Below are 115,343 nucleotides of genomic sequence, written 5' to 3'. Positions count from 1 at the left end.
GATTATAATGCCTTTAGCTCCATGTGGAAGATGCAACTTTTTTCCTATTTGAGATTGCGCGGGAAATTCACAGTTCATGAAGAGTCTTATAATTAACAAATCAATCATGCGGTACACAATCCATAATGCTTGTTTTAAGATTGGAACGTTCACTTTATAGTAAATGATATTGCCTATCCGGTAAACGAACATGACGATTAATCCGTGGATTCCGCCCAGTCTCCCCCAGTTACTGATAAATGCCAATTTATTTATCCATTTAAATAATCCCATAGCAAACCTCCTAGGAGCATGAATTTAATTCATCAAACAAAGATAGTAGTTTTTCCTCTTCATTCTCCCAATTATATTCTTGTCTATATGCAGCTTTTCCTCGTTCCCCCATGTTCGCTGCCATGGCTGGGGATTCCAGTAAATAAGCCGCTTTTTGAACCATATCATCCATGTTCGCTGCATCGGCCGACACTCCACAGCTCCATTTATCCAGTACATCTTGAATAAGAAAATCAGAAACCATAAATGGAATGCCCGCGGCCATATATTCAAAACACTTTGTTGTTTTACCACCCATGAAATTAGGATCAGGAACTAAAAATGCCATGCCTGCATGTGCTTTCTGGATGGATTCGAATGCTTTATCAAAAGCCATTACACCCTCTAGGCTGATATAATCTTCCAAGCCGTTGTCCAGAATGAATGTATTCAATTTTTCGATATAGCCTTCCCTGCCCGTTCCAATGATCTTCATATGAAACACTTTCTTTAATTCTACTAATCTTTTTGCAAGAATCAGCATGGTTTCCCCGCCACGTATATCAGAGATGCTTCCTAGGTAGATAAAAGTGAAAACATCTTCTTTTCCTTTGTTTTCTTCCATTTCAGGAATTTTCGGGTAATTGTACACATCTGTTGTTGGACAAGTTAAGAACTGATAATCCTCTTTATACGTCATTTCTGCAAACACGACCCCGCTGCATGCCCTTAGCAATCGTTTCTCCAAAAGACGATACATTCTCAATGCAATTCCGGGGATTTTTTTTCTCATAAGGACCTTTGGTACATTTTCATGCATGTCATAAACAATGACTGGATGATAACTGGGAATCCTTCTTATGATGTTCATTAAAATCAGCAGCTCCGGATCATGAAACTGAATCACATCAGGTTTATCTTTATTGATCTTGCGGTAAAGAGCAATCCAATTCAACATTCGCCCTTTCCTGGATTTCTTAGTCAACAGTTCAACTTCGATATTGGCAGGGATGTTTTCAGGGATCAAGTTATTTTCAATCGCTATATGCTTCACCTTGTAAATTCCCGTTTCTCCAAAAGAAAAGGCTTGCCGGAAATAAATCCTCGTATCATTCCATGGGTGCACCGAACTAATATTATAAAATAACTTCATCTGTTATCTCCCTTTTGTAAATCTGACCCTAACAATAAATACATGATAACGAAAGTAAAAAACATCCCGCCTGTCACAAACGTTGTGGTAAGCGCAGTATCCGCTAAACACCATGCAGGTACAACAAACAGGATTATGCCGACACCTTGCCACTTTTCATTTTGCGTAAGGCTATCATAAAACCATAATATCGCTGCTAAGATCACTGTATAAACCAAGAATCCAATATAACCGAAATTAGCAAAAGCATCGGCGAACATATTGGCGTTGGCTGCCATTTCTGGTCGGCCAAAGTACTCTGTACCGATAATGTATGGCGGACTCTTGTCATAAACAGGATCTATGAATTTTTCTAAAATATTATACGATAGCAAGGCTTTTGGATGAGTTGAAAAGAAGTCTATATAATAGCTTGTCAGCAAGCCCGGTGTGATGATCATCCTTCTGGCAAATAAATTAGAAAAATATGCCTGATCAAGGATAAAATCCAGAAAAATGCTGATGCCTAACAGAGAGCAAAGACTTATACAAAAAAGGATGGAAAAATCCCTTCCCTTCTTCCGAAAAGCAATGAATACAATGATTAATAATCCAGTCGATAATAGAGTGGATTTCAAGCCATTGACCGTGTACAAAAGATATTGCAGCCCTAGTCCGATAACCACATAGGTATATTTTTTTTTGCATAAGCCAATGGTCACGACCAATGGATTACATACTTTTGCAAGCCACTGTATAATATAGCCTGCAAGAGGGGTTAGTTTTGTTCGAAAGGTCATTCGCTTATCATAGATATCCTCAGAATTGATAGGGGGCTTTAGACTAATTCCCCCCGAAACTTTGAAAATGTAAAGAAAAAAAATCAATAATGTTATAACAAAAATGATTTTTAATAGACCGGGATTAACATTAGGAGGTGTAAACTTCATGGCTGGCAATCTATTTACATTCCCAATGATAAGTAAACAAAAAAACAAAAGTACATTCGTATATATAAAATCGGGCTGCAGCGTAAATAAATAGTTCGGAACCCATACTACCGGTATATAGACAATAAAATATAAAATCCAGAAAACGAGTTCCGACGGCTTATCCAGTTCCTTTTTTACGAATATGGCTGGCAATATAATGAAAACCATGGAAATCACTATCATGATTGCACTTGGATGTTGCCGATATATATACCCCATATAAGCATATTCTGGGGAAATAAAGTAAACGTAGGATATATCCAGTAACCAGACGTATATTCCTACCAGACCCAGTTGAATCAGCTTCATTTTTTTAGGTATCCTCTCGATCTATGGAATGTATCGCCCTATAGCCAAGGAGAACAAAAAAGTAGTAGCTGGCCCCCATACAAATGCTAAAGTATAAAATGGCTGCTTCAGCTGAGCCCCCTGAAATGAAAATGACCAGTACTCCAATCGATGACAGTAACAGCCTTGAAACATCCCATAAGAGCTGAGTCCGTTGTTTTTTGGCTAAATATAATATTTGGGAAACTGGCATGACAATCACTTGACTTATAAACATAAATGACATCAATGTCACATATTCACCGGAAACACGCCACTCTTCACCAAAAACAAAGCTGAAGACACCGGGTGCTATCCATGCCAAAATTGCCATTGACGGCACACCTAACATGGCCGTTTTAGTCATAATGCTCTTATACAAATGTAAAACTCTTCCTGGTTCATTTGAAATGCTTTTTGCCACTTCGGCATAGAATACTGTCGAAATGCTCGCTCCCACCATCGTAATGGGCAGACCTATCGTTTTTGAAGCCATGGAAAAATGCCCTGTCACGTCAGGTCCGTATAGACGCATCAATAACAAAAAAATGATTTGCAGGGATAAGGAACTTAAGAGGGTTGACCATGTGGAGTATTTCGCAAATTTCTCATATTTTTTAAGCAAATAACCGATTCTCCTATAGTTCACTTTTGGCCAATGCATTCGCTTTAAGAAATATCGCCAAATGTACACAAGGGTTATTCCCCGTCCTATCATATCTCCCGCTATTAAACCAATTCCTGGAGTCACATGATTAATGGAAATGAGTGAGAACTGACTTGTTACATTGCTAATCGATTGAAGCAGTTTAGAATGAGTTAGCCCTTTAAACTTATCTTCTTTTAACATCCAGTAGCTCATCACTTGATAGATTCCAGCAAAAAACAGGCCAATTGAAAGTAAAAAGTCATTCATAATCGAAGCTTCTATACCGTATAATCGAAATAATGATAGATTAAGGAACCCCAAACCTATATTCAGGATACAAACGACAGCAATCGTAAACATGCTAATGTACATCAAGTGAACCATATTACTATGGTTTTTTTCTAGGGGGATCGCCTTTTCTAAACAAAGGGATGAAAATGATATGAGAATGGCCAAAAGTGACGTATAGGTTGAAAACACCCCAAAATCTTCTGGTGTATATATTCTTGTCAGTATGGGAGAACTTGCGAATAGAATAAGCTGTGCAAGTGAATTCCCTGTTAATAATAAAAGGATCTTATTTATAAATTCATTTTTCATTTTCATATTTTCAACCACGCCACATCTCTATTTGATATACTCATTTACATTGTTTTGATTTGCCTAATATATCTTTCGTTAACGTTTCTTTTATTTGATCCGCCGAAACGTGCATGATCCAGTCTAGAATCGATAAACTTTCTACACATTCCTTTTCATTTTTCACATAATACACGGGATGGATGAACTTTTGATAAACGACTTCAATTCCTTCTTTATGAAACAATTCTTCTTCCAAGTAATCCTTTCCGCTTTTCCCGCTTAAGTAGCATGTACCTCCGGTTTGCTTAACTAAGCTGACTAATCTCTCCGTTTTTCCAAAGGAAGTGTTAATATCATTGGAAAGATGTGTTTCTCCTTCATAGTTTAAATACTTTAAAATCAATTCAAATAAATGAATATTTAAATCGACTAACAAAGCGTGTTCTTTTTGATATGCTTCTTCCAACAGCGGGAAAAAATCTTGGAAGTGCCGAGTTTTTTTATAAACTTCCGATATTTGCTTCAAATGATTCCTTTTCCATTTTTGATTTGGGGAATGATAGCTGATTAATTTTTCATCCAGCATTTCAGGCTTTTTTTGGAGCGGTACAGTTAGCCTTGACTCTTTTCCATCAGCCCCTTGAATATATGTTTTATTTTGAAAATTGCTTGAAGAGTATTTCACATCGGCCAAATATATAAAAATGTCCGATTGAAAAACCTTATGAATCAAACCAATCCAGGGCAGGAAATTGGGCTGGTGAATTGTGACTATCTTCTTTTTTTCCACCTACAAAACCTCTTTTGAAAAAATTAATAGGAATGTCTCCGCGTATTTGCAATTCACTTGGGAACCCCTCCAACTGCCAATATGCTCCGCATTCACTAAATAATGCCCCATATAACCCGTTAGCTGTGATTGGAACATGGTAATCATACGTTTTTTATCTTCCATGAACTCTGTAATATCACTATAAATATTCGGATGAAATTGATTGGCGGCGATGTTATTATTTTGGTTAATTTGTTCGAATTCATATATGGTGAATTGTTTTTTCCTGAAACAGCTTCTTACCACCTTTGATAACTTTTGATGATCTTGATGACTGTCATTCATCCAATGTGTGTAGACTTCGTCCGGATCCATCTTTTCGATGATGTCGTCTAGCTCTTTTATTAATTTATGAAGAGGGATATCTTCAACGTTATTACCCTCACAATACTTGGAAAACTGCACCTCATAACCAAAATTCTCTGATGACTCTATTGCTTCTTTTTTCCTGACCTCGATATTTGAAGGGATGGAAAATATGATGTTGATAATGTAATGCCCTTGGTTCAATAGCTTACGAATGGTACCGCCCATACTAATTTCCGCATCATCTGGGTGTGCTGTTACTAGCAATATTTTTTTCATCATGTTCCTCCATTTAAAGCTTGTTCAATGATAGATATCGCTTTAAGCGTAATGTTCTTTTGTTTCCTGTACGCTGTCACATCTTTCATCATTATCCATTCTGAAAATTCAGTGATTTCATAAAGCAAACTATTATCGCTAATAGGCTCACTTATCGTTTCTTCCATGTCATTACTGATACTGCGGTAACTTATTGTGCGAATATCGTATAACGAGTGAAAACGCAAGGTTCCGTTCTCTCCGTAAATTTCCGATATTGAATCAGTCGTTAGGTTAATTTTTGAAATCAACATCGTTATTTTAAAATCTTCATATTCAAAAATGCACGTACCGCCTAAATCAATGTTTTTTACGATCAGTTGTTTAAAATAATAACTTCTAACGGGAACACCAAATAATTGAATGGCCGCATAAATAGGATAAATCCCAATCGTTCTTAATGTCCCGCCACCATGATTTTCATCGAAAAGTGGAGCTTTATCCCCTTTTAATAAGGCCGAATACTGCTTGGAATAGTTTTGATACTTTAGGGTTGCCCCATGGATTTTCCCTAACTTTTCAATAGCATTCTTTAAAATTTGAAAGTTGGGTTCATAAATGGATCTTACTGCCTCAAACACAAAAACATTTTGTTTTTCTGCAGCATCGAAAACCCGATTTGCCTGATCGGCTGTCATGAATGCCGTTTTCTCCACAATAACGTTCTTTCCATGCTCAATGGCTGCCATCGCTTGATCATAATGGGAAGCATTTGGAGTGGCTATATAAACAGTATCCAGCTCATCATCTTCAAACACTTCATTCAGGGATCCATAAACTCTAGAAACTCCTTTTTCTTTTGCAAGCTCCTTGGCAAAATGAAATCTTCTCCCCCATATTCCCATCACCTCTCCATTTGAACTTTCATTAATGGCATCAATCATGGCACAGCTTATTGGACCTGACCCCACCACTCCAATCTTATTTTTAATCGCCATGTTCCACTGCCTGTTTACATTTCGCTACAATGTATTTCAGATCATCATCTGACAAATCCAAGTGACATGGCAAAGTGAAATGAGATTCACGAAATCTATCGGCATTCGGGAGAGATGCAAGGGGATATTCCTCCAGCAATGTGGGCTGTAAATGCAATGGGACCCCATAACAATGCCCGGTGTTTATATGAGACTCTTTTAAATGCTTTTTAAATATTTCGCACTGCTCTTTGCTTTTAGACATGACGATAATTTTATAAAATGAAGATATATTGTGGTCAGATGAAGCTTGGAAGTAAAGACCGTGTTCAAGGAAAATATCCTTCAAATTTTCTTTATAGAAACTGAAGATCTCCTGCCTGACCTGGATCATCTCATAAGCTTCCTGAACTTGCAGATAACCAAGCAATGCATTAAATTCACTAAGAAGCATGTCACCTGATAATACTTGATTGACTGCACCATTTTCATTCCCATGGTGCCTTAACAACTCACAGTATTTGATTAAATCTATATCATCCGATGTAATGACACCTCCTGTGGCACTTGTAACAATTTTAGTGGGGTACATTGAAAAAACCCCAGCAAATCCTATTGTGCCTGCTTTATACCCATTTATAGTGGCACCAAAAGCATGTGAAGCATCTTCGATTAGATAAAGATCGTTTTCATCACAGAACTCTTTAATCTCAAAGATGTTATCAGGGATCCTTCCAGCAATATACGTAATTAGGACAACTTTCGTTTTAGGTGTCACGGCGTTCCTCAGGCTAGTTAAATCCAAATTGAAATCCTCTAAATTAATGTCACAAAGAACGACCCTTCCTTTCGCATTTTTCACCGCATATACTGGAGAAATAAACGTATTGCTTGGCATGATCACTTCTTTGCCTTCAACATCCAGGTACTTTAAAATAATTTCAATGGCTGCCGTTGCACTGGAAAGTGCGACAGCATACTTAGAATCACTGTATTGTCTGACGCTTTCTTCAAATTTCCGAGTATATTCACCTAAAATTAACCTGCCGGAATCCAAAATGCGTTCAATGTTCTTAAGGTATTCCCGCTTTACCCAACCTGTTATCACTGGCTTTGTATTTACGATAGTCTCCATGGAACTCCACCCTTTTTCCAAAATTAGATCTTTCAATATACGTTAAGTCAGATGCAGACGAATATATCAAATTCTGAATGACCCATTGTTCATGAATGTTCAATGATTATTATCAACCAATTCCGACAGTGTTCTCTCCAGTTTTGAAATCAATTTGGTTTTCTCATAATTCAGGGTTAAACGCTCTATATTTTCTTGTATTTTCAGATACATTCGTTTGTCACTTTTCATTGATTTTACATACTCTATCATTTTTGATCGTTCACTATATTCAAAACCGTGACCTGCATCATATTTTGTCATGACCTCATGCTGCCAGCCTTTATAGTTTATTAATGTTGGTTTTCCGGCTGCCCAAAAATCAAAAAGTTTATTTTGGCTATTCCTATCCAATATTTCATTATCACGTACAAAACACAGACCTATATGAGATACGGCCATTAATAAGTACGCTTCTTTTTTAGATACCTGATCCAAGAAAATGACGTTGTTTAAGTTTTTGCTCTCTTTCACTTGAATTAAGCGCTCTTTTTCCTTTCCATCCCCTACAATTAGATAGACAATATCGGGGTCATCCGTCTTTTCGGCAAGCTGTAAAATATAATCGATATTATTGATAAATCCTAATGTGCCTGCATATAAACAGATAAACTTCGCTTTCAAACCTAATTTATCCAATGCCTCTTCTTTATCTTCGGAACGAATTAAAGAAAAATAGTTTATATCCGCAAAGTTAGTAACCGTAGCAATTTTTTCCCGTTTAACTCCTTTTCTCAATAAATCTTCTTTCATTCCAGGCGAAAGCACGATGATTTTGTCAGCTGAAGAATAAATCATGCTTTCTAGCTTCAATAAAATTCTCTTTAACCATTCATGTCTGATGATTCCCAGCTCAATAGGTATATCTGGCCATAAATCCCTTACTTCAAAAACAAATTCGCTGCGCTTCACCTTGGCAAGAAGCATACCTATCAATCCAATTGTCAAAGGGGTCGAGGAAGCATAAACAACGTCTACCTCCTTCTCCTTCACCCCAATAAAAAAACTTTTATACATATAATGAACAAACGATAGTAATCTTTTCAGGTAACTATATTCTTGTTTATATTTAGTTTTGGTTGAGATTATCTTTATTCCCTCTCGCGAATCTATGGAATTCCCGGTGATGATGGTGACTTTATTATTTTTGGAGACTAAAAATTTAGCTATTTCATAAGATCGGGTACTGCCTTTATCGGTATTGAAATATTGATGCAAATAAAGAATCTTCACTTTTCCACTTCCTCTTTTACCCACTGTGATTCAATTTGACTTACAGAGTAATGCTTTGCCTATTGCTTCACTCCAGAAAACAAATGTAACACTTAATATAGGTGGCCAATGTCCCTTTTTTAAAATGGGGCGTTTTAACTTTGAAACCCACTAGCATCTTGTACAGCCCTCCCTTACTCTAGAAGATGGGCTTCACCATCTTCCATGCTGTTTTTCGCATTAGGTTTGTTCCAGTCAAGGAATGCTGAAATGGCAATCCAGTCATCCAGGCGGTTATAAACCGTTTTGTCTTGTACATGGATTTCATGCCCAACTTCGGTAAATCTGTTATCCCCTTCAATGACGTTGCTTTTCATGTTCAAAGAGGTGATGGCATAGTCATTTGTAGGGCTGCCGTTATTATGCGACCCTCTGATACCAATGCCCGCTGAAATAAACTTTTCATCGGATTTATAAATTTGGTTTATGATGTTTCCTTTGATTTTGGTGAACTTATTGGAGCTAAGCATCGCGATCCCATTGTTGAGGCCATTTTCAATGATATTGCTTTCAATAAGGGCATTTTTGGTCACATGAATACTGATGCCTCCCCATTCCTCGACATTAGCCCGGACATCATTCACATAATTGCCTTTAATCACGACATTTTGCAGGAAGCCCATCTTTGTTTCAGTAAGATCATGGTATTGCGTTCCGTTGACTGTAATGCCCCGTTCACTGACTGTTGCATTTTTACCTATATCGTAATACGCATAATCATTAAAAGAATTGATTCTATTCCCCTCAATCGTAATATTGCCGGGTGGGTAAGCTGAGATAGCTCCTCCCTTATAATCCATTCCGCCGACAATGATTGGAAAACGCGTGTTTAAGATGACATTATTCGTGAAGGAAACATTTTGGCCTGAATGGGTGTCAATCCCTTCCCATCCAGGGTTGTTCGCCACCACATTCCCATCGACTGCGATTGTGTCACTTCGCTGGAACTTTGATTGAGTCATTGCATCTCCGGCACTGTCTTTCCGGTGACTAAAGGCGATGCCATAGCTTTGTTTGGTATTGCCCACCGTCTCCCCGGGCCCAAGATTTCTCACTGTCGCATGCCTTACAGTCACGTTACTCGCGGAATAACCGCCGATGCCTGCATATCCAATATCCTTTATGACCATTTTGTTTCTTTTTCTTGAATCAGACCCTTTAATCATGACTCCATTCACATGTTCTAAGTAAATGCCATATCCCTCATACCCAGTAATTTGAACATCTTCGATCAGGATATTTTGAAGCCTGTGCAAATCATTCACAGCCGAATAGACAGACACCAAATCCGCCGTGGATTTGGATTGATCGATTGCAGTGACCTCAATGCCCCTGTTCCTTGCTTCATAATAATTTCTCGGTTTCCCAGTTTCGGGGTCTTCCGTCCTTCTTTTTCCTTCTAGTATCAGGTTTTTGACACCAGTATGGCTCACCATGATTTTAATGGTGACAGAATTGCTGGAGGGCTGGGTACACATTGTCGTGACGGGGCGATCGTTCTCAACCGTCCCTTCTAAAATGACCCCTTCTTTCATTGCAATAAAGGCACTCGCCGTAAACTGGCCTTTTGACAAACGGACCGTTCCCCTTTTCCCATTCGATACATCTTGCGGATAGGCTGAAACCTTTGTAATGGCATTATTAAGGATCGTCCGGATCGATGTCGCGGAATGGTTTGCGTCTAGTGACATCGTTTGTTTTAACTCCCCTTTATTGTCCAATAACTGAATCGCGGTGCCCGTTGTGGGACTGCAGATCTCGTTTGCCCCGATGGCAGTTGATTGAAGGGAGAAGAGCGCCACGATCAACACAGTAACTATTCCTGTTATTTCATATAATCGTTTCATCTGAATACTCCCATGTCTTTTATTCATTTTTTCTACAGTTGTTTTGCATTTTCCAGGGCAGAAACCAGACACGACACCCTAGTCGACCTAGAAAAGAGTGGTGCCTATAATGTTACAAGGGATTTGAGATGTGAGTTTCTCAAAATCAACATAAGATGTTTTAATCTTGGAACAGTCGCTTAAACGTATAGTTCATTCGACAATTTTCACAAAAAAACTTCAATCGATCATAAATGGGATAAACTGGATTTTGTTTGAAGAAAGCTTCACTATTGAAAAGTGACGGCCGTTTGATGTGTGTTTTATTCTAAGGAGGAATGTGTCCGGTGTTACTTGGGGGACTCTTCATTCGACAGAAAAAGCCTTTCCCCGATGTTTGCCGGGAAAAGGCTGCAGCTTGATATATTCTTTTTTATGTTTCATTCCTCATAACCCCCGCAAAGAAAAAGGAGGATATCCAACTTGTCGCCGGATATCCTCCTATATGTTCACTCACTGGTTCATTTGATCAAGAAAATCACCCAGGAGATCATCAAGATTTTCCTCTTCAGGTTCTGGTTCCTCCACTTGTTGTGTGGTTTTTTCCAAACTCCAATCAAAGTCATCCAAATCTTTCTTAGATATTTCTGCCTGCACCACTTCATTATCCTGTTCTTCGGGCTCATCCTGCAAATAAATCTCCTCATTAATTACATTGCTGTCTAATGAGGCTAGCAATGCTGTTGCGCGTAAAGGATCGGATAAAAGATGGTACATAATCGTTCCAAGCATAGCTTCTGAGTGGGAATGCTTGAGCCAGTCACGCTGAGATTTGCTAAGCTTGTTCGGCATGGGCAGGGCAATCATTTCCCGTTCCTGATGGGTCGATTGTCCGATTCCATCGAGAACATACTCGGCAATTTTACTGGAAAAATTCCTTCTTTCCGTTTCTTTCAATTTCTGCAGCTGCCTTAACGTATAATCTGATACATTTGAAGGGATACGAAAAGTGATGGCTTGTCCTCTTTTGATTTCAGAAGAAGCTGTTTTTTTCATTCTCTCACCTATTTAACAGCACCTGATCTTTGTTCTTTCTTCTTTTGGTGGGATTGCTGCTGTTCCTTTGAATTCCGGCGATTAAAATCCGAAATCAATTTATAATAGGCGTTGGCCATCATCCAAACGCTTTCCCGTTCATCTTCAAAAAAGTCGATATTGTAGCCATCAAAATTCTGATTGAGCGTTTTCAGGTAATCTTTCAAGACAATCGAACCTCCGCCAACAAAATAGCAGATTTCCGTTTGCGAATTTTTCTGCCATACGTTGCGCAGATGGCGATATTGCTTTTTCGCAAGTTCCCCTAAAATCCGGTCAACGATATCATGGACGCTTGTCCGGCTTCCGCGAACCATAATATGGTTACGATCGTTTTTCTTCGTGATGATTTCAACGACATCTCGTCTGCTATCCAGCTCGACACCGTGTTTTTTTCTGATTTCTTCACGAATAGATTCTAGGGCCTCAGCTACTCCTAGATTGAATCCTTGCGCCTTATCATCGTCAACTTTACGGTTTTTAATGACCGCGATATCTGTCGATAGTCCGCCAATATCTTGAATGAGAATTCTTCTATCTATTAATTCACGGTTAATGATATTCAAATCATTGTCCATGACTAAATTAATGTATGCGGCGAAGCCCTCTGGATAGACTTTCACTTCATCAAATTTGATATTAACCTTAATACCTTGGTATTTAGGTGTAATTAAAAATTCTACTTGGTGAACGGATCCCAGTAGCTTCGAACGGTACCCAACATCTTTCCCTTCCTTAACTTCCCGAAGAGGTAGACCTGTTCCAAGCGTATAATTCGCTTCGACAACGTTATTTACTTTTTTGAACTTATCATTATTCCCTTGCTTGGCAGCATCCAATGCAATAGCCGCAAAAAGCATGACTAATGTTTGGTCTTCCTCTGATTTACTGCTCCCCAAATCTAGTTCTGTTGGGTTATCACTTTTTGTCGCTAAATTTCCGACACGATAAATGGCATTATTGTCTTGCAAGGCTGGTGAATGGACTCTAATATGTAACCCTTCCAATGGGTTTTTTTCATCGAGTTCTTCGATTCCTATGACCGGACGATCTTCAATGTCTTTTGCAATGACATTTGGTATATATAGTTCAGACTCTAGCTTTCCAAAAATAGCTTTAATTGCATCATTTCCTACGTCTATTGCTGCGATTCTAGAACTCATCTAAAAACATCCCCTTTTTCATAAAAAAATTTAGGTGGAGCACTCTATTAAGCATAGAAAAGGTTTCTATATTAGTCAATGCTTCATAAGTTGTAGCTTTATTTGTCGAATTGTATTCATTTGTGTACACATTAGGAACAAATATGTACACACGTTATATATAGCCATGTGTACTCATTTGTAAACGTGTTTACTTTTTTGTGTACAAACCAACTATTTTTGTTTACATGTATACAATATTGCAAACAAACAAAAAAACCAATTTTTAATAATCTTCATCATATAAAAGAAAGCGTAAAAAAGGAGAATTTGGTCATGGCAATAAATTGGACAAGCACTAATGAAACGTATGAAGATATTAAAATTACCAAAAAAATACAGAACTTCCTCAATATCCGTAGCCTTATTGGCGCAGCACTTTATCCTTCCTTCGTTTTCTAAGCTAGAAACAGATATAACAACTGATGTCTTAATTGTTGGTGGCGGAATTACGGGTATCACTTCAGCTTATCTAATAGCCAAGCAATGTGCGAAAGACGCATTCATTGAGGCAGATGAGACCCTTAATGGAACAACAGGCCACACAACCGCAAAAATCACGGTCCAGCACGGCTTGATTTACAACCAATTTATTACTGATCACAGTGAGGAATAGGCCAGACTATACTATATGAGGCCAACACTGAAGGAACGGAGCTATCAAAGGATTGATAGAAAAAACATTCTATTGAATGGACAAGATGCTTATGTATACGCAAATACTAATGTTTGGTCCTCCTCTGATTTACTGCTCCCCAAATCTAGTTCTGTTGGGTTATCACTTTTTGTCGCTAAATTTCCGACACGATAAATGGCATTATTGTCTTGCAAGGCTGGTGAATGGACTCTAATATGTATCCCTTCCAAGGTTTTTTTACATCGAGTTCTTCGATTCCCATGACTGGCCGAACTTCATGTCTTTTGCAATGACATTTGGTATATATGTTATAGGCTCTAGCTTTTCAAAAATAGTTTTAATTGCATCATTTCCTCCGTCTACTGCTGCGATTCTAGAACTCATCTAAAAACATTCCCCTTTTTCATAGAAAAAAATTAGGTGGAGCACTCTCGATAGAAGAGATTTCTATATTAGTCGACGCTTCATTAGCTGTAGCTTTATTTTCATTTGTCGAATTGTATTCATTTTTGTACACATTAGGAACAAGCATGTATACACCATATATATAGCCATGCGTACGTGTTTGTAAACATGTATACTTATTTGTGTACAAACTATCTATTTTTGTTTACATGTATACGTAATTGTAAACATACCGAATAATGTATTTTTTTAGTCTTTCTTCTTACAAAAATAAGCGTATAAATAGCGGATTTGGGTATGGTAATAAATGGACGATTCACTAATGAACTGTATGGAGGTATTCAAATGACTGAAAAAAATACAGACCTTCCCCGATTTCCGGAACCTTATTGGCGCAGTGCGTTGACATTCCCTACTTTTTCTAAATTAGATACAGATTTAACCACTGATGTCTTAATAGTAGGCGGCGGAATTACCGGAATCACATCTGCTTACCTACTAGCTAAACAAGGTGTTAAAGTCACACTGATTGAAGCAGGCCAAATCCTTACTGGAACGACGGGACACACTACAGCAAAAATCACGGCCCAGCATGGCCTGATTTACGACCAGTTGATCACTGACCATGGCGAAGAGAATGCCAAGCTTTATTATGAAGCCAATACAGATGGAATGAAGCTGATTAAAGACTTGGTAGAAGAACATTCCATTGAATGTAATTTGACTGCACAGGATGCCTATGTGTACGCAAATACGGACGAATATATAAGCAAAATCCAAAAAGAACTGAGAGCCTATCAAAAACTTGGCATTCGGGGGGATTATGCGGAGAATATCCCTTTCTCCATTCCATGTAAAGCTGCTGTGATAATGAAAGATCAAGCACAGTTTCACCCATTAAAATATTTAACGTCCCTCATTTCGACAATTATCGATGCAGGAGGCACAATCTATGAACGGACAACGGCAATGAAGATTGAAGACGGCGATCCACCAACCGTTCTGACGGATACGGGACATTCCATCAAAAGCAATCAGGTTATCGTGGCCTCCCACTTCCCTTTCAATGATGAAAAGGGCTTATACTTTGCCCGTGTTCATGTAAGTAGGTCCTATGTGCTTGGCATCAGGACTGAACAGGAGTATCCAGGCGGGATGTTTTACAGTGCAGACAGCCCTAGCCGCTCCCTTCGCTATACGGAATTGGACAATGGGGAAAAACTTATACTTGTTGGCGGAGATGGCCATAAAACAGGCCAGGGAATCTCGACGATCGAGCATTATGAAGCACTGAAGGACTTCAGTGCCCAGTATTTTGATGTAAAAGACATTCCCTACCGCTGGTCGGCACAGGATATCGTGACACCGGATAATATCCCCTTCGTCGGTCCAGTGACATCGAACCAACAAAACGTCCTGATAGCTACCGGCTATGCGAAATGGGGAATGACGAATGGATCGATTGCCGCCAGGATCTTAACTGACCGGATTTTGCAAAAAGATAACCGGTATGCGGAATTGTATGATCCTGCCCGTTTAAAAGGCGTGAAGAATATTCTCCAAGATAATGCTGATGTGGCGAAGCATCTCATCAAAGGCAAATTGGCTGTCAATCATAAAACGCCGGAAGACATAGGAATTGATGAAGGAGCAATCGTGAAGGTGGATGGAGACAAAGCTGGGTGTTACCGTGACCATGATGGCCAGCTTCATATTGTTGATTCCACATGTACACACATGGGGTGTGAAGTTGCCTGGAATAGCGGCGACCGTACTTGGGATTGCCCATGCCACGGCTCCCGCTACTCCATCGCTGGTGAAGTGTTGAATGGCCCTGCTGTCGAACCATTGAAGAAAATTCGCTGACTGCCAATTTGTGATTTTATCTAATAGTCGACTGGAACCGCCGTTTTCCTTATACTGAAGTTACTGCATAGTTGAATGGCTGCAAATAACTCTGAAAAGGAATGAATCGAACATGAACGGTAAAAACCGGAAAGATATTACCCCAGGTGCCTCTGTGGACATTGTACTTAAAGCAGATCAACGCACCGGAAAACTGACAAGCGGCACTGTAAAGGATATTTTAACCAACTCCAGCACCCACCCTCATGGAATTAAAGTAAGATTGACTGATGGCCAGGTGGGCAGGGTACAAGTCATTCATAAGTAATGTGCACTCGGTCCAGGCCGAGTGTTTTTTTGTGATTGTTCGATGAATTAATGACAAAGGGGGATATTTCAATCATGTTTCCCATTCATAATTCGTACAATAGGGTTGAGAATATCTCTATAAAAAGGCTGGTGTCAAAATGAATCAAGAATACAATGCCCCCGTTAGGGATCATTACCGCAACGATGAACATATATTGAAAGTTTCCGGCTCAGAGACGCTATCTGCTGCTCCGGATCAAGCCACGATCACCCTTGGAGTCATAACAGAGGATGAGGACCCGCAAAAGGCCCAGCAAGCCAATTCCCAAGCAATCGCAAATGTCATCGCATCACTTAAATCCGCAGGCATTCCCGAAGAGCAATTGAAAACGAGTGATTACAGAATCGATCCACAATATGATTATATTGACGGAAAGGAATTGTTCAAGAACTACAAAGTCCAGCACATCATACAAGCCCAGACGACCGACATCGAGAAAATAGGCAGCATAATCGATACGGCCGTCAGAAGCGGCGCCAATTCAATCACCAGCATCCGCTTCTCTTTATCCAATCCAGATGCATACTATAACCAGGCACTTTCTCTAGCTTTAAAAAATGCATACGAAAAAGCACTCTCCATGGCCCGAACGCTAGGAATCTCATTGAACCCAGTCCCTAATAGGGTTGAAGAACTATCTGAAACGGCAACTCCAATGCTTTTTCAAACAAGTACCCTTTCAAAAATGGCGACTACCCCGATTCAGCCTGGTGAATTGAACATCACTGCCTCGGTAAGGGTGGAATACACGTACTAGCACTCACTAAATTCCATCCTAAAAACCCCCCTTGGCAACCTAAAGGGGGATTCAGAATGTGGACAAATTAGAGAAGAACTAGTTTCTTTCAATTCGTTTAAAAAGGTTCCAGGTGATTTCAGAAATCCGCTCCCTTTCCGCCGACTGTCTGCCAAGCCTCCTCGCCGGCAAGCGTCTCCAGGGTCTCGGCTAGCCAGTTCGCAAATTTCTTCAATCTAGTAAGGGTATCATTCTATAATCAAGTTAAAAAACATTCAGGATCATTCAGTATTCCACTAAAATCATGGTTCTAGGATGGCAGCAATCCGAACCTCCCTTTGTCGCAAACGGAACCCCCTTGGCAATCCAAAGGGGGTTTTTCATTTTAAAAGACTACCGTTTTATTTTCATGAACAATGACGCGGTCCTCCAAATGCCATTTAACGGCACGTGCCAGCACCCTGCGTTCAGCTGAACGACCGATTTTCTTCATATCCCCGGCAGAATCACGATGGTCCACCCGTTCGATATCCTGCTCGATGATTGGACCTTCATCCAAATCATTCGTCACATAATGGGAAGTCGCCCCAATCAGCTTAACACCTCTGTCATAAGCTCGTTCATAAGGCCGTGCTCCAATGAAGGCAGGTAAAAAGGAATGATGGATATTGATGATCCTGTTCGGATGGGCCGCTACGAAATCCGGCGTCAATATCTGCATATACCTAGCTAAAACAATAAGGTCCACTTTGAATTCTTCCAGAAGTCCAAGCTGTTTAGTCTCCACTTCCTTACGTATATCCTTATTGGCAGGAATGTAATAAAACGGGATGCCCATCGATTCGACAATTTCCCTCGTATCTTCATGATTGCTGATGACCAGCGCAATATCAGCCAATAAATCCCCGCTTTGCCACTCCCATAGCAATTCCAGAAGGCAATGAGGTTCCTTCGAAACGAAGATTGCCGTCCTCTTCAGATCACTCACATGATTAAATGTCCATTGCATCGAGAATGCTGTCGAAACTTCCTGGAATGCCAGTTGCATATCCGCTGCCTTGTCATTCAATCCTGGACAATCGAACTCGATCCTGGTGAAAAAGGTACCGCCCTCAGGATTCATCGAATACTGACTCAATTCAACAATATTTGCATCATATTCTTTAAGAAAAGCCGTAACTGTCGAAACAATTCCCGGCTGGTCCGGACATTTTATAATTAAACGGCCTCTATCTTGATTTCTTTCGCGAAATTCCTGTAACTGCTCTTGCACAAAGTTGCTCACCATTTTCCCAACTGCCCTTCTTCTATTTTGCTATATTATACTTCAATTCATGGGCAAAATTAAAGTCAGTCAATCAATTCGGGATTTTGTTGGTAGCCACGACGATCCGAAACATTCCACTATTATTCCAATATACACAGATTACACAGTAGAAATAAGTACAACACATTTTAAAATTTTTGCTTACTAGGATTTGTACCTTAATATCCTATCTATAACATCGTTCTCCTGTAAAAAAATTGGTGTTTATATAATAGAAATTAATAAAGTTCCAATAATGAAATAATTTATTTATATATTGAAACTCTAAAAATCATTTCTTATGTTACGTTTAGGATGATTTTAGACAATAATAAAAAACTATCCAACCACTTGCTCGCAGCATTATTACAACATCTCTTATTCTGAGCTATACCTATTCCGGAAGCACAGTCGATATTATTCTTTCCAATTTAAAATGATTTGTATTTGACGTTAAAACAAAACAAGGATGGAGGGGGGAAAATAAGATATGGCTACTTTAAAATTAAAAACTAAATGGCTGTATTCCTAAGAGATTCGAAATCACGTAATCTTTTGGTTGTTTCAGTGTTAAAACATTTGATTTCAATTTTGAGAAATGCACGTCTCTCTTTTCATTTAACATAGAATACACAAACTAAATGGAGGGAGAAATAACAATGATACAAAAAATGAAATCTTTACTATTTTTATCCTTGATTCTAGTTTTAGGAGCCGCTCTACTTCCATCTCATGTATTTGCAGCTGAAGGTCACTCACCTGTAACGGAGGAAAAGCCAGTTGAAAGACAACCAACATCATTAGACCCGATTGAAATTAAGGAAATTAAATTTAAAATTAATAAAAATTTATCAGACGAAAAAATCATTGATAGATTTGAAGAAATTAATTCAAAATATAATATAAATGAACCCTTTTCATTGGAAGATACAGAGTTTATAAGAGCTTATGCTTCAAGTACAAACGAAACAGAGGACATTCCCGTCCAACCAACTAACTTAATTCAACCAGTTTCACTGAAATTTGGTAATACAAATAGCCAATCTTTTAGTAAATCAAAATCAAAATATGGTGTCACTGTTAAATTCACTGGAAAAGTTTATACAAATATAAATGTATTAAATCATAGTTATCGAGGAAACCTTAAAGCTACGATTCCTGCCGGAAGTTCAAAAGTTAAAGGAATAAAAACTGCTGTAACAAATGTTGCTTATGGCGTACTAGGAAAAAGCGGAACTTACGTAGGCATAGTTTATAGTGGTTCCGCACAAAGTAGCACAACCACAAAAAAAACTTCATGGGCAATGGATAAGACTGTAAAATATAGTGCAATTGCTGTAGTATACACATACACTGATGCTTATGTAGAAGTTAAAACAACTAGTGGGTCCTTCAACTTATATGCATTTTAAGGAGAAATAATATGAAAACCTTTAGTCCAATAGGAGCTTTAATAGCAATAGTTATAATAACTTTAATAGGCTTTCTTCTTATTAAAATTGCAAGAAAATTCAAAAGATAAGACAAAGTTTTAAATGTGACAAATTGGGATAAGCCGCTAAAATTAGTATCGCTATGCCTAGTAAAATAGTAATTACAATTATAGTAGCATTTATACTCTCTATTATATTCAAAGATTTAAAAGTATAGGAACTAACAAAACCATAAGTCCGAGTAATTTAAGCAAGAAATACTTTTTCATTTTCTACTTTCCCCTTTGTTTTTGTCATAGTTCCAAGCCATAAGTTCAAACCATAAATAGCATTTGCTATTGTATTAGTCGCTGAACTTGAGACTCCGCCCCCTAGTTAATGGATTTACTTTATTGCAAATTGATCTTTAATCTTCCTTCTTTTGAACTTGATACATGGGATTTAAATGAAGCATCAGCTTTTAATTCAGCCCGAATTGTAATAATTTAATCGTATATAAAAGGAACTTGTTATACATTCCTACTTTGGAACAATGGGTTTCATTTTTGGGTAAGGAGAAAAGTGATGATATGAATGAGGGTCTTTTATTTCATGAGTCACTAGTTCTACTTTAGTAATACTTGCAAAATCAAATGCCTTTTTTTAAAGCTATCCTCTATTCATATTTCGTAGGTTTTAATCACGGAAAAGTCGGCCTGATCACGGTCGACTTTTTTATATTGAAATAGAAGTTATCTATATGGAATTGAAAAGATACCATTCGTTCTCATCCTCTATTAATATGCAGATTATCATTCTTCCAATAAATAACTGGTGGATTTAAAGGAAATGAAGGCAAACGCCGAGAACCTTTATGAAATGCATAGTGAAGGGGGATTCTTGGATGAAATGTCGGCATGATCTGGACAACCATTTTTATTTCAGGTTTATTTTCCCTAGTTAATAAGGTTATTCACTGCCTTATAAGGGTATAGACCATTCTATTAGTTTTTTTCAAAGGGGGAAATGAAATTATCATGAAATCATCCGTTACATTCATTGTATCCATTCTGGCTGTTCTTGGTCTTCTGTCCGGCTGTGCTGAAAAGGACCAGCTGGAGGACGGGAGTAAGCTGATCAATGAGGACCAGTTTGTTTTCGCTGCCTCAGGTGAATTCAAGCCATTCAGTTATGTCAATGATGACATGACCGTAACCGGGTTCGATATTGAAGTTGGCGATGCAATTGCAAAGGAACTCGACCTAGAGCCAGTGCCTAAACGGATAAAGTTCAAAGGTATCGTGGAAGGTGTTAAAACCGGTCGGGCAGATGCTGCGGTTGCCAGTCATACAATCAATGAAGAACGAAGTAAACATGTTGCCTTCTCGACCCCTTATTACTATTCAGGTCCACAAATTTTCGTCCGCCCGGATAGTGATATTAAAACGGTTGAAGATTTAAAGGGTAAGGAAGTTGCGGCTTCTAAAGGCTCTACGTACGCAACGACAGCAGAAAAATATACAACCAATGTAAAAACCTATGACAGTGATATCACCGCCCTGAAGGCATTGAGCGGAGGACGTCATGATGCCGTCATCACCGACTTCGTAACCGGTAAGGAAGCAACCAAGGAAGGTTTCGACATCGAAGGAAGGCAATTGATCGAACGAAGCGAGCAGGCCATTGTACTGCCTGACGACAACCCTCAGCTGCTTGCACGCATCAACGAAGCTCTTGAAAACCTCCGTGAAGATGGAACGCTTGCTGAAATCAGCAAAAAGTACTTTGGTGAAGACATCACAACTAAGCCTGAATAAAGATTGATAGAAAGGGAGTCATTACATTGCCAAGTTTTTCACATTTTTTTGATACATTATTTAGCTCCTCGGACGTATTCATCCGGGCCATGCTCCTCACATTGGAACTGACGGTAGTCTCCATATTGGTGGGTATCGTCATCGGTTTGCTATTTGCACTTTTAAAAATATCCAATATAAAAATTCTTGCATGGATTTCAGATACATATGTATTCCTGGTACGGGGAACGCCTTTAATCGTACAGATATTCATACTCTATTTCGGTATCAGCAATCTCTTCTTACTGCCGGACTTCTGGGCGGCGTCACTTGCCCTGGCTTTCCATAATGGAGCTTATATCTCAGAGATTTTACGTGGTACGATTCAATCCATCGACAAAGGCCAAATGGAGGCCGGACGCTCCCTTGGCATGAGCAATTCGCTCACCTTAAGGAGAATCATCTTGCCTCAAGCCTTCCGCCGCGCATTGCCGCCGCTTGGCAACCAATTCATCATCGGACTGAAGGATTCATCACTGGCGGCCTTCATATCCATGAATGAGCTGTTTAATGTAGCCACTACGTTGGGCTCGAATAATTTCGATGAAATGACTTATTTATTGATTGTAGCCGTCTACTACTTGATTCTAGTGGCTTTCCTGACCATTATCGTCAATTTATTCGAAAAGAAACTGTCCATTAGTGATCGATAGGGGGAATTGAAATGGAACAAAAAGAAATGATTCGCATTAGGAATTTAAATAAATCGTATGGAAACCTGCATGTACTTAAAGATATCGATATGAAGGTACTCGATAGCGATGTTGTCTGTCTGATCGGACCAAGCGGTTCCGGAAAAAGCACCCTCCTCCGCTGTTTGAATTATTTAGAGAAGAAAGACAGCGGCCAAATCCTCATTGAAGGAACGGAAATCAATCCTGGTACCCATGATATTAATAAAATCCGCGAGAAAGTCGGAATGGTATTTCAGCATTTCTACCTCTTTCCTCATATGACCGTACTGGAAAATGTGATCGAAGCACCGACACACGTCAAAAAAGTCCCTAAGGCCCAAGCGATTGAAGAAGCAAAGGCATTGCTTGCCAAAGTCGGTTTATCAGATAAAGCGGATGTCTATCCAAGCAAGCTCTCAGGCGGACAGAAACAGCGTGTTGCCATCGCCCGCGCCCTTGCCATGAAACCTGATATCCTGCTCTTTGATGAGCCCACCTCGGCTCTGGATCCCGAACTTGTCGGTGAAGTTCTTGCCACGATGAAGGAGCTTGCCTTGGAAGGGATGACAATGGTAGTCGTTACACATGAAATGAGCTTTGCACGTGAGGTCGGGGATTGGATTGTCTTCATGCATAATGGGAGGGTCGTCGAAAGCGGACCGCCAAAAGAATTCTTCACCAATCCAAAAGAAGAACGTACAAAAGAATTTTTGCAAACGACAGTCTTTTAATTTTAATTCTAAGTCCTGTCTGCTAGCGCGATTATAAGCAATACAGGCGTGAATTCCTGTATTGCTTTTTTTGAATGAAAAAGGATTTATTGGTTTCCTTAATATCCAGTTAGGTCGTTCCCTAAATTACATGATTAAAGTTTCAGGGATATTTCCGCTCGGATTGTACAAACTAAATACTTGATGAATTGTTTCAGATAAACCGTGATTCCGGCTCGAACATGGAAAAATATCTGTATTTATGGTATATATACAGGTAAAATTAAAAGAAGTATATAAATGAAAGAGGTCGAATTCAGTTGGAAAATAACTCTTCGAATTTTATTAAAAATATTATAAAAGATGACCTAGAGTCCGGAAAACATGATCATGTCATCACCCGCTTCCCTCCTGAGCCGAACGGATATTTACATATCGGGCATGCCAAATCAATCATTTTGAATTTTGGGGTGGCTGATGATTTCAATGGGAAAACCAACCTTCGTTTCGATGATACGAATCCATTGAAAGAGGATATTGAGTTTGTAAACTCCATTAAGGAAGATGTAAAATGGCTCGGCTACGACTGGGATAACCTTTTCTTCGCTTCCGACTATTTTGATGAAATGTATAAAAGAGCTGTGCTGCTCATCAACAAAGGACTGGCATATGTGGACGACCTTAATGCCGACCAAATCCGTGAATATCGCGGAACGCTGACAGAACCAGGGAAAGACAGCCCCTACCGCAATAGAACCGTTGAGGAAAATCTTGAACTATTTGAAAAGATGCGCAGCGGCGAATTCGAAAACGGCGCAAAAGTATTGCGTGCAAAAATCGATATGAGCTCACCCAACATTAATTTGCGTGATCCCGTCATATACCGTATCTCCCATACTGAACACCATAATACCGGCAACAAATGGTGCATCTACCCAATGTATGCCTTTGCCCACCCGATTGAAGATGCCATCGAGGGAGTCACACACTCCATTTGTACGCTTGAGTTCGAAGATCAACGCCCTCTTTATGACTGGGTCGTTGAGAATTGTGAAATGGAAAGCAAACCAAAGCAATATGAATTTGGCCGTCTTAACCTGACCAATACAGTAATGAGCAAGCGAAAACTCAAGCAGCTTGTCGATGAGGGCTTCGTGGACGGCTGGGACGACCCTCGGATGCCTACCGTTTCAGGCTTGCGGAGACGCGGGTATACACCCGAAGCGATTCGTGCATTCTGCCAAGAGATAGGTGTCGCCAAAACAAGCGGTATCGTAGACTCTCAAATGCTTGATCATTTCGTGCGGGAAGACTTAAAGCTGAAGGCTCCACGGACTATGGCCATCCTGAACCCGCTTAAAGTGGTCATCACCAACTATCCGGAAGGCGAGATAGAGTGGCTGGATGCTGAGGTCAATCCGGAAGTACCGGAAATGGGTACACGCCAAATCCCGTTTTCACGTGAAATATATATCGAACAGGACGATTTCATGGAAAACCCGCCGAAAAAGTATTTCCGACTTTTCCCGGGCAATGAAGTCCGTTTGAAACATGCTTATTTCATTAAATGTGAAGAAGTGATAAAGGACGACGCCGGTAATGTCATTGAACTTCGCTGCACATACGATATTGAAACGAAAAGCGGATCGGGCTTCACTGGCCGTAAAGTAAAAGGTACATTGCACTGGGTCGAAGCTTCACAAGCGGTTTCAGCAGAATTCCGCAACTTTCAGCCGTTAATCTTGGATAAGGAAAATGATGAAGAGGAAGAAAAATCATTCCTGGACCGGGTAAACCCTGATTCTATCGAAATTCTACAAGGATTTGTCGAGCCTAACATGAAAGATGCTAAACCTCAGGATAAATTCCAATTCTTCAGGCATGGCTATTATAATGTTGATTCAAAACTTACTGCGGCCGATCACTTGGTCTTCAACCAAATCGTCGGTTTGAAAAGTTCATTCAAGTTATAGAATCACGAAAAAGAACCAGATTCCTAGCGGATCTGGTTTTTTTCATTTACTGCACCCTTATATCATTTTTTCTCGTATAGCTTGATCCCTTGCTTGGAAAGGGCTTGTTTAAGAGTACTATGTGTCGAAACCTGACTAAAATCAAGGCCTAACTGAATCGATGTCTGGGCCACTTCAGGGCGAATCCCGGAAATGGTCGATTGAATGCCTAACAGGTTCAGGGTACTTATCAATTGATAGATTTGTTGGGCAACCATCGTATCCAAAAGGGAGACTCCCGATAAATCGATGAATAAGTGGGTGATATTTTTGCTAATGCATTTGCTAGGAGTCCCATTCAAAATTTCCTTTGCCCGATAGGTATCGATTTCACCGATTAACGGCAATACAGCAATGGCATCAACAATGGGAATGACAGGTGCGCCCAGTTCATTAATCAGCTCCTGTTGAGCTGACAAACGTTCTTTTGTCAAAAGGTAATACTGCTCGGTGAACTCACGGTTCAATTGATCGAAGGCACGATTAATAAGCCGGCTCCACCGGATGATTATTTCTTTCGTTATCTTCGTATCCATGAGCATATAATCAGTGATGAATGCCCAATATGTTTCACGTACCTTATTAAGCGCTTCCAACACTTCGTAAATGGGGGTGTCCGATTCAACCCTGCTCTTCGCGACAAGTGTGGCCCACTGCTCCATCGTTTCAATAAAAGCAGTTTCATCTTCAAGTAAAGCACTTGTCACTGTCTTGATGGTCCATGTGTTTTGTTCCCTAAGCAGCTTTTCGATTTCCTCATTAGAATCTATTGAATAGATCGACCCAGTTTGCTTTTCCCTTAAAGCCAGCCAGTTTTCCGTAATCTTCGACGAGTTATCAAGGATATATCGATATAAATTTTCATCTATTTTATCCATTTGTGTTCCCCTATCTCCCTAGTTATTTCATTTTGAATAGTATTAATAAATCTCCATATCCCGCTTTCTCCATTTCGTTTCTGGGGATGAATCGAAGGGCCGCAGAGTTTATACAATATCTCGTGCCTTTAGGACTTGGACCATCGGGAAAAACATGTCCAAGGTGTGAATCGGCATCCCTGCTGCGCACCTCGGTCCGGGTCATTCGGTGGCTGAGATCCATTTTTTCATTGACACTTGCCGACATGATGGGCTTCGTGAAGCTTGGCCACCCACAACCGCTATCATATTTATCCCGCGAACTGAATAGGGGCTCACCAGAAACGACATCCACATAAATGCCTTCTTCAAAGTGATCCCAATAAGCATTATCGAAAGGCGGCTCCGTGCCATTTTCCTGGGTGACATGAAACTGACTCTCCGTTAAGGTCTTTCTAAGGTGTGCATGATCCTTAGGCCAATTTTCTTTAATGAAAGCATCCCGTCCTGAGCCTTTACGGTACAATGCGTAGCGAAATTGGTTTTTCCGATAGAATTCTTGATGATATTCCTCAGCGGCGTAAAATTCCCCCGAGGGTAGAATACCCGTAACAATAGGTTTCTTAAACCGCCCGCTCATCATTAAATCTTCCCTCGATTGTTCTGCCTCCCGTTTCTGACGTTCATTAAGATAGAAAATGGCTGCCTTGTATTGCTTTCCCCTATCCGAGAACTGTCCATTATCATCTGTTGGATCGATTTGCTGCCAGAATATCTCTAATAACGTTTTATAGGAAATGATTGATGGATCGAACATCACTTGAACCGCTTCAACATGATCAGTCGCACCGGTAATCACTTGTTTATAACTTGGAGCGGCAAATTTACCGCCTGTATAACCTGATGTCACTGAAATGATACCATCCATTTCATCAAAGGGAGCAACCATGCACCAAAAGCAGCCTCCTGCAAAGATAGCTGTTTCTTTTCCATCCATCGTCATCCTAAAACTCCCCTTTCACGCCTGTCATTTTATGTATTATATACCAGCAAGCCAAGCACCTTCAAATTCAAAGATTCTACCTTTGCGTAACCAATATAAAAGAGGCACTTAGGAGTGAACCCAAGTGCCCTTTTGTGTTAGATCCGTTATTTAAAGTATCACACTTACAATGATCGCTGATAGGATGCTGACAAGAGTCGCACCGTATAGCAGCTTCAAGCCGAAACGGGCTACAACATTTCCCTGTTTTTCATGAAGTCCTTTGACTGCACCGGCAATGATACCAATTGATGAGAAATTGGCGAATGAAACCAAGAAAACCGAAACGATCCCTATCGTCCTTTCGCTCAAGGCAGCTGATGCTTCCCCTAAGCTCAGCATGGCAACGAATTCATTGGTTACCAGTTTCGTCGCCATGATTCCGCCAGCAGTCACGGTTTCTGAAATCGGTATACCCATGATAAACGCAAACGGTGCAAAGATATACCCCATGATGTCTTGGAAGCTGATGCCGAAAATCATGTCGAATATGCTGTTGATCCCGGCGATTAAAGCAACGAAACCAATTAACATCGCCGCTACAGTGATAGCAACCTTGAACCCATCCATGATATATTCCCCAAGCATTTCGAAGAAAGACTGCTTCTCTGCCCCTTCTTCAACAGGGAGAATATCCTCTGCATCCGTTACTGTATAAGGGTTGATAATGGATGCGATGATAAATCCACCAAACATGTTAATAACAATGGCCGTCACAACGTACTTTGGTTCAATCATCGTCATATAAGCACCGACAATCGACATCGATACAGTTGACATGGCTGATGCACAAAGCGTATACATCCGAGATGGCGGAATGGCACCGAGTTGTTTTTTCAAGGTTATGAAAACCTCGGATTGGCCTACTATTGCTGATGCAACCGCATTGTAAGATTCCAATTTACCCATCCCATTCACCTTACTTAGAACGAATCCAATCCACTTCATGATGAACGGAAGGATCTTGAAGTGCTGTAAAATCCCGATTAATGCGGAGATGAATACGATAGGAAGAAGGACATTTAAAAAGAAGGGCGATGCTCCTTCGTTTACAATCCCGCCAAATACAAAGGTGATCCCTTCATTTGCCCATTCCAAAAGTTTTCCGAAACCATCGGCAATTGAATTGATGATCACTAAGCCAAACTTCGTGTTTAATAATAAATAAGTTAAAACAAGCTGAATGACCACCATGAGGATGATCGGTTTAATTTTAACTTTCTTCCGGTCACTGCTGACTAAGATAGCTAGTCCAAAAACGATAAGCAGTCCTAAAATTGCAATCAGAAATTTCATATATTCTGCCTCCACTAAGGGTGAATTTAATGTTCGTGCATTAATAGTAGGATACCCTCAAATAATTTATGCAAACGTTTTCTCTTTCATCCAAAATACATGTACGTACCTCTCCAGAAGTCTATATTAAACTAATATTTTTTTTAGTGCAATTATTATTTCCCTTTTTAAAATAACAATTAGTGACAATAATGGGTTTCGTGAATAAAAAAAGAAGGCTCCCCTTCGAAAGGAACCTTCTCTTGCCACAAATAATATCGACTATTCAGGCAGCTGTTTTTCTTGTAATCACCGTTGTCGCTAATCCTGCCCCTCCAATTACAAAGATGATGATGGATGCGGCCAAGCCACCTGCCCCTTGATAAAAGTCGATGAATTTCCCAGCAAAAGAGTCTCTGCCTTGGAAACCGCCGCCGCTTGGCATTTCTCCTGGAGTCCCGGAACCATAATTAGGCCCCCCTTGTGGAGTGCCCTGCGTATCATTAGTTGCCGTTTCCGTCGATGAATCATCTGTCGCCGTACTGCTATTAGCCGATTTTTCCGTATCATCCGAATCTGTTGTATTGCTGCGGTCGGCAGGCTGACCCATCACCGCCTGTCGATTCATTGGCTCATTGCCGCTGCCATCCACATACATCATGATCCCGATGACTGCTTGGACCATTAAGAGGACCGAAACCAATATTCCAACCAAAAAGTGTAACCTACCAAGTCTTTTCATCAATGATTCTCCTCCGAAAATAAATGTATTTATAAGATGATTATCTAAAAAGACCCTTAATTTTTCCTTAAGCAGCAAGGAAGAAAGTAAGGGTCTTTTTCATATTGGCTGGCAGCTAGTTTTTCCTTTGATTTCTCGGAAAAGTGATTTCAAAACGGGTCCGTTCATTCTGCTCACTTGTAACCTTGATGTTCCCTTGATGTGTGTTTACAATCCATTTGGCTATGGATAGTCCTAAGCCAGAGCCTTCATTTGCCGAACGGGATTGCTCCACTTGGTAAAAACGGTTAAAAATCAAGGGGAGTTCTTCCTGTGGAATGCCTATTCCATTATCTTCTACAGTAAGAATGATGGATGAAGCATTCTTGATGCAGGACAGGGAAATTTCCCCGCCTTCCTCGGTGAATTTCATGGCATTATCCACCAAGATCACCAATAGCTGATGAATTCTCTCTTTATCCCCATGAAACACTACCTGTTCGGGAGCATGGCTAATGATTGATTTCTCTTGAAAAGATGCTATATCCGTATACTGTTCCACGATATCCATAAGTAGGTCATCAAGGAAAAAGTTCGATTTCTTAACCTCCATTTGATTCGAATCGGTTCTGGTCAAGGTTAAAAGTCCGTTAACAAGCTTATTCAATCGGCGGACTTCTTTCGAAATGATGGATATATCAACGGCTTTTTCCTCGATTGTCGCGTTAGGTGATTGAAATAGCAAATCAGCCCGCGATTGAATGACAGCAAGCGGCGTTCGAATTTCATGCGAAGCATCCGAGACAAACTGCTGCTGCTGATCCCAGGATTTCTTGACCGGGATCAAGGCCCGTCCTGCCAGAAGATAGCCAGCGCCCACCGCCACGAGACTTCCAATTCCTCCACCAACAAACAATATGAGCAGCAAGCGATCGAGCATTTCCTTTTCTGTATCCACATTCCTGATGAATTGTACGGCCATCTGTCCATACCCCGTATCGACCTGGGTGGAAAGGGCCCGATACGTGTATCCATTCACTGATATTTCTTCAATGTCATCAAAAGTTTTAGGGAAAAATTTTTGTTCATTGACCTTAAAAAAATTATCTACACTCAGTCTTGGCTCAATGATCGTATCATCCGGTCCCCAAACGATGACGCTTGGCCCCGGTCCTAAGAGAAACTCACCTTGCGGACGTCCGCCTGGCATGCCGCCATTATTGAAATCCCGGTAATCCTTTATAAGTGAATCATTGACATCCTTATAGATCTGGTCTTCCGTATAGAAATAAATCGTTCTGCTTAATATGGCTATTAAGACAATAAAGACGATAGAATTCAATATTGTTAGTTGAAGCCTTGTTTTTTGGAACATAATGATCCCCTTATGGTTGTTTTAGCATATAACCAATACCCCGAACGGTTTGAATATCTTTATGATAATTGAAAGGTTCCAATTTTTTTCTAAGGTGATGGATGAACACTTCCACAATGGCAATCGTCGTATCTGAATCAAACCCCCAAATGCGGTCGAAAATCTGCTCACGGGTCAATATTTTCCCATTATTTTGAATCAGGTATTCCAGTAATTCAAACTGTTTCAAGGTCATTTTAATGACCTTTCCATCAACCAAAATATCCTTTTCTTTTTCCAACAGTTCAATATTACGGTATTTCACATGCTGTTCTAGCGAAATAATGCCACTCCTTCGAAGCAGGGCACGAATCCTGGCCTTAAGTTCCGGTGCCTGAAACGGCTTGACCAAATAATCATCGCCACCCATTTCCAACCCTCTGACACGATCCTCAAGTGCATCTTTTGCCGTCAAAAACAAGACACTTGTATCTATTTTTGCTTCCCTGATTTTCCGTACGATTTCAAATCCATCGATTCCCGGAAGCATTACATCCAAAATGATGATATCGTAAATACTTTGTTGAGCCATGAATAGCCCATCTTCCCCATTATCCGCTGTATCGACTTCATATTCATCCGTCAAAATCTGTCGGATCGACTCTAATAATGAAACATTATCTTCTACCACCAAAACCTTCATGCAGGGTACCTCCCAACCGCCTCAATTGTGATATATGTTGATTTTATCCTTTTTCATATGCAAAAGAAAGCGGGCTTTTAATGCCTGCTTTCTTTCAAAATGGTATGTTCATTCGTGACGCAGTGCCTGGATTGGATTTAATTTGGATGCCTTATTGGCAGGAAATACACCAAACATTATCCCGATTAAAATGGAGAATAAAAAGGCAAACAATGTCACCGTCCATGAATAACTAATCGTTAAACTTGAAAAAGCTGAAATCAATTTTGTGATTCCCAAGCCAATTCCAACTCCCAACAGTCCCCCGAAGCAGCTCAGGACCATCGCTTCAATTAAAAACTGAAGAAGAATCGATTTCCGATTTGCCCCAATTGCTTTTCTAATCCCGATTTCCTTTGTCCTCTCCGAGACGGAAACCAACATGATATTCATGATCCCGATTCCGCCTACCAGTAACGAAATACTGGCAATACCGCCAAGCATGAGTGTGAACGTGTCCGATACAGAGCTCATTGTATCCATCAGATCTTCTTGATTGGACACCGAGTAGTTACCACTCTGTTCTGGGAATGATGTGGTCATCGCACCTTGTACCTGGTACATTGCCCTATCCATGATATTCTCGTTCTCCGCTTTTAAATAGACGGTTCCGATTGTCGTGCTGCCTGTAGCCCTTTCGGCAGTGGTGATAGGTGCAATGATGACATCATCCCCGCTTGATCCCATTGAGGTGCCTACCGATTTCAGGACACCGATCACGCGATAGGAAACACCGCCGATAAGCACGTTCTGGTCCACGGCTTTTTGATTTTCAAAAAGCGTGGTGGCTGTATCCGACCCCAGGACAACGACCTTGGAGCGTAATTCCGTTTCCATATCCGTCAAAAACCGGCCTTGACTGAGCTCTAGATCCCTAACTGATAAGTAGGATGAAGTTGCACCGGTCATTGAAACCTGCGCCGTAGCTTCTCCGTTCTTGGCATAAACTCGTCCAGTGACCACAGGCGCCACTTCCGATATCCCGCTCAGCTCTTTAAACTGTTCAATTGTATCATCCGTCAGCTCCACGGAGTCGGTATCCGTGACACTTACCGTTATCAGGTTCGTTCCCAGGCTATTGATCTCATCCTGAACGGACTGTGAGGAACCCTGCCCAATCGAAACCAGGACGATTACGGAGGCAACTCCAATTATGATCCCAAGCATGGTTAAAAATGCTCTGACTTTATTGGTTTTGATACTGCGTATAGCCATCTTCATTGATTCGCTCAGGTTCAATCCAATCACCTCCGTTTTCAAATAGCTGACCATCCTGTATCCGGACGACACGAGTCGCTTCTTTAGCCACTTCCAAGTCATGGGTTATAAGAATGATTGTTTGTCCCTTTCCGTTCAATTCTTTCAGCATCTGCAGCACTTCTTTACTCGTTTTACTATCAAGCGCCCCCGTCGGCTCATCCGCCAATAAAACGGGAGGATTACCGGCAAGTGCCCTTGCAATCGCAACTCTTTGCTGCTGTCCACCCGACAGTTGGGTAGGCAGATGATTCTTCCGGTCACCAAGGCCCACCATATCAAGGCACGCATTGGCCACTTCTCTTCTTTCCCTCACGCTTGCCCCTCTATAAACCAGGGGAAGTTCGACGTTCTCCAATGCTGTCAGTTTTGCCAACAGGTTGAAATTTTGAAAGATGAATCCTATTTTAATATTACGGATGGCAGCTAACTCATTATCCTTCATCTTCTCCACTTCTTTACCATCAAGAAGGTATTCACCTATGTCAGGCTTGTCAAGGCAGCCAATCATATTCATGAACGTCGATTTCCCTGACCCAGAAGGACCGATGATCGAAATGAAATCGCCTTTATCGATTGTAAGACAGACATCCTGAAGTGCCTTGACCGTTTCACCGCCTAATTCATAAGACTTGGACATGTTCTTAATTTTTATGATGGGTTTCGCCATTTTACTGACCTCCCTTTCCACTCGGCATTCCGCCACCGTTTGGCATCCCGCCGCTTGGCATTCCGCTGCCGCTCTGCATTCTTATCTCGCCTCCTTGGCCTCCCCTCATTCCTTCGCCGCCGCTGCCAGTGGAGCTTTCATTGATGGTGATAGGCAAGGAAACAAACTGTCCCTCTTCAAGCCCCGAAGTTATTTCAATATATCTATCGTTACTGATTCCAGTCTCAACCACTTTCTTTGTACTGACAGCTCCTTCAGTTGTACCGGATTGTTGTATATTCACATATTTCTCTTCCCCGTCGATTTGGACTGCTTCAATCGGAACATATAAGGCATCTTTTACACTATTCGTCAAAATGCTCACCTCAGTCGACATCCCAATTTTTATATCGCCGGGTTTGTCAATTTTGATAGTGACATCGAATGAAGAAACTCCATTCTCATATGTACCTTCCCTTGCTACACTGGTCACTTCCCCCGTAAACGTTTCATCTTCAAAAGCACTGGCTTTAATTTCAACCGTTTGTCCTTTTTTAACACTTGGAACATCCAATTCATCAACACTGATCGTGGTTTTCAATTTTTTATAATCCGTAACATGTGCCAACACTTCACTGCTTGATACACGATCCCCTTCTTCAACATCCATTGTTGTAACGGTACCATCGAATGGGGCCGTTATCGGGTCACTTCCATCCGTGAAGGTAATAAGTTCATCACCTTTCTCAACCAATTCATTCTTCTCTACCAGAACTTCGTCCACTTCACCCGATATGGAAGATGTAATATCCTCACTATTTATTGCGGCGACCGATCCGGAACCGCTTATTTGAACTTCAAGATTTCCCTTTTCTACTGTAGCCGTCACCGATTTCGCAATAACAGGCTCAGCATTGTCCTTCATGAAAAACCAAACGCTTCCCCCAATCGCCAGCACTAAAACCGTACCTATCGTTATCAACTTTTTCATCACTTTTCTCCTTTCAGGTTTCCTTCGTTGAAACCAGTATCGTGAAAGAAGCTTAACTTTTCCTTAATGGTTTTGCTTGTGCGTAAAAAGAAAAAACTATGTCGAACGAAAAAAACTTTAATTCCAGCATTTGAATTTACAATATATTCTGAAAAATATATACTGATACTGTTATCGGAAAATGGTAATGAAAACCAAATCAATAATGATGAAGGGGGAACCAACTTGGCATCAAACGATTCAATCGCTAAGGAAACCGAGGTAAGCGCTTCCACGGACTACACCAAGATCGTCCAATCACAATCTTTTCAAGAACTCTTAAGGAAAAAACGCAACTTCATCGTCCCGCTATCCATCTTTTTCATGGTCTTTTATTTCACCCTACCCATACTAACTTCCTATTCTAAAGTTCTTAACTCCTATGCTTTCGGGGCAATCAGCTGGGCCTGGATTTTTGCCTTCGCCCAATTTATCATGACCTGGACATTATGCATCCTCTATTCCAGAAAAGCGGCGACATTTGACAAATTAGTAGAAAAAATCGTTAAAGAAGCGAAAGGATAAAAGGTGAATTCACAATGAATATTCTTGCTTTTATATTATTTCTTATCATTGTCGGACTAACATTGGTCATTACCTATTTTGCTTCACGGCGCACCAAAACGACCGCGGACTTTTATACGGCTGACAGCAGCCTCACTGGCTGGCAGAATGGCTGGGCCATTGCGGGAGATTATATGTCCGCCGCCTCATTTTTGGGAATAGCCGGCATGGTCGCACTCTCTGGATTTGACGGTTTTTTCTATAGCATAGGTTTTCTGGTTGCGTATCTGGTCGTTCTTTATATTGTGGCCGAACCGCTCCGTAACCTTGGCAAGTATACATTGGCGGATATGATCGCTGCCCGTTTCAATGAAAAGAAAGTACGCGGGGTTGCTGCCCTTAACACCATTTCGATTTCAACCTTTTATATGATCGCCCAATTAGTCGGTGCAGGTGCCCTTATAAAGCTCTTACTAGGAATTGATTATCTTTACTCCGTCATCATTGTAGGTATTTTAATGACCGTATACGTCGTTTTCGGCGGTATGACGGCCACCAGTTGGGTCCAAATCGTTAAAGCCGTTTTATTGATGGCAGGAACATTCATCATCTCCATCGTCGTGTTGGCGAAATTCGACTTTAGCGTGATCGAGATGTTCAGGCAGATGAAAACAGCCACTCCTTTGGGCGGGGATTTCCTTAACCCCGGTAACAAATTCAAGGATCCTTTGGATACTTTATCCCTTAATTTAGCGCTTGTACTCGGTACGGCTGGACTACCTCACATTCTTATCCGTTTCTTTACGGTGAAAGACGCCATCACAGCCCGAAAGTCAGTAGTATATGCCACTTGGATCATTGGCATCTTTTATATAATGACCATTTTCCTCGGTTTTGGAGCGGCAGCCTTTGTCGGTTACGACAAAATAATAGCCGCGAATGCGGCCGGCAATATGGCTGCTCCGCTGCTTGCCGAAGCCATTGGGGGTGACTTCCTGTTCGCCTTTGTCTCTGCAGTTGCTTTCGCTACCATTTTAGCGGTTGTCGCAGGTCTCGTTCTATCGGCAGCATCTGCTTTTGCCCATGACTTCTATGGCCACATCATCCGGAAAGGTCAAGCCACCGACAAAGAACAAGTCGTTGCTGCCCGTTGGGCATCCATCGGAGTATCCATCCTTTCCATCATCCTGGCCTTATTTGCCCAAAACATGAATGTCGCCTTCCTTGTTTCACTCGCCTTTGCCGTCGCTGCCAGTGCCAATCTGCCCATCATTGTCTTCACGGTATTCTGGAAGCGTTTTAACACGACTGGTGCTGTCACGGGCATGTTAGTTGGTCTGGTCAGTTCTTTATTGCTTGTATTCCTAAGTCCCAATGTCTGGTCACCGGTGGAGGGAGCGGCAATATTCGTTGGGGAACCATTATTCCCACTTGCCAACCCAGGCATCATCTCCATCCCGATTGGTTTTATCGCAGCCATCGCCGGAACACTTCTGTCAAGCAAGAAAGCAGATGCCAAAAAATTCGACGAAATTTTGGTTACTGCCAACACTGGGATGAAAGATCCTATATAAACTAGATTCATTATTATTTTAAAATATTAAAAAGAGAAAGGAGAGCAGGCATCGGCCTGCTCTTCTTTCTCTTTTTTCAGAACATATCCATCAGGAAGATTCCCGCTAACTTCTCAATCTTACCTTCCTTCTATTGTACTTAGTTACTAACTGGTTCATGACTTCGGCAAAGATCAGCCCCATCGCAATGGCACCAGCCAGCATGAAAACCTTGGCTGCCAGCTGAACGGCGACATAAAAATCATTTCCGACAAAATGCTTCATCGCATCATACGACAAACCTCCAGGCACGAGAGGGATGATTCCCGATACATTGAAAATCGTGATCGGCGTTTTATACCTTTTAGCAAAATACTGGCTGATGACCGCAACGATAAATGCAGACGCTAATGTTGCAATGATGCTATTTATCTCATTTTCAACCAGAGCAAAGTATAAAATCCACCCCAACATCCCTACGAAACCACATTGAAACAATGAATTTTTTGGTACATTGAAGATGACTCCAAAGGCGGCTGAGGCAATGAAACTTGTAATAAGCTGTGCAATCATCATTCTTCCTCCCCTAAAATCATAAGAAAACAAACGCGGCCGATATTCCTGCCCCTATGGCTAAAGCAGTCAAACCTGCATCCGCACCCTTGGATAGACCCGAAACCAAATGCCCTGCAATTAAATCCCTGGCTGCATTCGTAATTAACAGCCCTGGCACAAGCGGCATCACCGCTCCGATGATTATCGTGTCCAAATGACTTCCAACTCCAATCTGGACAAAGAACAAAGCTACTAATCCTACGACTAAAGAGGCGATGAATTCAGCAAAAAAACGGACTTCCAATAACCAGTGCAAATAAAGCAGGCATGAGAATCCCATTGCTCCAGCTATACAGGACCAGATGAAATCACTCCACTGTCCTTGGAACATGATTAAAAAGCAGCCGCTCGCTATAAATGCAGCAAAGACCTGCACCCACATGGGATACCCCATCCCGGCCTTTTCGATTTGTTTTAACCGTAAATATGCTTCCTCCGGTGTCATTTCCTTGCTGGAAATGCTTCGGGATATACTATTAACCAGAGTCACCTTATGTAAATCTGTAGATCGTTGGGAAACCCGGATCAATTTTGAAGCTGGGTGCATGCCATCCAGCGAAAAAATAATTCCAGTAGGGGTCGAAAAACTGTGTGATTCACCGCACCCAAACGCTGCAGCGATCCTAACCATCGTATCTTCCACCCTTGATGTTTCCGCTCCGTTCTGAAGCATGATTTTTCCCGCGAGTAAACATACATCTATAATTTCATTGTATGGTAAACGATCATCCATTTTATCCTCACCATCACTTCCTGCATGAGTTTCTCTCAATAACAGATAAACGATCACACCAATTTAAATCCACCTCATAATAGCCCAATTCCTGTGAAAAGGATATAAAAATATTACCTATTTAATTTATCAATTCCATTAACCTTCACTACTATCTTTCTTAGTACCAGTATTCCCTTTATTTCCTGCCAAAACCGTTTAGTTAAAAGAAAATTCAATTATATTCATAATTAAAAGGAATGCAGGCACTGCATCCCTTTTCCCGATCCTGTACGACTATACACCCTTTTGAATGAAGCCATTCACGGTTTCATTAAACAACTCGCTTTCTTCCAAGAACGGACAATGGCAACTATCTTCAAAGATTACTAGTTTGGAATTCGGAATGTTTTCATGCAAATGTTCCCCAGCTGCTACAGGAATGACTTTTTCATGTCTTCCAAAACAGAGAAGTGTGGGTACATTGATTGCCGGCAAGAAGGAACGATAGTCCACAATCGATTGGTCAAATAGAATGCTGCCAGCAATGGATTCCGGCATTTTGGTCACTTCCCCAAGCATCCAGCCTGCATCCTCTGCAGATAATTCATTGTTGAACATGGAAGTAAGGAATTTTTGCAAAAATGGGGTACGATTCGTTTGAATTTCTGTCATGAAGGCGATCAACGTTTCCATATCAAATGCACCGATATGAAAATCGGGCCACTTAAAATCAGAGGCCAATTCATCCACGATCACAGTTGAATGAATATTTCCCTCACCGAATTGCTTAAGATAATCCCAAACGACAAATGCCCCCATCGACCAGCCTACAAGTATAACATCCTTTAATCCCAGTTCACCTATGAACGCATGAAGATCTTTTGCATAAACGGAGACCGTATTTCCATAATGTACATGATTTGACTGGCCATGACTTCTTAAATCAAGCAATATCGTTCTATATTTTTCTGAAAAGTACGGCAGCTGCCTTTTAAAGAACCGGCTGCTCATCCACACACCATGGATAAAGATAATCGGTCTCCCCTGGCCCTTTTCCTCATAAAACAACCGAACGCCTTCTTCCACCTCAACAAATGCCATTCTATCCCTCCTTCTCGATATTTTCACCATCCATTCCCCATTATTATTTATTGCATTTATTCCTTTAACATTCCTTCCTATAAAAAAATATTGTCAAACCCGATTTTAGAGTTGATAATGAAGTATATTTTTATTGATATCTTCATCCTGAAAGGACTGAATTTAAATGAAGAGCTTTATCAAAAACTATCGATCCTCTTTAATACTGCTCACTGCCATCATTATCGGTGGGATAGCGGGCGTGGTTTTCGGGGAGAAAACCTCGATCATACAGCCGCTAGGGGACTTATTCTTAAATCTGATGTTCACGATCATCGTGCCATTGGTATTTTTCAGCATTGCTTCAGCGATTGCCAATATGAGCGGAATGAAGCGTCTCGGAAAAATTATGGGAAGTATCGTTCTCGTTTTCCTGACAACGGCTGCTTTAGCTGCCGTCATTGGATTTATTGGGACAACCATCGTCAATCCGTTGGAGGGTACAGATACGACAGCCATTAAAGAACTTATGGAAAACAGTTCCCCTGAAGAGACCATCGAAGAAGTTTCCTTCTTCAGTCAACTGGTCAGCACTGTAACCGTTTCCGACTTTCCAGAACTGTTCTCCAGAAGCAATATGCTTCAGCTTATCGTTTTCTCCGTATTAATCGGACTTTCCACTGCACTGGTCGGTGAGAAAGCAAGACCGATTACTGAGTTTTTGACAGCAGGTACAGCTGTCATGATGAAGGTCGTCAAAATCGTCATGTACTATGCGCCAATTGGACTTGGTGCTTATTTTGCGGCGATTATCGGGCAGCTTGGGCCGCAGATTTTAGAAGGATATGCTCGTACTTTCATTCTCTATCTAGTCTTGGCCTTGATTTATTATTTCGGCTTCTTCACTTTGTATGCCTTTATCGCAGGCGGGAAAGATGGCGTTAAACTATTTTGGAAAAATGCCCTTACACCTTCCATTACAGCCATCGCGACTTGTTCAAGTGCCGCGTCCATTCCAGTCAACCTGGAATCAGTCAAGAAAATGGGCGTGCCTAAGGATATAGCGGAGACTGTCATCCCACTCGGAGCCAACACTCATAAAGATGGTTCGGTTTTCGGCGGTGTATTGAAAATCGTTTTCCTATTCAGCTTATTTGGAAAGGATATGACAAGCATTTCAAGCATTTTAAGTATACTTGCTGTTGCCTTTTTGGTTGGAGCTGTTATGGGTGCCATTCCTGGGGGCGGCATGATTGGGGAAATGTTGATTCTTAGCGTATTCGGCTTCCCTGTGGAAGTCCTGCCTATCATTGCCGTTATATCCACGATCATCGATGCTCCCGCTACATTGCTTAACTCAACAGGAAACACGGTTTGTGCCATGCTTGTCACAAGGCTTGTTGAGGGGAAAAACTGGTTAAAACAAGCTTTCGTTAAAGAAAACTCAGCCGTATGATTCTTATGACTGACTGGCTCCTGGTTAAACAGGGGTCAGTTTTTTCATTTTCACGACTTTCTTTCAAACAGTTCTTTCATTGACAAGGGGTTCCATCCCCTTGCATAGAATTAAAGATTGAAGGAGGGAATGGAATGTTAATGAAATGCTTACCTGGGGCAATCCTTATCACGGGACTATCCTATATTTTTCTTATACCGGAAGAGCCTTTGATCATCAAAATACTGTTCAAGGTACTCCCCATGTTATTGATACTGCTCTACGCCCGCACTACTGTGGGAAGACGGGGTCGTTACCAATCCTTAATCCTTCTTGGTTTATTCTTTTGCATGCTTGGAGATGGTTTGTTGATTTGGTTCGTCATCGGGCTTTCCGCCTTCTTGACCGGCCACCTTTTCTATATTTCGGCATTCTTTGGACGATGGAACTTTTCATGGCTCCGATTTGCGACGATTCTTCCGATTAGCATTTACTCCACTTGGATTAGCCGTGAAATTGTACATTCATTAATCGAAAAAGGGGAACATAACCTCATCATCCCTGTGATCTGCTATGTAACGGTCATCTCCCTTATGGGCTGGGCGGCATTTATGACCGGAAATGCCGCCGCAATCATCGGCGGGGTCCTCTTCATGATCTCAGACTCCATTTTATCTTGGAACAAGTTTATCGATGATGTTGCCTTTTCAGGTCCACTGATCATGCTTACCTACTATGCAGCCCAGTTTTGCATGGCTAACAGCATTCTCAGGAAACCTTCCTTTCATGTATCGAAAGGTTTGAAAAGTGAACGGCCTATCCAGTGAATCTAATGTCCAATCGTTCCACATGAAACATTTTCATTATAAAAAAGGCATTCACAGTTCTGCTTGAACTGTGGACGCCTTTTCTTATCCTTTAATTTTCTTAATGAAGACTACTTTTAAATAATTCCCTTCCTTATAATCAGGAATTGTTTTAAAATCAGCCGGCAATGAGAATTGTTCCATGATTTCATACTTTCCATTCATTTCCTTGAAAGCAACATCAATGAAGTTCTTGAATTTTTTCATGTCGAACGTACTGCAATTAGTTGAGGCGATAATGACCCCATTGTCTTCCGTAATGGAAATAGTATCCTTCAGTAGATTCGTATAGTCTTTTCCGGCACTGAAAGTAAACTTCTTCGATTTGGCAAAGCTAGGCGGATCAAGGATGACCATTTCAAATTTCAAGGCTTTCTTCACCGCATATTTAAAATACTTGAAAACATCCATCACCACGATATTGTGACCTTCAGGATCAATGCCATTCACACTGAACTGCTCGGTCGTCTTTGGTAAACTTCTATTCGCCAGGTCGACACTCGTTGTTTTAACAGCACCGCCTAAAGCGGCAAACACGGAGAATGCCCCCGTATAGGAGAACATATTCAACACCGTTTTCCCTTTTGCGTATTCATCGCGGATTTTCCTTCTGACATCGCGTTGATCAAGGAAGACACCGACCATTGCCCCATCATTCAGATAAACAGCAAAATGGACTCCATTTTCCTTTACAAGAAGCGGAAATTCCGGCTGTTCGCCCATGACAAAATCGTCTTCTTCCACGTACTGCCCCTTTGTATCAAAGCGTTTCTTCTGATAAATCGATTTGACCTCGACCGTTTCCTGCAAAGCCTTAAGGATGTAGTCCTTAAAGAAATATATTCCTTTGCTATACCAGCTAATGACATAGTGACCATCATAATGATCAATGATTAAACCGCCAATTCCATCACCTTCCCCATTAAACAAGCGGAAAGCTGTAGTCTCCCCATCTTCAAAAAAAGACTTTCGGAATTCATATGCAGCCTGGATTTTTCCGTTAAAGAAGGATTGATCAATCTTTTCATTCTCTCTCCGGGTCAATATCCAGCCATAGCCCTTATTCTGTATGCCATAATATCCTTTTGCCAGAAAGCGGTTGTTCTCATCCACCAAGCGCACCAAGGATCCCTCTTCCTGAAGGTCATTAAGATTGGCTATCGACTCTCTAACAATCAAGGGAAAACCCTTGCTGATTTTACTCACGAACTTAGCTTTCACTTTTATATCGATTTCTTTTCCCATCTATATCATCCTATCTTTGCAAATGCTTTCCTCCCCATTTTACCCTAATCCCCTTATAAATAAAAACCAGCCCGGTTCCTTAACCTGGCTGGTTTCCAAGAAAACTTTGATTATGAAACTTCCAAATGAAGATCGCCTGGCTTAACTTTACCCATCATCTTCAATACGCGATGTAAGGCAAGCGTGATCACAGCTGGCAATACCATCCCCACTGCCACATAAACCAAGAACGTGTATAGCCCCTGACCGGTTATGATCGCAATCGGGGCAATCATTGAACTTAACCCCATGCCTCCAAGCTCATACGGCACTTGAAAATCGAATGCCAAGGTAGCGATAGGCGCACAGATGATTGCCGCCACAAAAGGCGGAACTACATATAATGGTTTTTTGATCAGGTTAGGAAATTGAACTTTTGGCGTAACGACCATCTGTGCCAGGAACCCGCCCATATCATTATCTTTATAAGACATGACAGTGAACCCGACAAACTGAACCGTACATCCGATTAGGGCCGCAGCACTGGAAACGGGATCTAATTGCAGGGCGATCGCCAATGCGGCGGAAGACGCCGGTGTCATCAATAAAATGCTCCATACCAAGGCTATGACCATGGAACCGATTAATGGGGAACCCTCGACCGCAGCGGTAGTTTGACTGCTTATCCATGTTAGGAGCGGAGTGGTGACAAGAGCCAGGCCATATCCCGAAACTCCACCGACAAGAACGGCACCCATTGGGATGGCCATGATGTCCAACTTCGTTTTGCCGATTATGCGCTTACCTATATATGTTGCAATCACCGCTGCCAAGATAGCACTTAGCGGCTGGCCCGTAACAATCGTGAAGGCACCCTCAGCCGTTTTGTGAATGGCAGCACCTCCAACAGCACTTGAAGCCATGGCGCTAAAGATAATTAATGAATTTCCTCCTAGCTGATAGGCGATTCCTGCTCCTAAAGCTGGTGCCAGTAAGACCTTCGCGGCCCCGCCTATTGCCAGAAAGACCTCCCAACCTAAATATCCCCCTATGGATTCAAACAATAACCCGATCCCTAATGTAACCAAAACAGCGTTGGCTATCCCTGTTGATGCCTTGTACATTCGATCGCTGATGTATTCTTTCCTGCTCACTTTATCTCCACTCCTTGTTAATTATCAGAATATTCAATTTAGTAAAATCGAAAAAAAAATAAAGGTCTTCATTTAAAAAGCCTATTAAGTATATCGTACCACTACCTGAATGTCTGTTAATGTCTGTTCGTATAATAACATGAATTTTCTGATAATGTAAGTGATATTTTTATTCTAAAAAAATAAAAGCGCTTTCAAAAATAAAGGTTTAACACATTACTGTTCAATAAAAATCAATAACTCATTATTTCAAAATAAGTTATCCCCTTTTAAGGATGCCTACATGGAATACTTAGGTACATTTGCGACAAAAAAAAGAACCCGATTAAGGATTCTCTCATTGTATTTATGCCTTTTCTAATAGCTATCATCCTATTTTTGAAATCCTTCCAATTTGGCAAAAGTGTCCTTCAAGTATTGGTAAAACAATTTCTCCGTTGGCATCAGTTCCCTATCAGTCGGAACGATGACCCCTACAGCCCTGGTTACAGATGGATTCTCCAGCGGCAGTTTAACCGTAAAACGCGGCAAGCTATCAATCAAGGAAATCTCAGGTATCAAAGTTATACCCAGACCTGCCGCCACCAGGCCTTTTATGGCATCAGTATCTTTCCCTTCAAATGCCACCTCCGGTTCAAAACCATGCAATTTGCAAGCTTTCATAACGAGATCCCTTAAAACATAACCCTTTGGAGATAAGATGAACGGATTTCCTTGAAGCTCATTCAAGGATAGTGATTTCTTCAGGGCCAAAGGATGGCTTTCTGGCAGAAGGGCAACTAAGTTCTCAATAAACAGCGTTTCCCCTTTGATTTTCTTTTCATTCACCGGCAGGGGGCCAATCAAGGCCATGTTAATGTTTCCTTTAATCACAGAATCTATCAGGTAGCGATAGGAACCTTGTTTCAATGTGAATTTCGCCTGGGGGTAACTTTCCCTGAAGTCGGAAATGACCCTTGGCAATACATAAGAAGCCAAACTGCTGGGAAAGCCAATGCGGATTGTCCCTTTTTCCGGATCCAGACTTTCGGCCATCTCACGCTTGGCACGATTGATTATATCCATAGCTTGTTCCATATGAGATAAAAATGTATGGCCTATAGGCGTCAATCTAATCTTTCGGCCTTCCCTGATAAATAAGGGCACACCCAGCTCTTCTTCTAAATTGTATATTTGGCGACTGACAGCAGACTGGGCAACATGCAAATCCACTGCTGCTTCCGTCATATGTTCACGCTTTGCCACTTCAATGAAATATTCAATTTGCCTTAATTCCAATCTAAGCTCCCTCTTTCATATCAAAACAGCATGTTATTTATCTAATATTCAGATTGTTCGTTTCATTTTTAAATTATATCATGAAAGTATCATATAAAAACCGATAGACTTACCCTATTTAATATTTTATGACTTTAACTAAAGGAGAGAAAACAATGACCACTTCACAGGAAGTCGAACATGAGGAATTGCAGGTTGCCAGAGAGTTCGTAAGTCAAGTATACGCACAGGTAAAGGAACGTAATCCTCACGAAAGTGAATTCCATCAAGCAGTAAAGGAGATATTCCTTTCATTGGTCCCGGTTTTTGCAAAACATCCAGAATATATGAAAAGCGGGATATTGGAGAGGCTGGTAGAACCCGAAAGAATGATCACCTTCCGTGTCTCTTGGGTTGATGACCTGGGTAATGTTCAAGTCAACCGTGGTTTTCGTGTGCAATTCAACAGTGCAATCGGACCATTCAAAGGCGGACTCCGTTTCCACCCCACTGTCAATTCCAGCATCATAAAATTTCTTGGTTTCGAGCAAATCTTTAAAAACTCGCTTACTGGCCAGCCGATCGGTGGGGGTAAAGGCGGGTCGGACTTCGATCCAAAAGGAAAATCGGATGCGGAAATCATGCGTTTTTGCCAAAGCTTCATGTCGGAACTATCTCGTTATATCGGCCCTGATACAGACGTACCGGCTGGTGATATCGGAGTCGGTGCAAGGGAGATCGGTTACTTGTTCGGTCAGTATAAAAAGATGCAAGGCAGCTACCATGCCGGTGTTTTAACCGGTAAAGGCATAAGTTACGGCGGAAGCTTGGCCCGTACAGAGGCGACTGGATATGGAACGGTTTACTTTGTCGAAGAAATGCTAAAAGACAAAGGGTTACAATTCCATGGCAGCACTGTCGTTATCTCAGGGTCGGGCAATGTATCCATTTATGCCATTGAAAAAGCTACACAGCTAGGCGCTAAAGTTGTTGCATGCAGCGACTCCAATGGCTACATATATGATGAAAATGGACTGAATCTTGATACAGTTAGACGTCTAAAAGAAGTGGAACGAAAACGTTTAAGCGAGTATGTCGATGCGCACCCGGAGGCTGTATACCATGAAGGAAGCTACGGCATCTGGTCTGTACCATGCGACATCGCACTGCCTTGTGCCACACAAAATGAAATCGATGAAGAAGCAGCAAAATTACTGGTCAAAAATAATGTGAAGGCAGTCGGTGAGGGCGCTAATATGCCTTCAACCCTTGAGGCCATTGATGTATTCCTTAATAACGGCATCCTTTTTGGACCAGCAAAGGCAGCCAATGCAGGCGGCGTAGCCGTGTCTGCACTCGAAATGGCCCAAAACAGTGCCAGGATGCCTTGGACTTTCGAAGAAGTCGATGCCAAGCTGCATGAGATCATGAAAAATATCTATAAAAATAGCATAGAGGCCGCCGAAGCATATGGTGCGCCTGGCAATTTAGTTGTCGGGGCCAATATTGCCGGATTTCTTAAAGTGGCGGATGCGATGCTGACTCAAGGTGTACTCTAGCAATCAATAGATGTAATGGGCGGTTCCGACACGGGGCCGCCTAAAAAAATGAACTCACTTTTCTATCTCCCTCTTATTGATATCATTTCAAGCTGAATATCCACACTAAAATCACATCAATGAGATCAAAACACTACAAAAAGAGTGCCGGAAGATTTCCGGCACTCTTTTTGTTTGGGAGACAATCACTCTTTGGTGACCAATTTCAATGGAACGGATATTGTGTCATCCACTTTGTCGCCTTTTAAGATCTTTTCAGCCGCATTAACCGCTTCTTCACCGATAAGTGCCGGTTGTTGGGCGATTGTAGCTTTTAGTTCACCGTTTTCAACTGCTTTCAATGCATCATCATTTCCGTCAAAGCCAACGACGATGATGTCTTTGCCTGCCGCCTTGATTGCTTCAATGGCTCCTAGTGCCATTTCATCATTATGGGCGAATACCGCTTGGATGTCTTTATTGCCTTGCAGGATATTTTCCATTACGTTAAGCCCTTTTGTCCGGTCGAATTCCGCCGTTTGACTTGTCAGGACCTCTAACTGCTTGTCCGCAATATTATGGAAACCTTTCCCGCGTTCACGAGTTGCAGATGCTCCGGATACCCCTTCAAGTTCCACTACTTTCGCTTTTTCGCCAAGCTCTTTAACTAGATATTCTGCAGCCATTTCCCCGCCAGCCACATTATCGGAAGCGATGAACGTTTCAATGTCGCCTTCGTCTGAAGAGCGGTCAATCGTGATGACGGGAATGCCCGCATCATTTGCATCTTTAACGGCTGAAGATATTGCCGCAGAGTCAGTTGGATTCACAAGAAGGACATCAACCTTTTGAAGGGTTAAATCTTCAATTCCGCTGATTTGCTTTGCCGTATCATCCTGGGCGTCAACAACTGTGACTTTCATGCCCTTTTCTTTTGCCTCTTTTTCAATACCATCTTTTAAGGAAACGAAGAATGGGTTGTTTAAAGTAGAGATGCTGACCCCGACTTTCACGTCTTTCATCGAGTCTTTCTTTTCCTTTTTATCATCTGTTAGACCAGAATCCATTGAACAGGCAGCCAAGACCATTAAAGAAAGAACCATGATGATCGTTACTATTTTTTTCATTGATTACACCTCTTCTTATGATTTTTTACGGTCAAGTAAGACCGCGATTAATATAACTGCACCTTTTACCACTTGCTGGTAGAAGGAGGATACACCAAGTAAGTTCATGCCGTTATTCAAGGTACCGATGATCAGGACACCCACCAGCGTACCGAACAACCGCCCTTTACCGCCTGAAAGGCTCGTTCCGCCCAGCACCACGGCTGCGATGGCATCCATTTCATAGGATTGTCCTGCCGTCGGCTGTGCCGAATTCAGACGCGATGTTAAAATGGCACCGGCGATTGCCGCCATCGTACCAGCCAGACCATATATGGCCACCTTGACCCGGTCAACTTTAATCCCCGAAATCCGGGAAGCCCTTTCATTTCCGCCGATGGCATATGTTTTACGGCCAAAGGATGTTTTATGAAGCAGGAACCATAGGATCATGAAAGCGATGATCATCACAACGGCCGGTACCGGCACTCCCAGGAAGTAACCTCTCCCAAGCATCTGAAACATAACGGAATCGCCAATTCCAGTAATCGGCTTTCCATCCGTGTACACAAGCGTTAATCCCCGGAAAATCGTCATGGTGGCCAGTGTCACGATGAAAGGGGCCATCTTACCCTTTGAAACGAGAATCCCATTGATTACACCCATTATTGCACCTAGTAGAATGCCCACCAATATGGCCAAGATCGGATCTAATCCCGAGACCATCATACCAGCCATGAGTGCGCTGGATAGAGCTAAAATGGAACCGACGGATAAGTCAATGCCGCCTGTCAATATGATAAAGGTCATTCCAAATGCAATAAGTGCATTGATGGAGGTTTGACGCAATAAATTCAAAATATTATTCGGTTCCATGAATGATGGATTTAAAACGGTTATTACGATAAATAAAAGTACCAGGGCGAGTAACGGACCAAATTTTTGCCAAATCCCGCTTTTCCCTGTAGCCTCAAGTTTCATCCTAGTTCCCTCCTGTCGCCAATGCCATAATTTTTTCTTGCGTCGCTTCCTGCTTTAACAATTCCCCAGCAATCCCACCTTCGTGAACCACAAGGATTCTATCGCTCATTCCAATGATTTCCGGAAGTTCCGAGGAAACCATGATGATGGCGATGCCTCGTTCCGTCAATTCATTCATCAATTCGTAAATTTCACGTTTTGCACCAACATCTATGCCCCGGGTCGGTTCATCCATAATTAAAACTTTAGGGGAAGTGCCGATCCATTTGGCGATTACCACCTTCTGTTGATTTCCTCCGGATAGGTTGCCGATGATCGTTTCAACAGAAGATGTCTTCACGTGAAGGCGCTTAATCATCATTTCGGCAAAGTTCATCTCATCTTCCGTTTTCACGATACCGCTAGGAGCAAAACTCTTGAGATTCGGCAAGCCGATATTTTCCCTTACAGAAAAGTCGAGGATCAATCCCTCTTCTTTACGATTTTCCGTAATGAAAGCCAGGCCTTGTCGAACTGCATCCGTTGGTTTTCGTATGGAAACTTTCTTGCCTTCAATGGTGATTTCACCGCTGTCTATTTGGTCGACACCAAAAAGGGCGCGCATTATTTCCGTTCTGCCTGCTCCCATTAATCCGGCTACACCGACAATCTCACCTTGCCGAACCGCGAAATGGATATCTTCAAAAATCCCCTTTCTGGTTAAACCTTTCACATCAAGGACTATGTCGCCAGGATTCGCTTCACGATGAGGAAAACGGTCCTCCAGCTCCCGCCCGACCATTTTTTGAACGACTTCATCGAAATTTGTTTCTGCAATTCTTTTCGTATCGACTGTCTTTCCGTCACGCATTACGGTGATCCTGTCACAAATGGCGAATATTTCTTCCATTCGGTGAGAAATATAAACAAGCGATACACCCTTTTTGGTAAGCCCCCTCATCACTTCAAAGAGCTTCTCTATTTCCCTATCAGTCAAAGCGGCCGTTGGCTCGTCCATGATGATGACTTCGGCATCCGTCATGAGCGCCTTGGCAATTTCAATCATTTGCTGTTCACCGACAGAACAGGATCCGGCTTCCTTATCAAAAGGAAGGGAAATATTAAGTGTTTTAAAAATCTCCTTTGCACGCGCTTTCATTTGTTTCGTCTTCAGGACACCGAAGCCATTCACCATTTCCCTGCCGATAAATAGATTCTCCAGCACGGTCATTTCGGGCCAAATATTCAATTCCTGACGGATAAAGGCCATTCCCGCCTCTTCGGCTTCCTTTGAATCCTTGAAGGAGGTTTCTTTACCGTTAATCTCGATCGTTCCTTGATCTTGTTTATGCAGCCCGGTCAAAATGTTCATCAAGGTTGATTTCCCCGCTCCATTTTCCCCCATTAGTGCATGCACTTCCCCAGCCTCTAAAGAAAAATGAACACCTTCCAATACCTTGTTTTGACCAAATGCTTTATAAATATTGTGCATTTCGATTTGCATGCTCATCATCTCATTTCTTTAAAAGAATACTCCAGACTGCAATATGCAATTTGAATATGGCGTCGTCTCCCCGGTCCGGATAATGGCTTTCGCGTTACTTGTCAGCCTTTTAAAATCCTCATGGGAAACATATTCAATCGCTGCTCCGAATTGGTGCTCCATGTATTGATGCTGTTCCGGGTTTTTAACCTTCACTTCTGTGGCAGCGATAACTTTTTCAACAACCATATCTTCGTGAACCGCCCGGACGACATCTTGAAATGATGGCGTCCCAGGCCTCAATGCCAAATCTATCTTGCAAACTCCGGGCGGCACCGGCAGCCCGGCATCACCTACGACAATATAATCGGTATGACCAAGGTCAACCAGGACCTTGGCTATTGAACTATTGATGATTCCTTGACGTTTCATGCTTCAAAGCCCCTCTCGACCTCTACCCTTTGCGGCATGCCGCCTTGAGCGCCTAATTTCGTTACGGAAATGGAAGCTGCCCGGTTCGCGAACAACAAACTTTCGCCAAAACTTTTTCCTTCTGCAACAGCCACCGCAAAGGCAGCATTGAATGTATCCCCTGCACCTGTTGTATCCACCGCTTCCACTTCAAAGCTTGGAACAATCTTTTCTTCATGTCCATCAAAGTAACGGACGCCATTTTTTCCTTCGGTAATGAATAATTTATTTGGATACTCAGTCAAGACTTCCGTTCTATCTCTCCCATCGAATAGTATCTCGAATTCATGTTCATTCGGAGTAAGGAATGATGCCTGTTGAATGACAGCCTCGCTTAGCTTGCGGGCGGGAGCTGGATTCAATAGTAATCTCTTTTGAAGCATGTTGCACAAGTCAGCCAGATACTCCACAGTTTCCTCAGGTATTTCCTGCTGAACCATCACGATATCCGATTCCTCTATCACCTTTTTCGCCTTTTCTACATATTCAGGAGTAATGAAATCATTTGCACCTTTTACGACTATAATGCTGTTATCACCTTCCGAAAGGGTAATGTGTGCTGTCCCGGAAGCAGAACCTGTAACCGGTTCCACATACTGCGTGTTTACATGATTCTTTTTCAGATTTTCTAAGATGATCTCTCCATAGACATCATCTCCCACACATCCAACCATTGACACTTCTGCACCAAGACGTGCCGCTGCAACAGCCTGATTGGCTCCCTTTCCTCCAGGAACCGTGATAAAGGACTCTCCTAAAACCGTTTCCCCCGCCATTGGCCGTTTAGCTGATGTCACCACTAAGTCCATTGACGAGCTTCCCACTACTGCAATTCTAATCATGTCTTCTCCGCCTTCCTTCTCGTTGTTTGTCTCTCCACAAAAGAAACAGGGAGCTTTTTATGTGTTACTTCCATTTTTTCTTGATTGATCCTTTTAATTAGCATTTCCGCCGCATGTGCCCCCATCTCATAGGCTGGCTGCCGAATGGTCGATAACGGTGGGTGCAATAACGCTGTGAAGGAGATATCATCATAGCCGATCAATTGTATGTCTTCCGGTATCCGTATTCCCCGTTTTAAAATCTCTTGAAGTGCTGCGGCTGCAACAATATCATTACAAGCAATGATTCCATCCGTTTCCGGATATTGCTCGAAAAGCTGCTTGACGCATGTTTGGCCGCCCTGAAGAGTCAGGGATGAATCCATGACTTGCACGTTCACTTTTGCTTGTTTCAATTCTTCCAATGCTGCCATATACCGTTCATATACAGGCTTTATTTCCACTGGCCCCCTAATGAGGACGATATTCGTACTGCCTCTATCCAGCAATACGCGTGCTGCCAGCTTACCGCCTGTCCTTTGATCGGAATAAACAGCTGGTAATTTCTCTGCTGTACGGTCGAGAAGGACAACTGGAATATCCAGATTATCGAAATTCTCATTGGCTTCTTCACTAGTTGAAGCAATCATGCCCACTACATTGTTTTGCAGGAAAGTGTCAATATATTCTATTTCTTTATCTCGCTTTTCATCACTATTTCCAAAAATCAACCGATAACCAAACTGCTGCAGATAATCCTCGACACCTCTTGCCATTTCTGGGAAGAAGGGATTCGTAATGTCCGGCAAAATCAAACCAACCAATTTGGATTTACGATTGTAGAGGGATCTTGCCACTTCATTCGGTTTATAATTCAATTTTTCAACAGCTGCCATGACCACCTTTTTTGTGTCCTCATGTGCATAACCACTGCCATTCATAACTCTGGAAACCGTTGCCACAGAAACTCCAGCTTCCTTTGCCACATCCCGAATAGTTGCCAAAATATCACCCTCTACGCTTTTGTGTAACCGTTTACACATAGCTTATCACCAATTTAAATGAACGGCAAGCCCTATCTCAAAGATAATTTTTAGTGAATTTGACCCAAAGAGGATAACACAATCCGTTTTTTATGCGTACATTTCGTCTCTTTGATTTTCCCTTTTATAGGTTTAACACCCACATTACCTCAGATTTAATCTATTTAAATCATAAAAGACTGTAGACAACATCAGTTCTACCTTACCGTTAAAACTAAGTTGATTGGAGCGGAAATCAACGGTCAAATTGTAAAAACCATAAAAATACTGTGGAAAGGTGGTCGGATCACATATTAACATCTTTAACTCCTTAGATATGGTTTCTATCTAAATTTAATAACAAAGTTGATTGGAGTGGAAGGTACGAGACTCCTGCGGGAAAAGCGTGTCTAGGGGAGACCCCATAAGGAGCAAGCCGAGGGCTGACCGCCCGCGGAAAGCGAGTGCCTGAAGCGGAAATCAACGGTCAAATTGTAAAACCATAAGAAAACTGGCTCAAAAGTCTGAGCCAGTTTAACTTTATAGCGTTTTTGCAGGTAACTTTTCATAAAGGGCATTATTCACATGCCCAAACTCAGATGCATGCGGACGGTCTTCACCATCGCTATACCCATATTGAAGCATCCGATTTCTATTCAGGCAGAGCTTTGTTAATTTTGGCGCAAAGAAATTGAACGTATCGAAACGATCCCGTAACATAGGGAATTTTTTCTGATGTGTAAGGATTGTTCGAGCGACGCCTTCCCAAAAAGCATTCTCATCCAAAAGGGACCTCTTCATCAGAAGTGTTGACAAGTATCGGAAATGACAGATGAATAGTCCCGTGAAAATGAATTGGACCAGCCCCTCCGGAGTCTCACTTCTTAGTACTTTCCTTAAATCATCAGGAAGGCTGCTTAATTCAGGAAGCGGCTGATCACTTACGTTTACATCATCTACAAAATCCTTGATGGCCAAACGGTGAGGTTTGTAATCCTTCAAAACTAAAATGGTATTTTGACCATGCGGCGAGAAGACCAATCCATATTGATAGATGAAATGCAGTAATGGTGATAGGATGACGTCAAATAATTGAGCTGTCCAGTCTTCTGCAGTCAATCCCGATTTTTCAATAAGACTTTCCACATATGGTTTACCTTTGCTGTCGGCATGTAAAAGGGACGCAAGCGTAATGGGCTTTTCTCCTTCTTCCATATAACTGTAAATGCTTTCTCTCCAAATCCCCCCCAGCATCTCCAAATATTGATACGGTACATTCTCTAGCTTGGAATAATACGGGTGATCAACATTTAAACTGGCCACTTCACCAGGAAGCACTACTTTGCATCGTTCTTTCAAGAATGAATCATTTTCATAAATATTCTTTATATACGTTGTGATTTTTGGGGCAATGACCGTGCGTTCAGCTGGCAATCCACGGTATACTAGCGTATTTAAAATGCTCATCGGCAGCTTGACGTGGTGTTTATCCTTATTCGATACATTAACAAATGTCCGGATTGATTGTTGCGGCAAATATTTATCAGGACCATTTCCCAAAGCTACGATCAGCCCTTTAGCCAAGTCATCGGTAAAGTTCTGGATGATTACATTCTTCCACTGCCATTCATGAACTGGGAGGTAGTAATAGTTTTCTGCGTTCAGCCCTTTTTCTATCAATGTCTTTGCAAATGATTTTTGGGTTTCCCCATCCAGTTCATTCTCCATCAATTGCTTATAGGATAACGTTTCGACTGAATTGAACTCACCCCTGGTTTTATGGACGGCAATCCAGGATAACTGAACTTCCTTCTGGTTTTCTGGGGCGAACTTCAAATAATCATCATAACCGAAACCGATTCTTCCCTTGTTATAAGCAATCCAAGGGTGACCGCTCATTTCGCCTTCAAGTAATGCATAATCCAGTTCGACTAAATCATCCGCATCTTGTTCAGGTTTGGATAGCAATTGGAGATCCGCAAGCAGTGTATGATGGAATTCTTTGATTAAATGTCCTGTTGTTTCTGCAGTCATCCCAATTAATGGCTGGATGTCCAAAATGAATTGAATAGCATCTTTAGCCTGTGTAAAACCTTCCGTTTCACATACCTGGATCGACTCGGCCTGTACTTCATAGCTGTCAAAAAGACGGGGCGACGCTAAAAATCGATAAGATTTCCCCTCATTTATCTTTAACTCATATAGATTTCCTGCTGCGTTTTCGTTCAGGACAGCTGGATGGATCATATCTTCATACATATACTCAGAAATCATCTTGGCCAGCAGGTTTTGGTTTACTATCGACCAATTTTTTTCTGAAACTGCCTGTTCCACTTCATTTATGAACTGCATATAATTCTCCCTTCCCTTTTCTTAGTAAGCCATGACAGGTGTTTTTACACGGAATGACTGAAATGCACCCTTTGGCTTCGATGGATAAACTTCTTTACCTGCCAATTGATTGATGATAATCGAGTTTCGGAATGCCCCCAGGCCTAGATCCGGAGCACCCACACCATGTGTATGTATCTCGCCATTTTGAATAAATAGGTGATTCGGTGTAGAGATGGCCGTCCCTACCTTATAGTCTTTCGTTATTGCAAGACGCCCCAAGTCATCTCGGACTAAATGGTCTTCCATCGTTTCAAGGAATGCCGGAAGGGTTGATTTATATCCCGTCCCAAAAACAATCGCCTCTGTGTCCACATCAAATTCGCTATCTTCAACCCACTGTCGGCATTTCAATTGCCAGCCATTTTCGGCGGGTGTAACTGCCGCAACTTCCGTCATGGCCCGAAGTTCAATGGCAAGTTCGGCATTTCCAATCGATTTCTCATACATCTTGTCAAAAATTGCTGCAATGGTCGTAGCGCTAATCCCTTTATACAATAAATCCTGTTTCGGCAGGATTTCGTCCTTCTTTTCCTGCGGCAGCCGATAAAAGAAATCAAGGTAATCTGGAGTGAAGTATTCCAACCCGAGTTTTGAATATTCCATAGGGAAAAATCCCTTGGATCTTGTATACCAGTTTAGCTGGTAGCCATATTCCTCCTGCTCATTAAGCAAATCCAGAAAGACCTCGGCTGCACTCTGTCCAGATCCGACAACCGTTACGGATTTTTTCTTTAAGACGTTTTCTTTATTCCGTAAATAATCGGCCGAATGCAGGATGCTCTCTCCCATATAGGGCTGAAAGGCCGATGGAACAGTCGGGGAACTGCCAATTCCCATGACTACATGGCGGCTAAAATAGACTTCGATCTTTTGTGTTTGTACATCCCTTACACTGATTTGATAGCAGGGTTCACCTTGATCTCCTATATATTCAACCGCCTCCACCGCTTTGCCAAAACGGCAGCTATCAAGTTGATGGGCAGCCCAGCGGCAATAGTCGTTATATTCTTTTCGTGGAATCAAGAATTTTTCAAGGAAGTAGAAATGATAAAGCCGATCATGCTGCTGTAAATAATTCAGGTAGCTATATGGGCTTGTCACATCTGCCATGCTAACCAGATCGGCAAAGAACGGCACTTGCAGCGTTGTCCCTTCCAGCTGCATCCCTTCATGCCAATTAAATTCCCCCTTTTTCTCAAAAAAGACGGCATTCAACTCCGGGGTTTTCTCCAAAAGGGCCGCAAGTCCAAGGTTAAATGGACCAATCCCTATCCCTACCAGGTCATAGATAGATTGTTGCTTCTCCATAGTTCCACTTCCTCTCGAAATTCCCCCGTGTGCATGACATAAGCAATGCTGTTTTGTCAGGGAGTTCTATCTCTTTAATTGGGGTAAACCCGCATTTTTCAAATAAATGAATCATCTTTGCATTCCTGATATCCGGTTCAGCCATCACTTTGTTTGTGGTTGAAGTCAGTAGTTGGAATTTCACCATTGCCCGTAAAAACGGCAAAGCCAGTCCTTTTCCTAGGTAATCCGGATCACCAATGAGTAAGTGAATGCCTTGATCTCCCTCTTCGGATTCATAATAATCTTCGATGATATCGCCTTTTACCCAATACGATTCCCAATAGCTCATGGGAATGGAGTCCAGACAGCCTAAATAGAGTGTTTGGTGTGTATCAGCCAATGCCTTTTTTAAATGAACAGCGAATTTTTCTTTTGTGAAATTCAAATTCCAGTAGGGTATCACATGATCTTCATGCATCCATTCATGCAGTGTATCCAAATCCCTCTCAAATTCAACTTTGATAAATGAAAGCTGCTTATTACAGTCCTTAAGCATTTCTTCATAACTATTTTTCATGGACGGCCATAACCCCCTGCGCGAACGGATTATCAATCGTTGTATAAACGGATTGTGTCTCAAGTGAACCGACAAGCTCATCCATATCATGGAATCGTGTCAGTAAATTAGCCTTACAAGATAATTCCCGGGCATGAAGCAATTTTGAAACAACTCGATTCACCCCTTCATCTCCGCTTTCCGTGCTGCATGTTTCCAGTTGTTCCTGAACGAGCTGTAACAGTTTGTTCTCTGATACTAATCCTTCTGTTCCAAAATTATTGATTAAGCCTAGTAAGTGATTAAAAAAGAAATAGTATTGCAGTCTTTCTTCAGCGACTTCATCAGAACAAATCGTGAAGCTTTTTTTACTTAGTTCCGGCATGATCTTCTGCAGCCTGTCCACTTTGGACTCACAATAGTAATACCCTTGATTATCACGATAATAAAAAGCGGCTGGATACCCATCTTGAAGTTGAATGATGGAATTTTGTTGATGGGCTTCCAAAACGATTCCATACTCTTCAAATAGCCAAAGCATCGGTTTCAATGTCATGGACAGATAGGTTTTGAACCAATCCTCACTTACTTCTTCGGTACTGCGGTCTTCTTCAGCTGATAATTTGCGGATGATCGCTCCAAGCCTTGATGGTGCACCATAAGCATTATCCTGACATAAGCCGGCAATCAGGCTTGCTTGTTTATCGTTTTCATAAAAAGGATTTTCCCGGATATCAACATCGAATCCCGATTCTTGCTCGGTCGTTTTGATCGTTAAGTAAGAAGGATCCTTGATGATACGAAAGGAGGGGTGCCGTTCTTTTAGATCGTCTCCCACTTTAGAATCCATTAATTTTGCAATTTCGACACCGCGATCTAATTCTTTTTGCAGATTAGCACGTAAGGAATTCGTGATTTTAACCGGAACGGAAAATTTGTACATATATCTTGATGTGGGACTATATACCGTTCTAAATGAAGAAGTGGCCGTGAATTTTTTCCCGAGCGGCCCTGCATAAACTAGTGTCCCTTGCTCGATTAGCTTCTTGACCTCTTCTTTTTCGATAAGGGCTTTTGCCTGGAGCGGGTGTGCCGGGATGATGGTATATCGGCTTTCCTCTTGGCAATACGTTCGACGGAATTCACTGGATATCTCCAAGTCACCGGCTAATTCCTGTTTGATGATCTCACTTGCCGATCGGTCTTCACTGGAATCCTGGATGACAATCGAAGGATCTGCCAGGAAGTAGTGCAGCTGAAACTGGCCTTTTAATTCGGGTGAATAGATCCATTCATCTTTTTCCGAAATGCCTTGCTTGCTTTTCGGTGTCGGATGGAACAGGTGCCCGAATAAAAGCGACTGTTCTGCTTCGATATAGGTGAAATCGGGACTTTGAAGGGCATCAGCGTCTTCGGTCCTGGCTTCGACATACCGTTGAATATTTTGGCTGCTTAGGATGACACGCAGCATCAATTCATCTTCACTATCCGTCCGGCCCTGCTCATTCAATAATTCTTTAGAAACAATCGAGACCATTGTCACGTAATCTAATTCATGTACTTGTTTGGATCCCGTTTGATAGTAAACCGGGAAGTGGAAAATATGACGCCCCGTTTCCGACCAATATTTAAGCGGAACAAGCAATGCAATGTCTTGGGATGTGAGCTTACTGACCATTAATGAATCCGGAATGGGCCCCTCCAAATTCGGCCAGTTTTTCGTTTCTTCTAACCTGCAATTTCCGGTTTCCCGGAAATAGCAATTCAGAAAGCTTTGCATCGTCGCCCTTTCAGCTATTTGCTTACCATTCATCTTCATTCCTCCATCATCTTGAACATTTCACCTAATACTCGAATTTCGTCTAAAATGTCCTCTATGTGTTCAAGCCTTGTCATTGGGTTCAATAGTGTCATTTTTAAATATACCTGTCCTTCAAAACGTGTTTTTGCTAAAAATGCCCGTCCGCTTTTCAGTAATTCCTGCTGAATCTGTTTATTTAATAGATTGACTAACTGATCGCTTTCTCCTTCGGGATTATAACGGAATACAACCGCATTCAATTCAGGGGCTTTATTCAATACTGTGAATCCTTCCTCTTTATCGATTTTCACAGCCACCTCACGTGCAAGGTGACAAGTATAATCGATCATTTCGGCAAAGGTATCCAGTCCAACGACCTTCAATGACATCCAGAGCTTCAGTGCGTCGAACCTTCTCGTCGTTTGAACCGATTTATTGACTAAGTGAACCATGCCCTCCGCTTCATCTTCCTGTGGATTCAAGTAATCTGCGTGATGCTGGATATATTGGAATGAGTTGCTGTCAGAGACAAGAAAAGCACCACAGCTGATGGGTTGATAGAATAATTTGTGAAAATCAACCGTAATCGAGTCGGCCCGTTCAATACCGCTGATTAAGTCTTTGTAATCCTTACTTAAAATCATCGCGCCTCCATATGCGGCGTCCACATGCAGCCATATCCCATTCTTCCTTGCAGCTTCGGACAATTCATGTAATGGATCGATTGAACCAAAATCCGTTGTTCCACAAGTTGCAACGATGGCAAATGGCAGTAATCCCTGTTTCTCCAAAAGCAGCAATTGATGATTTAATTCGTCTATGGACAAACGGTGATTTGCATCCGTTTTGATCGTGATTACAGCCTGTTCTCCAAGCCCCAGCTGTGCCGCTGACTTCCGAACCGTAAAGTGGGCAGCCTCTGAGCATAAGATCCGCAATTTACTCGCCTCGACCGGCAAGCCATGCTGTTGAACGTCAACACCCCAGAATTTCTTACAATATGCGTCCCTAGCCAATAGCAGGCCCATATAATTAGATTGGGTTCCACCGCTTGTAAAAATCCCATCCGCTTGTTCCGGTAACCCTACCTGGCTGCAAAGCCAATTTATTAAACGCTCTTCAACGAAGGTTGCCGACGAGCTTTGGTCCCATGAATCCATGGATTGATTCAACGTACCGATAACCATTTCGGCAGCAACGGCTGGTATTAATGTCGGGCAATGCAAATGTCCGATACAAGCAGGGCTGTGTACATTGATGCTGTCATTAATAACAAACTCTGCCAGCTCATCCGCCACTGCTTCCAGTGTCTCCCCTTTTAGGGAAGCGGGGGGCAGCCCGCTTAATCTTGCTTCGATTTCATACGGTTTTTTCCCAGAGTATGGTGAATGATTCCCTTTTAAAAAGTTGGTCAGCTTTTTTTCAATGATTTTCAATGACTGGCTGTAGTTATTGAAGCCTTCTTCGTTATTCAGGAACATCCGGGAATAAGCAAAGTCCGTTTTATTTATCGTTTCGATCATTGATCATTCACCCTCTTGCAACAGCTGCACGAACAGCTTGTTCAAAAATTGCAGTGGCCTCGCGAAGCTGGGATTCCGTTACGATCAATGGAGGCAAGAACCTCACTACACTTCCATGTCTGCCGCCAACTTCCAGAATCAACCCTCTTTGAAAACATTCCTGTTGAATGGCACTGGCAAGTTGCGAATCAGCAGGATGGCTTCCATTCGCATTTTGCGGTTCTTCATGATTGATCATTTCTACTCCGACCATTAATCCCCGGCCCCTGACATCGCCGATCTGCTTAATATCTTTTTGCAAATCTTTAAGAATATCCTTTAAGAGTTCTCCCATTTTAGCGGCATGCTCCACAAGATTCGTCTCTTTCATGAATTTTAAAGTAGCAGTTCCTGCTGCCATCGCCATTTGATTTCCGCGGAACGTACCGATATGTGCACCTGGTGACCATAGGTCCAGCTCTTTGTTATAAATCACCACCGATAATGGAAGACTTCCGCCTATTGCTTTGGATAGGACAAGTACGTCCGGGACGATTCCTGCATGTTCAAACGCAAACATCTTCCCTGTACGGCCGATACCTGATTGAACTTCGTCGATAATAAGCGGGATGCCCTTCTCCTTCGTTATTCTTCTGATTTCCTTAAGCCATGGAATTGGAGCTGGTATGGAACCTCCCTCGCCTTGTACTGCCTCCAAAATCATCCCTGCAGGTGCCAATAATCCTGATTCGGGATCATTCAATAGATTTTCGATATACTGGCTGCTGATTTTATGGCTTTCTTCTCCCCCTACTCCGAAGGGACAGCGATATTGATAGGGATACGGCAGGAATTGCACATCTGGCATTAACCCTTGGATTTTTTCCTTTGGTTTTGTATTGCCGCTGATTGACATCGTTGCATGCGTTGCCCCATGGTAAGCTCCCTGGAAAGATAAAATGCTTCTGTTGCCTGTCGCTGTCTTAACCAGTTTAAGTGCTGCCTCGATGGCATCTCCGCCAGTAGGGCCGCAGAATTGAATTTTTGCATTTTTTCTGAATTCCTCTGGCAGGCATTCAAAAATTTCATCGACGAATTGTTCTTTGATCGGCGTCGTAAAGTCCAATGTATGTAAAGGACGTTTATCCTTAATAACTTTTTCCATCGCTTCAAGCACTGCCGGATGATTGTGTCCGAGTGCTAATGTTCCAGCCCCGGCAAGAAAATCAATATATCGTTTTCCATCCATGTCTGTCAGGTAAATTCCCTCCGCCTGATCGATCGCCATGGGTAATCTTCTAGGATAAGATCGGGCATTTGATTCCCTTGTATTTTGTTGTTCCAGTAGTTGGTCATTTTTCGTAAGCGTGTTCGTTATCATAGTGAACCTCCATGTACTGAATTAATTGAGAATAATTATCATTATTGTGTAACCTATTCTAATGATAATGATAATTATTCTCAATGAGTAAATTCACTCATTTTTCTTCTAGTAAATTCCAATAAAATTAAGAAAAGGTTAAAACTGGGGCCTACTCTCTATTAATCTATTGAACATAAAAATGTTGTTAAGGTTTTATTAAGATTCTGTTTATAAGCTGAATGCAGTCAAAAATCAAGGAAAAGGAGGAACAACAATGAATGGTTTAAAGGGAAGGCGGGAACTCAAACATGCAATCACCAAAGCAGATTGTCATTTATTAAGAAAAAACCTGCAAAACTTCATGAGGCTTGATCCGCATGGGCTGGATGGGAAATATTTAATTCGAAGTGTCTATTTCGATAACTTTGACAATAAAATCCTGCGGCAAAAAACAGAGGGATTTTATCACAGGGATTAGTTCAGGGGACATACATTGGATGTCCGGGGATTCAAGGGATATCCTTAGGGACTTATATGTTCAAATGACCCTTTTCCAAATCAAGCCGACAACCGTCGTTGACTATGAAAGGGAGGTATTCATCTATGAATATGGAAATGTGCTTGTCACCTTTGACAGTAATGTGAAAACGAGCTATCGGGATACGGACTTCCTGAATCCCGAATTAATCATGGTTGATGCTTTAGACCCAGATTGTGTCATCCTGGAAATAAAGTTCGACGAATTTCTTCCGGATATCATCAAACAATTGTTATCCATCATCGATACTAGAAAAACAGCCTTTTCAAAATACCAATTAAGCAGAAGATACGGATTGCCACAGATTTTTTCGCTGAAGAAAATATGACAGCAATGACCACTGAAATTTCTACATTGATCACACCATATGTGAAAAAGGATCCAACCAAGTTTTATACAATGGACGAGTATACAGAAGCAACGGCAAGCGAGGAAACCCTGGTTGACTTCGCTGTCCAACGTGCTGAATCGATCTTGGCGCAGCTTTCTGGAGACCTGGTTGTGGAGGCCGAGACAGAAAGCAGTATGGGCGGCGGAGAGAATGATGCACCTCCTGGTATAGACGGGAACATGAGCCAAAAGGGGGCAGGCAACAACAGCAGCTCCTCCAAAGATACGATCATTCTATCTTCCGTGCTCCTACTCTTATTAATCGGTGCAATGGCTTTCGCCCACTTCTTTAAACGAAGAGGTAAAAAAGGATAGTAGACTTACGAAAAATTGAGGTATCCCAAAATTCGGGATGCCTTTTTTGAATTGGCGTATAGCCTTTTTCGGGTTATTCCTCCACATTTGATTAATTTTTAACTGCTAATCAATATAAAATACCCTTATTTGGTATAAAATAGTAAAATAGAGAGGTAAATGAACCTCAATCAAGAGGGTTATTCACTTGTTTATCATTTGATTTTAGTGGGTAAAGAATTCCATTATTACTTTATCCGATTGCATTAGTTTCACTTTTTTTAAAATCGGGTCGGTGTCAGGGGGGAAACGGATGAAAAGAAATCATACGATGATGCAATTTTTTGAGTGGCATCTTGAGGCAGATGGTTCTCATTGGGACAGATTGAAATACGCAGCCTCCAAGTTAAAGGATATAGGAATTGACTGCGTTTGGCTTCCGCCAGTTACCAAAGGGCAATCCGTTGGGGATAATGGATATGGAATATATGACGGTTACGATTTGGGGGAATTTGACCAAAAAGGAACAGTTCGTACCAAATACGGGACCAAAGATGAATTGCTGCAAGCAATAGCCACTTGCCATAACTACGGACTTTGCGTTTATATTGATTTAGTCATGAACCATAAAGCAGGAGCTGATGGAACCGAAAAATTTGAAGTGATTGAAGTCAATCCAGACAACCGGATGGAAGATATCTCAGAACCATTTGAAATGGAAGGCTGGACAAAATTCGATTTTCCGGGCCGTAAAAATAAATACTCTGACTTTAAGTGGAACCATACTCATTTTAATGGTACAGACTATGATGCCGAAAACGACAAAATGGGTGTATTTCGAATCACAGGCGAAAATAAGCACTGGAATCCGCATGTCATCGATGAATTCGGAAACTATGATTATTTAATGTTTGCCAACATCGATTACAGCCTGCCGGAAGTTCGTCAGGAAATGATTAGCTGGGGAAAATGGATGGTTGATACGTTAAAGTGTGATGGTTTTCGTTTGGACGCCGTTAAGCATATCGATTATGAATTCATCAATGAATTTCTCCAAGAACTCATTCCATATACAAAGGAACATTTCTTCATGGTCGGCGAATTTTGGAAGGCGGATGTTAAAGCTTGTCAAACTTACTTAGAGCAAACCAATCATGACCTCAACTTGTTCGATGTTTCCCTGCATTATAAATTTCATGAGGCCTCAAAAGCAGGAGCAGACTTCGACCTCTCAACCATCTTTGATGATACCCTCGTCCAAACCAATCCGGCACAGGCCGTCACTTTTGTTGACAACCATGACTCCCAGCCTCATGAATCACTGGAATCTTGGGTAAAGGACTGGTTCAAACCATCGGCATATGCACTTACCCTGCTTAGACTTTGCGGTTATCCGTGTGTCTTTTACGGGGACTATTATGGAATCGGCGGACCCTCTCCCGTGCCTGGGAAAAAGGATATCCTGGATCGCCTACTATATGCCAGGTATGAAAAAGCTTACGGAGAACAGACCGACTACTTTGATGATCCAAATACGATAGGATGGGTCCGGCACGGAGTTGAAGAACTAGAAGGCTCGGGGTGTGCCGTCATTATCTCCAATGGAGATCACAACAGTGAAAAAAGGATGTTCGTCGGTGAACATCGTGCTGGTGAAATCTGGATTGATTTAACATGTCATAAAGATGACCACATTACCATTGAAGATGATGGTTTTGCGACCTTCCCCGTTCATGGGAAAAGCGTTTCCGTATGGGCCTTGAATAATCCACTCTAAAAAGGGATGGCAAAGAACGGCATGTCGCTTTCAGATATGCCGTTCTTTGCTGATGACACCGCCCTTGAAGATTTGAAATAAAGATAATTTTTCCATTTTAATTAATCATGGTAAGATAAGGGAGAAAGGAGTTGAAGGAAAAGTGAAAAATGAAATCATTGAAAGATTCACTTCTTATGTGAAAGTGGATACCCAATCAAATGAGGAAAATCCCTCATGCCCCTCTACACCCGGACAGCTGACATTGGCAAATGCATTGGTCAAGGAACTTCAATCCATTGGGATGAAGGAAGTGACAATGGATCAGAACGGCTATGTCATGGCAACCTTGCCAGCCAATTCAAATAAGGATGTCCCGACAATCGGTTTCTTGGCCCATGTCGATACAGCAACGGATTTCACCGGAAAAGATGTAAAACCGCAAATCGTTGACAACTATGATGGTAAAGATCTTACTTTACATGAAAAATTGGATGTCATTCTTTCACCTGATGATTTTCCTTCGCTTAAGAACTATATAGGGCATACCTTGATTACAACAGATGGGACAACCCTGTTGGGAGCAGATAATAAGGCTGGAATTGCCGAAATCATGACTGCCATGGATTATTTGATCCAGCATCCGGAAATCAAGCATGGAAAAATCCGTGTTGCCTTTACTCCCGATGAGGAAATCGGCAGGGGACCCCATAAGTTTGATGTAGATGCCTTTGATGCCCAATTTGCCTACACCGTGGACGGTGGCCCGCTTGGAGAACTTGAGTATGAGAGCTTCAATGCAGCATCGGCCAAAATCCTGATCAAAGGGACGAATATTCATCCTGGAACGGCTAAAGGAAAAATGGTGAATTCGGCAAAAATCGCCATGGAATTCCATAATAAGCTCCCAGCGGCAGAAGCACCGGAATATACGGAGGGTTACGAAGGATTTTATCATCTGCTTTCCTTTCATGGTGATGTGGAAGAGACCAAACTTTCTTACATCATCAGGGATTTCGACCGCCAAAAATTCAATGAACGCAAGGAATATATAACAAAAGTAATCGAGGATTTAAAAGAAAAATATGGGCAAAACCGAATCCAGCTCGAATTACACGACCAATACTTCAACATGAAGGAAAAAATTGAGCCCGTGAAGGAAATCGTGGATATCGCCTATGAAGCAATGGAAAAACTCGATATAAAACCGCAAATCTCGCCAATACGCGGTGGTACGGACGGATCTCAATTATCGTATATGGGCCTGCCAACACCCAACATCTTTACGGGCGGGGAGAACTTTCATGGAAAATATGAATTTATTTCCGTTGATAATATGATATTGGCCACTAAGGTGATCGTTGGCATTGCATCACTTTTTGAAGAAAAAGCAAAGTAGCTTGATACGAAATATCTATTGAATAAACCCCCAGACTTCAAGTCTGGGGGTTTTCAATAGATATTAAGCGCGTTTCCAGTGACGGTGCTTGGCAATTGCCTCGATAAAGGCAGAACCGCTATTTTTATCCGTAACAGCTACAATGCCTGAAGCTGGATCATTGGAAATGATGCCTGCCTTCGATAAGATCTCGGCCCCTTCTTTTCCCGCACCAATCGCTTTGAAATGATTGTAGGCTTCATCAACAAAGTAAATGGGTTCCTTGGATGCCATTAAAGCATCGACACTCCCCTGCCCCCCTGCCACATATACAGCATCGAAAAGTACCGAATCGGCTGTCAGGAATGTCTGGTTCACCTCGACCTGCTGCCCTTCAGAACTTGTAACCACTCCACGATTATGACTGATGAATTCAGCCGTTATACCTGCCGATTTAAATGATTCCAAGACTTGATTAACCTCTGAACCGTTGAAACCATCTGCAGCCAAGATAGCCACTTTTCTTGTTGCGGCCGTGTTCACTTTCATTTGCTCCTGGCTTAAAGCTGGAGAAGCCAAGTCCATTTGAACCTCACTTTTGTTGGCTGGAGGATTCACGCCCACTCCCATGGCGATCGTTTTGGCCAGTTCAACATCCACATTGCTGAACATCTCGACAATTTGCTGCTGAACATCCTTACTTTTCACTTTTCCCACTTCAAAGTGGAAAGCCTGAATAATATGCTCCTTCTCCACTTCCGTCATGCTATTCCAAAATAGTTTAGCTTGGCTGTAATGATCCTTGAAGCTTTCACTGCGCTGCCGGACCTTCCTGCCATCGACCTTCTCCTGGTAATGTGCATAGCCGCCTTCTCCTTCCGCAGCAGGTTCAGGAGAGTTGCCTGCAAGGGAATTTTTGTGGTAGCTGACCGGCCCTGGATTTATTGACATCCGGTGCATGCCATCGCGCTGATTATTATGAACGGGGGCAACCGTCCTATTAATCGGTAGCTCATGGAAGTTCGGTCCTCCCAATCTGGATAGCTGGGTATCGGTGTATGAGAATAAACGTCCCTGAAGCAGCGGATCATTTGAAAAATCAATACCCGGTACAACATGCCCCGGATGGAAAGCTATCTGTTCCGTCTCTGCAAAAAAGTTATCCGTATTTTGGTTCAAAACCATTTTTCCGATTATTTTAACCGGGATTTGTTCTTCCGGCCATAGTTTAGTAGGATCAAGGATATCAAAGTCGAATTTGAATTCATCTTCTTCCTTAATCATTTGGACGCCAAATTCAAATTCAGGATAATTCCCGGTATCTATCGCTTCCCACAGATCTTGGCGGTGAAAATCGGGATTCTTCCCTGCAATTTTCTGTGCCTCATCCCAGACAAGTGATTTTACTCCCAGTACAGGCTTCCAATGGAATTTAACAAAATGGGCCACGCCTTGTTCATTTACAAAACGGAATGTATGGACACCAAACCCTTCCATCATACGGAAGCTTCTAGGTATGGCCCTATCAGATAGGTGCCACATGACCATATGTGCCGTTTCTTCATTGTTGGCGACGAAATCCCAAAACGTATCATGGGCAGATGCCGCCTGAGGTATTTCGTTATGAGGCTCCGGTTTAACCGCATGAATTAAATCCGGGAACTTAATGGCATCCTGGATAAAAAATACCGGAATATTATTTCCGACCAAATCATAGTTTCCTTCCTCCGTATAAAACTTTGTGGAAAATCCCCTTACATCACGGACCGAGTCTGCCGATCCGCGGGAACCTGCCACAGTGGAGTAACGAACGAATACTGGTGTCTTCACTGAAGGGTCTTGAAGAAACTTGGCTTTTGTATATTCGGTCATCGGTTCATATACCTGAAAATATCCATGTGCACCAGATCCACGCGCATGGACAATCCGCTCAGGAATACGCTCATGGTCAAAATGAGTCATTTTTTCACGAAAATGAAAATCCTCCATCAAAGTTGGACCACGGGTTCCCGCTTTCAAAGAATGCTCATCCTCAGAAACTCGCAAACCTTGGTTAGTCGTCATCTTTTTCCCATTATCGTCCACTCGATATTGATCCAGCTGCCGCTGCTTACTTTGCTCATCGATTCTTCCGCTTTCATTTGCTTTCGTCATCCCACTCAATCCCTCCATGTCTAAGAATTCAGATTAAATCGTGTTGTTTGTCTACAGGATCGTTGACTTCCACTTCAGGCACTCGCTTTTCCCGCAGGAGTCTCGCACCTTACGTTCCAATCAACTTTGTTTTAAAATTGGATAAACCCCTTTTTTCTACAAACAGATGTATTTATTGTTTCGAAATAATTGCATGATCCTTCCTCATATACCACTCTGTTTTGACGGTTAAACAGAATTTGGAGAAAGAATCTTAACCTCCTCATAAACAAAAAAACTACTATTTCAGTGAGGACGGATCATGTAGGGGGAGGGCGAATTATCTGTGTGTAGGTCGAATTTCCCCCCGGTGGGTCGAAAAGTTCCTGTCCCAAGTCATATAAAAAAGAAGCGGGAAGACCGATTTTCGGTCTTCCCGCTTCTTTCATTCGACACCTTTAGTTCTTAAAGGCCTCTGAAACCTTCAAAAGCTTGCCTTTCACTTTAGTATTTTTCATCACTTTCAAGACAAGCGGTCCCTTTTCATTCAATATTTCCACATAAGAAACATTATCCTGGATCGTAATGATCCCGATGTCCTCTGCATTCACTCCATCAATCTTTGCGATGGTTCCGACAAAATCCACAGCCCTGAGTTTCTTTTTCTTGCCGCCATTAAAATACAGCTTCATGATTTGTTTATTCAATTGTTCACTTTTATCTTTCTTGATTTTTGGACGGGCTTCCAATTTGGCTTCGAATTCCATTTTTTTATTGGAGACTTCCTCTTTAGATGGAGCAGTCATCTTAGGGATTTCAAAACCGATATATTCTTGGATCTCGGTAAGGAATTTGTCTTCGTACGGCGTCACAAAAGTAATGGCTTTTCCTTTTTTACCGGCACGGCCCGTTCTTCCCGTTCGATGTACGTAACTTTCCTTTTCCAATGGCAGGTCATAGTTAATTACATGGGTTATATTGTCGATGTCAATTCCACGGGCAGCAACATCTGTTGCAACCAAATAGCGGAATTCACCTCTTCTGAATTCATTCATCACTGCAAGGCGATCTTCCTGAAGCATGCCGCCGTGAATCATATCACACGGATATTCCAGTTCCAGCAGCTGTTCACATACTTGATCCACCCTATCTTTCGTCCGGCAAAAAATGATGCAGCTATCGGGGTTTTCCGTGATGGTTACGTCTCTAAGCAGGGAAAACTTATCATCTTCTTTCACTTCTATAAGGGCATGTTCAATTTTCTCCGTCGTTAAACCCTTTGCTTTGATTTCAATATCCAAAGGATCTTTCATATATTGCTTGCATAGTTTTTTTATACTCTCAGGTAATGTAGCAGAGAACAGCATGGTTACTCTATCTTTCGGAAGCTCCTTAATAATGGCTTCCACTTGTTCGATGAAGCCCATATTCAGCATTTCATCCGCTTCGTCAATAACTAAATGAGTTAAGCGTTCCAAGGCGAATGTCCCTTTCTCAATATGATCCAGAACACGCCCCGGGGTTCCGACGACTACATGGCTTTTTTGTTTCAATTCCGCTTTTTGCAGTGCGAATGGATGTTTTCCATAAACGGCAGTAGCCTTTATCCTCTTAAATCTGCCAATATTCGTAATATCCTCTTTTACCTGCACGGCGAGCTCACGTGTCGGTGTTAAAATAAGCGCCTGAGGCTTATTCTCTTCCCAATCGACCATTTCGCAGATCGGTATGCCGAATGAAGCGGTCTTGCCGCTTCCTGTTTGCGATTTAACGACAAGATCCCGCTTTTTCAGCGCCACTGGAATCACTTCACGCTGTACTTCGGTTGGACGTTGATATCCCAAGCTTTCTAATGCCCTAACAATTTCATCGCTTAATGTATAATCAGTAAAACTCAATTCATTCATATAACAGCCTCTTTTGTTGTTTAGTATGTTGCTTTATTGTTCCCATAATCGTAATTTCCTTATACAGAGTTCTATTATACGCGATATGAATCGATAAACCTTGTAATATCCAAATTCAATTGTTCTATTTCAATATAATGAAACATCCGTCTTCATTAAAACAATGTCTTCAGGGCCCCATGATTGGAGTTAATCAAAATGGACCCTGCTTCTTTCAATATGCTAAAATATGTATGAAATTGCGGAAATAAAGGGCGTATATTCCAAACCGATGGCCAAAAGGAGGACTCATTTATGATAATCGTAACGAATAGAATCAGAGTCAAAAAAGGGATGGGTGCAGTCATGGCCCCAGGATTTACTGCACCAGGACCACTTGATACGATGGAAGGCTTCGTAAAAGTTGAAGTATTATTAACGCAGAATTTGACGGATCACGATGAACTGAGCGTTAATATGTACTGGGAAAACCTTGATAACTTTACGGCTTGGAGAAATAGCGATGCATTCAAATCTGCACATAAACGGCCTGAATCAGGTTCCGGCGAAGCAAAAAAAGAATCTCCAATTCTAGGCAGCGAGCTTACAACGTATGAAGTCGCCTCGGTAAAGGAAATAGCTAAATAATGAAATTACACAAAAAAGAGGCCGCAAAATATGCGTCCTCTTTTTGTTTTTTCTTAATGAGTTTACTTAGCTTCGGCTTTTTTGATTTGTTTACTTCTAAGCTGACCGCAAGCCGCATCAATATCCGTTCCATGTTCTTGGCGGATTTTACAATTGATGCCTCTCTTTTTCAGCGTATCATAAAACGAAAGAACGGACTCTTTATCACTTCTTTGGTATTGGCTATGCTCATCTACTGGATTATATGGGATCAGGTTGACATAGAGACGATGTTTTTTGTCATCAAGAAGATCGGCAAGTTGCTCGGCTTCTTCTTGATGGTCATTGACATCTTTCAATAGGATATATTCGATCGTAATTCTCCTATTCGTTTTCTCTAAATAATAATCAAGAGATTTCATCAATTTTTCTATCGGGATGCCTCGGTTTATCTTCATGATTTGCGTCCTGAGCTCATTATTCGGCGCATGCAATGAGATGGCCAGATTCACCTGTAATTGGGTATCGGTGAATTCATAGATCTTATGGGCAAGGCCGCTTGTCGAAACAGTAATGCGCCTGCCCGCGATAGCAAGACCCTTATGGTCCATGAGCACTTTCAAAAAGTCTAACATATTTTCAAAGTTATCGAACGGTTCGCCAATGCCCATTACAACAACATGGCTTACAACCTCACCTTGTTCCAATTTATCCAGATGCAGTTGAACGTTCATGATTTGTTCCACTATCTCCCCGCTGGATAAATCACGGCTTTTGGCCAATAATCCACTGGCACAGAAACTGCAGCCAATATTACAGCCCACTTGGGTGGTGACACAAACCGAAATTCCGTATTTATGTCTCATCATAACCGTTTCGATAAGGTTGCCATCCTGTAATTTAAACAGAAACTTGATCGTACCATCCGCTGCTTCTTGCTTGACGTGCTCAGTCAAAGTCTGGATGACAAAGTGCTCATCAAGTAATTTTATGCACTCTTTATTAACATCCGTCATTTCAGAGAAACTCGTCACACGTGTTCTATAAAGCCACTCCCAGACTTGGGAAGCTCTGAATTTTTTATGGCCATGGTCTGAAAGCCACGCTGTCAATTGTTCGAATGTTAAACCATAAATGGACTCTTTATTCATTCGTTACCCTCTTTTCATTACAGTAAGATTTAATACTTTAACCCATTACATTAAGGGGAGCTCCCCCGGAATCAGTCTCTATCATTTATGATATGGTTCATTTCTATTTATCCGAAAAGCCCGATATATTTGCTCCACAAGAACCAATTTCATTAATTGATGCGGAAAGGTCATTTTCGAGAAGGAAAGGGCATAATCGCTTCTTGATAACACCTCTGTGCCAAGTCCAAGCGACCCGCCAATAATAAAGGCAATTTTGCTCTTTCCATAGGTGGCGAGCTGATCCATATGAGTGGCCAGCTGTTCTGAAGTAAGCTGTTTTCCATTGATCTCAAGCGTTATTACGTAGGTGTCCGGGCTGACTTTGGCCAGGATTCGTTCACCCTCCTTTTGCTTTACAATGTCCATGTCCGCTGTACTCAGGTTCTCCGGAGCCTTTTCATCCGGTACTTCCACAAGTTCTATATTAGCATAGGCGCTTAACCTTTTTGTATATTCAGCAATTCCTTGCTTTAAGTATTTTTCCTTTAGCTTGCCAACAGTAATAATCGTTATTTTCATATATATCCTCTAGCTTTCATTATGTTTTTACTATCAATTGTTGGATTTGCCTACCTATTATCATACCTTACAGTGACCTATAAGCAAAACAAGCATATCCTTTCCAATTTTTAATGCTTTTATAATAAAAACCGCTGCCCCTGAAAGCGGCAACGGTAACTTTCATTATTGAAAAATTCGGCTGGACTTAGTTCCAATCCGAACAATTATCTTGATTATTCGTACTACCAAATGCTTGGATCTAAACCATTCCACCCGCCGCTTTACTCTTCGGAAAATGTTAAGAACAGGTTAAGAACAGGTTACAAACATGTTATCCACAAAAGTTATCCACATATCCACAAAATCTATCCACATCTTGTATGGGAATATTAGTTCCCTACTAGATATATTGCCACGTTTCGACAATATTCACAGGTTGTTGATAACTGATTTTCTTCGGGAACAAGCGTTAAAACAGGATAGGTTTCACATTCGTATACCACTTCATCCAGCGCCATGTCCACATGTTCCTGACAGCAATATAATTTCATCTTTCATATCTCCTTTCCCATTCATTATTCCCAGTACTTCCATTCCCAATTATCCACAAGTCACTTGAGATCTTTAATTTCAGTTTATATCCACAGGTAATCGTAACAAAAAATAAGAAAAGCGCAAGGAAATAGAAAGGACAGGAGGCATTTTCTACCCCCTGTCCTTTTGTGCTTTAAATTTCGCTGCTTGAAAGCGTGACTTCCGTTGTTTCTTTCTTTCCGTCACGGTAATAAATGATTTTAACTTTATCACCGACTTGTTTTTCATTGTAAAGGTATTTTCTTAATTCCACGACATCATGGATTTTTTCATTATCCATTCCAACTACGACGTCAAATTCCTTCAATCCTGCTTTGGATGCTGGAGAGTTGCTTTGAACGCCTGTTATCGCAACGCCAGAAGTAACTTTCCTTGGCAGCTTTAATGTATTTTGTTGATGATATTGGGAAATTTCTTCTACAGATGCCAGGTTAACACCCAAGAAAGCACGTTTCACTTCACCAAATTCCTCTATATCATTAATAATCGGGATCACTGAATCGATCGGAATGGAAAGACCGATTCCTTCCACTGCATTTTCTGCAATCTTCATCGAATTTATTCCGATGACCTGCCCTGACATATTAACGAGTGCCCCTCCGCTGTTACCTGGATTAATCGCCGCATCGGTCTGGATGACCTCTGCATTCCAATCCACTTGTCCGTCCTCATTGATATCCACCTCTATCGTGCGCTCCAAACCGGAGATGATCCCTTGTGTGATCGACCCGGAGAATTGAAGGCCTAATGGATTACCAATGGCAATGACGGGCTCGCCAGGTTTCAATTTGCCGGAGTTTCCGAATTCAGCTATGGTTTTGATTTTTTCACCATTAACGACAATGACGGCTAAATCTGTCCATGGGTCACTGCCTTGTAGTTCAGCTGGCAATTTAGTGCCATCACTTAATGTCACTTCAAGTTCATTAGCTCCTTCAATGACGTGATTATTCGTGACGATATAGGCCTTGCCCCCATCTTTCTTGTAGACGACTCCAGATCCTGTGCCGGCTTCTGCCGAACTGTCCTCGGCGTTGCTCCCTTGACCCCAGAAGTTCGTTTCCTGAATGTTAGTGATGCCGACCACTGCGTCGCTGGCTTTATCAACGGCATTGGTGACGGCACTTGTTACATCAAGAGTAAGGTTTTGCTGGGACTGCTCCGTGGTCTTTCTCTCCGTTGATTTTTCCGTTGTTATTTCGTTTTCATCGTTATTTAACAGTCCGCTTCCCGGAAAGGCTAATAAAATAAGTAAGGCCCCGATGATGGCGCCCCCCAAGCCTGCTAGAAAATAGCTCGTATGGCTTTTTTTCCGTTTATTTTGGTTCTCATCATTCTGATCATAATAACCCAAGACCGCCCCATCCTCTCATTTTAGGAATGTATTATAGCAATTCTATTGTTTGGTATCCTCCCTCAATTATACTCAATTACCGAAATTTTTCTAAAAAAATGCATGCTTAATTTAAGGGGCAACATAAAATTGACTAGTATCAGCCCTTTTCCTTTTACCTATACAGTTCTAACCAAACGATACCCCTTTTAATCCGATTCGTAACTTACGAATCGAAATTTTTTAAAAATAAAAAAGGAATGAACAAGGTATCCCTCATCCATTCCTTTCATTTATAATGTAACAAGTTCCGTTGGTCTTTTCGGGTCAGTATCATATAAGGAAAATTGTTCACCCACGATGATCCCCTTTGTCTTTAACGTCTGTTCCACCGACATTCTTGCTAGATCCTTCATATTGTTATCAAGGCTTAAGTGGGCCAAGTAAATCCGCTTGGTCTTATCACCGGCCACTTCGCTCATTGCAAGGGCAGCGTCTTCATTACAAACATGTCCGACATCACTTAAAATCCGGCGCTTGATGCTCCATGGATATTTTCCCATCCTCAGCATGGACACATCATGGTTACTTTCAAATACATAGGCATCGGCATTTGAGATGATTCCTTTCATCCGATCGCTTACGTACCCTGTATCGGTAATGACCACAAGTTTCTTATCTTCATGATGAAAGACGTAAAACATTGGCTCTGCCGCATCATGTGAAACGCCGAAAGATTCTATATCAAGGCTGCCGAACGTTTTGACCTGTTCCATTTCAAATGTGAATTTTTGTTCGGTTGCAATTTCACCGATCGATCGCTCCATGGCATTCCATGTTTTTGCATTCGCATATATCGGGAGTTTATGTTTTCTGGCAACCACGCCAAGACCTTTAATATGGTCGCTGTGTTCATGGGTAACAAGGATACCGGATAGCTTGGACATATCACGGCCTATATCCTGAAATAATGCTTCCAGGGCTTTACCGCTTAAGCCGGCATCGACGAGGAATGATTGATCCTCCGTTTCCACGAAAAAGGCATTTCCTGTACTCCCGCTTGCGAGAACACTAAAATGCATTGTCATCTATACTCACTCCAGTATTTTTTCTTCTGTATTCAATTCAATGACCTCTTTATCAAAAGCATTCACGAAGAGATCCGTTTCGTCATCAATGACCACCCACCATGTTGGCACAAGTAAATGTGACACAGATGTCGTCTGCAGCGAATTGTAATATCCCAATTTTACATTCGTGACTTTACTTTTGGGATCAATATCACCATTGTCATACAATGCTCCAATAGCAGTTATAGCAGATTCCAATTCTTTAGGTTTATTGAATTTTTCGATCCCCTCTAAATACATCTGTTCATAGGAAACGATTTCACCCTTCTTGTTCAGATATAGAGTGACCTTCCCTTTACTATTATTAAAAAACATCTTTTTATCTGCCACTTGATAGCAGATGATGGTCTGGCTGATTTCATCATAGCTCCAAAAATGATATTCATTTCCATTTAATATATACTCCTTCAGGAATATATCAAGGTCTGCAGCATGAATTTCCGATTTCATGCCAACCGGTGTTTTAAATGTACCAACAAGCTTCTTATCATCGATGATTTTTGCATTTTGATTTTTCAGGTGCTGAATATCTTTCTTCTCGAAAGTCTTGCTTTGGGCAATCAGGAATTGATCCTTCAACTTTTGTTTCGGAAGTTGGGTTTCTATTGAAATCTCATCTTCTTTCAACAGTTCTTCCGTAGTGGACTCCGTGAAACTTTCATATTGGGAGTCATTAATCTTTTCCAGGAATTGATAAAGAAGAAAAATATTCAAAACGAAGAAAACCATGATGAAAATTGACTTTGTATTATTCCAATCCACTTCGATCGCCTCCCGTGTCATCAAAAGGCACAATAAACCATTTATCGCCGATACGATAATACCAAGTGGGCTCGAGTGTAACTAGAGTTACAAGTTTGGAATCCAGGGATTTATCCAATCTATAGCCTATCGAGATGTCCTCCACGCTATTGAAATCGACATTATCTTTCGATTTCAGCTGATTCACTACTTCTTTACCGCTTGGTAAAGTCTTTGCCGATCCTACTGACGGGAGGACTGAATCAAGTTTAAAATATGGACGGTCATAGCTATAAATTTCTTCTTTCCCCCAAATTTGCTCGATTTCCGTCATTCCAGATTCATTGAAGGCCGGATAACCATTCACGAATAAGCGGAATACCACTCGTTGTTCATTCTCCGACATATAGGCAAAGCGGTAATTGTTATTTTCCCAACCTGCATGTTCATTGATGAAATCAATGCTTTTTTGCAAAAGGTCACTGGAACTGCCAAATGACTTGCTCTTTTGTGCCGGATTGATATAAGAAATTAGGTAATTGTCTTTATTGACCGTCATCAGTCTTGTTCCATCCGTGTATTCCTCACCGACCGAAACGGGTTCCTGTCGTACATACTTCGGATTAATAAATAGAGCGCTTTTAAGGTCTCCAATATCCAAATAGTCGATATAATATTCAAGTCTATTGATCTCCACTGGGTTTTCCGGGACGAACAGCGTCCTTTTGCTGTTTATCGTTTCGGCCGTGTATTCAGGGTGCTTATCGTAAGAACCCCGATAAAATGAATCCATGAAATTCCTTAGTTTTTTAGAGTCGACCATACCTTGATAAATCTTCCTCTGATCGTAAGAAACAAAATAAACGGCAGATTCATTACCACTGATGTTCTTTTGTTTAATGATGATTCGATCAAACCAAAATTCAGGCACTTCCTTATCCGTTATATTCAATACCGTTTTATAAAGAGAGATGGGAATATCATCGGAAAATTCGATTTCAATCGATCCATCTTCATGGACAAAATCGTCAAATTTCCTTTGCAGCCTGTTTACGGATATCTCTTTTATGCCTCTAAAACGCCATTGCGAAAATTCTTTTTCCATTTCATTGATTTCTGCCGGATTGGAAGTCTGGAAATGCTGCCCATTGCCATGGAAAAGGATACTGACTGGTTTAATGACATCACTGACAATCTGGACATCGCTTTTAATCTTTATGAATTCCGACGATTGTTCAAATGGATCATACTCAGGCTCGTACGTCCAAATGCTCCATGTCAAAAATATGCTTGTCCCAACCAAAATAATCAGTATTATACTTTTTGCACGTTCAAAATTCATGACCAATCATCCTCTTCTTCCTGTTCGTAAGGAAGTGTAAAGAACACGGTAGTTCCTTTTCCATCCACACTTTCCGCCCATATTTTCCCTCCATGCGCCACGACCATCTCTTTTGCAATCGCTAAACCAAGCCCTGTCCCGCCTAAGTTACGGGCCCTTGCTTTATCCACACGGTAGAAGCGGTCGAATATTTTATCAATGACGTTTTTCGGGATACCCACTCCTTGATCTGTAATGCTCACAATGATAAAGCCATCAGATGCCCTGACGCGGAAAGTCACTTGACCCCCTTCAGGTGAGTACTTTAATGAGTTGGAGATTATATTATAGAGAACCTGGGTGATTTTATCTTCATCAATATCCACAAAATAAGCTTCCTTCGGCAAATCACGCTTAAACGTGATGTCATCATTTTTCGACATTTCAAAACGATCGATGATGTGGTCATAGAATTTATTGAAATTCACCCAGCCTGTTTTAAGCCTATAATCTTTACTGTCCATTTTCGAAAGCTGTAACAGATCATTAACAAGCCTGATCATTCGCTCCGTTTCATTTTGGGTCACACTTAAAAACGATGGAGCGATTTCCTCGTCCTTCCATGCACCTTCAGCCAACGCCTCCAGGTAACTTCTCATCGTCGTTAGCGGAGTTCGCAGTTCATGTGATACATTGGCAACGAATTCCCTGCGTTCGCTCTCGATTTTTTCCTGCTCTGTTATATCATGCAAAACAGTGATCAAACCATTAACGAATCCCGTTTCCTTTTGAATGACCGAAAAGTTCCCCCTCAAAACGAAAGGATGATTTTTTTTGCTGTAATCAAGGATAATGGACTCTCGCTCTTCCAGTAAATCCTCAAATTTATATTCTTCTTCAAGACCCAAAACCTCAATGATCGGTTGGTTCATGACGGTTTCACTCGAGACATTCAATAATTGTGCCGCCGGTTCATTAATCAAGTTCACCCGACCGCGCCTGTCCGTTGAAATTACGCCATCCGTCATATTGGCAAGGACAGATGATAGCTTTCGCCGCTCTCCTTCTGTGCTTGATTGTGACTCTTGGAGTTTTTTGGTCAAATTATTGAAAGTGACGGCAAGCTGGCCAATTTCATCATCGCCATATACCCTGACTTTTCTGGAGAAATTCCCTTTTGCCATCACAAGGGCCTGTTTTCTCATATCAGACATGGGTCTAGTGATCGTTCGTGCGAGCAGGATCCCCAAGATGGCCGTAATGACCAGAGCGATGGCCGTACCCGTCATGAAGATGCTATTGATTTCATCCATCTGCTCAAAGACATTCTCCATCTCGGCTATTACATAGACGGCGCCAATGACCTCCCCATTTGCTTCAATGGGTGTCGAAAGGACCCAGAGCCGCCTGCCTGTTTTCTTATCGCGAAATATATCACTATCTTCTTTTCCAAAAGTGAGCGTATTCTTAATGAGGACCTCTGTCGTCTTCTTCCCTACAATATCCTGGTTACCTCGGGCTGAAGTTCCGATCACGCGTCTGCTGCGGGTGTCGATGACACGTACTTCCGAAATATCATTCGATGAATTATCCCGGTCTTTCAATATCGCATCAATCGCTTCTTCGAGGGTCGGATCTTCCTCTCCCCTCTCTTTTTCCATTTCTTCACCAATACTGTAGGTAAGCAGGTTAACGTGACCTTTTATTGATTTCGTAAAGTTCCCGACAAGATTTTCTTCCAATTCCCCAACAAAATATACCCCGATTATTTGCATCGCCACGAAAATGAGCAGTACATAAATCAGAACAAATTTAAAATGAATTGAGCGAAAAAAACCAACCTTTTTCATAGAAACTACTCCTGTTCAGGGTTACGCAGGTAATAACCGACCCCTCTTCTAGTTACAATCCAGCCAGGATGGCTTGGATTGTCTTCAATCTTCTCACGAAGACGTCTGACCGTTACATCGACCGTCCGCACATCACCAAAATAATCATAGCCCCACACGGTTTGTAATAAGTGCTCCCTTGTCATGACCTGACCGATGTGCTTCGCTAAGTAATGAAGCAACTCAAATTCACGATGCGTCAATTCTATCGTATCGCCACGCTTGGATACCACATAGGCATCCGGATGGATAGTGAGCGTGCCTATCGTAATTTCCTTCGGTTCATTTTCTTGATCGGGAACCGGAACAGCTTGCTGACGTCTAAGGTTCGCCTTAACGCGGGCAATTATTTCCCGGGTACTAAATGGCTTTGTCACATAGTCGTCTGCACCAAGCTCCAATCCTAACACCTTATCTATCTCCGAGTCTTTTGCCGTTAGCATGATGATCGGCGTCTCATACTTCTTCCTTACTTCCCTGCATACTTCCATCCCATCGCGCTGCGGCAGCATGATATCAAGTAAAATCAAATCAGGTTGCCGTTCTTCCACCATTTTGAGGGCTTCATTGCCATCATAAGCACAAAAAACTTCGTAGCCTTCTTTTTTTAGATTGAATTGTAATATATCAGCAATTGGCTTTTCGTCATCCACTACCAGAATCTTTTTATCCATGTACTTATCTCCTTTTTAATAACTGAACTGAATCTATTAAAAACCGTGTCCTTATCCGGGACCTTATTCACTTTTCCTTCTGCTTGCACAAAGCTTCGCAACCTAGTTTCAGCAAAGTTACATATATATACCCAATAAAAGGGGCTGAACACTGGAATGAAAGCAAATTGTCTCTATTCTACTTTATCATTTTATAGGCATTAAATCACCTTTTTCCTATTATTCTCATCTATTAATGAAGCAGAAGAAGTCTTCGAATAATTTTCGAAGACTTCCATCGATTACTGACTTATATAGTTTAGCGGATTAACGAGGGACCCGTTTTTATATATTTCAAAATGGAGGTGGACACCGGTCGAGTGACCTGTTGAACCCATCATGCCAATTTTCATGCCTTTTTCAATCTTCTGTCCCGCTTTTACATCTATTGAATCCAAATGGGCATACACTGTCTTATACCCATTATTATGATTGATCGTTATCTTATTTCCATATCCTCCGGAATTCCCGGCAGTTTCGATTATCCCATGATCTGCTGCAGTTATGGTCATGGTGGCTGGCCGTGCAATATCGATACCTTTATGAAGTTTCCCCCAGCGCTGGCCCTGCTTACTGGAAATATAGCCCCCATCTGCAGGCCATGAATATGTACCGCTGCCCTGTGAAGGTATGACCTTGGTGCCTTTTCTGGTGATTTCCGTTTTAGCTTCTTCCGTGACTTCTTTTTTTACGATCGACTCACTGATTTTCTTTCCATTTGTTTCAGATACATTATAGGTGAACGCAAGAATCCCCTCATTCCCCATTTGTTCAGTAATGAGTTCGCCCTTTGGAAGTTCGTCATCCTCCTTCACTTTCTTTTCAAAAGGAATCCTCTCTTCCTTTAATACTTCTCTTTCTACCATTACGTTCACATAGGGGGTACGCTGGGTCACATAGAGACGCTCGCCCTCTTTAACACCTTTGTCCTCATCCTGTCCCGGATTCAGCTCCAGCAGTTGATCCAGGTCCATATCATGGCTAGTGGCAATGGCTTCAAGATCTTCATCTTCCTTAGCCTCATAGATCGTCGTTTCTTCCTTCCCTTCTTCTATCATGGAAAGGGTTTTATCGACACTCTTGATTTCGTCTGGATATACCATTGTCTCTTTAAACGTAACGGGAAGTGAAAATTCGATGTCGAGAATTCTGCTTCCTGGCTCTTTTAACGAATCGGCTTCTTTTTCACTTTCTTTTTTACCTGATTCGTATTCAGCGTATTCCTCTTCATTTACATATAATAAAGTGATTTTCTCCAGAACATCCTCTGCATCTTCCTTTGACGCAACATAAGCGACCGCCTGGTTATCTATGTCGATTTCATACGCCTCGGCCTTCACATTCAACTGATCTTGAATTCCCTTAACAGCCTGATCCTCTTTAACATCTTCATCGAATACCTCTTCAGGTACGAACTTCAGCTGTGTCTCCTTATCGAATGTAAAATCAGGATAATCTTCCTGTGCTTCCTCTACCTTTTCGGCTACGATGTTTTCGATTTCCGTTTCATCCGTTACACTGCCGACGAACTCATCGTTAAGATAAACATGCTGTATGGTTGTAGTTTCCGATATCCCAGCAGCAGTTACCCGATTGCCCGCAAGCACCAAAATGACGGAAACCATCAACAGGATGATCCCCTTGCCTTTTGAGCTAAACATATATTGTCCTCCTTAACGGCTCAGTCACCAATTAAGAAACTAATCAAATTTATTTGAGATTTATTAGTCCAATTTAAATATCCAGATACTTATGACTGATTTCTATAATGATTTTTATCACTCATAACTCTACCATATTAAGAAAAAAAACAAGAAACAGACTTCATAATGTAATAGAACTGTATAAATGGTGACAACTTGTACCAATAGATATGGTAATGGGGACAGTTCAATAAACTGCAGAAAAAGGAGTGGGCCTAAGCCCAGCAAGGGTAAAAGAGGGTTATATCCCGAATTGGCCGAAAATGGTATGTTACAAAACGTTAACAATCTATTACAAGATTTCATTCAGAATCCTCTAGACGCATAACAAAAAAACGCCCTAAAGGAAAGGCGTTTATACAAGGATGGCTCAGGACGGAATCGAACCGCCGACACAAGGATTTTCAGTCCTTTGCTCTACCGACTGAGCTACTGAGCCAAATATTCTATTTTAGAATAAAAATAAAATGGCGGTCCCGACGGGAATCGAACCCGCGATCTCCTGCGTGACAGGCAGGCATGTTAACCGCTACACCACGGGACCAGTAAAGCATATATATAAAGAAGTGACCCATACGGGATTCGAACCCGTGTTACCGCCGTGAAAGGGCGGTGTCTTAACCGCTTGACCAATGGGCCGAAAAAAATGGTGAGCCATGAAGGATTCGAACCTTCGACCCTCTGATTAAAAGTCAGATGCTCTACCAACTGAGCTAATGGCTCGTTCTAATGAAATGTTTCTTTGCTGGATGTTAACTTACCATCTGCAGCTTGTTAATGGCTTGTTCTATTGTGACGACGCTTTTGATAATATCATGGTTCTTATAGTTTAGGCAATAGTTTTTTGAAATAAAATTATTTTTTTCTTATTTTTTTTATTTTCCCTATAGTTTTTATCCACATTCACTCGGTATCCCGGACCTCCCGAACGTGACATATAATGCATCGATCTTAAAAATGAAAGAAGAGCCGGCAAAAAAAGCCAGCTCCTTTTTCATGAATTACGCTAGACGCCAAGGGCTTCTCACGACATTTGTTTGGTTACGGTCAGGACCGACAGAGAAAGTGGTCAAAGGAATGCCTACCAATTGAGATACGCGCTCTACATAGTGGCGAGCGTTCTCTGGAAGCTCATCCAATGATTTGCAGCCTGTGATGTCTTCTGACCAGCCTGGCAGCTCTTCATAGACTGGTTTACATTCGCCAATCGCTTTCAAAGTCGCTGGTACCTCATGAATGATTTCGCCTTTGTATTCATAGGCCACACAAATTTTGACCGTATCAAGACCTGATAATACGTCAATCGAGTTCAATGATAAATCGGTAATCCCGCTGACACGGCGAGCATGGCGAACGACAACAGCGTCAAACCAGCCTACACGGCGCGGTCTGCCTGTAGTTGTACCATATTCACGGCCAATTTCCCGGATTAGGTTACCGACTTCATCATGCAATTCTGTAGGGAAAGGACCATCGCCCACACGGCTTGTGTATGCTTTACATACTCCAACCACATGGTTGATCTTCGTAGGACCTACACCCGAACCGATTGTAACTCCACCTGCAACCGGGTTGGAAGAAGTGACGAATGGGTATGTTCCTTGATCGATATCAAGCATGACACCTTGTGCTCCTTCGAATAATACCCGTTTTCCTTCATCAAGTGCGTCATTCAATACAACGGATGTATCACATACATATTTCTGCACTTGTTGTCCGTACTCATAGTATTCTTCCAAGATATCTTCGATTTTGAAACCTTCCGTTTCATAGAAACGTTCGAACATACGGTTTTTTTCGACAAGATTTTGAGACAATTTTTCCTCGAAAATTTCACGGTCCAAAAGGTCTGCCATGCGGATTCCGTTACGAGCAGCTTTGTCCATATATGCAGGGCCGATTCCCTTTTTAGTCGTTCCAATTTTGTTGGCGCCTTTACGGTCTTCTTCGACTTCATCCAATTTGATATGGTAAGGAAGAATGACATGTGCACGATTCGAGATACGAAGATTATCCGTACTCACCCCATGGCTATGTAAATAAGCAAGCTCCTCTACAAGAGCTTTTGGATCAACTACCATACCGTTTCCAATGACACAAATCTTATCACTATAAAAAATCCCTGACGGAATTAAATGCAGTTTATAGGTAACGCCGTTAAATTTAATTGTATGCCCTGCATTATTCCCACCTTGATAACGAGCGATGGCTTCCGCATTCTGGGATAGAAAATCTGTTATTTTACCTTTACCTTCGTCTCCCCATTGTGTACCGACTACTACAACTGATGACATCTGAATAAAGCACCTCCAAAGGTTCACGTAATACCGATCATTAACCGGTTCTTATCAAACAAACCTATTTTATCAATAATCCAAACTGGAAGTCAATACAAAATCCGAACAATACACTTTTTAAAAAATTCTTTGTTCGTAAATATGAGAAATTTCTTTCCGGTTTTTTTAGGATTGTCAAACATTATTGTACCCTCTGATTTCTTTTTCTATTATCATTAGGGCCTTTCTTTTTCCTGAAACAGAGAAAGCCCGCCATTGCATGAATGGCAGGCAGTCCCCTATGCGCCGGGAGACATCGAATCATCATCGAAGCGGCGTTCGAGATTAACGAATTTATTATATTCTTTTACGAATGCAAGCGAAACCGTGCCCACCGGACCATTACGCTGTTTCGCTATAATGATTTCAATGATATTTTTATTCTCGGATTCTTTATCATAATAATCATCACGGTATAAGAATGCGACGATATCAGCATCTTGCTCGATACTCCCGGATTCCCGGATATCAGACATCATCGGGCGCTTATCCTGACGCTGCTCCACTCCCCGCGATAGCTGGGAAAGGGCGATGACGGGCACTTTAAGTTCACGAGCCAGCGCTTTGAGTGAACGTGAAATCTCGGATACCTCTTGCTGACGGTTGTCGCCTGAACGGCCATCGCCTTGAATTAACTGCAGGTAATCGATCAATATCATGCCAAGGCCATGTTCCTGCTTCAAACGACGGCATTTTGAACGGATTTCACCAATCCTGACACCTGGCGTATCATCGATATAAATGCCGGCATTCGACAAGCTTCCCATCGCCATCGTCAGTTTACGCCAATCCTCATCAGTTAAGGAACCTGTCCGTAAATTCTGGGCGTTGATATTCCCTTCAGCACAGAGCATACGCATAACGAGCTGCTCTGCACCCATTTCAAGACTGAAAATCGCTACATTCTCCTCCGTTTTGGTCGCAACGTTTTGAGCGATGTTCAATGCAAAAGCGGTTTTACCAACCGAAGGACGGGCACCAACTATGATGAGGTCATTACGTTGGAACCCCGCTGTCATTCGATCTAGTTCAGCAAACCCTGTCGGTATTCCCGTGACATCCCCTTTACGGGTAGTCAAAATTTCTATGTTATCGTAAGTCGCAACCAATACATCCTTAATATTTTGAAAAGACCCGGAATTCTTACGCTGGGCCACTTCCATGATCGTTTTTTCTGCTTCACCGAGCAGCTCCTCGACCTCATCCTCGCGACTGTAGCCTTCCTGAGCGATGTTCGTCGCAGTCCGGATCAAACGGCGCAGCAATGACTTCTCCTCGACGATGCGGGCATAATATTCAATATTGGCCGCGGTAGGCACCGATCCGGCCAATTCACTTAAATAAGAAACCCCGCCAACTTCTTCAAGGTTTTTTGTCGCAGCCAATTCCTCTGTCACCGTAATCAAATCGACAGCTTTTCCTTCGTCATTCAATTTAAGCATCACATTAAAGATTTTTTGATGAGAGCTTCTATAAAAATCCTCTGGAATCAAAACTTCCGATGTAACGGTCAATGAAGAGGGCTCAAGAAAAATGGCTCCAAGCACAGCCTGTTCGGCTTCTATATTTTGAGGTGGAATCCTATCCTGAAATTGTTCTATCATATCTTAAAACCTCCCATTCTAAGAGGATACCTTTTATATGTTTCTAGTAAAAAAGAAAAAAGTGAAAGGACAACGTGCCCAATCACATTTTTCGTCTATCTCTATTTTATCAATTTTTCACAGATATGAAACAGCTAAAATTAGTTAATTTCTTTCACATGCACTGTCAGTGTCGCAGTGACTTCAGGATGAAGCTTGACTGGAAGCTTTGTATGCCCTAAAGTGCGGATGCCTTCAGCAAGCTCCATTTTACGTTTATCAACCTTGATACCGTGTTTTTTCTGAAGCTCAGATGCAATTTGTTTAGTCGTGATGGAACCGAATAAACGCCCGCCCTCACCGGCTTTGGCAGATAGTTCAACCGTTAATTTCTCCAGCTGCACTTTCAATTCTTCAGCCTGCTGCAGCTCTTCTGCTGCAAGTGATTCTTCTTTATTTTTCTGTGCTTCCAGAGTTTTCACATTTGAATTATTTGCTTCAACGGCCAATCCTTGTTTAAGCAGGAAATTATGTGCATAACCATCCGCAACATTTTTAACTTCCCCTTTTTTCCCTTTACCTTTAACGTCTTTAAGAAATATCACTTTCATTCTTTATATCCCCCTTCTAAATATTCATCAATAGCTGCTTTCAATCGACTTTCGGCTTCATCAATGGAGCATACCTGTTGAGTGGCGGCATTCGTTAGATGTCCGCCTCCATTCAACATTTCCATGATCACCTGTACATTGATATCACCAAGAGAACGCGCACTTATGCCCACCGTATCATCAGAACGCTTAGCCATTACAAAGGAAGCGACAACGCCATCCATCGTCAATAGGGTGTCCGCAGCCTGAGCAATGAGCACCTGATTATGAACCTGATCGGTTTTTGCCGCGGCAATGGCAATTCCCTTTTTATAAAAGATGACTTCTTCAATGAGCTTCGAACGTTTGATATAGGTGTCCACGTCTTCTTTTAAGAATTTCTGGACAAGTACCGTATCAGCTCCATGCGCCCTTAGATAAGAGGCAGCATCGAAAGTACGTGATCCTGTTCTTAAGGTGAAGCTTTTCGTATCGACGATGATACCTGCAAGAAGCGCCGTCGACTCCAGCATATCAATTTTTGAGCGTTTCGGCTGATATTCAAGCAGTTCCGTCACAAGTTCTGCCGTTGAAGATGCATATGGCTCCATATAGACGAGCAATGAGTTCTTGATGAACTCCTCACCCCGCCGATGATGGTCGATGACCACAACCTTATCGATTCTATTCAATAACCGCTCTTCAATCACCATGGAAGGTTTATGGGTATCGACCACAACCAGCAAGGTCTCATCCATAATCATTTCTAATGCATCATCAGGTGTTATGAACCGGGCATACAGCTCTTCTTTATTTTTGATCTCTTCCATTAAACGAAGGACACTGCTGTCGAGCTGCTGGGTGTTTATGACAATATAGCCTTCACGTTCATTCATTTGGGCAACTTTCAAGATGCCGATCGCTGAACCGATTGCGTCCATATCCGGGTTTTTATGGCCCATGACAATGACTTTATCGCTATCAAGGACTATATCCTTCAATGCATGGGAAATCACACGGGCACGGACTCTCGTGCGTTTTTCCATCGGATTGGTTTTGCCGCCATAGAATTTCACTTTTCCATTCGCTTGCTTTATGGCCACCTGGTCACCGCCCCGCCCTAAAGCGAGATCCAAGCTGGACTGGGCAAGCGTACCTAGTTCCGGCAAGGATGATACGGCCGAGCCGACCCCGATGCTCAAGGTAAGTGGTACATTTTGCTTGGCCGTCGTTTCCCTGATTTCATCCAAAATCGAGAATTTCCCCTTTTCAAGCTGCTGAAGGATATGCTCATTAAAGACAGCGATGAATCGTTCCGAGGAAACCCGTTTGAAGAAAACGCCATTATCCCTTGCCCACTTATCGAGAAGTGAGGTAACCAAGCTATTAATGCTGCTTTTACGCTGATCATCCATACCCTGTGTCAAATCATCATAATTATCAAGAAGAATGATCGCAATTGCCGTTCGCTCATCTTCATATAATTTCTCAATTTCCACTTGCTCCGTCACATCAAAAAAGTAAAGAAGCCTTTCATCACGCTTATGGACCACCTTGAATTTCCGATCGTGGAGCGTAAGTGTCTCTGTCTCGATCTCTTGCTTGATTAACGGTACTATCGAGTCCGCAACATCGTATAGCGATCTTCCTGCCAAGGAGTCTTCACTAAAACAAGAAGCCAGGAATGGATTGGTCCATTCAATGTAATAATCCTCATTAAAGAGCATGATCCCAATCGGCATTTCCAATAACGCTTCCTCGCCCACCTTCTTTAAACGGTAGGATAAAGTCGTTATATACTCTTCTGTCTTCCGTTGCTTTTTTTCTACCATTCTTAATGTTAAATAAAATAAACCAGCAAGAATCAAAAGTCCAACAAGTGCAATAACCCAATTATAATAAGCCAGTACGCCCAAAAGTAAAACGACTGCGGCCAGCACCCCATACAATGGGGACTTAATCGAGTATTCTTTCAAATAAGATGGCATAGTTTCAGCTCCTAAAAGCATCTGTTTTACAAAAAAGTCTTCTATTCCTTTTTCTTGATTGTCTCCCTAAAAGGAAAGCCTAAATCTATTATACCTAAAAATCGGACGGCCGTCGTTATAATCGGAATCGGCAGAAGCAAAGAAAAAACCACAATTAAAACAGGTATCGCCTTAACCCATGACTTAACATGAGCGATATAGAATATCAGGGAATATCCTTGTAATAAAATGAAGAACTGCAGTATGAAAAATAGGTTCGTTATGGCCATATATACAAAACTGTTCTTGTCCGTATTCACAAAAAGAGCAAGAAGCATCGTAATTAAATAATACCATAAAAGGCTTTTCGGGAGTCGCAGATCCCGAAAATGAGGCCACTTTAACGCCTTATCACTGAACCTCTTCACAATGGGATGCGCTGCAAAGAAAATCAATAAAACCATGATGACGGACATCAAGACGAACAAACTTGGCATCAGCGTGTTCATCATATCGATCGATTCATACATCCGCTTTTGGACTTGTTCCGTCGGTGCCTGTCCAAAAGAATCCATGATGCCGATTGTATTTTCAAGGGACTCCTCGGCCATGTTCATCGATTCCTCTATGTAATTAACATCCGTTATCAACACTGAAGCTGCATATATTAATAAAATGCCTCCCAGGAAGACAAGGACTGCGCTTATGAACATAGGTGCCATCGGTTTGTCCTTTTTCAAAAAATAGCCGATCGCAATTCCCGTTGCCCCCATGAGCAAGGTCAGCGGTACAGACAATATCGTCCCGATGAGGATCGACAATAACGAGGCTACAAATAAGTAACCAAGGCTCCACGATAACTTTTGTTTGATTGTGACCAGTATGAATGGAATGGGTAAAAAGAAAGTAGTGAAAATACCCAATAGTGGGATTTGAATGGTGATGAACAATAAAATGCAATATAGTGCCAGAAGTGCTCCGCCCTCGGCAATTCGTCTCCCGCTATTCATCTTTATTTCACCCCCTGTTATGATTGATGTCTTATCTCCATCTTTATATTGTATCCGTTACGGCCAGGATATTTCAAACATCACAGTCTTTTTTGGGATATGATTATTTTTTCTGAGGAAAACACCCGGATAAATTTCTTCTGAAATAAAAAAAACGCCATTCAGCGGTTTACAGGCATAAGTGACAACTTATTAAAAAAGGCACATTAAGGATTGCTCCTCAATGTGCCAATTTATTATTCACCAGATACATATGGTAGTAATGCCATAGTACGTGAGCGTTTAATAGCAATCGTTAATTTACGTTGATATTTAGCGCTTGTGCCAGTTACACGACGTGGTAAAATTTTACCGCGTTCTGAGACGAATTTTTTAAGAAGATCTACATCTTTGTAATCAATTTTAGTGATTCCGTTAGATGTGAAATAACAAACCTTTTTACGCTTACCGCGTCCTTTACGTCCACCCATTGCCATAATAAATTTCCCTCCCTGCATTTTGAATTTTCATTTCAAACGGCTGTTTAAAATGGAAGATCGTCATCTGAAATGTCGATTGTCTTACCGTCATTTGCAAATGGATCATCATCTACACGAGTGTAGTTGTTATTGCTCCGTTGATTCTGATTAGGATTTTGTCCATACGAATTGTTGTCATTTCCGTTATTATTGCCATAACTTCTTTGACCCCCACCGTAAGAACCGCCTTCATTTCTTTCACCCGCTGAACTGCTTCGTGGTTCAAGGAATTGAACGCTCTCAGCCAGAATCTCCGTCACATATACGCGTTTGCCGTCTTGTCCTTCATAATTACGTGTTTGGACACGTCCATCCACGCCAGCTAAACTGCCCTTTTTCAAGAAGTTAGCTACATTTTCTGCCGGTTTACGCCAAACTACACAGTTAATGAAATCCGCTTCACGTTCACCTTGCTGATTCGTAAAACTACGGTTCACAGCTAAAGTAAAGGTAGCTACGGGAACTCCATTAGGTGTATATCGTAATTCAGGATCTTTAGTTAAGCGTCCTACCAAAACTACGCGATTCATCATCAGAATCAACCCCTAGGTTTCAAGCTTGTTTCATGTGAAACAAGATTAGAATTTATATTAAATATCGAATTATACTTCTTCTCTAGTAGCCATGTGGCGAATAATGTCTTCACTGATTTTAGCTAGACGATCGAATTCTTGAATCGCAGCACTTTCAGCGTTAACTTTAAGAAGCATGTAGTAACCATCACGGAAATCATTGATTTCATATGCAAGACGGCGTTTACCCCATTCTTTTGCTTCTACTTCCGCACCATTATCAGAAAGGATTGTGTTGAAACGTTCAACTAAAGCTTTTTTAGCTTCTTCCTCAATGTTTGGACGGATGATATACATAATTTCGTATTTTCTCATCACTGTCACCTCCTTTTGGTCTAAGCGGCCCAATTGGGCAAGGAGCAATTATTTATAATTACTCACAAGATAAAATTATAGCATAGTTAAAGAGGCTTTGCAACGAACGGTTCGACTTATTACAATTAAATGTAATCTAATGATTTAAGTCTAAAAAAAAGACCCTACATATGGAATGGTAGGGTCTTTGATTCTTATACGTTGAAACGGAAATGGATAACATCGCCATCGTTAACGATGTATTCTTTTCCTTCCAAACGAACTTTACCCGCTTCTTTTGCGGCACCATGACTGCCCGCTTCAAGTAAATCGGTATAAGATACCGTTTCGGCACGGATGAAACCGCGTTCGAAGTCCGTGTGAATGACGCCGGCACATTGAGGGGCTTTCATTCCTTTGCGGAATGTCCAAGCTCGCACTTCCTGTACACCAGCTGTAAAGTATGTTGCCAATCCAAGCAGATTATAAGAAGCACGGATCAACTGATCTAGACCTGACTCCTCGATGCCAAGTTCAGATAGGAACATTTCCTTTTCTTCACCTTCAAGCTCTGCAATTTCTTCTTCGATTTTGGCACAAATCACGATTACTTCGGCATTTTCCTTAGCGGCATATTCACGAACTTGCTGTACATATTCATTATCGTCAGCATTCGCCACTTCATCTTCGCTCACGTTCGCCACGTAAAGCGTCGGCTTAGCTGTAAGTAAATGCATGCCCTTCACGATTTTTTGCTGTTCTTCGGTAAACTCGACGGAACGTGCAGGCTTTTCATCTTCCAATGCTTCTTTTAAAGCCACAAGGATTTCATGTTCTGCTACAGCGGCTTTATCTTTTTGCTTGGCCATTTTTCCGACACGGTCGATGCGTTTGACAACAGATTCCAAATCGGCAAGGATCAATTCAAGATTGATGACCTCGATATCATCGATTGGATTTACTTTTCCGGAAACATGGGTAATGTTATCGTCTGCAAAGCAACGGACGACTTGACAAATTGCATCCACTTGACGGATATGGGAAAGGAATTTATTACCTAATCCTTCTCCTTTACTTGCTCCTTTTACGATCCCGGCGATATCCGTGAATTCAAATGCTGTCGGAACCGTTTTTTTCGGTTTTACCAATTCAGTCAATTTTTGCAGACGGTGATCTGGCACTTCCACAATCCCTACATTCGGGTCGATCGTACAGAAAGGATAGTTGGCAGATTCCGCACCTGCCTGAGTTATTGCATTAAATAAAGTGGATTTACCTACGTTAGGCAAACCGACTATACCAGCTGTTAAAGCCATTTATATTTCACTCCTTCAAGATGATTCGTACATATGGGAAAAGGACTGATCTTCTATAAAGACCATCCAATTACCTAAACCTTTCCCAATTATAGATTTCGCTTCCTAAAAAGACAAGTAAATCATGAGAAACGCCGGACTACTTTCACTCCCAAAAAAAAAGCATGATCACTCCTCATGCTTTTGCAGAACTTTTTTCATTTTCTTCGCGAATTCACGTCGAGGCAGCATCACGCTATGGCCGCATCCTTCACATTTTATCCGGATATCCATTCCGAGCCGTATAATTCTCCACTTATTCACTCCACAGGGATGTGGTTTCTTCATTTCCACAATATCCTTAAGTGCAAATTCCTTTTCTTCCATAATCATGAGCCCCCCAATTCCTATGACTCGCTGCCATTGTACGTAGATTTAATCCCACTTGCATCAAGTGCAGCACTTATTTCTTTTCTTAATATCCTACTGATTTCAATGTGATGCATCGGCTTTGTTTCCGCTTTAATCCGAAAGACGATTTCTTCAGGACTGATTTTTTCAATTCCCAAAAATTCAGGAGCCTTGATCAAGGCTTCGTATTTGCCTTCCATACTGTTTAAAAGATCAATCAGCACCTTCTCAGCACGCTCAGTCGATCCATCGTTAGGTATGGTCACATCAACTATTGCCACACTATTTAAAATGGAATAATTCGTAACCTGGATGATGCTGCCGTTGGGTATGAAGTGCAATTCACCTGCACCGCTTTTAATTTTCGTCGTACGAAGCCCGATTTCAATGACTTCCCCTTCAAAAGTATTGATTTTAATATAATCCCCAACCGAGAACTGATCTTCAAAGATAACGAAAAACCCGGTAATTATATCCTTGACCAAACTTTGTGCGCCAAATCCAATGGCCAAACCGAGAACACCTGCACCAGCGAGTAATGGCATTACATGAAGACCAAGAATCTCCAGAATCATCAACAAGGCAATGAAATTGATGACATAGGTAATGATATTTTCCAGCAATTTAATGAGTGTCGCTTCCCTGCGTTCCGTTACCCGAATAGGACTTCTTAAACGTGCTTTGAAAAATTTATTCAGAATAGTCTTTCCTATTGTAATAATAATACGCGATAACAGCAGAACAAGGAAGATTTTAATAATGCCCTCCCCCATCAGCAGCCATATCTTTTCATCCAATATCTCTTTTGCAACGTTATCATAAATGCGATCCATATTTTCCTCCTGCCTAATGCAAATAACAGCAAAACTATTATATCTTCGACGTATTCCTCTACCCTCCATGCATGGAGGTAACCATGAAATAGAGAGATTTTCTCTATTTTATCAATAAATAATGGTTTCTGTACAAAAAAATTATGGGTATATAGTTAATAGAATTTAGAAATTTTTTCCCGAACATTCAAATGATTATTTACTAGAAAGTATAGATGAAAGCAATTGGTAGAGGATAACGTCGATTCATATCCCCTTCACCTGTTTGCATGTTTTGCAAAAAATTCCCTCACCCATCATGTTAAATACCGTATATTTTCCTCTTTTTATCCGTATACTGTAATACCAAATAAAGTAAAGGAGTTGAGCCGATGAATCTGAATTCTAGTCTATTTAATAATAATAAAAATAGATTAAGTCGCATCCTGCATGAAGATACGGATGCATCCAAACAAATTTCCCAGGAATTAATCAACCTCCTCCCAACAGGAAAGCTTCAACCAATCGTCATCGTCTGCATAGGCACAGACCGTTCCACAGGCGATTCACTCGGACCACTTGTCGGCACTCTGCTTAGTGAAAAGGCTGAAAACAGTTCTTCTTCATTCCATGTTTATGGTACTCTGGATGACCCTATACATGCGATGAATTTACAGGAAAAATTAAATGAAATTAAAAAGCTGCATGCCAATGCCTTTATAGTCGGAATCGATGCTTGCTTGGGGAAAATGAAAAGCGTCGGCATCGTTCAGATCGGCCAGGGACCAGTTAAGCCGGGTGCCGGGGTCAATAAAGATCTTCCTTCAGTCGGAAATGCCCATATTACAGGAATCGTGAATGTAAGTGGATTCATGGAGTTCATGGTCTTGCAGAACACGCGTCTTAATCTTGTGCTAAAAATGGCCAAAACCATTGCCGAGGGGATTTATGAAGCGCAAAATCATTATCCAATAAAACCTTCCATCACTCCTTTCACATGGTCATTCAAGCAAGAAAAAACCCTTTGATCGGTTTTTTCATAAAAAAGAAGGAAGGGGCCAGCCCCTTCCTTTTTTTTATACATAATACATGAAAGTAACCAGAATGGCAGTGATCATTATGCCCGGAAGCAGATTCGCCACCCTGATTTTGGTGACACCGATAATATTCAAACCAATCGCCAAAATCATGACTCCACCAGCTGCCGTCATTTCCAATATGAAGGAATCCATTAATGCAGATGGGATCATCGTATTGATCTGCCTTGAAAAAACCGCCAGGAATCCCTCATAAAGAATGATCGGAAATGCTGAAAAAAGTACCCCTATGCCTAGCGTGCTGGCGAGGACAAGTGCTGTGAATCCATCGATTATCGCTTTTGTTATCAAAACGTCATGATCATTCCGGATACCGCTATCCAGGGCACCGATAATGGCCATCGCCCCAATCCCAAATATGAGCGTAGCCGTTACAAACCCCTGAGATATCGAGGTTCCTTCCTTCGCTTTCATCCTGCGTTCAATCCAATTGCCTAAAGAATTAAGCCTGCCCTCAAGATTCATCCATTCACCGAGGACCGCCCCGCCGACAATACTTAAAATGACAACAAGGAAATTATCACTTTTAAACCCCATCTGCAAACCTAAAACCATCACGGCTAACCCGATACCGCTCATGACCGTTTCTTTAATCTTTTCAGGTATACGTTGTAAAAACCTTCCTAAAATCGAGCCGATTAAAATGCAGGCACCATTCACCAAAGCCCCTAATAATACCATCTCATCCACCTAATTTTCTGCATAAGTCTTCATGATCTTTTCATAAGGGGATCTAAGAGGAAAGGTTCTCTTGATCGATCAAGTTCAAAATTCTCTCTAAATCTTCTTTTGAAAAGAATTCTATTTCTATTTTTCCTTTTTTCTTGCTTTGTTTTATCGTTACGCTCGTTCCTAGTCTTTCACGCAGACTTGTCTCCCTTTGCTTTATGAAGATATCTTTTTTCTCTTGTTTCTTAGGTTTGGTTTCACGTGAAACGGTATCATTCAATTGATGTATATACTGCTCTAGCTGTCTGACATTCATACCTTCCTTGAGGATTTTATCCGCTACCGGCTTGAGCATCTCTTTTTTCTTTAAACCCAGCAATGCCCGGCCATGTCCCATGGAAATTTCCCCATCGGAGATATATCTCCTAATTCCTTCAGGCAAAGATAGTAATCTAACATGGTTGGCAATATGGGGTCTGCTTTTTCCCAGCCGGTTGGCCAACTGCTCCTGGGTGAATTCCAATTTTTCAAGAAGCGTTTGATAAGCGGCAGCCTCCTCGATCGGATTCAAATCTTCCCGTTGCAGGTTTTCCAAAATGGCCAGTTCCATCATCTGCTGTTCACTCAATTCCCTCACAACGACTGGAACTGTCTCTAAGCCAGCTTCCTTGGCAGCACGATAACGCCTTTCCCCAGCCACGATTTCATATCCCTTAATACTTTTCCGGGCAATAATCGGCTGTAATATCCCATGCTCCATGATGGATTGCTTTAATTCCTCTATAGCTTCTAGCCGAAAGCTCTTTCGGGGCTGATAAGGATTTGGCCTTAATTCCCTTAATTTGATTTCGCGCACGATTTCATCTTTACTGATCTCCCCACCGTTGAAAAGTAGTGCGTTAAGTCCTTTGCCAAGCCCTTTAGCCATTTGATACCACTTCCTTTGCCAATTCTAGATAGACCTCCGCCCCTCGTGACTTTGGATCATATATAATTATCGGTTCTCCATGGCTCGGTGCTTCACTCAAACGGACATTGCGGGGAATGATGGTTTGGTAGACTTTATCCTGAAAGTATTTTTTGACTTCTTCTATGACCTGGAGACCTAAATTTGTTCTTGCGTCCAACATCGTCAATAGCACACCCTCGATTTTCAAATCATGGTTCAAATGCTTTTGGACGAGGCGGACCGTATTCAATAGTTGACTCAAACCCTCCAATGCATAATATTCACATTGTACCGGGATCAAAACAGCATCGGCGGCCGTTAAGGCATTAAGCGTCAGCAAACCCAATGATGGAGGGCAGTCAATCACAATGTAATCATACTGGCTTTGCACCTCTTCTAACGCCCTTTTTAATCGGACTTCCCTTGAGATGGTTGGAACAAGTTCAATTTCTGCACCCGCAAGTTGGATTGTCGCAGGTATAGCATATAGGTTTTCTACCTTTGTTTCCATGATAACGGTACTGGCCTCAACATCATCAACCAATACATCATAAATACATTGTTCCACATCTGCTTTGTCAATACCTGCACCGCTTGTCGCATTTCCCTGCGGGTCAATATCGACCATTAAGACTTTCTGTCCAATGTATGCAAGACAAGCACTTAAACTGACAGAAGTTGTCGTTTTTCCAACACCGCCCTTTTGATTGGCAATGGCGAGAATCTTACCCACGAATTCACCCGCTTTCAACTATCTTCATGACGCTATATCTATTGATTTTTACCGTGAATCCAATTATTTCTTTCTATTTTATCATGAATGTTACTGGAAGAAATCGTTTTCTGAAATTCCTCTTAAAATTTGAAATACATCTAAAAGCATTAAAAATCCAGGAAAAGTTGAATGTTTTAAAAGTGGAAAATGCCAGTTTTGGAGAGAAAATAAAAAAAGCTTGGTAATCGGAGACTACCAAGCGGGCTAAGGATGGGGAATCAAGTTTTTTTCTTGGGTATTTTAATCGTGAACTGATAATACTCCTCGAATTCTTCTTCCTCTGCATCCAGATTTATTCCATTGTCTGTAACCATACTGAGTGATTGGCGGATGGTATTCACGGCAATCCTCATGTCTTTACTAAACGCTTTTCGCTTAGGTTTCGGCTTCTGCACAGTACCCGTTAAGAGCTTGACGACCTGCTCTTCGGTCTGCTTGACGTTTAACCCTTTTTCGATGATTTCCAAAAGCAGTTTTAACTGCTTTTCAGGACTCTTTAACGGTATCAACGAGCGGGCATGGCGTTCCGTAATTTGCTTTTGAAGAAGTGCATCCTGAACCTCCTGCGGCAGCTTAAGCAGCCGCAGCTTATTCGCCACGGTAGATTGACCGATTCCCAGTCTTTGTGCCAGGGCTTCTTGGGTTAAACTATGCAGCTCCAATAGTTTTCCGTAAGCCAAAGCTTCTTCAATCGGTGTCAGTTCTTCACGCTGTAAGTTTTCTATCAGCGCAACGGAAGCCGTTTCTGTATCGGTGAAATCTTTGATTATAGCAGGTGCCAATTCCCAGCCAAGCTTTTGCATGGCCCGGAAACGACGCTCACCTGCAATGATTTCATATTTTCCCTGACCATAAGCCCTTACTACAATTGGTTGAATGATCCCATGTGTATGGATCGTTTGAGCCAATTCGGCAATTTTATCGTCATTAAAAACGGTCCTTGGTTGAAATCGATTAGGCACAATGTCAGAAATGGAAATTTTTCTTATTTCTTCATTATTATTGCTAGGTGTCTCCATCTCTAGTTGCTCTTCTTCTTTTTCGCCAAACCCAAAGAACCGCGAAAAAGGATGCTTCATCTTCCTACACCACCTTTTAAAACTCCCAAATAACATATTCTCTATTTAAAGGACAAGTCCTGCATACATTTCCCGACATGGTTATACATATGGCCCTTCACTGTAAAAAACATGTCGACTGGCGCCATCAAGGCAATAATGAGGGTCGACGGCCAGTTTTTATAAATATCGGCCGGCTTTCCCAAAATTATTTCCCTGAATCAGCCAGCTAAGGGCACACGTCTTAACCTGTACCGAAAATGCCTTCTTGTTGGCAAATGCAGTATTAAGTGAAAATAATAAGGTCATACATTTATAGTAAAAGAAAATAAGGGCAAGTACCAGCCATATATATCTGAATCCTCTGCTCTTACTATGAAATCATACTCATCGTACAGAGGTTATTCAATAGGCTGCTTATTCGGTGTCCCTGGTTTTCTTGGGTATTTTTTTGGAGTCTTCTTCACTTTTTTTACAGTAATGATGTTTCTTTCACTATTTTCCTCTGGCAATGTGAAAGGATGAATTTCTTCGATTTCTCCGCCTAATGTAAAAATGGCCTTCTTCCCTGTGTCCATTTCATCTTGTGCACTAGCCGCTTTCATGGCAATGAACGTCCCATCCAGTTTAACAAGCGGCAAACATAGTTCACTTAAAACCGACATCCTGGCTACCGCCCTCGCCATGACAATATCATAGGATTCGCGATGCTCCGGTTTTTGGGCGAAGGTTTCCGCCCGGTCATGATAAAAAGATACTCCCTTTAATTGCAATGAATCCGCAAGGTGATTCAAAAAAGAAATTCGCTTATTCAAGGAATCCACAATCGAGACGTGGATATCAGGGAAACATATCTTCAATGGAATACTCGGAAATCCAGCTCCAGCCCCAACATCGCAAATTCGATAGGATTCGTTAAAGTCAAAATAGAAGGCTGCACTGATTGAATCATAAAAATGCTTAAGATAAACTTCTTCTTTATCTGTGATGGCTGTTAAGTTCATCTTTTCGTTCCATTCCACCAATAATCGATAATATGTGTCAAACTGATCAAGCTGTTGAGGAGAAAGCTCGATCCCTTTCTCCAGCAGTGCTTGTTGGAACTGTTCAATATTCATATTTTTTCAATCCTTTTCGGGTATTTCCGTTACTGAGACACTCTGGCAATCTTACCTTGTTCCAAATAAACAAGCAGAATGGAAACATCAGCGGGATTCACACCGGAAATTCTTGAAGCCTGAGCTACTGATAGCGGGTGGACCTGCTTTAATTTTTGACGTGCTTCCGTTGCAAGACCAGAAATTGCATCATAATCGATATTCTCTGGAATCTTTTTGTTCTCCATTTTTTTCAGGCGATCGACTTGCTGCAAGGATTTTTCGATATATCCTTCATACTTGATCTGGATTTCGACCTGTTCCGTCACTTCTTCACTCAGTTCGACATCACTTGGCGCCAACTTCTGAATATGGGAATAATCCATTTCAGGCCTTTTCAATAAATCGGAGGCACGGATTCCATCCTTTAACTCACTGCCGCCACTTGCAGTAATGACTTCTTGCACCTCTTTGGTCGGTTTGATGAAGTTTGATTTCAATCGTTCCTTTTCCATTTCAACCGCTTCTTTTTTCATAAGGAAACGTTTGTAGCGTTCTTCTTTGATCATTCCGATATTGAATCCAATTTCCGTTAAGCGTAGATCGGCATTATCATGACGCAATAATAAACGATATTCTGCACGTGAAGTCAGCAATCGGTATGGTTCATTCGTGCCTTTCGTTACAAGGTCATCAATGAGAACACCAATATAGGCATCCGAACGGCTTAAAATCAGTTCTTCCTTACCCATTGCATTCAATCCTGCATTAATACCGGCCATCAATCCTTGTCCTGCTGCTTCTTCATAGCCGGATGTCCCGTTAATTTGGCCAGCAGTATATAGATTTTTGATTTTCTTCGTTTCAAGTGTAGGCCATAGCTGCGTAGGAACGATGGCATCATATTCAATTGCATATCCAGCACGCATCATTTCCGCTTTTTCAAGTCCCGGAATTGTTTGCAGGATTTTCACTTGCACATCTTCAGGCAGACTGGTGGATAAACCTTGCACATAAACTTCCTTTGTATTGCGACCTTCAGGTTCCAAGAAGATTTGATGCCGTGGTTTATCATTAAAACGAACGACTTTATCTTCTATCGATGGACAATAACGCGGTCCGGTTCCTTTAATCATTCCGGAATACATTGGTGAACGGTGTAGATTCTCATCAATGAGCTGATGTGTACCCTCATTCGTATACGTTAACCAGCATGGCAATTGATCCGTTATGAACTTTGTTGTTTCATAAGAAAAGGCACGAGGCACTTCATCGCCAGGCTGAATTTCCGTTTTGCTGTAGTCTATAGAAGAACTATTCACACGTGGAGGCGTTCCTGTTTTAAAACGGACCAAATCAAATCCTAACTGCTCCAAGTGTTCGGAAAGCCTGATGGAGGGCTGCTGATTATTAGGGCCGCTTGAATATTTCAGTTCCCCTAAAATGATTTCACCGCGTAAATATGTTCCCGTCGTGATTACGACAGTTTTCGCACGGTACACCGCACCTGTTTTAGTGATGACACCCGTACATACGTCGTTTTCAACAATTAATTCCTCTACCATTCCTTGAATCAATGTCAAATTTTCTTGGTCTTCTATCGTCTTTTTCATTTCTTGCTGATAAAGAAATTTATCTGCCTGCGCCCGTAGAGCACGAACGGCCGGACCTTTTGCCGTATTGAGCATCCTCATTTGAATATGGGTCTTGTCGATATTTCTTCCCATTTCCCCGCCTAAAGCGTCAATTTCCCTAACGACTATCCCTTTTGCCGGCCCGCCGACGGAGGGATTGCATGGCATAAAGGCGACCATATCCAAGTTAATGGTGATCATCAACGTTTTAGCTCCGACTCTTGCAGCTGCAAGGCCTGCTTCACTGCCAGCATGACCGGCACCAATAACAATGACATCATAGCTACCTGCTTCGTATTGCATATCCTTTTCCTCCTTTTACGTTTATTTTCCTAAACAAAATTGAGAGAACAATTGGTTGATCAAATTATCCTGAACGCTTTCGCCAATGATTTCTCCAAGTAACTCCCATGCTTTCGTGAAATCGATTTGAACCAAATCAACCGGTGTACCCATTTCAATAGCATCAATTGCATCTTCGATTGCCTGTAATGCCTGTCCCAGCAAAGCTATATGCCTTGCATTGGAAACATAGGTCAGGTCTCCCGTTTCTAAAGAACCTTCGAAAAATAAAGAAGCGATCGCTTCTTCCAATTCATCGACCCCTCGATCTTCCAGTAATGAAGTCGTAACAACTTTATGGGATGCCGCCTTTTCCTTAACCTTTGCCATATCGATTTTTTGTGGAAGGTCTGTTTTATTGATGATAACGATAACATCCATTCCCTCAACCGCTTGGAATAGTTTCTCATCTTCAGTAGTGAAATCATCGGAATAGTTCAATACAAGCAATATTAAATCCGCTTCTTTTAATACTGCACGAGACCGTTCAACTCCAATTCGTTCAACGATATCTTCCGTTTCGCGAATTCCTGCTGTATCGACAAGTTTAAGCGGTACACCGCGAACATTGACATACTCTTCAATAACATCACGTGTTGTACCTGGAATATCAGTGACGATCGCTTTGTTTTCATGAACTAAGCTGTTAAGCAATGAAGATTTTCCGACATTAGGACGACCTATGATAACGGTCGCAAGCCCATCCCGAAGGATTTTCCCCTGTTGGGCCGTGTGAAGCAGTTTCTCTATTTCATTCTTCACATAACTGCCTTTTTCCAAAAATAAACGATGCGTCATTTCTTCGACATCATCATATTCCGGATAATCTATATTTACCTCGACTTGAGCGAGGGTCTGTAAAATTTCCTGACGCAGATTTTGGATTAATTTCGAAAGCCGGCCTTCCATTTGACCTAATGCAACATTCATGGCTTTATCCGTTTTGGCACGGATTAAATCCATAACGGCCTCAGCTTGGGAAAGATCGATCCTGCCATTCAAAAAGGCCCGTTTCGTAAATTCACCAGGTTCCGCTAAACGAGCACCTTGTGAGAGAATAAGCTGCAGTACCCGATTGACCGAAACGATTCCACCGTGACAATTTATTTCAACTACATCTTCCCTTGTAAATGTCTTTGGACCCATCATGACCGAAACCATGACTTCCTCTATGATTTCACCTGTTTTAGGCTGGATAAGGTGGCCATAATGAATCGTATGTGATTTCACTTCAAGCAATCCTTTTCCACCTGGTCCTTTAAAGATCCTATCGGCTATTTCTATGGCCTCATCACCGCTGATTCTAACGATGGCGATTGCCCCTTCCCCTAAGGGAGTAGAGATAGCGGTGATTGTATCGAATTCCATGCTTTCACCTCTTATATATTGATGGTTCTATTTTTTTCTGATAATAAAATCGTCGAATCCCTAAATTACTACAATACCACAGTATATTCATGAAAAAAAGTAGATACTCCTTCCTTCCAAGAGTTATCCACACGCCATTAATCCATATTCTGTAACAACCATTTTAACTTATCCACATGTGAATAACAAATATCGCCCGCTTCATTTTCTTCCATCCCCTTTACGGATCAAGAAAATATAAAAAGTTTGTCACTTATTGTTGAATGGAAAATTCGCAAAAAAAATATTCGACATACAATGCCTAAAAAAAAGAACCCCTGCTTAAAAGCAGAAGGTTCATTTTAGTGGAGTAATGACCAAGTGACGATATGGCTCCGTCCCACTTGAGGTTGTTTTTATTTTTGGATAATCCAGGAGAGCATTATGGATGACCTTACGTTCATAGGATGGCATCGGCTCCAATGAAACAGCTTTACCTGTTTTCGTGGCTTTATTTGCCATTCTTTCAGCCAATTGGATTAAGGTGTCATTGCGGCGGCTTCGATAATCTTCTGCATCTACGGTAATATTCAAAAACTGCTTCGAATATCGATTAGCTACCAGCTGTGCTAAATACTGAAGTGAATTTAGTGTTTGACCCCTTTTTCCAATCAATAATGCAATTTTATCACCTGATAAATGGAATGTTACGTTCTTACCTTTACGGGTGACGTCTATTTGTGCATTGACTTCCATTTCGACGCAGACATTCTTCAAAAATCCAAGTGTCTCTTCAATGGGATCCGGAGGCAATGTAACATGGACGATTGCCTTCCTTGCACCAAATAAACCAAAAAACCCTTTTTTGCCTTCATCTTCTACTTCAATTTCCACGCGATCCTTCGTGCTGTTCAATTGAGCTAAAGCTAAATTTACTGCTTCTTCGACAGATTGTCCTGTAGCAGTCACTTTTTTCACTTTTTCTTTGCCCCTCCCGCGTTTTCCGCAGCTGCTTTTCTAAGATCCGGACCTTTGATGAAATATGTTTGCACGATACCAAAGATGTTACCAACTACCCAGTAAAGAGAAAGAGCAGCGGGGAAATTAATAGCAAATACAACAATCATGATTGGCATGATGTAAAGCATCATCGTCATTTGTGCAGCCATTTGTGGGTTGGAGTTCATTCCAACCATGGACATCTTTTGCTGGATGAAAGTCGTGATACCTGCAACGACCGGTAAAATATAATAAGGATCCGGGGAACCTAAATCAAACCAAAGAAAACTATGTAAAGCAATTTCTTCCGTACGGCTGATTGCATGGTAAAATCCGATCAAAATCGGCATTTGCACCAATATCGGCAAACATCCCGCCAATGGATTCACATTATATTTCGAAAATAGAGCCATTGTTTCTTGCTGTAGTTTTTGTTGTGTGGCAGCATCTTTTGAGCTGTATTTAGCTTGAAGTTCTTTCATTTCAGGCTGAATGGCCTGCATGGCTTTCGAGCTTTTCACCTGTTTGATCATTAATGGAAGTAATGCCAGGCGAATGATTAGTGTAACGCCGATGATTCCCAAACCATAGTTCTCGCCGAATGCTTCAGAAAGCCAGATGATCAGGGCTGATAATGGATAGACAATGTATGAATTCCAAAAACCTTCACTATCCGCAGTAATAGGTTCTTTAATTTCCGTACACCCTGCCAACAGCATCATTATCGAGGCTAGTCCAATAATGAGTAATATTCGTTTTTTCAACCGTAATTTCCTCCTAACTGCAATCAATCTTTTTTGAAACAATTGTGAACTGTTTATAAGAAGATTTCAAGGAAAAGTAATCCACTTTTACCACAGTTACAATCGGAATTTTCTATGTCATCTTACTCAAGTAACAATATGATACGAGGAGTGCTTATTCGATATTAAGGGGACTTTATTGTTTTTTCATTTTAAAGTTTAGTGATTTAGAACGCTTCAGGACATGAATCAAGCTGCTTTTCACCTGGAAAAAGTCCATCTCCGCCGCTGGTTTTCGAGCAATCACAATATAATCCTTACCCTCTTCTATATCTTCTTTCAATTCCAAAAACGCTTGCCGTATGTATCTTTTGATTTGGTTCCTTACAACGGCGTTCCCGATTTTTTTACTGACAGAAAGGCCGATCCTAAAATGATCCTGACCCGGCTTTTCAAGGACATAGACAACGAATTGCCGATTAGCAGAAGATTCACCTTTTTTAAACACAAGCTGAAATTCATCCTCTTTCTTAATCCTTAACTTTTTTTTCATTTTTACACCTTCATTACATGAATTGAGTCTCAGTAAATCCCTTATTTTGCGAAAAAAGACCACTGAGACTTTTCAGTGGTCTATGCAGATAATACTTTTCTGCCCTTACGGCGACGTGCAGCGATTACTCTACGTCCGTTTTTCGTGCTCATACGTGCACGGAAACCGTGAACTTTACTATGTTTGCGGTTATTCGGTTGATAAGTTCTTTTCATTATATGACACCTCCCTGAGGAATAACAGTTAAAGACAGTCTTTACAATTATATAGATGGAGGTTTCTACTTGTCAACCTCATCCATAAAAAATTTCTTTTTTAATGCTCAATGTCCAGTAGGCCTTTTTTTACTACCTAGCCTATTGTAAATGATTTTGCCCCGAACTGATATAGAAATTTTTGGGGAAAGGGAAATTTCCATCATTTTATCCATGAGCACGAATATGAGATTCGCAAGTAATCCTCCTTTCCGACACAACATTCGACAAATTATAAGAATGACCCTGAATCACTTTCGATCTTTCCCCATGGAGGTCTTCCGGCTTGAACACCTGGTTCATATCAGATTAATTCGAGCCTATAATCACCGTCTGTGGATAAAATTCGACATGTTTTTTTCTATCCACATCTCATTTTAGAGACTTTTGCACATAACAATGGCCTGTGGAAAAGTTTTTCCCACAAGCTCGGTAAGTTGTGGATAAAGTTTTCTAACCCATTGCAAGACGCCTGAATTTCTGATATTATATTTGTGTTTTCACTCTGAATAACTTTATCAACAGGTAACGTTTATCCACAGACTGTGAATAACTTGTGGATAGTTTATCCGACCTGTGTATATTAATCTGTCCACAGATGGTGGATATTGTCGAAAACCCTTTTTTCTTCTTTATTATATATTTCTTAAAATACCTGTTGATGAATAAACATTCAAATCTACACTGGCTCACCAGATGTAGTCTGTACAAAGGTTGTACAGCGCAAGATATAGTTTTGGGCACTTCACATTACACAACACAAAAATTCCTTAATACAGCTCACCGAACCTTTGCTGTCAAAATTAATATGAAGACGGCAATCGATGAGTTTATTTGTGCCTATACATTTAAATAAAATGATTAAAATTTTTTTTGCAAAGGAGGGATAAGTTTGGATAACATCGATAGCCTCTGGAACCAGGCGCTCGGAAAAATCGAAAAGAAAATCAGTAAACCAAGCTTTGAAACTTGGCTTAAATCAACCAAGGCTTATTTACTGCAAGGTGATACATTAACAGTCACCGCTCCCAATGAATTTGCCAGGGATTGGCTTGAAGAACGCTATTCCCATCTTATTTCCGATGTATTGTTTGAACTTACCGGTGAGGAATTGGAAGCAAAATTCATCATTCCCCCCAATCAAGAAGATGATGATTTTGCCGTTCCTGTTCAGCCTAAAAAGATAAAAAAACAGGATAAAGAGCATGCTGCATTTCCACAGCATATGCTTAATGCGAAAAATACATTCGATACATTTGTCATCGGCTCCGGCAATCGTTTTGCCCATGCCGCGTCTCTCGCTGTCGCAGAAGCTCCTGCCAAAGCCTATAATCCCTTATTCATATATGGGGGCGTCGGCCTTGGAAAAACTCATTTAATGCATGCAATCGGGCATTATGTTCTAGAGCATAATCCGAATGCGAAGGTCGTTTATTTATCGTCTGAAAAGTTCACGAATGAATTCATCAACTCGATCCGGGACAATAAAGCTGGGGAATTCCGTGATAGATACCGAAGCGTGGATGTTTTATTAATTGATGATATTCAATTTCTTGCGGGAAAAGAACAAACTCAAGAAGAGTTTTTCCATACATTCAATGCGCTGCATGAAGAAAGCAAACAGATCGTCATCTCGAGTGACCGCCCGCCAAAAGAGATACCTACACTAGAGGATCGCCTCCGTTCAAGGTTTGAGTGGGGCTTGATCACGGATATCACGCCGCCTGATCTGGAAACGCGGATTGCCATATTGCGTAAAAAGGCAAAAGCTGAGGGTCTTGATATCCCGAACGAAGTCATGCTCTATATAGCCAACCAAATCGATTCCAATATTCGTGAGCTTGAGGGTGCACTTATTCGTGTCGTCGCTTATTCTTCATTGATCAATAAAGATATAAATGCCGATTTGGCAGCTGAAGCATTAAAAGACATCATTCCTAGCTCAAAACCTAAAATAATCACCATCTTGGAAATCCAGAAGACGGTCGGTGAACATTATAGTGTCAAACTTGAGGATTTCAAGGCGAAAAAACGGACTAAATCCGTGGCCTTTCCAAGACAGATTGCCATGTATCTTTCCAGGGAATTGACGGACTCTTCCCTGCCCAAGATAGGTGATGAATTTGGAGGCCGCGATCATACGACCGTCATCCATGCGCATGAAAAAATCTCTAAACTCATGCAAACGGACACCCAGCTTCAACGTCAGGTTAAAGAAATCCAGGACCAGCTGAGGGTATAATGGATTCTGGATAATGTGAATAACTGGCGACTACTTACACACAGTCTGTCCACATGTGGATAGACTGTTTTTCCTTAGGTTGAGTGGACTTATCCACATATCAACAGGACCTACTACTATTACTACTATCTTTTTTAATAAAAATTATTAATAAATATGCCTATTCGGCAATAAAAAAATTGGAGGATGAAACATGAGATTTATAATCCAAAGAGATCGATTAGTTCATAGTGTCCAAGAAGTAATGAAAGCAGTCACATCAAGAACGACGATTCCGATCCTAACAGGGATAAAGATAAGCGTTACTAGTGAGGGGGTCACTCTAACAGGTAGTGATTCAGATATTTCCATCCAATCATTCATTCCCGCTGAGGTTGACGGTGATGAGATTGTTGAAGTTAAAAGCAGCGGCGGTATTGTCCTGAATGCCCGTTTTTTCAGTGAAATTGTCAAAAAGCTGCCGATGGATACTGTAGAAATTGAAGTGGAGAATAACTTTCAAACGATTATTCGCTCGGGTAAAGCTGAATTTAATCTAAATGGACTGGATCCTGAGGAATATCCGCATCTTCCGATCATTGCAGAAGAAAATATTTTCAAACTTCCAACGGACCTTTTAAAGACCCTTATCCGCCAAACTGGCTTTGCAGTGTCCACGTCAGAAACACGCCCCATCTTAACAGGTGTAAACTTGAAGGTTCAAGATGACGAATTGACCTGTATTGCAACAGATAGTCATAGGCTTGCAATGAGAACAGCCAAAATAGAAAATAAAATTAACGGGACCTATAGCGTTGTCATCCCAGGTAAAAGTCTGAATGAGTTAAGTAAAATCCTTGATGATACAAATGAACTCATTGAAATCGTCATCACCGAAAACCAAGTACTTTTCAAAGCTGAAAATTTATTATTCTTCTCAAGACTTCTTGAAGGCAATTATCCCGATACATCACGATTGATTCCATCAGATAGCAAAACCGATGTGACTGTTCACACCAAGGATTTCCTTCAAGCGATCGACAGGGCTTCTTTATTGGCCAGAGAAGGAAGAAATAATGTCGTTAAATTGACAACCCTGGAAGGCCGTATAATCGAAGTCTCTTCCAATACTCCTGAAATTGGTAAAGTAATTGAGGAAGTTCAGGCAGAAGCCATTGAAGGTGAAGACCTGAAGATCTCATTCAGTGCCAAATTTGTAATGGATGCTCTAAAGGCATTGGAAGGTTCCGATATAAAAATTAATTTCACAGGTGCAATGCGTCCGTTTGTCATTCGTCCGCTACATGACGATTCCATGCTGCAATTAATTCTCCCGGTAAGAACTTACTAAGCTAAAATAATATTTCAAAAAAATTAAAGGCTTGTGTAGCAGGTCTTTAATTTTTTTATATTTAAAGATAGATTTCCAAAGGGTTTTTGGCGTTTTTTAAATGATGTACGGAACGCTGAATCGTTAAAAATAAGAACTGAAAAAGCTATACTTTGTCTTAATGGGATTAATTTAGTAAAATGAAATATTAAAGACTACTTAGAAATGAGTGAGGCATGAAATGGACTCCATAAAAATCAATACTGAATATATTACGCTTGGACAATTCCTGAAATTGGCCGATTTAATCCAAAGCGGCGGAATGGCGAAATGGTTCTTAAGTGAATACGAAGTTTACATTAATGGCGAATTAGACGTGAGAAGAGGCAGAAAATTAAGATCAGGTGATAAAATAGAGATTCCTGGATTTGGCACCTACACAATTACAAGCTAAAACATAAGGGAAGAGCGGAATATGTATATTGAAAATATAAGTTTGAAAAATTACCGCAACTATACCGAATTGAATCTGACTTTTGAGAATAAAGTCAATGTAATCCTCGGCGAAAATGCTCAAGGAAAAACAAACGTCATGGAATCTATTTTCGTTTTAGCAATGGCAAAATCTCATCGCACCTCAAATGATAAAGAACTTATTCGCTGGGATGAAGAGTATGCTAAAATAGAGGGAAGAGTTAGAAAGAGAAATACCTCAATACCACTTGAGCTGACCATTTCAAAAAAAGGGAAAAAGGCGAAGTGCAACCATATTGAACAAAGAAAGTTGAGTCAATATGTCGGAAATATGAATGTGGTCATGTTTGCGCCTGAGGATCTAAACCTTGTAAAGGGAAGTCCTCTAGTCAGACGCCGTTTTATAGATATGGAAATTGGCCAGGTTTCTCCCGTATACCTTCATGATATGAGCCAATATCATAAAATACTTCAACAAAGAAATCATTACTTAAAGCTTCTGCAGACCCGGAAACAAACGGATACGACGATGCTTGACGTGCTGACCGACCAATTTATTCAGTATGCAGCGAAAATTGTCGAAAGAAGATACGAGTTTCTTTTAAAGCTCCAGCAATGGGCAGAGCCGATTCATTCGGGGATCTCCAGAAATCTAGAAGTATTGAAAATCCAATATAAACCGTCGCTTGATGTATCAGAATCTATGGATTTGACGAAAATGATAGAAGTATACACAGAAAAATTTGATAAAATAAAAACAAGGGAAATTGAACGGGGTGTAACACTGGTAGGTCCTCATCGTGACGACCTGGTTTTTTTTGTGAATGACCGTGATGTCCAGACATACGGTTCACAAGGACAACAGCGCACAACGGCCCTGTCTTTGAAACTTGCCGAAATTGAGCTGATCCATGAAGAAATCGGCGAGTATCCCATTTTATTATTGGATGATGTGTTATCGGAACTTGACGATTTCCGTCAATCCCATTTACTGAATACGATACAAGGGAAAGTGCAAACATTCGTGACGACACCCTCCGTTGATGGAATCGATCATCAAACCCTAAGAGAAGCGTCCACCTTTTATGTTAGTCAAGGAAGTATAAAAAAGGTTAAATGATGAGGTGAATGTATGTATCTCCATATTGGTGAAGACATTCTTGTGAAAACGGACGATGTCATAGCCATTTTAGATAAGAAGCTGCTCCAGGCCTCTCCAATCATGAGTGAATTTTTGGAGAAAAAATCTGATGTAACTTCCCATTTAGCAAAAAACTCGGTTAAATCGATTGTAGTGACGGACAAACAGGTATATTATTCACCGCTTGCGTCGTCCACTTTGAAAAAGCGTTCACTGCAGCCATCGCTCTTAATCGATGATATAGATATTCTTTGAATTGTAGCTAAACGTTATAATTACTCCTTAAAATTGATAATGCCAAAAGAAAAGTGTAGGTGATACGTATGACAATGGAACAAAAAGAAGTACAAGCTCAGGCATACGATGAGAATCAGATACAGGTTTTAGAAGGCTTAGAAGCAGTTCGTAAACGTCCGGGGATGTATATCGGCACTACCTCTGCAAAAGGACTTCACCATCTTGTTTGGGAAATTGTCGATAATAGTATTGATGAGGCACTAGCCGGTTTCTGTACGGAAATCAAAGTGACGATCGAAGAAGACAATAGCATAACCGTAGTCGATAATGGTCGGGGAATTCCTGTGGGGATCCATGAAAAAATGGGACGCCCAGCTGTAGAAGTAATCATGACGGTCCTTCATGCGGGCGGTAAATTTGGTGGCGGAGGTTATAAGGTCTCCGGCGGTCTGCATGGTGTGGGGGCATCAGTAGTTAATGCCTTATCCACGGTATTGGAAGTTTACGTTCATCGTGAAGGTAAAATCCATTATCAGCAATTTAACCGCGGTATCCCAAAAGAAGATTTGAAAATCATCGGGGAAACCGATCATACCGGAACGACTGTACACTTCATTCCTGATGGTGAAATCTTCACGGATACCCTGGAATATGACTTCGATACATTAGCCACACGAATCCGTGAGCTTGCATTCCTGAATAAAGGGTTGAAGCTGATCATTGAAGATAAACGTGAAGAAGAAGAAAAAATCAGGGAGTTCCACTATGAGGGCGGTATCAAATCTTATGTTGAGCATTTGAACCGTTCTAAAGAGGTATTGCATGAGGAACCGATTTTCATGGAAGGCGAGAAAGATGGAATTTCCGTTGAATTGGCTTTGCAATATAATGACAGTTATATCAGTAATGTCTTTTCTTTTGCCAATAATATCCATACCTATGAAGGCGGTACACATGAATCAGGATTCAAGACTGCTTTGACCCGTGTCATCAATGATTATGCACGGAAAAATGGTCTTTTAAAAGAAGCTGATGCCAATTTCTCAGGTGAAGATGTCCGGGAAGGTTTAACGGCAATCATTTCGATTAAGCATCCTGATCCACAATTTGAAGGTCAGACGAAAACCAAACTCGGAAACTCTGAGGTAAGAACGGTTACTGATTCCATTCTTTCGGAACGACTTGATGCCTTCTTATACGAAAATCCTGCCGTGGCCCGAAAAATTGTAGATAAAGGGCAAATGGCAGCGAGAGCCCGATTGGCAGCGAAGAAAGCACGTGAATTGACCCGGAGGAAAAGTGCTTTGGAAGTATCCAATCTACCAGGTAAATTGGCAGATTGTTCTTCTAAGGACCCGAGTATCAGCGAATTATACATCGTTGAAGGAAACTCTGCGGGAGGATCGGCAAAACAAGGGCGGGACCGCCATTTCCAAGCTATCTTGCCGCTAAGGGGTAAAATCCTTAATGTTGAAAAAGCGCGATTGGACAGAATCCTGCATAATGAAGAAATAGGAACGATCATCACAGCACTTGGAACAGGGATTGGTGATGAATTCAATACTGAAAAAGCTAGATACCATAAAATAGTTATCATGACCGATGCGGATGTGGATGGTGCCCATATCAGAACACTGATGTTGACATTCTTCTACCGGTATATGCGAAAAATCATCGAGTATGGATATATATATATTGCTCAGCCGCCACTTTTCAAGATTCAGCAAGGGAAAAAAGTGGATTATGCTTATAATGACCGCGAGCTTGAAGAAATCATGGCAAGTTTGCCAAGTACTCCAAAGCCTAACCTGCAGCGTTATAAAGGGCTGGGGGAAATGAATCCGGAGCAATTGTGGGAAACGACCATGAACCCAGAAACGAGAACGCTGCTTCAAGTCAGTTTGAAAGATGCCGCCGAGGCTGATGAAACTTTCGAGATGCTGATGGGCGACAAGGTGGAACCGCGACGTAACTTCATTGAAGAAAATGCAATTTATGTAAAAAATCTTGATATCTGATTTTTGACAGGATGCTTTTTACATCCTGTTCTTTACATAGTGCACGAACAGTTAAACTTAAATGAGATATAAGCTTTTAATAGGAGGTTGGCTCCATGTCAGAAAATGAAAGATCAGGTGTTAAAGAAATAAATATAAGTACCGAGATGCGGACATCGTTTTTGGATTATGCGATGAGCGTTATCGTGTCGCGGGCTTTGCCTGATGTAAGGGACGGTTTGAAACCGGTACACCGAAGAATTCTTTATGCAATGAACGATCTTGGAATGACTTCGGATAAACCATTTAAGAAATCAGCCCGTATTGTCGGGGAAGTTATCGGTAAATATCACCCGCATGGTGATTCGGCAGTATATGAAACAATGGTACGGATGGCGCAACCTTTTAACTATCGCTATATGCTTGTGGATGGACATGGGAATTTCGGTTCGGTCGATGGTGACCAAGCTGCCGCAATGAGGTACACCGAAGCGAGAATGTCGAAAATCTCGATGGAGTTACTCCGGGACTTAAATAAAGATACGGTCAATTTCCAGGATAACTACGATGGTTCAGAAAGAGAACCAGCCGTCATGCCTGCCCGTTTCCCGAACTTGTTGGTGAATGGTTCATCAGGAATAGCGGTAGGAATGGCAACCAATATTCCGCCCCATCAATTAGGTGAGGTAATTGACGGCGTATTGGCTTTAAGCAAGAATCCTGAAATTACAATTCCAGAGTTGATGGAATATATTCCTGGTCCGGACTTTCCGACAGCCGGTTTGATTTTAGGGAGAAGCGGAATCAGAAAGGCCTATGAAACCGGTAAAGGGTCAATCATTCAACGGGCGAAAGTCGAGATTGAAGAGAAACCGAATGGTAAACAGGTAATCCTTGTTAAGGAAATCCCTTATCAAGTGAATAAAGCAAGATTGATTGAAAAAATTGCAGAACTTGCCCGAGATAAGAAAATCGAAGGCATCACCGACTTACGGGATGAATCGGATCGCAATGGCATGCGTATTGTCATGGAACTTCGAAAGGATGTTAATGCGAATGTCCTTTTAAACAACCTGTATAAGCATACCGCGATGCAGACCACCTTCGGAATCAATCTGCTTGCTTTGGTGGACGGTCAGCCAAAGGTGCTGAATTTAAAACAATGCCTGCGCTACTACTTGGAGCATCAGCAGGTAGTCATACGGCGCAGGACTGAATTTGAACTGCGGAAAGCGGAGGCCCGTGCCCATATTTTAGAAGGTTTGCGTATTGCACTTGATAATTTGGATGCAGTCATTTCGTTGATCCGCAGTTCCCAAACGACAGATATTGCCCGTGAAGGCTTAATGACACAATTCTCACTTTCCGAAAAACAGGCGCAAGCTATCCTGGATATGCGTTTACAGCGCTTGACAGGTTTGGAACGTGAAAAAATCGAAGATGAATATCAGGCATTAATGGCTATAATTGCAGAATATAAAGCGATTCTTGCTGATGAGGAAAAGGTTCTTGAAATTATCCGTGAAGAGCTTCTTGAAATTAAAGAACGTTTTGATGATAAACGGAGAACTGAAATCACATTAGCCGGCTTTGAAAGCCTGGAAGATGAAGATTTAATCCCAGAGGAAAATATAATCGTGACACTTACGCATAACGGTTATATTAAACGCTTGCCTGCAACCACATACCGCAGTCAAAAACGCGGGGGGCGCGGAATACAGGGTATGGGAACGAATACAGATGACTTTGTCGGTCACTTGTTAACCACTTCGACTCATGACACTCTATTATTCTTTACCAACAAAGGTAAAGTCTATCGTTCAAAAGGATATGAAATACCTGAATATGGCAGGACAGCAAAAGGATTGCCGCTTATCAACTTGTTGGAAGTCGATAAAGGCGAGTGGGTCAACGCAATCATACCTGTGAAGGAATTTGCGGACGATTGGTATTTATTCTTCACGACCAGACATGGTATATCAAAGCGTACACCTTTATCATCTTTTGCAAATATCCGTAATAACGGTTTAATTGCCCTAGGTTTACGTGAAGATGATGAATTGATCTCTGTCCGACTTACGAATGGAGAGAAACAGATCATAATTGGAACGAAGTCCGGAATGATGATTCGTTTCCCTGAGACGGATGTACGGACAATGGGACGTACTGCAGCAGGAGTAAAAGGGATTTCCTTAGGGACGAATGATGAAGTTGTCGGAATGGAAATTCTTGAAGATGATGAAGAAGTCCTGATCGTTACGAAAAACGGTTATGGAAAAAGGACCTCTGCGGAAGAATACCGTATTCAAAGCCGTGGAGGCAAAGGAATAAAAACATGTAATGTCACTGAGAAAAATGGTGAACTTATAGCCGTGAAAACAGTTACGGGTGAAGATGAAGATTTGATGCTGATTACAGCAGCTGGTGTATTGATCCGAATGGAAGTCGAAGGCATTTCTAAAACGGGCCGTAATACACAGGGTGTTAAGCTCATCCGACTCGAATCCGCAGATAATGAATATGTTTCTACGGTGGCCATCGTAGGAAGGGAAGAAGAAGAAGAAAAAGACATGGATATAGAGGCGGTAACAACTCTAGATCCGGATTCTGATCCTGAACCTACTGTAAATGAAGAAAATGAAGAAACTGAAAAAGATACGGAAGAATAATCTTTTCCTGAAAAAGGGGTTCGGAATTAAAATTCCGAACCCCTTTTGAAATTCCCTTTGATTATTTTTAAAACAATGAGAAAGCGGGAGTATCCGTAGGCAACGCTCAAATTGTATAAACCGTAAAAAAACTGTAGACCCAGCAATAAAGCTGGGTCTTTTTTGCATTAGCTCGGTTTCAAAGTGATATCAGAGTGTTTGGGTTTGGGTAAAAAGACTCGTTTGCCTCGAAGGGATTTCCTGATAAATCGCTTTTTTTTAGGTATTTAATCATAAAAAAAAGATAGTTTTCACCATGTTTTTCAAGTAAACTGATACTCATTAATACTTCCGAGGTGAAACGTTTTGCTAGTGAAAACTCACTATTTAATTGAAGGCTGCATCATCTCTAAAGAGATTAGAGGTCTTTCGAATCGCCCCATAATGTATGAAAAAACAATATTGACCACGCAATTAATTGAGGCATTGCAAGCTTTTTTAATAACAGAGGTAAGCGTTGAAAAAACTTTGATTGATGGAAAGAAATTTTTGCCGAAAGAAGTAATCGATCCAGAATTGCAAGAAAGGGGAAAGTCATCGGATTTTACTGATTTGTATCCTTAAGTCAGTACAAACATATAAACGATTATTTAAAAATTGGCAGGCGGGCAGTAAAGTCGAAGTGGCCATGATCCGTTTAATCATGATTCCCCTTATGGACAAGGCTTTAGAGGAACCAGAAAACATTTTGATGCTGCACCACTATTGCAATAAAGAAGAATATGTATTTCATCATGCTATTTCCATTGGATTGATAGGAGGATATATTGCATTTAAAATGAAATGCAATAGGGCTGATGTCTATCAAGCTGCAATTGGCGGATGTCTGGCAGATTGCGGGATGGCAAAGCTGCCACCAAGATTATTAAATAAAAGGGAAAGCCTGACGGCAGATGATTATAAGGAGATACATGCCCATCCCATTTTCAGCTACAAGATGATAAAGGATAGTTCCATCATTAAGGATAGTGTGAGGGTAGCCGTTCTAGAGCATCATGGAAGGTTAGATGGAACGGGTTATCCCAAAAGATTGAAAACAAAGCCCATGAACTTATTTTCAAAAATCATTGCTGTTGCAGATGTATTTCACGCCATGACTTCCGAAAGGGCATATAGAAAGAAACAGTCACCGTTTAAGGTATTGGAAATGATCTTCCATGATGACTTTGGTAAATTTGATATTGCGGTAGTTAAAACCTTGTTATCAAGCTTCGCTAATTTTTCCATAGGAAGCCGGGTCAAACTGAACAATGGATTCATCGCTGAAATCATTTTCATTGATGCCGGCTCGCAAACAAGACCGGTCGTAAAGGTGATGGATAGTGGGCAAATTATCAATTTAGGGATTAATCGTGAATTATATATAGAAGAAATACTATAATGTTTAAAGAAAAATTCCACTCTTGAAATGTAAGCTTTTTCTTCTTGATCAGGGGTAAAGTCATAGTATTTGAAATCTATGAATGGATGTATATTATTTATTTTAAAATAACTATTGCTTTTATTCCTGATACTAGATATAATAACTAAGTCGACAGCGAAAGAATAAAGTCGTTGACAAGAAATAATATAGATGATATATTATTAAAGTCGCTTACGAAGTAACGACGATAAATCGCTCTTTGAAAACTGAACAGAACAAAGCGCCAACGTTAAATTTTAAGTGAGCACACACTATCAAAAAAGCAAATGAGCAAGTCAAACATTTCTTCGGAGAGTTTGATCCTGGCTCAG

102 protein-coding genes, 4 tRNA genes and 2 pseudogenes (1 of these 108 running past the window's edge) are annotated in these 115,343 nt (G+C 41.5%); 29 read left to right on the top strand and 79 right to left on the bottom strand.

Translation table 11 applies throughout. The features are described 5' to 3' along the window. From AC1DIV_RS02235 to AC1DIV_RS02180, 12 genes are all read right to left on the bottom strand, one after another. Window positions 1-273, bottom strand: the 5' portion of a protein-coding gene (locus AC1DIV_RS02235; protein ID WP_340878195.1) for a serine O-acetyltransferase. Its footprint begins 264 nt before the window's first position; only the first 273 of its 537 coding nucleotides appear in the window; the start codon lies at window positions 271-273; the stop codon falls past the left edge of the window. A 10-nt stretch (window positions 274-283) separates the two neighbouring features. Next, window positions 284-1,405 (bottom strand): glycosyltransferase family protein, encoded by a 1,122-nt coding sequence (locus AC1DIV_RS02230; RefSeq protein WP_477575695.1) that lies wholly within the window; start codon window positions 1,403-1,405, stop codon window positions 284-286. Continuing rightward, window positions 1,402-2,685, bottom strand: a complete 1,284-nt coding sequence (locus tag AC1DIV_RS02225; RefSeq protein WP_340878197.1) for a hypothetical protein — start codon at window positions 2,683-2,685, stop codon at window positions 1,402-1,404. The genes AC1DIV_RS02230 and AC1DIV_RS02225 overlap by 4 nt, the downstream gene beginning before the upstream one ends. 4 nt (window positions 2,686-2,689) lie before the next feature. After that, window positions 2,690-3,958, bottom strand: a complete 1,269-nt coding sequence (locus AC1DIV_RS02220; RefSeq protein ID WP_340878198.1) for an oligosaccharide flippase family protein — start codon at window positions 3,956-3,958, stop codon at window positions 2,690-2,692. A gap of 34 nt (window positions 3,959-3,992) precedes the next feature. Continuing rightward, window positions 3,993-4,724 carry a WbqC family protein gene (locus tag AC1DIV_RS02215; protein ID WP_340878199.1) on the bottom strand — a complete coding sequence of 244 codons (732 nt, stop codon included), beginning with the start codon at window positions 4,722-4,724 and terminating at the stop codon, window positions 3,993-3,995. Continuing rightward, complete coding sequence (locus tag AC1DIV_RS02210) at window positions 4,725-5,351, bottom strand: PIG-L deacetylase family protein (RefSeq protein ID WP_063595589.1); 627 nt, start codon at window positions 5,349-5,351, stop codon at window positions 4,725-4,727. Then, on the bottom strand, window positions 5,351-6,328 hold the full coding sequence (locus tag AC1DIV_RS02205) for a Gfo/Idh/MocA family protein (protein ID WP_340878200.1): 978 nt from the start codon (window positions 6,326-6,328) through the stop codon (window positions 5,351-5,353). Before AC1DIV_RS02205 ends, AC1DIV_RS02210 begins: the two co-directional genes overlap by 1 nt. After that, window positions 6,318-7,442 carry a DegT/DnrJ/EryC1/StrS family aminotransferase gene (locus AC1DIV_RS02200; RefSeq protein WP_340878201.1) on the bottom strand — a complete coding sequence of 375 codons (1,125 nt, stop codon included), beginning with the start codon at window positions 7,440-7,442 and terminating at the stop codon, window positions 6,318-6,320. The genes AC1DIV_RS02205 and AC1DIV_RS02200 overlap by 11 nt, the downstream gene beginning before the upstream one ends. A gap of 99 nt (window positions 7,443-7,541) precedes the next feature. Continuing rightward, a complete protein-coding gene (locus tag AC1DIV_RS02195; protein WP_340878202.1) occupies window positions 7,542-8,714 on the bottom strand; it encodes a glycosyltransferase family 4 protein in 1,173 nt (390 codons plus the stop codon). 173 nt (window positions 8,715-8,887) lie between these two features. Beyond that, window positions 8,888-10,600, bottom strand: coding sequence for a right-handed parallel beta-helix repeat-containing protein (locus AC1DIV_RS02190; protein WP_340878203.1), 1,713 nt, complete (start codon window positions 10,598-10,600; stop codon window positions 8,888-8,890). A 492-nt stretch (window positions 10,601-11,092) separates the two neighbouring features. Beyond that, window positions 11,093-11,635, bottom strand: a complete 543-nt coding sequence (locus tag AC1DIV_RS02185) for a hypothetical protein (protein ID WP_477575693.1) — start codon at window positions 11,633-11,635, stop codon at window positions 11,093-11,095. 8 nt (window positions 11,636-11,643) lie between these two features. After that, entirely contained in the window at window positions 11,644-12,837 is a 1,194-nt protein-coding gene (locus AC1DIV_RS02180) for a ParM/StbA family protein (protein WP_048680510.1), read from the bottom strand. A gap of 340 nt (window positions 12,838-13,177) precedes the next feature. Here AC1DIV_RS02180 and AC1DIV_RS02175 point away from each other — a divergent pair, with 340 nt between their 5' ends. Continuing rightward, on the top strand, window positions 13,178-13,492 hold the full coding sequence (locus AC1DIV_RS02175; RefSeq protein WP_340878205.1) for an FAD-dependent oxidoreductase: 315 nt from the start codon (window positions 13,178-13,180) through the stop codon (window positions 13,490-13,492). Between the two features lie 92 nt (window positions 13,493-13,584). Here the strand turns inward: AC1DIV_RS02175 and AC1DIV_RS02170 are convergent. Further along, window positions 13,585-13,897 (bottom strand): annotated as a pseudogene (locus AC1DIV_RS02170) (ParM/StbA family protein); the annotation flags it as partial. Window positions 13,898-14,263: 366 nt separating this feature from the next. Here AC1DIV_RS02170 and AC1DIV_RS02165 point away from each other — a divergent pair. From AC1DIV_RS02165 to AC1DIV_RS02155, 3 genes are all read left to right on the top strand, one after another. Continuing rightward, window positions 14,264-15,784 (top strand): FAD-dependent oxidoreductase, encoded by a 1,521-nt coding sequence (locus AC1DIV_RS02165; RefSeq protein WP_340878206.1) that lies wholly within the window; start codon window positions 14,264-14,266, stop codon window positions 15,782-15,784. A gap of 112 nt (window positions 15,785-15,896) precedes the next feature. Further along, the gene (locus AC1DIV_RS02160) at window positions 15,897-16,091 is read left to right on the top strand and encodes a YwbE family protein (protein ID WP_034316239.1); all 195 of its coding nucleotides are present in this window, start codon (window positions 15,897-15,899) and stop codon (window positions 16,089-16,091) included. 139 nt (window positions 16,092-16,230) lie between these two features. Continuing rightward, window positions 16,231-16,890, top strand: a complete 660-nt coding sequence (locus tag AC1DIV_RS02155; protein ID WP_127777596.1) for an SIMPL domain-containing protein — start codon at window positions 16,231-16,233, stop codon at window positions 16,888-16,890. A gap of 364 nt (window positions 16,891-17,254) precedes the next feature. Here the strand turns inward: AC1DIV_RS02155 and purU are convergent, their stop codons facing one another. After that, on the bottom strand, window positions 17,255-18,154 hold the full coding sequence (gene purU / locus AC1DIV_RS02150; protein WP_053537426.1) for a formyltetrahydrofolate deformylase: 900 nt from the start codon (window positions 18,152-18,154) through the stop codon (window positions 17,255-17,257). Window positions 18,155-18,834: 680 nt separating this feature from the next. Here purU and AC1DIV_RS02145 point away from each other — a divergent pair. From AC1DIV_RS02145 to AC1DIV_RS02125, 5 genes are all read left to right on the top strand, one after another. Further along, entirely contained in the window at window positions 18,835-19,587 is a 753-nt protein-coding gene (locus AC1DIV_RS02145; RefSeq protein ID WP_340878207.1) for a hypothetical protein, read from the top strand. 1,037 nt (window positions 19,588-20,624) lie between these two features. Beyond that, window positions 20,625-21,404 (top strand): transporter substrate-binding domain-containing protein, encoded by a 780-nt coding sequence (locus AC1DIV_RS02140; protein ID WP_053536955.1) that lies wholly within the window; start codon window positions 20,625-20,627, stop codon window positions 21,402-21,404. 26 nt (window positions 21,405-21,430) lie between these two features. Next, window positions 21,431-22,096 carry an amino acid ABC transporter permease gene (locus AC1DIV_RS02135; protein ID WP_048685680.1) on the top strand — a complete coding sequence of 222 codons (666 nt, stop codon included), beginning with the start codon at window positions 21,431-21,433 and terminating at the stop codon, window positions 22,094-22,096. Window positions 22,097-22,107: 11 nt separating this feature from the next. Then, on the top strand, window positions 22,108-22,848 hold the full coding sequence (locus AC1DIV_RS02130) for an amino acid ABC transporter ATP-binding protein (protein ID WP_095390614.1): 741 nt from the start codon (window positions 22,108-22,110) through the stop codon (window positions 22,846-22,848). A 299-nt stretch (window positions 22,849-23,147) separates the two neighbouring features. Further along, window positions 23,148-24,800, top strand: coding sequence for a glutamine--tRNA ligase/YqeY domain fusion protein (locus AC1DIV_RS02125; RefSeq protein ID WP_340878209.1), 1,653 nt, complete (start codon window positions 23,148-23,150; stop codon window positions 24,798-24,800). A 62-nt stretch (window positions 24,801-24,862) separates the two neighbouring features. Here AC1DIV_RS02125 and AC1DIV_RS02120 read toward each other — a convergent pair whose 3' ends face one another. From AC1DIV_RS02120 to AC1DIV_RS02080, 9 genes are all read right to left on the bottom strand, one after another. Continuing rightward, window positions 24,863-25,717, bottom strand: a complete 855-nt coding sequence (locus AC1DIV_RS02120) for an STAS domain-containing protein (protein WP_340878210.1) — start codon at window positions 25,715-25,717, stop codon at window positions 24,863-24,865. Window positions 25,718-25,739: 22 nt separating this feature from the next. Next, window positions 25,740-26,699, bottom strand: a complete 960-nt coding sequence (msrB, locus tag AC1DIV_RS02115) for a peptide-methionine (R)-S-oxide reductase MsrB (protein WP_340878211.1) — start codon at window positions 26,697-26,699, stop codon at window positions 25,740-25,742. Between the two features lie 150 nt (window positions 26,700-26,849). Next, a complete protein-coding gene (locus AC1DIV_RS02110; RefSeq protein WP_048685673.1) occupies window positions 26,850-28,034 on the bottom strand; it encodes a NupC/NupG family nucleoside CNT transporter in 1,185 nt (394 codons plus the stop codon). Between the two features lie 265 nt (window positions 28,035-28,299). Continuing rightward, on the bottom strand, window positions 28,300-28,755 hold the full coding sequence (locus tag AC1DIV_RS02105) for a hypothetical protein (protein WP_340878213.1): 456 nt from the start codon (window positions 28,753-28,755) through the stop codon (window positions 28,300-28,302). A gap of 115 nt (window positions 28,756-28,870) precedes the next feature. After that, the gene (locus AC1DIV_RS02100) at window positions 28,871-30,109 is read right to left on the bottom strand and encodes a sensor histidine kinase (RefSeq protein WP_251541712.1); all 1,239 of its coding nucleotides are present in this window, start codon (window positions 30,107-30,109) and stop codon (window positions 28,871-28,873) included. 10 nt (window positions 30,110-30,119) lie between these two features. After that, window positions 30,120-30,791 (bottom strand): response regulator transcription factor, encoded by a 672-nt coding sequence (locus tag AC1DIV_RS02095; RefSeq protein ID WP_034316054.1) that lies wholly within the window; start codon window positions 30,789-30,791, stop codon window positions 30,120-30,122. 108 nt (window positions 30,792-30,899) lie between these two features. After that, complete coding sequence (locus AC1DIV_RS02090) at window positions 30,900-32,090, bottom strand: ABC transporter permease (protein ID WP_340878215.1); 1,191 nt, start codon at window positions 32,088-32,090, stop codon at window positions 30,900-30,902. Continuing rightward, entirely contained in the window at window positions 32,017-32,757 is a 741-nt protein-coding gene (locus AC1DIV_RS02085) for an ATP-binding cassette domain-containing protein (RefSeq protein WP_194719488.1), read from the bottom strand. Before AC1DIV_RS02085 ends, AC1DIV_RS02090 begins: the two co-directional genes overlap by 74 nt. A gap of 1 nt (window position 32,758) precedes the next feature. Continuing rightward, window positions 32,759-33,727 carry an efflux RND transporter periplasmic adaptor subunit gene (locus AC1DIV_RS02080; protein ID WP_340878217.1) on the bottom strand — a complete coding sequence of 323 codons (969 nt, stop codon included), beginning with the start codon at window positions 33,725-33,727 and terminating at the stop codon, window positions 32,759-32,761. A gap of 243 nt (window positions 33,728-33,970) precedes the next feature. Between AC1DIV_RS02080 and AC1DIV_RS02075 the strand changes: the two genes are divergently transcribed. Both AC1DIV_RS02075 and AC1DIV_RS02070 read left to right on the top strand, forming a co-directional pair. Continuing rightward, window positions 33,971-34,291 carry a DUF485 domain-containing protein gene (locus AC1DIV_RS02075; RefSeq protein ID WP_373689814.1) on the top strand — a complete coding sequence of 107 codons (321 nt, stop codon included), beginning with the start codon at window positions 33,971-33,973 and terminating at the stop codon, window positions 34,289-34,291. A 14-nt stretch (window positions 34,292-34,305) separates the two neighbouring features. Next, the gene (locus AC1DIV_RS02070; RefSeq protein WP_340878218.1) at window positions 34,306-35,844 is read left to right on the top strand and encodes a solute symporter family protein; all 1,539 of its coding nucleotides are present in this window, start codon (window positions 34,306-34,308) and stop codon (window positions 35,842-35,844) included. Between the two features lie 105 nt (window positions 35,845-35,949). Here AC1DIV_RS02070 and AC1DIV_RS02065 read toward each other — a convergent pair whose 3' ends face one another. The 3 genes from AC1DIV_RS02065 to AC1DIV_RS02055 form a co-directional block, all read right to left on the bottom strand. Next, a complete protein-coding gene (locus tag AC1DIV_RS02065; RefSeq protein WP_170956501.1) occupies window positions 35,950-36,399 on the bottom strand; it encodes a threonine/serine exporter family protein in 450 nt (149 codons plus the stop codon). A 16-nt stretch (window positions 36,400-36,415) separates the two neighbouring features. Beyond that, window positions 36,416-37,171 (bottom strand): threonine/serine exporter family protein, encoded by a 756-nt coding sequence (locus tag AC1DIV_RS02060; protein WP_262870361.1) that lies wholly within the window; start codon window positions 37,169-37,171, stop codon window positions 36,416-36,418. A 276-nt stretch (window positions 37,172-37,447) separates the two neighbouring features. Continuing rightward, window positions 37,448-38,254, bottom strand: a complete 807-nt coding sequence (locus tag AC1DIV_RS02055) for an alpha/beta fold hydrolase (RefSeq protein ID WP_340878220.1) — start codon at window positions 38,252-38,254, stop codon at window positions 37,448-37,450. A gap of 166 nt (window positions 38,255-38,420) precedes the next feature. Between AC1DIV_RS02055 and AC1DIV_RS02050 the strand changes: the two genes are divergently transcribed. Beyond that, window positions 38,421-39,689 carry a dicarboxylate/amino acid:cation symporter gene (locus AC1DIV_RS02050; protein ID WP_289351426.1) on the top strand — a complete coding sequence of 423 codons (1,269 nt, stop codon included), beginning with the start codon at window positions 38,421-38,423 and terminating at the stop codon, window positions 39,687-39,689. Between the two features lie 134 nt (window positions 39,690-39,823). After that, window positions 39,824-40,495, top strand: a complete 672-nt coding sequence (locus AC1DIV_RS02045; protein WP_340878221.1) for a lysoplasmalogenase — start codon at window positions 39,824-39,826, stop codon at window positions 40,493-40,495. 84 nt (window positions 40,496-40,579) lie between these two features. Here the strand turns inward: AC1DIV_RS02045 and AC1DIV_RS02040 are convergent, their stop codons facing one another. The 3 genes from AC1DIV_RS02040 to gltC form a co-directional block, all read right to left on the bottom strand. Continuing rightward, entirely contained in the window at window positions 40,580-41,779 is a 1,200-nt protein-coding gene (locus AC1DIV_RS02040) for a class I SAM-dependent rRNA methyltransferase (RefSeq protein WP_477575691.1), read from the bottom strand. 110 nt (window positions 41,780-41,889) lie between these two features. Continuing rightward, complete coding sequence (locus AC1DIV_RS02035; protein WP_340878618.1) at window positions 41,890-42,882, bottom strand: PTS sugar transporter subunit IIC; 993 nt, start codon at window positions 42,880-42,882, stop codon at window positions 41,890-41,892. 402 nt (window positions 42,883-43,284) lie between these two features. Further along, window positions 43,285-44,190: a glutamate biosynthesis transcriptional regulator GltC gene (gene gltC, locus AC1DIV_RS02030; RefSeq protein ID WP_048685649.1), complete on the bottom strand. Its 906-nt coding sequence runs from the start codon at window positions 44,188-44,190 to the stop codon at window positions 43,285-43,287. Window positions 44,191-44,345: 155 nt separating this feature from the next. Between gltC and gdhA the strand changes: the two genes are divergently transcribed. Then, window positions 44,346-45,728: an NADP-specific glutamate dehydrogenase gene (gdhA, locus tag AC1DIV_RS02025; RefSeq protein WP_053536971.1), complete on the top strand. Its 1,383-nt coding sequence runs from the start codon at window positions 44,346-44,348 to the stop codon at window positions 45,726-45,728. A 185-nt stretch (window positions 45,729-45,913) separates the two neighbouring features. Here gdhA and rbsB read toward each other — a convergent pair whose 3' ends face one another. The 12 genes from rbsB to AC1DIV_RS01965 form a co-directional block, all read right to left on the bottom strand. Beyond that, window positions 45,914-46,834 carry a ribose ABC transporter substrate-binding protein RbsB gene (gene rbsB, locus AC1DIV_RS02020; RefSeq protein ID WP_340878224.1) on the bottom strand — a complete coding sequence of 307 codons (921 nt, stop codon included), beginning with the start codon at window positions 46,832-46,834 and terminating at the stop codon, window positions 45,914-45,916. A gap of 15 nt (window positions 46,835-46,849) precedes the next feature. Next, complete coding sequence (locus AC1DIV_RS02015) at window positions 46,850-47,794, bottom strand: ABC transporter permease (protein WP_034316083.1); 945 nt, start codon at window positions 47,792-47,794, stop codon at window positions 46,850-46,852. A 1-nt stretch (window position 47,795) separates the two neighbouring features. Continuing rightward, window positions 47,796-49,277, bottom strand: a complete 1,482-nt coding sequence (locus AC1DIV_RS02010; protein WP_340878225.1) for a sugar ABC transporter ATP-binding protein — start codon at window positions 49,275-49,277, stop codon at window positions 47,796-47,798. Between the two features lie 18 nt (window positions 49,278-49,295). After that, window positions 49,296-49,688, bottom strand: coding sequence for a D-ribose pyranase (gene rbsD / locus AC1DIV_RS02005; protein WP_340878226.1), 393 nt, complete (start codon window positions 49,686-49,688; stop codon window positions 49,296-49,298). Continuing rightward, a complete protein-coding gene (gene rbsK, locus AC1DIV_RS02000; protein ID WP_063595563.1) occupies window positions 49,685-50,569 on the bottom strand; it encodes a ribokinase in 885 nt (294 codons plus the stop codon). The genes rbsD and rbsK overlap by 4 nt, the downstream gene beginning before the upstream one ends. Continuing rightward, window positions 50,566-51,552 (bottom strand): LacI family DNA-binding transcriptional regulator, encoded by a 987-nt coding sequence (locus tag AC1DIV_RS01995; protein WP_048685640.1) that lies wholly within the window; start codon window positions 51,550-51,552, stop codon window positions 50,566-50,568. The genes rbsK and AC1DIV_RS01995 overlap by 4 nt, the downstream gene beginning before the upstream one ends. 558 nt (window positions 51,553-52,110) lie before the next feature. After that, the gene (locus AC1DIV_RS01990) at window positions 52,111-53,922 is read right to left on the bottom strand and encodes an IucA/IucC family protein (protein ID WP_340878227.1); all 1,812 of its coding nucleotides are present in this window, start codon (window positions 53,920-53,922) and stop codon (window positions 52,111-52,113) included. A gap of 21 nt (window positions 53,923-53,943) precedes the next feature. Beyond that, the gene (locus tag AC1DIV_RS01985) at window positions 53,944-55,272 is read right to left on the bottom strand and encodes a lysine N(6)-hydroxylase/L-ornithine N(5)-oxygenase family protein (protein WP_477575689.1); all 1,329 of its coding nucleotides are present in this window, start codon (window positions 55,270-55,272) and stop codon (window positions 53,944-53,946) included. After that, window positions 55,247-55,831 carry a GNAT family N-acetyltransferase gene (locus tag AC1DIV_RS01980; protein WP_340878231.1) on the bottom strand — a complete coding sequence of 195 codons (585 nt, stop codon included), beginning with the start codon at window positions 55,829-55,831 and terminating at the stop codon, window positions 55,247-55,249. Before AC1DIV_RS01980 ends, AC1DIV_RS01985 begins: the two co-directional genes overlap by 26 nt. Further along, entirely contained in the window at window positions 55,821-57,623 is a 1,803-nt protein-coding gene (locus AC1DIV_RS01975; protein WP_340878232.1) for an IucA/IucC family protein, read from the bottom strand. Before AC1DIV_RS01975 ends, AC1DIV_RS01980 begins: the two co-directional genes overlap by 11 nt. Before the next feature lie 2 nt (window positions 57,624-57,625). Further along, window positions 57,626-59,134, bottom strand: coding sequence for a pyridoxal phosphate-dependent decarboxylase family protein (locus tag AC1DIV_RS01970; RefSeq protein WP_340878234.1), 1,509 nt, complete (start codon window positions 59,132-59,134; stop codon window positions 57,626-57,628). 7 nt (window positions 59,135-59,141) lie between these two features. Beyond that, window positions 59,142-60,494 (bottom strand): aspartate aminotransferase family protein, encoded by a 1,353-nt coding sequence (locus AC1DIV_RS01965; protein WP_048685631.1) that lies wholly within the window; start codon window positions 60,492-60,494, stop codon window positions 59,142-59,144. A gap of 256 nt (window positions 60,495-60,750) precedes the next feature. Between AC1DIV_RS01965 and AC1DIV_RS01960 the strand changes: the two are divergent. The 4 genes and pseudogenes from AC1DIV_RS01960 (at window position 60,751) to pepT (ending at window position 64,853) form a co-directional block, all read left to right on the top strand. Then, window positions 60,751-61,342 (top strand): annotated as a pseudogene (locus tag AC1DIV_RS01960) (VTC domain-containing protein). Next, the gene (locus tag AC1DIV_RS01955) at window positions 61,339-61,719 is read left to right on the top strand and encodes a hypothetical protein (protein ID WP_323596442.1); all 381 of its coding nucleotides are present in this window, start codon (window positions 61,339-61,341) and stop codon (window positions 61,717-61,719) included. Before AC1DIV_RS01960 ends, AC1DIV_RS01955 begins: the two are co-directional and overlap by 4 nt. Window positions 61,720-62,011: 292 nt before the next feature. Continuing rightward, the gene (locus AC1DIV_RS01950; protein ID WP_318291581.1) at window positions 62,012-63,475 is read left to right on the top strand and encodes an alpha-amylase; all 1,464 of its coding nucleotides are present in this window, start codon (window positions 62,012-62,014) and stop codon (window positions 63,473-63,475) included. 142 nt (window positions 63,476-63,617) lie between these two features. Beyond that, complete coding sequence (pepT, locus tag AC1DIV_RS01945) at window positions 63,618-64,853, top strand: peptidase T (protein ID WP_340878235.1); 1,236 nt, start codon at window positions 63,618-63,620, stop codon at window positions 64,851-64,853. Between the two features lie 63 nt (window positions 64,854-64,916). Here pepT and AC1DIV_RS01940 read toward each other — a convergent pair whose 3' ends face one another. After that, window positions 64,917-66,986, bottom strand: coding sequence for a catalase (locus tag AC1DIV_RS01940; RefSeq protein ID WP_340878236.1), 2,070 nt, complete (start codon window positions 66,984-66,986; stop codon window positions 64,917-64,919). Window positions 66,987-67,423: 437 nt separating this feature from the next. Further along, a complete protein-coding gene (locus AC1DIV_RS01935; protein WP_202314933.1) occupies window positions 67,424-68,872 on the bottom strand; it encodes a DEAD/DEAH box helicase in 1,449 nt (482 codons plus the stop codon). A gap of 294 nt (window positions 68,873-69,166) precedes the next feature. Here AC1DIV_RS01935 and AC1DIV_RS01930 point away from each other — a divergent pair, with 294 nt between their 5' ends. Then, on the top strand, window positions 69,167-69,499 hold the full coding sequence (locus AC1DIV_RS01930) for a heme oxygenase (RefSeq protein ID WP_318291585.1): 333 nt from the start codon (window positions 69,167-69,169) through the stop codon (window positions 69,497-69,499). 62 nt (window positions 69,500-69,561) lie between these two features. Here the strand turns inward: AC1DIV_RS01930 and rlmN are convergent, their stop codons facing one another. The 25 genes from rlmN to AC1DIV_RS01805 all read right to left on the bottom strand — a co-directional run bounded on the left by rlmN (window position 69,562) and on the right by AC1DIV_RS01805 (window position 92,005). Next, window positions 69,562-70,629: a dual-specificity RNA methyltransferase RlmN gene (gene rlmN / locus AC1DIV_RS01925; protein ID WP_340878239.1), complete on the bottom strand. Its 1,068-nt coding sequence runs from the start codon at window positions 70,627-70,629 to the stop codon at window positions 69,562-69,564. 81 nt (window positions 70,630-70,710) lie between these two features. Then, entirely contained in the window at window positions 70,711-71,190 is a 480-nt protein-coding gene (rlmH, locus tag AC1DIV_RS01920) for a 23S rRNA (pseudouridine(1915)-N(3))-methyltransferase RlmH (protein ID WP_034316119.1), read from the bottom strand. A 371-nt stretch (window positions 71,191-71,561) separates the two neighbouring features. After that, window positions 71,562-71,723, bottom strand: a complete 162-nt coding sequence (locus AC1DIV_RS01915; protein WP_065310847.1) for a CxxH/CxxC protein — start codon at window positions 71,721-71,723, stop codon at window positions 71,562-71,564. A gap of 176 nt (window positions 71,724-71,899) precedes the next feature. Beyond that, a complete protein-coding gene (locus AC1DIV_RS01910; protein WP_072272175.1) occupies window positions 71,900-73,120 on the bottom strand; it encodes a S1C family serine protease in 1,221 nt (406 codons plus the stop codon). A gap of 272 nt (window positions 73,121-73,392) precedes the next feature. Then, complete coding sequence (locus AC1DIV_RS01905) at window positions 73,393-74,187, bottom strand: MBL fold metallo-hydrolase (RefSeq protein ID WP_034316123.1); 795 nt, start codon at window positions 74,185-74,187, stop codon at window positions 73,393-73,395. 6 nt (window positions 74,188-74,193) lie between these two features. Continuing rightward, complete coding sequence (locus tag AC1DIV_RS01900; protein ID WP_340878240.1) at window positions 74,194-74,991, bottom strand: two-component system regulatory protein YycI; 798 nt, start codon at window positions 74,989-74,991, stop codon at window positions 74,194-74,196. Further along, entirely contained in the window at window positions 74,978-76,312 is a 1,335-nt protein-coding gene (locus tag AC1DIV_RS01895) for a YycH family regulatory protein (protein ID WP_340878241.1), read from the bottom strand. Before AC1DIV_RS01895 ends, AC1DIV_RS01900 begins: the two co-directional genes overlap by 14 nt. After that, window positions 76,309-78,141, bottom strand: a complete 1,833-nt coding sequence (walK, locus tag AC1DIV_RS01890; RefSeq protein ID WP_340878242.1) for a cell wall metabolism sensor histidine kinase WalK — start codon at window positions 78,139-78,141, stop codon at window positions 76,309-76,311. Before walK ends, AC1DIV_RS01895 begins: the two co-directional genes overlap by 4 nt. 5 nt (window positions 78,142-78,146) lie before the next feature. Continuing rightward, window positions 78,147-78,854 (bottom strand): response regulator YycF, encoded by a 708-nt coding sequence (gene yycF, locus AC1DIV_RS01885; RefSeq protein ID WP_034316131.1) that lies wholly within the window; start codon window positions 78,852-78,854, stop codon window positions 78,147-78,149. A 281-nt stretch (window positions 78,855-79,135) separates the two neighbouring features. After that, the gene (locus AC1DIV_RS01880; protein ID WP_340878243.1) at window positions 79,136-80,554 is read right to left on the bottom strand and encodes a peptidoglycan DD-metalloendopeptidase family protein; all 1,419 of its coding nucleotides are present in this window, start codon (window positions 80,552-80,554) and stop codon (window positions 79,136-79,138) included. A 408-nt stretch (window positions 80,555-80,962) separates the two neighbouring features. Beyond that, window positions 80,963-81,035 (bottom strand) — tRNA-Phe (locus AC1DIV_RS01875). A gap of 29 nt (window positions 81,036-81,064) precedes the next feature. Next, window positions 81,065-81,140 (bottom strand) — tRNA-Asp (locus tag AC1DIV_RS01870). A 23-nt stretch (window positions 81,141-81,163) separates the two neighbouring features. Continuing rightward, a tRNA-Glu gene (locus AC1DIV_RS01865) sits at window positions 81,164-81,235 on the bottom strand. 8 nt (window positions 81,236-81,243) lie between these two features. Beyond that, window positions 81,244-81,319, bottom strand: a tRNA-Lys gene (locus AC1DIV_RS01860). Between the two features lie 278 nt (window positions 81,320-81,597). Further along, the gene (locus AC1DIV_RS01855; protein ID WP_477575687.1) at window positions 81,598-82,890 is read right to left on the bottom strand and encodes an adenylosuccinate synthase; all 1,293 of its coding nucleotides are present in this window, start codon (window positions 82,888-82,890) and stop codon (window positions 81,598-81,600) included. A 281-nt stretch (window positions 82,891-83,171) separates the two neighbouring features. Then, the gene (gene dnaB / locus AC1DIV_RS01850) at window positions 83,172-84,536 is read right to left on the bottom strand and encodes a replicative DNA helicase (protein ID WP_034316139.1); all 1,365 of its coding nucleotides are present in this window, start codon (window positions 84,534-84,536) and stop codon (window positions 83,172-83,174) included. Window positions 84,537-84,676: 140 nt separating this feature from the next. Beyond that, window positions 84,677-85,126 (bottom strand): 50S ribosomal protein L9, encoded by a 450-nt coding sequence (gene rplI, locus AC1DIV_RS01845; RefSeq protein WP_034316140.1) that lies wholly within the window; start codon window positions 85,124-85,126, stop codon window positions 84,677-84,679. Continuing rightward, window positions 85,123-87,093 carry a DHH family phosphoesterase gene (locus AC1DIV_RS01840; RefSeq protein ID WP_477575685.1) on the bottom strand — a complete coding sequence of 657 codons (1,971 nt, stop codon included), beginning with the start codon at window positions 87,091-87,093 and terminating at the stop codon, window positions 85,123-85,125. Before AC1DIV_RS01840 ends, rplI begins: the two co-directional genes overlap by 4 nt. A gap of 41 nt (window positions 87,094-87,134) precedes the next feature. Continuing rightward, window positions 87,135-88,082, bottom strand: a complete 948-nt coding sequence (locus AC1DIV_RS01835) for a YybS family protein (RefSeq protein WP_048687977.1) — start codon at window positions 88,080-88,082, stop codon at window positions 87,135-87,137. 236 nt (window positions 88,083-88,318) lie between these two features. Continuing rightward, on the bottom strand, window positions 88,319-88,558 hold the full coding sequence (rpsR, locus tag AC1DIV_RS01830; protein WP_034316147.1) for a 30S ribosomal protein S18: 240 nt from the start codon (window positions 88,556-88,558) through the stop codon (window positions 88,319-88,321). A 47-nt stretch (window positions 88,559-88,605) separates the two neighbouring features. Further along, window positions 88,606-89,133: a single-stranded DNA-binding protein gene (ssb, locus tag AC1DIV_RS01825; protein ID WP_034316149.1), complete on the bottom strand. Its 528-nt coding sequence runs from the start codon at window positions 89,131-89,133 to the stop codon at window positions 88,606-88,608. 69 nt (window positions 89,134-89,202) lie between these two features. After that, entirely contained in the window at window positions 89,203-89,487 is a 285-nt protein-coding gene (rpsF, locus tag AC1DIV_RS01820; protein ID WP_034316153.1) for a 30S ribosomal protein S6, read from the bottom strand. Between the two features lie 194 nt (window positions 89,488-89,681). After that, window positions 89,682-90,782: a redox-regulated ATPase YchF gene (gene ychF / locus AC1DIV_RS01815; RefSeq protein WP_034316156.1), complete on the bottom strand. Its 1,101-nt coding sequence runs from the start codon at window positions 90,780-90,782 to the stop codon at window positions 89,682-89,684. A gap of 168 nt (window positions 90,783-90,950) precedes the next feature. Then, window positions 90,951-91,148 (bottom strand): DUF951 domain-containing protein, encoded by a 198-nt coding sequence (locus AC1DIV_RS01810; RefSeq protein ID WP_034316158.1) that lies wholly within the window; start codon window positions 91,146-91,148, stop codon window positions 90,951-90,953. Between the two features lie 20 nt (window positions 91,149-91,168). Further along, window positions 91,169-92,005, bottom strand: coding sequence for a mechanosensitive ion channel family protein (locus tag AC1DIV_RS01805; RefSeq protein WP_048687973.1), 837 nt, complete (start codon window positions 92,003-92,005; stop codon window positions 91,169-91,171). A gap of 371 nt (window positions 92,006-92,376) precedes the next feature. Between AC1DIV_RS01805 and yyaC the strand changes: the two genes are divergently transcribed. After that, window positions 92,377-93,012 (top strand): spore protease YyaC, encoded by a 636-nt coding sequence (yyaC, locus tag AC1DIV_RS01800; protein WP_053536995.1) that lies wholly within the window; start codon window positions 92,377-92,379, stop codon window positions 93,010-93,012. A 48-nt stretch (window positions 93,013-93,060) separates the two neighbouring features. Here yyaC and AC1DIV_RS01795 read toward each other — a convergent pair whose 3' ends face one another. From AC1DIV_RS01795 to rpmH, 11 genes are all read right to left on the bottom strand, one after another. After that, window positions 93,061-93,762 (bottom strand): DUF554 domain-containing protein, encoded by a 702-nt coding sequence (locus AC1DIV_RS01795; protein WP_340878244.1) that lies wholly within the window; start codon window positions 93,760-93,762, stop codon window positions 93,061-93,063. A 52-nt stretch (window positions 93,763-93,814) separates the two neighbouring features. Continuing rightward, complete coding sequence (locus AC1DIV_RS01790) at window positions 93,815-94,678, bottom strand: ParB/RepB/Spo0J family partition protein (protein ID WP_340878245.1); 864 nt, start codon at window positions 94,676-94,678, stop codon at window positions 93,815-93,817. Further along, a complete protein-coding gene (locus tag AC1DIV_RS01785) occupies window positions 94,671-95,432 on the bottom strand; it encodes a ParA family protein (protein ID WP_034316249.1) in 762 nt (253 codons plus the stop codon). The genes AC1DIV_RS01790 and AC1DIV_RS01785 overlap by 8 nt, the downstream gene beginning before the upstream one ends. Window positions 95,433-95,692: 260 nt before the next feature. Further along, on the bottom strand, window positions 95,693-96,553 hold the full coding sequence (gene noc, locus AC1DIV_RS01780; RefSeq protein ID WP_034316169.1) for a nucleoid occlusion protein: 861 nt from the start codon (window positions 96,551-96,553) through the stop codon (window positions 95,693-95,695). A gap of 380 nt (window positions 96,554-96,933) precedes the next feature. After that, complete coding sequence (gene rsmG, locus AC1DIV_RS01775) at window positions 96,934-97,650, bottom strand: 16S rRNA (guanine(527)-N(7))-methyltransferase RsmG (RefSeq protein WP_034316171.1); 717 nt, start codon at window positions 97,648-97,650, stop codon at window positions 96,934-96,936. Window positions 97,651-97,679: 29 nt separating this feature from the next. Beyond that, window positions 97,680-99,566, bottom strand: coding sequence for a tRNA uridine-5-carboxymethylaminomethyl(34) synthesis enzyme MnmG (mnmG, locus tag AC1DIV_RS01770; RefSeq protein WP_034316172.1), 1,887 nt, complete (start codon window positions 99,564-99,566; stop codon window positions 97,680-97,682). Between the two features lie 21 nt (window positions 99,567-99,587). Further along, window positions 99,588-100,973 carry a tRNA uridine-5-carboxymethylaminomethyl(34) synthesis GTPase MnmE gene (gene mnmE / locus AC1DIV_RS01765; protein ID WP_063595544.1) on the bottom strand — a complete coding sequence of 462 codons (1,386 nt, stop codon included), beginning with the start codon at window positions 100,971-100,973 and terminating at the stop codon, window positions 99,588-99,590. Window positions 100,974-101,309: 336 nt separating this feature from the next. Continuing rightward, entirely contained in the window at window positions 101,310-101,930 is a 621-nt protein-coding gene (gene jag, locus AC1DIV_RS01760) for an RNA-binding cell elongation regulator Jag/EloR (RefSeq protein ID WP_048687956.1), read from the bottom strand. Then, window positions 101,927-102,715, bottom strand: coding sequence for a YidC family membrane integrase SpoIIIJ (gene spoIIIJ / locus AC1DIV_RS01755; RefSeq protein ID WP_048687953.1), 789 nt, complete (start codon window positions 102,713-102,715; stop codon window positions 101,927-101,929). The genes jag and spoIIIJ overlap by 4 nt, the downstream gene beginning before the upstream one ends. 175 nt (window positions 102,716-102,890) lie before the next feature. Beyond that, window positions 102,891-103,247, bottom strand: a complete 357-nt coding sequence (gene rnpA / locus AC1DIV_RS01750; protein ID WP_048687950.1) for a ribonuclease P protein component — start codon at window positions 103,245-103,247, stop codon at window positions 102,891-102,893. An 80-nt stretch (window positions 103,248-103,327) separates the two neighbouring features. Beyond that, the gene (gene rpmH, locus AC1DIV_RS01745; protein WP_034316183.1) at window positions 103,328-103,462 is read right to left on the bottom strand and encodes a 50S ribosomal protein L34; all 135 of its coding nucleotides are present in this window, start codon (window positions 103,460-103,462) and stop codon (window positions 103,328-103,330) included. Window positions 103,463-104,393: 931 nt separating this feature from the next. Between rpmH and dnaA the strand changes: the two genes are divergently transcribed. The 9 genes from dnaA to AC1DIV_RS01700 all read left to right on the top strand — a co-directional run bounded on the left by dnaA (window position 104,394) and on the right by AC1DIV_RS01700 (window position 114,990). After that, window positions 104,394-105,743 carry a chromosomal replication initiator protein DnaA gene (gene dnaA, locus AC1DIV_RS01740; protein ID WP_034316187.1) on the top strand — a complete coding sequence of 450 codons (1,350 nt, stop codon included), beginning with the start codon at window positions 104,394-104,396 and terminating at the stop codon, window positions 105,741-105,743. Between the two features lie 193 nt (window positions 105,744-105,936). Continuing rightward, window positions 105,937-107,073 (top strand): DNA polymerase III subunit beta, encoded by a 1,137-nt coding sequence (gene dnaN, locus AC1DIV_RS01735; protein WP_054398443.1) that lies wholly within the window; start codon window positions 105,937-105,939, stop codon window positions 107,071-107,073. Between the two features lie 220 nt (window positions 107,074-107,293). After that, window positions 107,294-107,506: a S4 domain-containing protein YaaA gene (yaaA, locus tag AC1DIV_RS01730; protein WP_034316192.1), complete on the top strand. Its 213-nt coding sequence runs from the start codon at window positions 107,294-107,296 to the stop codon at window positions 107,504-107,506. A 21-nt stretch (window positions 107,507-107,527) separates the two neighbouring features. Further along, on the top strand, window positions 107,528-108,646 hold the full coding sequence (gene recF / locus AC1DIV_RS01725; RefSeq protein WP_048687943.1) for a DNA replication/repair protein RecF: 1,119 nt from the start codon (window positions 107,528-107,530) through the stop codon (window positions 108,644-108,646). Between the two features lie 12 nt (window positions 108,647-108,658). Further along, window positions 108,659-108,922, top strand: coding sequence for an extracellular matrix regulator RemB (remB, locus tag AC1DIV_RS01720; protein WP_034316197.1), 264 nt, complete (start codon window positions 108,659-108,661; stop codon window positions 108,920-108,922). 74 nt (window positions 108,923-108,996) lie between these two features. Continuing rightward, a complete protein-coding gene (gene gyrB / locus AC1DIV_RS01715; protein WP_034316251.1) occupies window positions 108,997-110,922 on the top strand; it encodes a DNA topoisomerase (ATP-hydrolyzing) subunit B in 1,926 nt (641 codons plus the stop codon). Between the two features lie 95 nt (window positions 110,923-111,017). Continuing rightward, window positions 111,018-113,570: a DNA gyrase subunit A gene (gene gyrA / locus AC1DIV_RS01710; RefSeq protein WP_048687939.1), complete on the top strand. Its 2,553-nt coding sequence runs from the start codon at window positions 111,018-111,020 to the stop codon at window positions 113,568-113,570. Window positions 113,571-113,921: 351 nt separating this feature from the next. Beyond that, window positions 113,922-114,173, top strand: a complete 252-nt coding sequence (locus AC1DIV_RS01705; protein WP_477575683.1) for a hypothetical protein — start codon at window positions 113,922-113,924, stop codon at window positions 114,171-114,173. 64 nt (window positions 114,174-114,237) lie between these two features. Continuing rightward, the gene (locus tag AC1DIV_RS01700) at window positions 114,238-114,990 is read left to right on the top strand and encodes an HD-GYP domain-containing protein (protein ID WP_340878620.1); all 753 of its coding nucleotides are present in this window, start codon (window positions 114,238-114,240) and stop codon (window positions 114,988-114,990) included. Window positions 114,991-115,343 lie beyond the last annotated feature (353 nt).

The organism is Peribacillus sp. 05N428 (assembly GCF_056397085.1).
This window is presented reverse-complemented; position numbering and strand designations above follow the sequence as displayed.

Excerpts from the sequence above, each read along its gene's own strand:
- AC1DIV_RS02230 (WP_477575695.1), bottom strand. The coding sequence starts at position 1,405 with ATGAAGTTATTTTATAATATTAGTTCGGTGCACCCATGGAATGATACG.
- AC1DIV_RS02225 (WP_340878197.1), bottom strand. The coding sequence starts at position 2,685 with ATGAAGCTGATTCAACTGGGTCTGGTAGGAATATACGTCTGGTTACTG.
- AC1DIV_RS02220 (WP_340878198.1), bottom strand. The coding sequence starts at position 3,958 with ATGAAAATGAAAAATGAATTTATAAATAAGATCCTTTTATTATTAACA.
- AC1DIV_RS02210 (WP_063595589.1), bottom strand. The coding sequence starts at position 5,351 with ATGAAAAAAATATTGCTAGTAACAGCACACCCAGATGATGCGGAAATT.
- AC1DIV_RS02205 (WP_340878200.1), bottom strand. The coding sequence starts at position 6,328 with ATGGCGATTAAAAATAAGATTGGAGTGGTGGGGTCAGGTCCAATAAGC.
- AC1DIV_RS02200 (WP_340878201.1), bottom strand. The coding sequence starts at position 7,442 with ATGGAGACTATCGTAAATACAAAGCCAGTGATAACAGGTTGGGTAAAG.
- AC1DIV_RS02190 (WP_340878203.1), bottom strand. The coding sequence starts at position 10,600 with ATGAAACGATTATATGAAATAACAGGAATAGTTACTGTGTTGATCGTG.
- AC1DIV_RS02185 (WP_477575693.1), bottom strand. The coding sequence starts at position 11,635 with ATGAAAAAAACAGCTTCTTCTGAAATCAAAAGAGGACAAGCCATCACT.
- AC1DIV_RS02180 (WP_048680510.1), bottom strand. The coding sequence starts at position 12,837 with ATGAGTTCTAGAATCGCAGCAATAGACGTAGGAAATGATGCAATTAAA.
- AC1DIV_RS02175 (WP_340878205.1), top strand. The coding sequence starts at position 13,178 with ATGAAACGTATGAAGATATTAAAATTACCAAAAAAATACAGAACTTCC.
- AC1DIV_RS02165 (WP_340878206.1), top strand. The coding sequence starts at position 14,264 with ATGACTGAAAAAAATACAGACCTTCCCCGATTTCCGGAACCTTATTGG.
- AC1DIV_RS02160 (WP_034316239.1), top strand. The coding sequence starts at position 15,897 with ATGAACGGTAAAAACCGGAAAGATATTACCCCAGGTGCCTCTGTGGAC.
- AC1DIV_RS02155 (WP_127777596.1), top strand. The coding sequence starts at position 16,231 with ATGAATCAAGAATACAATGCCCCCGTTAGGGATCATTACCGCAACGAT.
- AC1DIV_RS02145 (WP_340878207.1), top strand. The coding sequence starts at position 18,835 with ATGATACAAAAAATGAAATCTTTACTATTTTTATCCTTGATTCTAGTT.
- AC1DIV_RS02140 (WP_053536955.1), top strand. The coding sequence starts at position 20,625 with ATGAAATCATCCGTTACATTCATTGTATCCATTCTGGCTGTTCTTGGT.
- AC1DIV_RS02130 (WP_095390614.1), top strand. The coding sequence starts at position 22,108 with ATGGAACAAAAAGAAATGATTCGCATTAGGAATTTAAATAAATCGTAT.
- AC1DIV_RS02120 (WP_340878210.1), bottom strand. The coding sequence starts at position 25,717 with ATGGATAAAATAGATGAAAATTTATATCGATATATCCTTGATAACTCG.
- msrB (WP_340878211.1), bottom strand. The coding sequence starts at position 26,699 with ATGACGATGGATGGAAAAGAAACAGCTATCTTTGCAGGAGGCTGCTTT.
- AC1DIV_RS02110 (WP_048685673.1), bottom strand. The coding sequence starts at position 28,034 with ATGAAATTTCTGATTGCAATTTTAGGACTGCTTATCGTTTTTGGACTA.
- AC1DIV_RS02105 (WP_340878213.1), bottom strand. The coding sequence starts at position 28,755 with ATGAAAAGACTTGGTAGGTTACACTTTTTGGTTGGAATATTGGTTTCG.
- AC1DIV_RS02100 (WP_251541712.1), bottom strand. The coding sequence starts at position 30,109 with ATGTTCCAAAAAACAAGGCTTCAACTAACAATATTGAATTCTATCGTC.
- AC1DIV_RS02095 (WP_034316054.1), bottom strand. The coding sequence starts at position 30,791 with ATGAAGGTTTTGGTGGTAGAAGATAATGTTTCATTATTAGAGTCGATC.
- AC1DIV_RS02085 (WP_194719488.1), bottom strand. The coding sequence starts at position 32,757 with ATGGCGAAACCCATCATAAAAATTAAGAACATGTCCAAGTCTTATGAA.
- AC1DIV_RS02080 (WP_340878217.1), bottom strand. The coding sequence starts at position 33,727 with ATGAAAAAGTTGATAACGATAGGTACGGTTTTAGTGCTGGCGATTGGG.
- AC1DIV_RS02070 (WP_340878218.1), top strand. The coding sequence starts at position 34,306 with ATGAATATTCTTGCTTTTATATTATTTCTTATCATTGTCGGACTAACA.
- AC1DIV_RS02065 (WP_170956501.1), bottom strand. The coding sequence starts at position 36,399 with ATGATGATTGCACAGCTTATTACAAGTTTCATTGCCTCAGCCGCCTTT.
- AC1DIV_RS02060 (WP_262870361.1), bottom strand. The coding sequence starts at position 37,171 with ATGGATGATCGTTTACCATACAATGAAATTATAGATGTATGTTTACTC.
- AC1DIV_RS02055 (WP_340878220.1), bottom strand. The coding sequence starts at position 38,254 with ATGGCATTTGTTGAGGTGGAAGAAGGCGTTCGGTTGTTTTATGAGGAA.
- AC1DIV_RS02050 (WP_289351426.1), top strand. The coding sequence starts at position 38,421 with ATGAAGAGCTTTATCAAAAACTATCGATCCTCTTTAATACTGCTCACT.
- AC1DIV_RS02045 (WP_340878221.1), top strand. The coding sequence starts at position 39,824 with ATGTTAATGAAATGCTTACCTGGGGCAATCCTTATCACGGGACTATCC.
- AC1DIV_RS02040 (WP_477575691.1), bottom strand. The coding sequence starts at position 41,779 with ATGGGAAAAGAAATCGATATAAAAGTGAAAGCTAAGTTCGTGAGTAAA.
- AC1DIV_RS02035 (WP_340878618.1), bottom strand. The coding sequence starts at position 42,882 with ATGTACAAGGCATCAACAGGGATAGCCAACGCTGTTTTGGTTACATTA.
- gdhA (WP_053536971.1), top strand. The coding sequence starts at position 44,346 with ATGACCACTTCACAGGAAGTCGAACATGAGGAATTGCAGGTTGCCAGA.
- rbsB (WP_340878224.1), bottom strand. The coding sequence starts at position 46,834 with ATGAAAAAAATAGTAACGATCATCATGGTTCTTTCTTTAATGGTCTTG.
- AC1DIV_RS02015 (WP_034316083.1), bottom strand. The coding sequence starts at position 47,794 with ATGAAACTTGAGGCTACAGGGAAAAGCGGGATTTGGCAAAAATTTGGT.
- AC1DIV_RS02010 (WP_340878225.1), bottom strand. The coding sequence starts at position 49,277 with ATGCAAATCGAAATGCACAATATTTATAAAGCATTTGGTCAAAACAAG.
- rbsD (WP_340878226.1), bottom strand. The coding sequence starts at position 49,688 with ATGAAACGTCAAGGAATCATCAATAGTTCAATAGCCAAGGTCCTGGTT.
- rbsK (WP_063595563.1), bottom strand. The coding sequence starts at position 50,569 with ATGATTAGAATTGCAGTAGTGGGAAGCTCGTCAATGGACTTAGTGGTG.
- AC1DIV_RS01990 (WP_340878227.1), bottom strand. The coding sequence starts at position 53,922 with ATGCAGTTCATAAATGAAGTGGAACAGGCAGTTTCAGAAAAAAATTGG.
- AC1DIV_RS01985 (WP_477575689.1), bottom strand. The coding sequence starts at position 55,272 with ATGGAGAAGCAACAATCTATCTATGACCTGGTAGGGATAGGGATTGGT.
- AC1DIV_RS01980 (WP_340878231.1), bottom strand. The coding sequence starts at position 55,831 with ATGAAAAATAGTTATGAAGAAATGCTTAAGGACTGTAATAAGCAGCTT.
- AC1DIV_RS01975 (WP_340878232.1), bottom strand. The coding sequence starts at position 57,623 with ATGAATGGTAAGCAAATAGCTGAAAGGGCGACGATGCAAAGCTTTCTG.
- AC1DIV_RS01970 (WP_340878234.1), bottom strand. The coding sequence starts at position 59,134 with ATGATCGAAACGATAAATAAAACGGACTTTGCTTATTCCCGGATGTTC.
- AC1DIV_RS01965 (WP_048685631.1), bottom strand. The coding sequence starts at position 60,494 with ATGATAACGAACACGCTTACGAAAAATGACCAACTACTGGAACAACAA.
- AC1DIV_RS01955 (WP_323596442.1), top strand. The coding sequence starts at position 61,339 with ATGACAGCAATGACCACTGAAATTTCTACATTGATCACACCATATGTG.
- AC1DIV_RS01950 (WP_318291581.1), top strand. The coding sequence starts at position 62,012 with ATGAAAAGAAATCATACGATGATGCAATTTTTTGAGTGGCATCTTGAG.
- AC1DIV_RS01940 (WP_340878236.1), bottom strand. The coding sequence starts at position 66,986 with ATGACGAAAGCAAATGAAAGCGGAAGAATCGATGAGCAAAGTAAGCAG.
- AC1DIV_RS01935 (WP_202314933.1), bottom strand. The coding sequence starts at position 68,872 with ATGAATGAATTGAGTTTTACTGATTATACATTAAGCGATGAAATTGTT.
- AC1DIV_RS01930 (WP_318291585.1), top strand. The coding sequence starts at position 69,167 with ATGATAATCGTAACGAATAGAATCAGAGTCAAAAAAGGGATGGGTGCA.
- rlmN (WP_340878239.1), bottom strand. The coding sequence starts at position 70,629 with ATGAATAAAGAGTCCATTTATGGTTTAACATTCGAACAATTGACAGCG.
- rlmH (WP_034316119.1), bottom strand. The coding sequence starts at position 71,190 with ATGAAAATAACGATTATTACTGTTGGCAAGCTAAAGGAAAAATACTTA.
- AC1DIV_RS01915 (WP_065310847.1), bottom strand. The coding sequence starts at position 71,723 with ATGAAATTATATTGCTGTCAGGAACATGTGGACATGGCGCTGGATGAA.
- AC1DIV_RS01905 (WP_034316123.1), bottom strand. The coding sequence starts at position 74,187 with ATGACAATGCATTTTAGTGTTCTCGCAAGCGGGAGTACAGGAAATGCC.
- AC1DIV_RS01895 (WP_340878241.1), bottom strand. The coding sequence starts at position 76,312 with ATGAATTTTGAACGTGCAAAAAGTATAATACTGATTATTTTGGTTGGG.
- walK (WP_340878242.1), bottom strand. The coding sequence starts at position 78,141 with ATGAAAAAGGTTGGTTTTTTTCGCTCAATTCATTTTAAATTTGTTCTG.
- yycF (WP_034316131.1), bottom strand. The coding sequence starts at position 78,854 with ATGGATAAAAAGATTCTGGTAGTGGATGACGAAAAGCCAATTGCTGAT.
- AC1DIV_RS01880 (WP_340878243.1), bottom strand. The coding sequence starts at position 80,554 with ATGTTTAGCTCAAAAGGCAAGGGGATCATCCTGTTGATGGTTTCCGTC.
- AC1DIV_RS01855 (WP_477575687.1), bottom strand. The coding sequence starts at position 82,890 with ATGTCATCAGTTGTAGTAGTCGGTACACAATGGGGAGACGAAGGTAAA.
- dnaB (WP_034316139.1), bottom strand. The coding sequence starts at position 84,536 with ATGATAGAACAATTTCAGGATAGGATTCCACCTCAAAATATAGAAGCC.
- rplI (WP_034316140.1), bottom strand. The coding sequence starts at position 85,126 with ATGAAAGTGATATTTCTTAAAGACGTTAAAGGTAAAGGGAAAAAAGGG.
- AC1DIV_RS01840 (WP_477575685.1), bottom strand. The coding sequence starts at position 87,093 with ATGCCATCTTATTTGAAAGAATACTCGATTAAGTCCCCATTGTATGGG.
- AC1DIV_RS01835 (WP_048687977.1), bottom strand. The coding sequence starts at position 88,082 with ATGAATAGCGGGAGACGAATTGCCGAGGGCGGAGCACTTCTGGCACTA.
- rpsR (WP_034316147.1), bottom strand. The coding sequence starts at position 88,558 with ATGGCAATGGGTGGACGTAAAGGACGCGGTAAGCGTAAAAAGGTTTGT.
- ssb (WP_034316149.1), bottom strand. The coding sequence starts at position 89,133 with ATGATGAATCGCGTAGTTTTGGTAGGACGCTTAACTAAAGATCCTGAA.
- rpsF (WP_034316153.1), bottom strand. The coding sequence starts at position 89,487 with ATGAGAAAATACGAAATTATGTATATCATCCGTCCAAACATTGAGGAA.
- ychF (WP_034316156.1), bottom strand. The coding sequence starts at position 90,782 with ATGGCTTTAACAGCTGGTATAGTCGGTTTGCCTAACGTAGGTAAATCC.
- AC1DIV_RS01810 (WP_034316158.1), bottom strand. The coding sequence starts at position 91,148 with ATGGAAGAAAAGGAATTTGCACTTAAGGATATTGTGGAAATGAAGAAA.
- AC1DIV_RS01805 (WP_048687973.1), bottom strand. The coding sequence starts at position 92,005 with ATGGATCGCATTTATGATAACGTTGCAAAAGAGATATTGGATGAAAAG.
- yyaC (WP_053536995.1), top strand. The coding sequence starts at position 92,377 with ATGAATCTGAATTCTAGTCTATTTAATAATAATAAAAATAGATTAAGT.
- AC1DIV_RS01795 (WP_340878244.1), bottom strand. The coding sequence starts at position 93,762 with ATGGTATTATTAGGGGCTTTGGTGAATGGTGCCTGCATTTTAATCGGC.
- AC1DIV_RS01790 (WP_340878245.1), bottom strand. The coding sequence starts at position 94,678 with ATGGCTAAAGGGCTTGGCAAAGGACTTAACGCACTACTTTTCAACGGT.
- noc (WP_034316169.1), bottom strand. The coding sequence starts at position 96,553 with ATGAAGCATCCTTTTTCGCGGTTCTTTGGGTTTGGCGAAAAAGAAGAA.
- rsmG (WP_034316171.1), bottom strand. The coding sequence starts at position 97,650 with ATGAATATTGAACAGTTCCAACAAGCACTGCTGGAGAAAGGGATCGAG.
- mnmG (WP_034316172.1), bottom strand. The coding sequence starts at position 99,566 with ATGCAATACGAAGCAGGTAGCTATGATGTCATTGTTATTGGTGCCGGT.
- mnmE (WP_063595544.1), bottom strand. The coding sequence starts at position 100,973 with ATGGAATTCGATACAATCACCGCTATCTCTACTCCCTTAGGGGAAGGG.
- rnpA (WP_048687950.1), bottom strand. The coding sequence starts at position 103,247 with ATGAAAAAAAAGTTAAGGATTAAGAAAGAGGATGAATTTCAGCTTGTG.
- rpmH (WP_034316183.1), bottom strand. The coding sequence starts at position 103,462 with ATGAAAAGAACTTATCAACCGAATAACCGCAAACATAGTAAAGTTCAC.
- dnaN (WP_054398443.1), top strand. The coding sequence starts at position 105,937 with ATGAGATTTATAATCCAAAGAGATCGATTAGTTCATAGTGTCCAAGAA.
- yaaA (WP_034316192.1), top strand. The coding sequence starts at position 107,294 with ATGGACTCCATAAAAATCAATACTGAATATATTACGCTTGGACAATTC.
- recF (WP_048687943.1), top strand. The coding sequence starts at position 107,528 with ATGTATATTGAAAATATAAGTTTGAAAAATTACCGCAACTATACCGAA.
- remB (WP_034316197.1), top strand. The coding sequence starts at position 108,659 with ATGTATCTCCATATTGGTGAAGACATTCTTGTGAAAACGGACGATGTC.
- gyrB (WP_034316251.1), top strand. The coding sequence starts at position 108,997 with ATGGAACAAAAAGAAGTACAAGCTCAGGCATACGATGAGAATCAGATA.
- gyrA (WP_048687939.1), top strand. The coding sequence starts at position 111,018 with ATGTCAGAAAATGAAAGATCAGGTGTTAAAGAAATAAATATAAGTACC.
- AC1DIV_RS01700 (WP_340878620.1), top strand. The coding sequence starts at position 114,238 with ATGATCCGTTTAATCATGATTCCCCTTATGGACAAGGCTTTAGAGGAA.